We start from the raw sequence: 115343 nt of genomic DNA on the forward strand, positions 1-115343 counted from the left end.
CGTAAAGATATTGCTGCATTAATCTTCCTTTTTCGTCAAAAATTTCATCTTTAATTCTTTTTTTTGTAGAAGAATAATAATATACGGAATAACCCGAAATTTGCCCATTTGAATTCAAATACTCATTTACGCTTACTTTAGAGTTATTACAAATTTCTTTTGCAATGTCATTTTTATCTATCGCAAACATTTTATATTCTTCGTAGGATGGCGTTTCAGAAGATTTGATAATTTTATCTTCACAATTCGAAGCATTTGAATTAAAAATATTTCTGCTACTCGATTTTTCATGTGTTTTGTTTATTATTGCATCATTTAAGTAATTGTTACTAGAGTCAAATTCCCAAATACCTAATTTGGTTTTTGTTGGGGTAACAGCTAAATTATTATTTTTAATTTTTTCAAGTTCAAAACTTGCGACATAAACAAAGTTTTTTTGTCCATTAATAATTAATTTATTTTCAGTTAAAAAATAAATATCTAGCCCTCTTTCATTATCTAAATCATAAGAGGTCAAAAAAGAATTTGTTTCATAATCAATTACAATAGAATTTCCATACATATTATTTCCTACCACATACTTTCCATTAGGACTTATCGCAACATCACTTATTAAATAATCACTAAATTTTGTTTTATCTCTATTGAAAGTTAATTTTTTTACTAACTTACCAGTCAGATAATTTATAACAGCTATTTCATCACTATAACATGGACAAATGACTTCAGACTTGTTGGGATGTACTGCTATTTTAATTGTATTTGAAGTACATTGAGGGAAATTAATTGCATTAATCACTTTATTTGTAGAAATGGAATAAGTAATTAATTTAAGCGATTGTTTACTACCAAATGCAATAAGAAATAAATTAGGGTCTGAACAAAATGAAATATCCTTAACCTCATATTCCCCAAAACCAGCATCATCCTTAAACAACAAATCAAAATCAAAATAACTTTCACATTTATTCAGTTTAATATCAACTATAAAATTTCCACCTTGATAACAAATAGCAATTTTATTTTTATGCAATACTGACATCTCATAATATCCATCTGGTGGATTACCATTTTTGTCTACTATAGAAATTGTTCTTTCCTTTAGATAAGATTTAGAGTTATATAAATCAATTCGCCTTTTACCACTTTTACCATCGGCATCAATCGCAAATATTTGATTTCTATCTTCTGAAAAAAAGACTAATGGAGAGGTTGTATAATTTTCGGATTTATAAATTCCAGAACCAAATTTCTTAATCATCGAATTATCGGATACTGTATACAGTTTTATTCCAATATTTTCGTCTGTTTCATTTCTATTTGCTTCTATGTAATTTTCTCCATCTGTTGTAAATGAAAAATTATTTAAACTATTGTTTAATTTAATTTTCGTGAAGTTTGCACTTTTTTGCGCTTGAATTGTTGAGATAAACAAACATAGCAGTAAAACTATATAAAATTGTTTTTTCATAAAGATTGTTTAACAATTGACACTGTCTAAAACTAGTTTGAGGAATCAAAAACTACTTTACCTTCTCTATCTATATATGCGTAAGAAGTAAACTTTTGTTCCATAATTTTGTAAAATTCCATCTGATTTATTAATTTATTCTTATAATCTTCCCGAGCTTTTTGTTTATTTTTTTCATGCTCATTTGTTTTTTTTATATCAATTTTCAAAATTTTACACAAACCATTAACAAAACCCATATCACCCTCGATAAATTTCCATTCTACATTTGGTTTTATTATATATTCACCTCTTTTATTAATAAAACCTAAACCAATATTTTCATTTTCATAAACTACTGCTATTTCATCATGAAAAGCGAAACCCATATTAAATTTTGCGGGTATTATTATTTCTCTATTCTTGTTCTCATAACCCACTTTGTGGCCGCTAAAAGGTCGAGCATTAACATCAAGTCCTTCTTCCCAAAAGAATGCAAAAAGGTTGTCTTTTGTACTCTCATCTTTTTCTAACTGCCTCCAGTCTGTATCTTTAATAGAATTCAAAACTCCTGTTGAATCAATCTTATAAAGTTTACCTCCTTTTTTAGCAAACAAAATTCTATTTTCAGTTAAGAAAAAAGCATCCTCATATATTGTAGAAATTATTTCCTCTCCCTTTTTATTAATAACACCATATACTTCACCATTCTGAATCCAAGTAATTCCGTTATGAAAAGACCCCGCCCCATCGTAAATAAATGGGACTACAATTTTATTATTTTTATCAATAAATCCATATTGTCCATTTTTCTTCGCAGCTAATAAACCTTCATGAGATTCATCAATAAAATCGTATTCTATAGGAATCAACAGTTTTCCGTTAGAATCTATTAATCCATATTTTTCATTTTCAGATACAACAGCAACATTATCGAAAAACACAGATATAATATCATATTTACCTTTGATAATAAATTCACCTTTTACATTTACGACTCCCATTTTGCCATTCAATCTATCATAAACAGCAGTTTGAGCAAGTAAATTACTACTAATGAAAAACATAATTAAGATTCCAGATACTTTTAAAATAATTTTTTTCATTTTGTTTTAGTTATTATAGTTTTGTTTCCTTGTTTATTATAAAATGTAGTTGTACCATTTATCGTTTTAGAAGAACCCGTTTTATTATGCGATTTATCATAGTAAACTGTTTTGTTTCCTGTTTGCTTTGAATAACCTACAGCATTACCACTTTTGTTTTTATGAGTTTTTGTTTGGGCAACTGATGCAACAGTTATAAGCAGAAATAGCGATAATGTTCTTAGTTTATACATTTGTTAGGTTTATTAAAAAGATATTCTAAATTTGTTTCAGGTAATTTTCTAGTTCTTATTTTTTTAAAGTACTTTTTATATCAAACAATAGTTGAATTAATTGTGAAAACCCGATGCAAAAAGTACCCGAAAAGATACCTCCAAATAAGCTTCCATAGAAATAAGAATAATTAAACATTTCTATATTCCCATTACCAAAGGGAGAGGATTCTATCGATTTAAAAATAGCTTTAGATATAAAATTTTCCGAATATTTTACATAAACAAAACAGAAAACAATAGTTGAAGCAATAATCATAAAGCCACAAAAAGAATATAAAAATTTTACAAACTGAAGTGAGGAATATTTCTTATTTTCCAATTTGTTTTGAGAAGGTTCAGATTCCGAGTTTCTATTTAATGTAAATGCTATCGCAATTACTGCCGTAATAAGAAAAAGCACAATAATAAGAGAGTAAAGGTCCATAAATAATCAAGTTTTAATTTATTTGCAATTAGATTCGTTTGCTCATCAGTAACAAAATTCTCACGACATGAAGCCTAAAGTTTAATTATGTCATCTGGAAGGGATGGATTTATACTAACTATTATTGTTTATTGGTGAAATTTTGACAAGTTCTAAATCATTATCTGATATCGTAATGTATGTAACTCTAAATTTTTGTTCTCTCAAATCATCACTAACTCCACCATGAGAATTATTAGGATAACACTGAAAATCAATATCGTTTTTATTGCTAATATCTCCAAAATTATATTCATTTCCTTGGTCATCTATAAAAAGTGATTGACACGAATCATTACACTCACACCATTTATATGTCATTACTTTTGTTTCTGTTCCATCCTCTTTAATCACTATTTCAGAAGCTTTTGAATCTCCCATTTTTGCTGGTAATTTTATAGTTACTTGATGGTTTGGGTTTGGTTCATCTACCTCAAGTACTGCTTCTGCTTTTACTTTTGCTTCTGCTTTTTTACAGCTAGTTAGTGCAATTAATATTCCTAATATTATTACCAATGATTTTAATTTTTTCATAGATTTCAAATTTATTTTTAATTACAATACGGTTTCATCAAACTCAAAGTCTAAGAATATTATGCAGTAATACATAAGTCTAAGAAAGACTTTTACAATTTCTTTAATATAAACTTCTCTTTTTCTTTTTCCATATTGTTTTCAAAGGCTTTTCCATCTACGGTTACATTTGTCTTAATATTTATAAATGTATATTCAAGTTCTTCAACCCCAGGCATTCCACCATATTCAAAAATAAACTTTGGTATCAGTTTATTTTTGCTCAATACCCAAAAATACTCTTGACGTGTCCCAGAACCATAATAATGAGTAACCCAATAAGTAATATTTCCAACTGTGACAAAATTAATTTCTGGATTACTACTTGAACCATATTCGTCTAAATATTCAATATATTTTTTATCTATTTCATCTTCTTTATTATTTTTCAAACTCTTTTCTTTATTGCCTGTAATATCAAGATTAGTGCTACTTTTAGCATGTTTTTTTGTTTCACTATTACATGATGCCATCATGAATACTCCGACAAACAATGCTGTTAAAAGGTAAGTGGTTTTAATTTTCATAGATTTCAAAATTTTATTTTTAATTGTATAACAAAAAGGTTTGTTCATCTAGCAAAAGAATTCTCACGACAAGAAATCTAAAATTTAATTGTTGCATCTGGGTGAGAAGGATTTATACTCTACCAACTTGGCATAGCCTTTGTAACCCTATATCATTGATAGGTTAGCCATTGATATTCTTCTTGTTCAGAAATTATAGCTCCATCAGTACTAAATCTAATTTCCATAACACCGTTGGGGTTTTCTTTACACCCTTTTATCATGTACATTTTCTTCAATTGTTAGACTCATCCTTAGTATCAACAAAATGCGAATCCAAGATGTATAATTCTTTATCCAAATAGTAAGTTATCTCTCTTTTTATTGAAGGGCAACAATTAGCATCTTCAGACGCATAAATATTTAAAGTAGATTTTATTTGACCATTATTAATTGATACTGGAAATCCTAAATCCTGGTCATTCCTAGACCCTGGACCACTACTCCAATCGAAATAAATAAATTTGTCTAATTCCTTTTTGTCATTCGAAAAAGCCATTATCCATCCACAAGCGGCCCATGTATTTTGTGTATTATCTTCAACAGTATATCGTATCAATACATCTATATTATTATCCCCATTAATATCTCCATATCTTGTTCCGTCTGGTTGAGGAACACATTTATAATTTTTTGGGTATAAATTTGAAAATTCATTAACAAACAATTTGTTGATGAATGTTTCACTATGAATTAATTTAATAGGGTTTGAAACGGGATGAACTTTCTTATCCAAGGGTATGTCCACTTTAGCTGGTAATTCTACAATTACTTCATGGTTTGGCTCCTCTATCACCTGTTTTGCATCTGCTTTATTACAGCTAGATAGAATTAATAATATTCCTACCGCTATTCCTAATACTTTTAAGTTTTTCATAATTTATAGTTTTTTTAAATTTGTATAACAAAGCAGTTTGTCTATCATTTATAGAATTTTCTCGACTACAAACCCAAAGTTTGATTGTACCATTTGTGTGGGACAGTATTTTTATGATTTATTTTTTTAACGGATAAATTGTAAATATTATCTTGGGACATAATACCCTTTTGCAAAAAGCAAAATTTTTCCTTGTTTGTTTTTAGGTAACTTGAATTTTAGTGTTAAAAAATCGTTTTTATTTAACTGAAAATATTCTTTGTCATCCTTTAAAAAAGATTTGTTAAAATCAATGGAATCCATCGTAAATACTTCAGTGTTACCGATTTTTAATTTGATTGAATTTAAAAACGTTACTTCGTCTTTTTCTTCGGTCAATTTAATAGTCAAAACATCTTTTTCTAATTCAAAATCTTTTAATTCTAAGAATTGCCAATCCTCTGTGTTTTTTGCGTTTAAAAATCTTAAAATCTCGCCTTGTTTAATGTATGTTGTTTTGTTCTTAACATATACAAATGGGCAAGCAGCTTGGATAAAGTTTTCTGGCAATTTTTTTTCAATCAATCCTTTATTTTTAATGAAAAAATTTGATAATTGATATGTTCCGATTATGTCTGGAGACCTGTGATGGTCTATACTAAATTCATTATTCTTTAAGTTCATCTGTCCAGCACTATAACCTTCACTCAATATTTTTGTCTTTGTTAGTAAATTTGAGCCAAAATATCTAAAAATAGTTCTTTGAATGGATGGGTCTTCCATTTCTTGCTCATTTTGTGATATTAATACTTCTTTATATTTATCATTTTTATCAATATCAATTATTTCAAATTTAGTTCCTTTTTTAAAAAAATATGAATTCATTGTCCAATTAAATATGAAATCAATACAAAGATTATTGATAAAAACCATCGCTTTAAAATCTCCATGTTCATCATTTTCTGACTTAGAAAAAATTCTATTATCTAAGCTAACTACTTTAATTGTATCTATTATACCATCACCATTCAAATCGGCAGTGTTGGATTTCCATATTATCTGATTTGTTGTATAACCTTCCATAAATTCCTTATCAACATACTTATCAGATTGATTTTTTTCATCTATTAAATTGCTTTCATCAAATTTAATAGTAGATTCAGATTTTTTATCAATATCATTTTTTTGATTGCAACTTATCTGCATAAAAACTAATAAAAATATTATCCAGTAATATTGTTTTTTATTTACCATAATTTTTAATTGAATTTATAATTAATTGTACAACAAAACGGTTTCCCCATCAGTAACAGAATTTTCACGACATGAAACCCAAAGTTTGATTGTTCCATCTGGGTGTGTTGGGTTTGTGCTTGCTAACTTTACATAACCTTTGTATACACCTAATGATTGATAGCTTAGCCATTGGTATTCTTCTTGTCCAGAAATTATAGCTCCATCAGTACTAAATCTAATTTCCATATCGCCACCTTGTTGGGTAAATGTTTTGCCTATCAAATAAGATAAAACATCACTATCACTAGTAAATGAACAGTCCGAAGTTCTTTGATTGTTGCTTTCATTATCTTCATTCAAGGAATTATATCCGTATTTATTAAGAACTTCATTATACCCTTCTGTAGACTTTCGGTCATGCTCTAGCCCACAAGCTTCGCTACAAAAAGAACAATCAGTTGAATTCTCTTCCTCACACGGCACACAGTTTCCTTCCGAAACCATTTTATATCCATAACCATTGATGTTTTTCCCACAATTAGAACATGTAGCTCGATATGTTGAAGTAACAGCTTTTGTTGAAGAAGAATCTACTTGTTCGGCACTGCTATTTGTTTCCATTTCTCCAGAACCAAATGCTAAAAAAATAAATAATAATGCAATTACAATTGAACTAAATTGTATTTTTTTGTTTTTCATACTGATTATTTTGAATTGTAAAAAATAAAATACTAAATGAAACGGCTAAAATATAAACTGTTAAATCAATTACATCAAACGTACCTTGAATAATTCCTAACCCTTGAGATAACTCAAAACCCCATCCAAAAACAAAAGGGAACGACAGCCAATATTTTCCATAATAAATATCTTTTTGCCATAACATCATATATGAAGATGTAAACGAATACATCCATAATCCATCTGGTATAGAATAATAAACCCAATTAGGAATACTTTCTTTATAAGGATTTATGACTGACCTAATTATGCTTATATAATTTGCTAATCCAATTGTTTCACACCAACTAAACAATCGTATTGACTTACTTCTAAAACTGATATAAAGTAAACCCCCTGTTAGAAAAGGAATCAAAATATGAAATAAAAAATGTTTAATTCTTGAATTCATATTTCGTTGCTATTTCTTAATTTCTTCAAAAATATAGTAAATAAATTATGAAAAAATTAAGAATTAGTAATCGACATGTTTTTATGATTTATCGTTCTATAAAATGCTGTTAAACTAATTCAACTCCCCTTGAAGTATAGATTTTACTATGGGTTTTGAGTCCAAAGGGCGCAATTATTCAGACTGATATTTTTGCTTTTTTCTATACGAAAGTCATAAATTTCACTTCTAATGCAATGGACTAATTCAATAGTATCATCTTTCAATTTTGAAGACACTTGTTTCTTATAATAATCTCCGTTTTTTAAGCATATTTTCAATCCATACTTTCTATAATAATTGAGTTTTATACCCGCTGTAATAATCAATAATGCGGGAACAATTAGAATCATATCTAATGACAGATACCATAAGCAAAACAGAATAAATGCTATTGAAAATATAATATAACTAAAAGTATAAATGGGAGATAGTTTATCGACTGTTATATAAACCTTATCTACGTCCGATATCGGAATTTCTTTTTTGTTTTTTTCTGAAATTAAAATTAAGCCATTCTTAACCAATGTTACTTTCGTAAATTTATTCATAGAAATCGCAATTACTAATTTTTAATTGAGGATGTTTCAAATATGGATGTTAAGTTTTTGAAGAACTTATAACGGGTAAATAATGAGAATCAGAATTAGATGCTACGATTATGTTAAACCATTAATTACACCAAACCTACATAAAATGAATTATGAAAAAATTAAGAATTAGTTTGCGAAAGGTTTTTTTGATTTATCGTTTAAAAGGAGTCTATTTGGAGCTTTAAAACAACAGTTGTACCACCATTAAGTGAAGAGGAAATAGTGACCGCTTCAACAATGTCAAATTGAAATAAAGCGATACGCTCTTTAACTAATATAATACCTTTTGAGGTATTAAGTTTGTTTAAATTATCAGTTGCCATCCCTTTACCATTATCTTTAATTTCACAAAAAAGGAAGTCCTCGATTTGTTTGAAAGAAAGCTTTAGCGTAGGTTTTTTTGAATAAGAATCAAAAGCATGTACGAACACATTTTCTATGAATGGTTGTATGAGCATCGGTGGAATTTCGGTTTCAAATAAATCCAAATCATCATCAATATGGAGCTCCACAATAACTTTATTTTTTAAACGCATATTCTCTAGTGCGATATAAGATTGTAAATACTGAATTTCATCTGACAAGTTAATACGAAGTTTACTAGAATTATTAAGTGTTTGCCGAATCAGTTTAGAGAATTCACCCATATACATCAACGCATCATCCACATTGTTATCAATAATGTAATTCTGAATCGAATTCATTGCATTAAAGATAAAATGTGGATTCATCTGGCTTTGTAATGCCTCCATTTTTGTTTCTGCTAAACGCTTTTGAGTCACCGCTTTCGCTTGTTCTTGTTTTTTAATAAATTGAATTCTTTTTTTATAAATTACAAAGCCAGTAATTGAAAATAAAAGGAAATTTCCTAACATGAACCACCAAGTTTCCCAAAAAGGTGGAGTTATTCTAATACTCAGAATTTCACTAGAAGACACTATACCCGAATGCAAATCTTTGGTAACTAATCTAATTTTATAATTCCCATTTGGTAAATACGTAAGATTTATATTTTTGTCTTTTGTCCATTTACTCCAATTAGAATTCCTCAGACCTATTACTTTATAGCGATATTCTAACTTGTTAGGATATTGACAATTTTGAGGTTCAAATCCAATTGAAATTGTATTTTTATTATAAGGCAACTCAATTTCATTAAAATTGTAATTTAACCATTTAAAATTACTTTTATTTATCGATTCGAAATTGACCTCTATAGCTGTAATTTTTATTTTTTGAGGACTATTTTTTGTTGAAAGATATTTTTGCAAATCAAATTCATAATATCCGTTTTGGGTTCCTATGGTTAAAAATGTTCCGATAAGATTAGCAGATGTTAAGATTTTACTTTTTAAACCTTGTTCTTCATCAATTAATCTAACAATCCCATCTTTATAAATATTTAATCCTTTTTCTGTGCCAATTAATAAGTAATCTTTATAACATTTTAAAAATGAAATAGAATTCCCAATTAATTCTTTGCGGTCTATCTTCTTGATTAATTTAAACCCTTTACTATCATCAATAATAAAAACATCTCCGAGAGCATTAGCAATAACCAATTCTTTTTTATAATTAATTGTTGCTTGTACAAGTTCATTTTCCTTCCAAACATTGTTAAAGTAATAGGAATAAAATTTATTATTATGAGAGGTATATAATCCATTAGATGAAGAAAAAATATAATATTTATCTCGCAATGAAAAAATAGCAAAAGCATCTTTTGGATTGTTTAAGTTTTTAGGTTCATACTTTTTGAATGCAGTGTTATTTCTAAAATCATTTACTGTACAGAATTTCCCATAAGCAATTTGGAATACTATTTTTTTTGAATCTGTAAAATCGAATGCACTTGCAGAATATGGGTAGTATTCCATAATTATACCGTCATTATTTACGCCAAATAAACCAATTGTCGAATTTACCCAGATAATAGAATTAATAACCTTTAAGCTTCTTAATTCAAAGGATTCTAATCTAGATTTTACAAAAGAATCAAAATATTCATATTCATTTAATTTAGGATTGGTTCGAAAGCTATGCTGAGCAAAATCATAAAATTTTTGATTTGAAATTTCATTATGGATTTCATTTCGTTTTAAAAAAAGTAATCCATCTTTATGCAGAAGAAGGTTCCCTTTTTCAATATTTGTAATAGCAACTACATCTAATTTTGGCTTATTATAAAACGAAGAAGGATAGTACTTTATTTGTTGTTTTAAATCTATTTCAAACAATCCTTTATTTATTGTTCCAACATAAAGTACATCCATTTTAGGGTCATAATGCAAACTCCAAATTTCTTTACTCTCAATTCCAAATGAAGTATTTACATTGATTATCTTGTTCTTTTTAATTTTAAAAAGCCCTCCTGTAGAAAAATTAACACCATTACCCGCTACATAAATGTTTCCTCTTTTATCTTTTGCAAAATCCCAAAATACACTGTTCCCAAAAGAAATATTACTTTTTTTATTATCTACATAATCTCTAATACTAATTTTATTAATAAAATTAATATTAGAAAAAGTGTTTGAAACATAGAGGCTGTCATCATCTTTGTATATAGAAGAAATACCCCCCTCTTGTTTCTTTATAAGGTTAATGTTTTTTAATTTTAAATCTATACTCCACATGCCATCATTAAAAGTTTCAAAATAAATCTTAGAATGAAACTCAAAGAAACCCATAACTTGAAATAAATTTCTAATTCCAGTAATTTTTTTATTTAAAATTATTTTTTTGGAATTAATATCTATAACGGTCAGTCCAAACTCTGTGCCTACATAAAGGTGATTTTTATAAAAAAATAATTTTCTTACTTTATCATTTATTAACCCATTTTTTACGTTAATAATTGTAAATTTTTTACCGTCATAAAAAGTCAATCCACCCCCATGACTTCCGAACCATAAATTATGATTACTATCTTCAACAATAGCCCAACAACTATTATGGGCAAGTCCATCGGAAGTATAAAAATTTTTTAAAGTACCATTTTGGATAGAAGATAGGCCATTAGCTGTTCCTACCCAAAGTATACCTCGACTATCTTTAAAAACAGAGTTGACACTATTATTAGGTAATCCATCAAGAGTAGAATAGTTTCTTGATGGGAATTGTTGTGAAAATACTATCTCACTAAAAAATAGTAATATGAATAGTAGTTTATTTCTTCTTAATGATAGCATTGATAAAGTCTTCTTTTTTTCGGATAGATACAGGTAATGATTCTCCGTTTGTGAGCTGAACAAGTAACTCATTGGTTTTATTAAAGCGGGTCACATAATTTAGATTTACTAAATAAGATTTATGAATCCTTTGAAAAATTGAAGTAGGTAGAAGTTCTTCGATATACTTTAAAGTTTTAGATAAAACAATTTTTTTACCATCCAAACAAACAATTTTGCAATAATTACTATCAGCTTCACAATAAAGGATAGCACTAGTTTTCACTAATTCAAATCCAGTTTCTGTGGGTAAAGCGATTTTATTAAATGCTGAATTTCCATTATCCAAATTTTCGATAAGTAACATTAATTTTTCTTGTTGAGATGCGTTGTGCAATTTACTTTCGTACTTCTTTACGGTTTCCAATAAATCAATATAATTAATCGGTTTCAACAAATAATCTAAGGCACTACATTTAATCGCATCGATAGCAAATTCAGAATGAGCGGTTGTGAAAATAACTTCAAAATTTATTTTGTTCAATTCTTTAAAAAGATGAAAACCATTTTTGTTTGGCATTTGAACATCAAGAAAAACTAATTCGGGATTGAATTTTTCAATTGCATGAATTGCTTCATCGACACTTTCACATAAAGCTAAGACTAAAAATTTATCTGAAAAATATCGCTGCAAAAGTTTTTCTAGAAATTCTCTAGCATTAAACTCATCATCAACTATTATCGTTTTTATCATTTTATAAATGTAGGAAGTTTTTGTTTAATATAAAAAAATGATTTAGTAACCGTTAACTAAATAGTAATTATCGTTTATAAAACCACGAATTTTATACTTTATAAACTACCCAAATTATTAGCCTAATAAGAGAACTTTTCTTTAAAAATTAAAAACCTTCAAATATTCCTAATCCGAAAAGAGCGAAATCATATTTTACGGGGTCGTTCTGGTCTAGAAGTCTCAACGAATTATCCAACTCCTGTAATGCTTTTCCATCATTTTGTTTTCTGGTAAGCAATCCTAATTTCCTTGCAACATTCCCAGAATGCACATCCAATGGACATGAAAGTTTGGAAGGGGAGATATTATCCCATATACCTAAATCTACTCCCATATTATCATTTCGGATAAACCACCTAAGACACATATTAATCCTCTTTGCAACTGAACCTTTATTTGGGTCAGCTACATGTTTTCTAGTTCTATTTAAATGTGGAATTTCAAAGAAAGCCTCATTAAGAGCATGTATAGCTGGTTGAAGTGAAGTATCGGTTTGGTTATTTACAAATATTTGTTGTAAACCACCTTTGTTAGTGTAAATATGTTTTAAAGCTTTAATAAAATGATTAAAATCCTCTGCATTAAAAGTCCTATGGACAAAGCCATTTAAACGCTCCAACTGATAATCTTCATGACTCATGACGAAGTCATAGGGAGAGTTACCAAGCAAGTCCATCATACGGTGACCATTCTTAGTAATCATCTTACGATTTCCCCAGGCAATACTGGAAGCTAAAAACCCAGCTATCTCAATATCTTCTTTCAATGAATAACGATGCGGAACACTGATAGGGTCTGGTTCAATAAAGTCAAAGGTGTTGTATTGAAGGACTTTTGAGTCTAAAAAATCTTTTAACTCTTCTTTACTTAATTCTATCATTTCGTTGTGAATCCTTTATATATAGGCAAATATAAGTTAATTCATGGAATAATTTAAGACTACCTTATTTAACCGCATTAATATGTTGATCCTTTTTGCAGCCGAATTATTCAGCGGATCTGATACATGTTTTTGGGTTCTATACTGGTGTGGAATTTCAAAGAATATTTTCTTGAATTCATGGATGCTTTTTTGCATTGAATGGGTTTCCTGATGTTTATTGAAAACCGATTCTAAGCCCCCATGATTGGTGTAAATATGTCGTAAACTTTTGATGAAACTGGTAAAATCTATTCCGTTGAACGTGCGGTGTACAAAAGTTTCCAATGGTTCTAAATCATTTTCGGTGTGCGACATCACAAAATCATATGGCGCATTTCCCATCAAATCCATCATTCGATGAGAATTTTTGATAATCATCGTGCGATTTCCCCAAGCAATGGTAGCGCTTAGAAAACCGGCAATTTCAATGTCTTCTTTTTGTGAAAATAAATGCGGAATTTGTACCGGATCACTTTCTATGAAATCGAGTGTATTGTATTGCAAGACTTTTTCGTCGAGAAAATCTTTAAGTTCTGATGGATTCATTATCGATTGATGACTTTGGATACTTAATTTTTTTAGTAAGTACGGCTTGTTGTTGCATGGTATAGCCCAGATAGAAACGGCATCCTTTTTATTTTTCCTTTAAAAATAAAAAGATACAGTGTATAGCTGGAAATAGCTCCTAATTACTAATTAAACCGTCCACCATTATTAGTTTTCTGTCGGCCATATTGGCTAAATCCTCGTTGTGTGTTACAATGACAAAGGTTTGTCCTAACTCATCGCGTAGTTTGAAAAATAATTGATGCAGGTTTTCAGCAGAAGCCGTGTCGAGATTTCCGGAAGGTTCATCAGCAAAAATGATGGCTGGTTTATTAATCAGCGCTCTGGCCACTGCCACACGTTGCTGTTCTCCACCCGAAAGTTCATTGGGTTTGTGGTTCATTCGGTGCGAAAGACCAAGGTAGGTTAACAATTTTTTCGCTTCAATTTCCGTCTCCTCTTTGGGTTTATTAGCAATGAAAGCGGGAATACACACATTTTCCAGTGCGGTAAATTCTGGTAATAATTGGTGAAATTGGAATATAAATCCTAAATTTAAGTTTCTGAACTTCGATAAGGTTTTGTCATTCATGGTTAGAATGTCCTCATTATTAATGCTCAACTCAATTCCGTTTTCAACGGTCGGCTTGTCTAAAGTTCCAAGAATTTGTAAAAGTGTTGTTTTTCCTGCACCGGAAGCACCTACTATAGAAACTATTTCTCCTTTTTTAATATGTAAATCAACTCCTTTCAACACATGCAGTTGATCGTAATATTTATGTAGATTTTTGGCTTGTATCATTTTGAAACTGTTTTTACAAAGAAACAAAGATTTTAATGATTATGAATTGGAACACCAATTATTTTCCTTTGACAAACTATAAACTTTAGTTAACAGAGAATATTCACAACGATTTATTGAATAAATTTGATTCTAAATCAGACAAATTATGAAAAAAATAATTGGAGTTTTTTTGGCGCTATTGCCTTTTTCATTTTGTGCAAAAGAAAAGAATATTACTTTACCAAAAAGTATAGAAACAAAAAATATGGAAATACAAAACGGAATGGAAGTTGCAACCTTTGCAGGAGGTTGTTTTTGGTGTACTGAAGCAGTTTTTTTAGAACTGGACGGTGTAAGTAAGGTAGTTTCCGGATATGTAGGTGGAAACACTGTGAATCCTACTTATCAGGAAATTAGTACTGGTGATACTGGTCATGCCGAAGCGATTGAGATTACGTTTGATCCCAATAAAATAAGTTTTGGGGAGCTGTTAGAAATATTCTTTGCCACGCACGACCCTACGACATTGAACCGTCAAGGAAATGATATTGGGACACAATACCGAAGCGAAATTTTTTATCACAATCCTTTTCAAAAACAATTGTCTGAAGACTATATCGCTTTGATGACTACTGAAAATACATTTGGAAAACCAATTGTCACTAAAATTTCATCAGCAACAAAGTTCTATGTAGCGGAAGATTATCATCAAAACTACTACAATCAGAACAAAACTCAGGGCTATTGCAGTTATGTGATTACTCCTAAAATTGATAAATTGAAAAAATTATATCAGGATAAGCTCAAAAAATAATTGGCATTAGATTTGTAAGTATTCTGGAAAATAATAATCTAAATACTATGACAGAACAAGTGTCCGTTAGTGCAGTAAATAACAAAACTAGAAATCTGGTGTTAGGAATTCTGTTTGATGCTATTGGAATGCTTTCATTTACCGTTCCTTTCATCGGTGAATTTTCAGATGTAATCTGGGCTCCTTTAGCCGGTTTTTTAATGACTTGGATGTATAAAGGAACAATAGGAAGAGTAGGAGGAGTAGTTACATTTCTGGAAGAAATTTTACCATTTTCGGATTTTATTCCAACGTTTACCTTAACCTGGATCTATAATTATGTAATTAAAAACAAAGATGCCTCGTAATTCGAGGCATTTTTTGCTAGTCGTTAAAAAGAAATCCTAGTCCCAATCGTTTCAGCATTTTTTTTTCGAAAGCCCAAAAGAATTTAAATTGTCCAAACAAAAATCCTATCAATACTAATAAGATCTGATAAATTGGAAAAATTAGAATTAACCTAACAGGGGTAAACCAAAAGCCTAAATCTTCTTTTGTAATTCCAAGCCAAAAACAAAAAGGTTTAGAAAGCCACGCCGAAGCGGATCCGGTTATCGCAAAAACAATAAATATAATGGTAAGTTGAAAATTGCTGTCAATTCCCCAACGTTGTTTCAGTTTGTTCATTTTTATTTATAATGAATACAAATATAGTGACATTATCTGATGGGGACAAAACCAAAAAGTTTTTGTTTGTATGTGTTTTGAAAATAAATCATATAATTGTAAATCAAATAATTTACTTCATATCCATAATCAATATTAGGGTCATAATTGATTGTCATTTCATATAAATTAGGATCATATCGTTGCGGTTGCAATACTCTATTGTTCCATTCCGTCACATATAGTTGGTTTTTCATTTCCAAAAAAGATTGAGAATGATAATTGCGGGGCAAAGCTCTTGAATTTAACCATAAACTAAAACCTGGGTCAATAATTATTACCTCATATTCCAGTTCATCATTGGCAATTCGGACTGTATCGCCTTGAGCGGCAACAGATTTTTCAGTACTTTGAAATGAAGTTTTTGAAGTTGTACAACTCAAAAACACACAAAAAAGGACGATTATAATGTAGTAACTGTTTTTCATGACGGAAAAATTGAACTATAAAGTTACAAAAATAAAACGCTGTCTAATAGTGTTTTAAAAAAAAATCATCTGTAATTAGTAGATGATTTATTATAATTTATATTTTATTTTCCGAAGAGCTTACCAAATATACTGCCAAGTCCTCCACCTTTTTGCGTCACTGCAGCCATGGCATCATTTATATCAACTTTTCCATCAGTATTTTGGTCTAGGCCAAATTGACCACCATATTTAGAAATAGCATCCATAATTACTGAATTTTGTCCGCTATTCCCAGAAATTGCCGTAATAATGTCAGAAATTTGAAAACTAGAGTCATTAGGATCTTTTGCTTTATTGATTAACGAACTTATGATTTGTGGAATTAAATTTCCAGCAACACCAGATGCAGCGCCTTCACTTAAGCCAAATTTTTCTCCAAGGCTTCCCTTGAATTGCTCGGTTAGTTTTTGAACTAATGGATTCGAATTATTTTGAGCATTATTTCCTTGGAATAATCCTGTAAGTTGATCAACTCCGCCTTCTGAAATTATTTTCTGTAGACCTATAAATATAGAGCTGCTAGCCTCACTGATTACCGCTTCGTTTTGTTCATTTGGAATAGCGTCATTTTTTACAACTGATTCATTTCCATGTTGCTGTGCTAATTGTATTAATTGTTCAAACATAAGATTTCGTTTAGATTTAAATCCAAATATAATAAAAAAAAGGATTCACTATATTTTTAGTGAATCCTTTTCTTCTTGCTTTATTTTACAGATATTACCCTAATATACTAATAATTTGGGAAGCTAATTCAGTACCAATTCTATCTTGTGCTTCTCCTGTTGCCGCTCCAATATGTGGAGTCAACGAGATTTTATGATTCATCAAAATAGCCATTTCAGGAGTTGGTTCGTTTTCAAAAACGTCTAATCCTGCAAATAAAACTTTTCCGCTATCTAATGCTTTTACTAATGCGACTTCGTCAATAACACCGCCACGGGCACAGTTTACAATTCCTACACCATCTTTCATAATGGCAAGTTCTTTTTCGCTGATGATGTAACCATCTTGAGCAGGAACGTGTAATGTAATGAAATCAGCTTCTTTGAATAAAGATTCTAATGATTGTGAAACAATAGTCGTCGTAATAGATTGTCCGTCAAAAAATTCTACTTTAACATCCACTTGCGGAATAAAACTATCGGCAGCGATAACTTTCATTCCTAGTCCTAATGCCATTTTAGCAGTAGCCTGACCAATACGGCCAATTCCAACTATTCCAAGTGTTTTTCCTCTTAATTCGATTCCATTTGCGTATGCTTTTTTCAAACCATCAAAGTTGGTATCGCCTTCAAGCGGCATATTTCTGTTCGAATCATGCAAGAAACGAACACCAGAAAATAAGTGAGCAAAAACTAATTCTGCTACTGATTCTGATGATGAAGCCGGAGTATTGATTACGTGAATTCCTTTGCTTTTAGCATAATCCACATCAATATTGTCCATTCCTACACCACCTCGGCCTATGATTTTCAATCCTGGACAAGCGTCAATGATATCTTTACGAACTTTAGTCGCACTACGTACCAAAACTACGCTTACATTATTTTCATTTACAAAGTTAGCCACTTGTTCTTGTGCTACTTTTGTCGTTATCACTTCAAATCCACCTTTTTCTAAGGCTAGAATTCCACTTTTAGAAATTCCGTCATTGGCTAATACTTTCATTTGTATTTTATATTTAAAGATTGAAAAATTTAAAGATTCAATCTGTGTTGTTTAATGTAGTTATTGATTAAAAATTGATTTTTCAAATCTTTAAATCATTCAATATTTTAATTTTTAAATTGCTTTTTCCAAAGCCTGCATAACATCTACTAATACCTGAACACTTTCTAACGGAAGCGCATTGTACATAGAAGCTCTGTAACCACCTACTGAACGGTGTCCAGGCAAACCTGAAATTCCCGCTGCTTTCCACATTGCATCAAATGTTGCAGCATGTGCTTCATCATTTAATAAGAAAGTAGCATTCATGTTTGAACGGTCTTCAACAGCTGCAGCTCCTTTGAATAGCGGATTTCTGTCGATCTCTCCATAAAGCAAAGCCGCTTTGGCATTGTTTATTTTTTCAATAGCAGCTATTCCACCGAGGTTTTTCAACCACTGTAAGGTCAATAATGAGGCGTAAACAGGGAAAACAGGTGGTGTATTGTACATACTTTCTGCTTTGATATGTTTGGCATAATCCAACATGCTTGGGATTATTCTACCATTTTTACCTAAAATTTCTTCTTTTACAACAATCAGCGTAGTTCCTGCTGGACCCATATTTTTTTGTGCTCCTGCATAAATCAAATCAAATTTAGAAAAATCCAATTCTCTTGAAAATATATCAGAACTCATGTCGCATACAACTGGCATATCCACTGATGGAAATTCCTTCATTTGCGTACCAAAAATTGTGTTGTTACTTGTGCAATGGAAATAATCAGCATCTGCAGGTATTGTATATCCTTTTGGAATGTGATTGTAATTTTCTTCTTTTGAGGAAGCGACAACGACAGTATCTCCAAAAAGTTTGGCTTCTTTGATAGCTGCTGCTGCCCAAGTTCCTGAATCTAGATAAGCCGCTTTTCCGCCTTCTTTCATCAAGTTATAAGGAGCCATGATAAATTCTAAACTCGCTCCTCCAGCAAGAAATAAGGCGCTGTAGCCTTTGCCTTCAAGTCCTAAAAGTTCAAGAACGATGGCTCTTGCTTCTTCCATAACGGCAACAAAATCTTTGCTTCTGTGCGAAATTTCTAAAAGTGATAATCCGGAATCGTTAAAATTTAAAATTGCTTGTGCTGATTTTTCAAAAACTTCTTGCGGTAAAATACAAGGTCCTGCGCTGTAGTTGTGTTTTTTCATGGTGTAGTTTATGTCCAAAAAATTAAAGTGCAAATTTCGACAATAGGAGTTTAAAAAGCGTTAATTTATTCGAAATAATTGCACTTTTTTATACTATATTGTTAACAAAAACGAAATAGTATCGATGTTATCTGCGTAATTCCATAATCGGGGATTTTGAGTTTCTCCAAAGTCCACGCTGTTTTCTATAGTCTCAGCAGCAACGATACATTGTAATAGCTCGCTTTCCGACTCTAATCTTGTTTTTAATTCCTTTATATCATCGTAAAACTCATAAAAAACACTCGAAATAGGAGAGGCATGACTTTGATCTTCTTTTAAAGTCAAAAATCCATTGTCTAATAATTTAAAATTACTCATCAGGAAAACGGCTTTGTTGTAATCGTAATTGTTGGCGTATTTTTCGTAATGAATGACGTCTTGGTATGCAAAGATTGCTTCAAAAAACGGAACAAACGAATATCCTTTTGGAACAAAAAGTTTAGAAACGTTGCGGCAACCCAATCCAAAATAGCGAAAAATATCTTCTCCTAAAGCGGTAAGTTGTTCTTTGGTTTCATTTCCGGTTAAAACCGCTACTGAATTTCTGCTTTTTCGAATTATAGAAGGTTTGTCTTTAAAATAATATTCAAAATATCGGGCAGTGTTGTTGCTTCCTGTTGCGATAACAGCATCAAAATTTTCTAATTTTCCATCTACAAAAGCAATATTCTTAGCTAGTTCTGGTTGAACAGCAATGATGTATTTCGCTAAAAAAGGTAACAAATGCTGATCGTTTGAGGATGTTTTTACTAAAACAGTATTTCCTGTAATCAAAACCGAAAGGAAATCATGAAAACCCACCAACGGAATATTACCGGCAAGTATTAAAGCGACTTTTTTAGGCTCTTGAATTGGAATTGTATAGTTTGAAAGCCATTGATTCAGGTTTTCTTCTGTTAATGCTTCTGCCCAAGATTGTATGGAGAAATAGACGTTTTCAGGAGTATACCAGCCATTGTGCGATTGTGATAATTGTATCAAGTCAACAAAAGCATCAAAAAACGTTTCGTTGTGCAAAACAGCCAGATTTTTTAAAGTGTTATTTTCGGAAAACTGACTTAAAAATTTTCCTAATTCAACAAAAACACTTTTTTTTGTTTCTAATGTCATAATGTTTGCTTATGAATAGTTTTGATTGTAATTTTGCACAAAAATAAGCTATAAAACGTATAGTTAAAAGATTAAAGAGGAAAGATATGAGAATCTTAAATCCAAAATCTTATTTCCTTAATATCCTAAATTAAAAACATGGCAATTATTATAACAGACGAATGTATCAATTGTGGCGCTTGTGAACCCGAGTGCCCAAATACAGCAATATATGAAGGAGCAGACGATTGGAGATACAAAGACGGAACAAAACTGAAAGGAAAAGTGATTTTGCCTGATGGTACCGAAATTGATTCTGATGAAGCTCAAACTCCAATTTCTGACGAAGTGTATTACATTGTACCAGGAAAATGTACTGAGTGTAAAGGTTTTCATGATGAGCCACAATGTGCGGCTGTATGTCCTGTAGACTGTTGTATTCCGGATGACAATCACGTCGAAAGCGAAGAAACATTGTTAAACAGACAAGCGTTTTTACATAACGAATAGGCAGAAGATCTTAATTTTGTGCAAAAAAAATCCTGAATTAATTCAGGATTTTTTTTGTTTTACAACTTTCTTATTCTTTGACCATAATGAAAGTCTCTACTATTACTTTATCAGTTTTATCATCATAAGATTCTAAAACTAGATTTCCGTTAGCATCAAAGTAACCAAAAGAAGTTTTATTTTTTGCTTTGTAAATGTAATTGTTGTTTGATGTTTTTCTCAAAACTGCAGCTTTTTCTTTGTTTGGTAAATACATATTGTATCCAGTCTCAGCCAATGAAACTTGATATTTCTGACCATTTAAATTATAATAAGCAGATCTATCGATATCCACAACATTTGTAACTCCGTTTGCCGTCACTGCAGTAATTGCCGTTACTTGAACAGGCGTATCTTTCATTTCTTTATTCAATACATTAGATTCAGCATCTTTTAGTTCAATGTTTTGGATTTCTTTTACTTCCTGCGTTTTGATTAATTTTTTTTCACCTTTTGAATCTTTAATCGTTGTTACAGTCGTTTTTACTTCTGATTTAACATTTTTATTTTGTGCTTGAATAGTTAATGTAAATAAAAAAGCAATCATTCCAAGAATTATAGTTTTCATAATATTTAATTTTGTGATTAATATGAAACAAATTTACAATCATCTGGTTAAGTACATGTTATGTAATTATGATAAAAGATTATATAATTTACATAAAGGCAGATGAAAACGATGTTTTTATTTTTGTCTAGCAACAATTACAAAAGTGTCATACGCATATGTTTTTCGGTCAATAGTGTTGATTATTTCAAAACCATTTAGATAAAGAAATAATTGTATTTCATTTAAAGTAAATACGCGAACAGTGGAAAAATCATCTGCTATTATTTCTTTTGCGCTTTCTTTGATGGTATAATATTGAGCAGTTCATTCCAACATGAAATTTTCCGCTGAAGTTGTTTTCCAGCTGCTGCCTCTATAATAAGTGATTCCTTCATGATTTGCCTCATGAATAATAATGGGATTCTCTTTTGTATATGGAATGTACCGATTGGCATCTATAAAATCAAAAATAAGAATTCCATTGCTTGTTAAATTTTTATAAATGGATTTAAAAGTATTGTTGATGTCATCATTTGTAATCATATAACTAGTGGAACGACCAGTAATTAGTATGGAATCTACGGAGTTTTCAAGTTGAAAATCTCGCATGTCGCCATGTATGAAAGTGCAGTCTTTATTCCTCTCTTTGGCGATTGCAATCATACTTTGACTATAATCCAGACCAGTGTAATTTTGATTGTTTTCCAGAAATCGTTTGGCAAGATTTCCTGTACCACTACCAATTTCAAGTATAGTTTTACAATTTTTTTCTTGGATTAAACTATTATAAAAATACTACTCTTCATCATAATCAATAAAGGTTTGGTACATAGCATCAAAAATCGACGCCATCTTTCCGTTGTAAAGATTTGCCATGATATTCGTATATTAAGTATTAAATTTAGTGATAATAAACGAAATAAAAAAAGGGCTGTCAATGACAGCCCTTTTAAAATTATTCTATAACTGAATTAGAATTTATAGTTCAATGATAAATTAAACATAGTTCCTAATTGGCTGAAGTGATATCCATCATATGTCATTTGAGAATAACGTTGGTTGAAAGTGATCAAGTTAGATTGATTTTTTACTTGAGCAGGGTCATTTAAAATAGCTGTTCCAGCTGCATTTTCTGCTTTGAAATTCCATTCAGGAAGTACATTCAATAAGTTGTTTACATTCAATGCCAAAGTTAATTTTTCAGTTGCAGAGAAAGTAATTCCTAAGTCAGTAACAACTTTTGGAGTAAACTCAGTTCTTAAGTTAGCATTCAAACCATCTTGTTTGAAAGTTGTTTTTCCGAAATAAGTATTGTTCAAAGAGAAACCAAATTTACCAATTTCATAATTAGCTCCTAAAATCCATTTGGTATCAGGTCTTGATGAAAACATTAATGCGTCTAATGTTCCTCCGAATGAATTGTTTGTTACATCAGAGATTCTTTCATTTTGTAATGTAACATTACCAGATAAATTAAATCCTAATTTTCCTTCTCCTAATAAGATGTTGTTGTAATTAGCTACTACATCTAAACCTGATGTACGAGAATCAAATGAGTTTGAAAAGAAAGCTACATTACCAAATTGAGTATCTTGTCTGTCTCCTAATACAATTCTGTCTTCTACCTTGATATTGTAGTAATCTACAGTAAAGTTGAAGTTTTTAGAAGGTTTAGCTCCAATACCAACAGTTACGTTAGTTGATTTTTCAGCATCTAGTTGTGGAACACCTAAGATACGAGCTTGTGGAGATACGTTATTGATAATTCCACTTACTTGAATTCCTTGACCAGCTACAAAAGAGTATTGTGCTTTTTGTGTGTAAATTTGATGTAATGTAGGTGCTCTGAATCCAGTAGAAACAGATCCTCGTAGTGTAATTTTATCATCTGCAAATTTATATCTTGAGCTTAATTTCCAAACGGTAGCTCCACCAAAATCACTATATTGTTCATGACGAAGTGTTCCGTTGATTAAGAAATCTTCAGTTACATCGTAAGCAACATCAAAATAAGCTCCTAAATTATAACGATTCCATTTTCCTGAGTTTTCAGGTCTATTTCCTGCAAACGAGTCTGCACCAATTCCATCCCAAGAAGCTTTGTCTCCTTCAATTACTTCAAAATTTTCTGTTCTGAACTCAGTACCAAAACCAATACTTACTTTGTCTGATACTATTTTAGAGATATCTAAATTTCCTACAATGTGATTAAAAGAAGTTCCTCCAGGTTGAAAAGTAATAGGGCTGTTTTCTTGATAAACGTTATTACCATTTGCATCTTGAATGTCTGATCTGTTTTGAGAGTTTGTTACTGAATACGTTTGGGAGTTACCACCAACTGTTACACTAGCGTCAGTATTCCAACCGTTTTTAACTGCTTTATATCCTAAAGTAGCATTGTAATCATTTAAATCTCCAACAAAAGTAGGAACATAACCTACGTAAGACGCTGCTGTACCATCTCCAAAGAAATCAGCAAGGTATGGGTTGGCAGGATTTAATGTTCTCCAATATGGGGTTCTGTAATTAGCAAATGAGTTTACTTTTTTGTAAACATATGCTGCGTTATAATACAATGATGTTTCATCTGATAATTCAAATCCACCATTAACTAAAAATTTAGCAGCTGCAGTTTCTGGAGATCCATTGATATTTCCAGCATCTGGTTTTTTTGCAAGGAAAGCTTGAACATCAGAAAGTGAAGCTTCAAAATCTTTAGCTTCACCAGCAGCATCTACAGTTCCAGGTCTGTTTGCAAGATTAACTTTTGAAAAATCAACAGTATAGTTGATATATCCTTTATCACCTACTGTAGATCCATTATTTAAACTTACTCCAATCATTTCTCCGTCACCTTCAGAAGTTACACCACTTCTAGCAGTTACAGATCCACCGTTTGTACTTTTCTTTAAAATGATATTCATAACTCCAGCAATCGCATCAGAACCGTATTGAGCAGATGCACCATCACGAAGTATTTCTACTCTTTCGATAGCATCAGTAGGAATAGCAGAGATATCAGCACCAGTTTCTCCACGTCCTGGAGATGTTTGTACATATAACAATGAACTTAAGTTTTTACGCTTTCCGTTGATTAAGATTAACGTTCTACTAGGTCCCATGTTTCTTATTTCATATGGATCTAGCAATGAAGTTGCATCATTCACAGGAGTTTGAACCGTGTTGAAAGATGGGATTTTGTACTGTAATGCTTTGTCAAATGATGCTTGACCAGTTGAAGCCAAATCTTTTGATGATATTACATCAATAGGAAGTGGAGTGGTAGTGTTACTTCTTGGAGCCGTTCTTGACCCTGTTACAACTACTTCGTCCAGGTTTTGTCCACCTTCTTCGGATAAAACAACATTTATAACAGCATCTGTAGCTGCTTTTTCTAATTTAGAAAACCCTACATAGCTAAAAACTAAAGTTGCTCCTTCTTTTACTTTAATTTTATACATTCCGTCCACGTCAGTGGAAACTCCGTTTTGAGTTCCTTTTTCAAGAATGTTTACTCCAGGTAAAACATTACCAGTGTTGTCTTTTACCACGCCCGAGACTTGCTTTTGAGCAAAAATAAACGAGACGTTTAAGAGGATTAATAATAATACGAATTTTTTCATAATAAGTTGTGTTTAATTTTTGGTTTGGTTTTAAATCGGTCGCAATATAATTTTTTTTTAACAAAACATTAATAGATATTTTGATTTTTTATAAAAATATTAGTAATTATTTTAAATCTGTCGATAAAATTAATTATCTATTAATTAAATCACCTTAAAATACGAAATTCTTATTGCTTTAATTAATTAGGTATAACAATAAATGCTCTGTTTATATCACCTTACATTCATTTTAATATTATATTTGCAAACTTTTAAAGTGAAGATTACAAAAATAGTGGAGTTCGTTGTTAGCAAATAAAAACGCAATCAAATTGTCCTTTACCACAAGATTATAAAATAGTACGGTACACAACTTTATGTTCCATTAAAAAAACAAATATTATCTACATATGAAAGCAGGAATTGTAGGATTACCAAATGTTGGAAAATCAACATTATTCAATTGTTTATCCAATGCAAAAGCGCAAAGTGCCAACTTTCCTTTTTGTACCATCGAACCTAATATAGGAGTTGTAAATGTTCCGGATTCCAGAATAGAAAAATTGGAAGAATTAGTAAAACCAGAGCGCGTTCAAATGGCTACTGTTGATATTGTTGATATTGCAGGATTAGTAAAAGGAGCTAGTAAAGGCGAAGGTTTAGGAAACCAATTCCTTGGAAATATTAGAGAGTGCAATGCCATTATTCACGTATTGCGTTGTTTTGACAATGATAACATTGTTCACGTTGACGGAAATGTAAATCCAATTCGTGACAAAGAAACCATTGATATTGAGTTGCAGTTGAAAGATTTGGAGAATGTTGAAAAACGATTAGAGAAGGTAAAACGTGCCGCTAAAACAGGAAATAAAGAAGCAATCGTTGAGGAAGCGTTGTTGAACAGAATTAGAGAAACGTTACTTCAGGCAAAATCAGCCAGAACCATAACCCCGCAAAACATTGACGAAGAAGTTTTGATGGAAGGTTTCCAATTAATTACTGCAAAACCAGTATTGTATGTTTGTAATGTAGATGAAAATTCTGCAGTTAACGGAAATAAATATGTAGACCAAGTTCGTGAATTGGTAAAAGATGAAGATGCAGAAGTTATCGTGCTTTCTGTAGGTGCTGAAGCTGATATTACCGAATTAGAAAGCTACGAAGAGCGTCAGGTTTTCCTTGAAGATATGGGTTTAAGTGAGCCAGGAGCTTCGGTTTTAATTCGTGCCGCTTATAAATTATTGAAACAACAAACTTATTTTACCGCCGGAGTCAAAGAAGTTCGTGCTTGGACCATCAATGTTGGATCAACCGCGCCACAAGCTGCGGGAGTAATTCATACTGATTTCGAAAAAGGATTTATCCGTGCCGAAGTTATTGCGTTTGAAGATTTCGTTCATTACGGTTCTGAAGCCAAATGTAAAGAAGCCGGAAAATTCAAAGTAGAAGGAAAAGAATACATCGTAAAAGATGGTGATGTAATGCATTTTAGATTCAACGTATAAATAAACAGTTATAAAGCTGAAAGTTATAAAGTCGAAAGTTAGCAATAACTTTCGACTTTTTTTATGGACCTATTCCAGCTTTCCACTACAAGATTTTCAGATCAATCTCTTTTTTCTAAGACAAAAAAGGAGCTTCCGCTGGTCGCTCTTTTATGCCAAGAAAAAAAGGAGATTGATCTGAAAAATGCTTTCCGTTTCACTCTGGGGTAAAATCGATTTAGAAAGAAATGAAGTTACGTTTTCTTATCGTTTTTTAAATCTGCGAATCAGTAGTTAATTATTTTGTTGCTATTTTATTTTTAGTACTTTTAATAAAAACTAATTGTCATGAAAATAATCGCTTTTGGCGCAAGTCCCAGTAAAAACTCTATCAATAAAAAATTAGCGACCTACGCAGCAACTCTTTTTGAAAATGCCGAAGTGGAGGTTCTGGATTTAAATGATTTTCAAATGCCGATTTTTACTGTTGATGTCGAGCCAGCAATAGGTCAGCACGAGCTGGCAAAAGCATTTCTGGCTAAAATTGCTACCGCTGATATTTTGGTAGTTTCAATGGCTGAAAATAACGGAAATTATTCAGCAGCTTTCAAAAATATTTTTGATTGGTGCTCCAGAATTACAGGAAAAGTTTTTCAGGAAAAACCCATGTTATTAATGGCTACTTCTCCGGGGGCTAGAGGCGGTGCAAGTGTTTTGGAAATCGCTAAAAAAGCTTTTCCATTTTATGGTGGAAACGTAAAGGCTACTTTTTCACTTCCTAGTTTTGATGCTAATTTTGATGTCGAAAAAGGAGAAATTAGTAGTGTAGAATTGCGAAAAAAACTTCAGAAATTAATCACAGATAATTTTTAACACGATATGATTTCAGTTCAATTGCATTCGATTTTAGATAATGATTTTTACAAATTTACGATGCAGCATGCTGTAATCAAACTTTTTCCAAAGGCTAAAGTTCAGTACGCATTCATTAATCGTGGTAAACATCAATTTCCGTCTCATTTTGCTGAATTACTTCGTAAAGCAGTTGATGCAATGATTCATCTAAAATTGACAGTAGCCGAAAAGAGGTTTCTTGCCGATAATTGTCCCTATTTAGATCCTACCTATTTGGATTTTTTGCAAGGTTATCAATATGATCCTTCCGAAGTGTTAATTGAGCAGGAGGGAAGTGACTTGAAAGTGATCATTAAAGGGTATTGGTACCGTACAATACTTTGGGAAGTTCCCTTGATGGCTTTGATATCAGAACTTTTCTATAAGTCTCAAAATTTAATTCGTGTTAGTGATGAAGATGTTAAACGCATCACTAAAACAAAAATAGAGAATTACAATAGTTTGGGTGTTGTGATTTTAGAATTTGGAACTCGTCGCCGACATTCCTATAAAGTCCAAAGTTTAGTTAATGAAACATTAAATGTTTTTGGTGCAAATAGTTTTTTAGGAACAAGTAACGTGCATTTGGCAATGTTGCAAAACCGAAAACCATCGGGAACGCATGCCCATGAATGGTTTATGTTTCATGCATCAGCATATGGGTTTAAAGTAGCCAATGCTATAAGTCTCGAGAATTGGACAAAAGTGTATCAAGGCGATTTGGGGATTGCATTAACGGATACGTACACAACCGAAGTCTTTTTTGAACAATTCAATAAAAAATATTCTAAACTTTTTGATGGCGTTCGACACGATAGTGGCGATCCACTTGAGTTTGCAAAAAAAACGATCGCACATTACGAAAAAATGGGAATAGATCCAAAATCCAAAATTATAGTTTTCTCTGATTCGTTAAATTATGAAAAAGTAAAAGTCATTGCTGATTATTGTCGAGGAAAAATTAAAATGTCATTTGGCATTGGAACAAACTTCAGTAATGACGTTGGTTTGCCTGCAATGAATATGGTAATTAAACTCACTGATGCCAAACCCGAAAATAGTCATTGGGAAGCTGTTGTGAAATTATCGGATGAAAAAAATAAACATACAGGAACCCCAAAAATGATTGCCTTAGCACAGCAAGTTTTAGGAATAGAATCCTAAAAGCAGTTGATTCTACAAAGACAAAATCATTTTTTGTAATTTTGAAGCATAGCTCTTTTAAAATATATTGAGATATGCTATATTAGCAAACTCAAGGTCTAAGCTAAAGCTAAGGTCGAACAGAACCAAGTTAAAATCCAGAAAATTCACAATGTCCGATCAAAATCAATATACCGAAGATAATATTCGGTCACTCGACTGGAAAGAACACATTCGCATGCGTCCCGGAATGTACATCGGGAAATTGGGTGATGGCTCTTCTCCGGATGATGGTATTTATATTCTTCTAAAAGAGGTGCTCGATAACTGTATCGATGAATTTGTCATGGGTGCTGGTAAAACAATCGAGGTAACTATTAAGGATAAGACCGTTACTGTTCGAGATTATGGTCGTGGAATTCCATTAGGAAAAGTCATTGATGTCGTTTCTAAAATGAATACCGGTGGGAAATATGATTCTTTGGCATTTAAAAAATCCGTTGGTTTGAATGGAGTGGGGACAAAAGCCGTAAATGCTTTGTCTAATTATTTTCGTGTAGAATCTGTTCGGGACGAGAAACAAAAAGCAGCAGAATTCTCCGCTGGAAACTTAGTTCTTGAAGAGGATATTATTGATACAACCAAACGCAAAGGAACTAAAGTAACTTTTATTCCGGATGAGGCCATTTTCAAAAATTATAAATTCCGCTACGAGTATATCATCAAAATGCTTAAAAATTATTGTTATTTAAACAATGGTTTGACAATCATTTTTAACGGAGAAAAATATTTTTCAGAGAATGGTCTTAAAGATTTATTAGAAGAAACCATTCACGCCGAAGATTTAGAATATCCAATCATTCACTTGAAAGGCGACGATATCGAGATTGCTTTAACACACAGTAAAACGCAGTACAGCGAGGAATATCATTCCTTCGTAAATGGACAAAATACCACACAAGGAGGAACGCACTTAGCGGCGTATCGTGAAGCAATTGTAAAAACCATTCGGGAGTTTTATAATAAAAGTTTCGAAGCTTCAGATGTTCGAAAATCGATTGTTACAGCGGTAAGTATTAAGGTGATGGAACCGGTTTTTGAATCGCAAACCAAAACTAAATTAGGCTCAACTGATATGGGTTCAGAGCCAGGAATGCCATCTGTGCGTACTTTTGTAAATGATTTCGTGAAAACGAAGTTAGATAATTATTTGCACAAAAACCCTGCAACTTCAGATGCATTATTACGCAAAATTCTTCAAGCCGAAAGAGAGCGTAAAGAATTATCTGGTATTAGAAAACTAGCCACTGATCGTGCCAAAAAAGCTAACCTACACAATAAGAAACTAAGAGATTGTCGTGCTCATCTTCCGGATACTAAAAATCCTAAAAATTTGGAAAGCACGCTTTTTATTACGGAGGGAGATTCGGCTTCGGGGTCGATTACCAAATCACGTGATGTAAATACGCAAGCCGTTTTTAGTTTGCGTGGTAAGCCTTTGAATTCGTATGGAATGAGCAAGAAAATTGTTTATGAAAATGAAGAATTCAATTTATTGCAAGCGGCTTTGGATATTGAAGACGGATTGGAAAAATTACGTTATAACAACATTGTAATTGCAACTGATGCCGATGTCGATGGAATGCACATTCGATTGCTATTGATTACGTTCTTTCTGCAATTTTTCCCTGAATTGATAAAAGAAGGACATTTGTATATTTTGCAAACACCACTTTTCAGGGTTCGAAATAAGAAAGAAACAATCTATTGCTATTCTGACGAGGAACGAAAAGCGGCAATCGAAAAATTAAAACCGAAACCAGAAATCACCCGATTTAAGGGATTGGGAGAAATTTCTCCGGATGAGTTCAAGAATTTTATTGGAGAAACCATTCGTCTTGATCCTATTATGATGGACAAAAATACTTCGATTGAACAATTGCTTTCTTTTTATATGGGAAAAAATACTCCGGACAGACAGGAATTTATCATCAAGAATTTGAAGGTGGAATTAGATGTAATTGAGAAAGTTTAAAAAAACAGATTAAAGTTGATAGGAGGAATCCATATACAATTCATAGAAAATAAATGGACGAAGAAGAAGAAAACATAATTCCAGAAGATCAAAACGAAGGTAAACAGTCTGAAGGACAGCATTTTTACGATAATCAAGAAGACGGAAACGATACCATTACCAAAGTTACGGGAATGTATAAAGACTGGTTTCTGGATTATGCTTCGTATGTAATTTTGGAGCGTGCCGTTCCGGCGATTGAAGACGGTTTTAAACCTGTGCAACGTCGTATCATGCACTCTTTGAAAGAATTAGATGACGGTCGTTACAATAAAGTTGCCAATGTAGTTGGTCACACCATGCAGTATCATCCTCACGGAGATCAGAGTATTGGTGATGCGATGGTGCAAATTGGACAAAAAGAATTACTGATTGACTGTCAGGGAAACTGGGGAAATATCCTAACAGGTGATGGTGCTGCGGCTTCTCGTTACATTGAAGCGCGTTTGTCTAAATTTGCTTTGGAAGTTATTTACAGTCCAAAAATTACCGATTGGGGTGTTTCTTATGACGGAAGAAGAGCAGAACCGAACAATCTTCCAGTGAAGTTTCCGTTGCTTTTGGCACAAGGAGCCGAAGGTATTGCCGTAGGTCTTTCCACGAAAGTTTTACCTCATAATTTCAATGAATTAATCGATTCTTCGATAAAAATATTAAAAGGGAAGCCTTTTACACTGTATCCGGATTTCATGACGCAAGGTATTGCTGATGTGTCAAATTATAATGACGGATTGCGTGGCGGACGTGTTCGGGTTCGTGCCAAAATTGGTCAGTTGGACAAAAATACGTTGGTGATTACTCAAATTCCGTTTTCGACCAATACGACGACTTTGATTGACAGTATTTTGAAAGCGAATGAAAAAGGTAAAATCAAAATCAAGAAAATTGAAGACAATACCGCGGCGGAGGTAGAGATATTAATTCACCTTTTTCCGGGTGTTTCTCCTGATAAAACCATTGATGCATTATTTGCTTTCACGGCTTGTGAAACTTCGGTGGCGCCGTTAGGTTGTGTGATAGAGGATAACAAACCACTTTTTATTGGTGTTTCTGAAATGTTGAAGATATCAACGAACAGAACGGTTGAATTGCTGAAAAGTGAACTTGAAATTCAATTGAGTGAATTGGAGGAACAATGGCATTTTCTTTCTTTAGAGCGTATTTTTATCGAAAATAAAATCTATCGTGACATTGAAGAAATGACGACTCGTGAATCGGTAATTAAAGCTGTTGATGATGGTTTGAAACCACATACAAAACACTTAAAACGTGCGGTTACCGAAGAAGATATTCTACGTTTGTTAGATATCCGAATCATGCGTATTTCCAAATTTGACAGTAATAAAGCACAGGATAAAATTGAATCATTGGAAGGTGATATCGAGCAAGTAAAACACAATTTAGAACATCTGATTGATTTTGCAATTGCCTATTTTTCGAAGTTGAAAGAGAAGTACGGTAAAGGCCGTGAACGTCAGACAGAACTTCGAATTTTTGATGATATCGAAGCGACGAAAGTAGTTTTAAGAAATACTAAATTATACGTCAATAAGGAAGAAGGATTTGTAGGGACGAGCTTGAAAAAAGATGAATACGTGACGGATTGTTCGGATATTGATGATGTAATTGTTTTTCTGCGTGACGGAAAAATGATGATTACCAAAGTAGATGCCAAAACTTTCGTGGGTAAAGACATAATTCATATTGCTATTTTTGACAAAAGCGATAAAAGAACGATTTATAACATGATATACCGTGATGGAAAATCGGGGCCTTCATACATAAAACGTTTCAATGTTTCTGGAGTTACCCGAGACAAAGCCTACGATTTAACCAATGAAACTGCTGGTTCTCAAGTATTGTATTTTTCTTGCAATCCAAATGGTGAAGCAGAAGTAATTACAATATTATTACGCCAGATAGGAAGTGTCAAAAAATTAAAATTCGATATTGATTTTGCCAGTTTATCGATAAAAGGACGTGCTTCTAAAGGGAATTTAGTTACCAAATATCCAATCAAAAAAATAGAATTGAAGGAGAAAGGGATTTCTACTTTATTACCAAGAAAAGTTTGGTTTGATGATACTGTTCAACGATTGAATGTAGATGGAAGAGGAGAATTGTTGGGCGAATTCAGACCAAGTGATAAGATTTTAATCATCTCACAATCGGGGAAAGCGAAGGTAATTACACCGGAATTGTCTACGCATTTTGATGAAGATATGGTAGTTTTAGAAAAATGGATTCCAAAGAAACCAATATCAGCCATTTATTATGATGGAGAAAAAGAGCGTTATTATATCAAACGTTTTTTAGTAGAAACGGAAAACAAAGAAGAAAGTTTCATCACGGAACATACTAATTCACATCTTGAAATAGTCTCTACTGATTATCGTCCTGTAGCCGAATTAGTTTTTTCAAAAGTAAAAGGTGTTCAAAAAGAAAATATGACTGTGGACATTGAATCTTTTATTGCCTTGAAAGGATTTAAAGCGCAAGGAAATCAGTTAACTGCTGATAAGTTGAAGCAAGTTAATTTGATGGAACCCTTGCCTTATGAGCCACCTGCTGAGGTGATTCCGGAAGTTGCAGAAAATCAAGAAATTGATGGTGATAGTGATGAAGTACAATTAGATGATGATGGACAAATAACATTAAGTTTAGACTAAAAAAAAAGCTTCCGTTTGAAAGCTTTTTTTATCGCAATTTATTTTTTGTTTTTATTCATTTTCATATTTAGTACTTCAACAAGTAATGAAAATGAAATTGCGAAGTATAAATATCCTTTTGGCACTGGTGTAACATGGCTACCAAAGATCAAAGCATTTGATAAATGAGCGCTTTCAGTAAGTAACATCATTCCAATTAGTATTAAAAATGATAATCCAAGTATCTGAATAGAAGGGTGTTTGTTTACGAAATTTCCAACAGGAACAGCAAATTGCATCATAACTAATACAGAAATAACTACGGCAGTTATCATAATGTATAAAGCACCTTCCACTCCGTTTGTCATACCCACCGCGGTAAGAATACTATCAAAAGAGAAAACTAAATCAATCATGATAATTTGTAACAGTACGTTCTGGAATGATTTCGTTGCTGCTTTTCCTATTTCTTTTTCTTCATGTCCTTTTTCATCAACTTTCTCCCTGATTTCATTTGTACTTTTATAAATTAAGAATAAGCCACCACCTAGTAATATAAGACTCTGACCGGTAATTCCAGCTGAAAACCAACTAAAATCAATATGAAACCAAGGTTCTTTCATTTGAATCAATAAGTTGATACCAAACAAAAGTGCAATTCTCATGAACATGGCTAGGAACATTCCTATTTTAGTAGCTCTTTTACGTTGTTCTACGGGCAATTTCCCGGTAGCAATCGATATGAATATGATATTATCGATTCCCAATACAATCTCCAGAAATGTCAATGTTAAAAGGGCAATCCAGGCGTCGGGATTTAAAAATACTTCCATTTTGTTCAGTTATAAATTATAATTCTTAATCGGCAATTTTGGTAACGGTTCCTTTTTGTTTGGCATCTGATCCAACCATTCCAAATTCAAAGGTATACGAATTTTTTGAGGTTGTCAAAATTTTCATACCAATAGCTTTTTTCTCTGCCATATTTTTAGGATGAATTTTTTGTAATACATATTCACAATCATTTACCCATCGAATTGCAGCGGTATCTGTTTTACCTTCGAAAGTTTCAATCTCGATAGTGTCATTGCGTTCAAAAAGCGTGGTTTTTTTCACACCGTCAACTTCATATTCAAACTTGAATTTTCCAGTTTTGAAATCTTTGCAATTGCGCTCCGCATCATAACACGACATTAGAAGCAGTAGTGGGAGGAGTAATAGTATTTTTTTCATTAGTAAGAGGTTTATTTTTAATTTTATAAAGTAAATCAATTTTACTGATTCAATCGAAGGGTTGTAGTTAGAAATCTAATTACACAATTTTAATATCATATTTGTCCAAAAGTCCAATAATTCCTTGTGTTGAAAATTTTGCTTTTTTCATCGGATTGAATTCAGGATCAATTTTGAAATCAGTAGCTTTTGAAAAATCGGCTCCAGCTAATTGCGTATTATTGAAAATAGCACCATCTAAATTACTATTATCGAAAACAGCACTTGTAAGATTAGTTCCAATAAAGCTTACTTCTCGTAATGAACAGGAATTGAATTTTGTCTTTGGCATTTTTTTATTAGCAAACGAAGAATAATCCAAAACACATTCCTGAAAACTCACATTAAACAAGAAATCATCACATTCCTCAAATTGAATTCCCAGTAATTTACAGTTTTTGAATTGTACACCTTTCAAGCTAGTCCCAGATAATTTAGTCATGGCCAAATTACAATTCATGAACTCGCAATCCATAAATGTGCTATACGAGAAATCGCTATTTGATAAATCGCAATTCTTAAAAACGCAATCCTCAAATTCTCTATTGTTTACTTTTTTATCGACGTAAACGATTTTTTCAAATGTTTTTTGAACGTGAATTAAGTTTTCCATTAGTCGTTAAATAAGCTTTTCATAATTGTTTTTAGCCCCAAAAACATTAAATACATGGCAGCAATACAAGCAACAATTCCAATTGCTAAAACTAAATAATGCCACACATTTTGTTTGTTCATAAAGGCATTATATATTAAAGTAGGCCCAATGAAAATCAATGGTAAAGCTCCTGATAAATATTTGATTCCTTTAGATAATAGTTCTTTGTTGGTTGCCATTGTTTAGTTTAAAGTTTAAGGTTCGAAGTTTTTGGATATTCTCAAAATATTTACCTGTAAGCTGTTTATTGAGCTGTAAAATTATCAACAGCTTTCCTTACGCTACCGTGCTTTTTTAATAAATTAGCGGCTTGTTCATAGGAGACGGGAATTTCTTCCATAATCATTTTCACGCCGCGATCTACAAGTTTGCTGTTGCTGAGTTGCATATCGACCATTTTGTTGCCTTTCACTTTTCCCAGTTGAATCATTGTGGTAGTTGAGATCATGTTGAGTACCATTTTTTGTGCTGTTCCGGCTTTCATTCGGGAACTTCCCGTTACAAATTCAGGTCCTACAATTACTTCAATAGGGAATTTTGCCGTTTGCGAAAGCGGACTTCCCACATTGCAAGAAATACTTCCTGTGGTAATATTATTTTCGTTACAAGCTTGTAATCCTCCAATAACGTAAGGTGTTGTTCCTGAAGCTGCAATACCAACCACGATATCATTTTTATTTATATCGAAAGCTTTCAAGTCAATCCAGGCTTGAGTAGCGTTATCTTCGGCATTTTCTACGGCTTTGCGAATGGCAGTATCACCGCCAGCAATAATGCCAATTACTAAATCGAAAGTAACGCCAAAGGTTGGTGGACATTCAGAAGCATCTAGTATTCCAATACGTCCTGATGTTCCTGCGCCAATGTAGAATAATCGTCCGCCAAGTTTCATTTTAGCAACGATTTCAGTTACTAAATTTTCTATTTGTGGCAATGCTTTTTCTACGGCAAGCGGAACGGTTTTGTCTTCCTGATTGATATTAGATAACAATTCTTGAACCGACATTGTTTCTAAATGTTCGTATTTTGAGGATTGTTCGGTAGTTTTTGTGAAGGTCATTTTTCGTATAATTGGACAAGTCCAAAATTAACCTTTTTTATCACAATCTCGAAATTTTCTATTTTTAGTTTTAGGATTTTCACTGTCTATTTTCTTTAAATTTGATATATGTTGATTTCCTTTTTTTAGTTTTTAATTTCTCATGTGGAGAAAGGGTATTGAATCTTTGTTAGATGAACTAAAATATTATATTTGTTAAATATTAAAAAATAAATGGATAGAATAATCTTATTGCAAGGGATTGCACGGATTTCGGTTTTTGTGTCTTTATTGATGGCATTTTTTTTATTGACAGTTAAAACTGAAAATAAATTGGCCAACCGTCTATTTGCCTGGTTTTTTATTTTCTCTGCTATCGATCTTAGCGGATTTTTTATTGAGGTGGGTACTCGTAATGAGTTAAATTTAGAGATTTTTAGATCTACAGCCTGTTTGTTTGGAATGCCTTTATTTTATCTTTTTGTACTAGCAGTCTGTTATTCTGATTTTAGATTAAAGTGGAAGCATGTAGTGCATTTGCTTCCTTTTTTATTGATTAATTTGGTTTTTATTCCAAGGATTTATCTTAGCACGAACATAGATAAAGATAGTTTTGCTGCAACGCTAAATCAAATGCCAGAGATATACCTGATTCAGATTTTAATTGAATTTCAATATGTATTTTATATCGTCAGCGTATTTTTGATTTTGAAAAAGTATAGAGAAATCTATTTAGAAAATTACGCTGATTCGAGTACTGCGACTTATAAATGGCTTTTTCAGATAACCTGTGTTTTTCTTATCGCACATTCTATTGTGGCATTAAAAAATGTATTGCGTTATAGCGGTTTCAGAGAGATATTTCTTTGGACAAATGTACTTGTAGGGGCTATTGCTTTACTTATAACATGCTGGTTTATCATGAAAGCGCTCAATCATCCCGAACTTTTTAGGGGAATTAATTCTAAATTACAATTGACAAAAGATATTCTGCCTGAAGTCGAAGAAAAAACAGCATCTAAAAATGTTCAAGACGATGCGATTTCCATTCAAATTTCGGCATTGAAACAATATATGGCTGAGAAAGAGCCTTTTCTTGATCCATCCCTTACCATTCAGGAGCTTGCCAATCAAATTGATATTCCGGTTCGAGAGTTATCAGTTTTAATTAATCATCATATGGATCAGCACTTTTTTGATTTTGTCAATGAACATCGTATTCAAAAAGCGATGGGTATTTTGAAAGATCAGTCTAGAAGTCAGCTTACCGTTCTGGAAATTTTATACGAAGTTGGTTTTAACTCCAAATCTTCTTTTAATACCTCTTTTAAAAAACACACTAATTTGACGCCTACAGCTTACAGAAACGCCTTATAATAAGTGGTTTGTAAAAAGTCGTACTTCATGCCTGATAAAGTCGAACTGATTTTCTGAATAGAAATTGGTTCGACTTTTTTTTGTCGGTCGAATTCTGAAAATTTCTAAGGCAACTTTGCTTCAAATTAATCGAAACAAGTTTTAAAATTAGAAATCATGAAAAAAGCAAATCTCCTTATCTTTTTATTATTGCCTTTATTTTGTTTAGCACAAGAATCATTTAAATTAAAGGGAAAAATAACAAATGAAACAATTCCATTAGAATGGGCAGATGTTTCCATATCGAATTCAGAAGGAAAAATTATAGACGGTTCAACCTCTAAACAAGACGGTAGTTTTGAAATCAATCTTAAAAAAGGATCTTATAAAATTGGAATCACCCTTTTAGAATTTACAGATTATGAGAAAGAGTTTACAATAGAAAATGATACTGATTTAGGAACAATCATTTTAAAAGAAAGCGCAACCAATCTAAAAGAGGTAATCATTCAATCTAAAAAGAAAACCATCGAACAGAAAACGGATCGTTTGGTTTATAATCTTGAAAACAATGTTACAACAGTTGGCGGAGACGCTTTAAGCGCTATTAATTCGGCTCCCGGAGTTGTCGTTCAGAATAATACAATTAATATATTAGGGAAAGGAACTTCCCGTGTTATGATAGATGGACGAATGATTGAATTAGTAGGTGAGGAACTGAATAATTTTTTGAAATCAATTTCGGCTAGTGATATTAAAAATATTGAAATTATCAGTAATCCGCCGGCAAAATATGATGCCGAAGGAACTGGTGGATTGATTAATATTATTATGAAAAAAGGAGTTCGTGATTCCTGGAAAAACACGACTACAGTTTCTTATGATCAAAATAAATATAGTATTTATACTTTAAGAGATAACTTTTTTTACAATAAAAACAAGTTTAGATTTTCTACCAGCATTAATGCAAAAACAGGTTATTTGAATGCTACAGAAGATTTAAAAATCTATTTTCCTAATGGACTTTCAAAAATGAATAGTATAACTAAGGTAAGAACTGAAAATCTTTCTGGTAAATTGGCTTTAGATTATGATCTTTCAGAACGCACTACTATTGGATTTCAATATTTAAACGATAGAAATAACCCTGATTTTAAATCGCATATTAGAATTGAGGATTACAATAATCAAAATGAATTGGATAATGTTACACTGAATAATAGCTTCACTGATAAAGGATCAAGAAATCAAACGTATAATGCACATTTAATTACCAAACTAGATTCCTTAAAAAGGAAGTTATCTTTTGATGTGGATTATTTTAATTACAGTTCAAAATTCGATAGGCACTTTGTCGCAAATAACTTCACACCAGAGATGACATTTGTTGATATAAATCAGTCGGGAAGAAACATTTCAAATCAGGATATTGACAATTGGAGTTTTAAGGCAGATATGGAACATCCGCTTCAAGCGTTGAATTTGTCTTATGGTGCAAAAATGAGTTTTACAAATAGTGTAAGTGATGTACTTTATTTCAATACAATTACAGGAACTCCGGAATTAGATTCGAACCAATCCAACCGATTTAAATACACTGAAAACAATCAGGCAGTTTATGTAAATGCGGATAAAAAACTCAATGAAAAATGGAATTTTCAAATGGGATTAAGATTGGAGAACACGCAAACAAATGGATTTTCAGAAACAATGAATCAGGATACAGAAAATAATTATTTGAAATTATTCCCAACTTTTTATGCTTCTTACAAGAAAAACGAAAACAATACTTTTAGTTTGAATTATGGAAAAAGAATCAACAGACCACGTTTTGACTTATTGAATCCGTTCAGAATTTACATCAACAGCAATAGTTATTCCGAAGGAAATCCGTTTTTAAGACCTTCATTTAGTGATAATTTTGAGTTATCACATTCTTATAAAGAAGTTTTGAGAACGAGTGTTTTTGTCAATGCAATTACAAACGGTTATGGAGTTTTGTTTACTTCAAATCCGGAAACCAATACACAGATTGTAACCCGTGAGAATTATTTTAAAAACTTAAATTATGGAATAGGGGAAAGCTATTCGGCAAGTTTTACAGATTGGTGGTCTAGTGAGAATTCATTGTACCTTTTGGTAGCAAAAACAGAATTTATTAAAGATATCAATGCCACGCCATCAAACAGTTTACAAATTGATTTTTCGACAAATAATACTTTTTTATTAGGTAAAACAACAAAATTGCAAATCGATTTTATGTACACAACGCCTTTTAAATCCGGTTTATATGAAGTAGGATATACCTCGAGTTTTGACATTGGTTTCAAGCAGGACTTGTTTAATAAAACCATGCAGATTGCATTTTTGGCAAATGATATTTTTAACACCTCTTATTTAAAAGATTTTACTTCAGTTATAAACGGTGTAAAACAGGTATATGACCAGAAAGAAAGTAATCGATTTGTACGTTTATCTGTGGCTTATAATTTTGGAAACAAAAAGATCAATTTACAACAACGTGATTTTGGAAATAAGGAGGAGAATAAAAGAACGGGAGGTAATTAGAAAATTGAAAGCTATGAAACAGAAACCTCTTTATTTCTGTTTCATAGCTTTATAAAATTATATAAAATATGCCAACGCAATTCCTATCACAATCATTGAAACCTTGGCAATATTGAACTTGTGTCCTTCGCTGCTTTCGAAAATAATGGTGGATGAAATATGAAATAATATTCCTATTACGATGGCTGTGATTTCAGTATAATATACATTTAATATAGGCAAATAATCAGATAATATGGTCCCTAATGGCGTCATTACTGAAAAAGTGATCATGAAGAAAAAAATGGCTTTTTTGTTCAGACTTGCATTGATAAAAAAGGTAGTCAGAATTATGGCAATAGGTAAATGATGAATGGCAATTCCAATGGCTAAATCATGATGATGGCTTACAGGGAATCCTTCTAGAAACGCATGTATACAAAGACTTACGAATAGTAACCACGGAATTTGTGTCATTATTTCGTGTCCGTGAACGTGACCGTGTTCAGCACCTTTAGAGAAAAATTCCAATATGATTTGGAACAATATTCCCAGCATGATAAAGAGTCCAATGTTTGGGTTTGCACTTTCGTAAATTTCAGGTAATAAATGCATTACCGTTAAGGAAAGTAAAAAAGAACCACTGAACGCCAATAACAATTTTAGGTTAGTTTTGTTCTTTGGCCGTATGATCATTGCAACGATATATCCTACAAGTACCGAAAGTAATGGTAAAAGGTAATTCATTTATTTAAAAATCATGATTAGGCGTTCGCTTTCTGTTTTGTGGAATTTTTTTAATTTGTAATCACCAAAAATATCCAACAAATAAATTCCGGCTTCTTCCATTAATTCCTCAAAATCTTTTAGGGTTAACGCTTTTACTTTTTCGGTAAAATGAAATTTTTGACCTTTGTCTTCAAAGCCAATTTCTTTGTAAATATGACCGTCTTTTAAATAACGTTTGATATGAAAATCGATTCCATCAACTATTTTTGTTTCTTCAGGAACTAGCGTTTCAAGGACTTGGGCAACATTCATGAAGTCAATCACGGCAAAACCATATTCCGAAAGACTTTCTTTGATGGCTTTTAGCGTGGTCAGATTGTCTTCGTCATTTTCGAAATAACCAAAGCTGGTAAATAAATTGAAAATGGCATCGTATTTCTCTTCAAAAGGTTCACGCATATCGTGCACTTTGAAATGAAGGGTTTCATTCGTATTTTTAGTAGCTTCGGCAATACTGTTCTCCGATAAATCAGCCCCAAGAACCGTAAAACCTAATTGATTTAAATAAATAGAATGGCGACCTTTTCCACAGGCTAAATCCAATACTGTTGCCTTTTCAGGAAGGTTCAGATAATGGGTAAGATTGTCCATGAAAACCTGGGCTTCTCTATAGTTTCGGTCCTTGTAAAGGATGTGGTAATAAGGAGTGTCAAACCACGAACTGTACCAGTTTTCAGGTGTTTGTGGTTGATTATCGGTAGAGGATTTGCTAGATTCGGACATTTATTATTTTTCAATTAATTCGATTGATGCAAATTTAGTGTATTTTTGCCGAATATAACGATAACAATTCCCGCTTTAGTGGGCAAAAGGGGCAAATGGAAAATAATTTTAAAATGGTTGCCAAAACCTTTTTTGGTTTTGAAGAAATATTAGCAAAAGAGTTGCAAAACCTTGGCGCGCAAGATGTGGAGCAAGGGGTAAGAATGGTAAGTTTTAAAGGAGATAAAGGCTTTATGTACAAAGCGAATTTGTCTTTGCGTACCGCTTTAAAAATCCTGAAACCTATTTATTTTTTCAAGGCCAATAACGAACAGGCTTTATACAAAGGAATTTCGAGCATGAACTGGTCTAAATTATTAAATGCCAATCAGACATTTGTGATTGATACCACAGTACATTCGGAATATTTTAATCACTCGGAATTCGTTTCTCAAAAATGTAAAGATGCAATTGTGGATCAGTTCAGAGAAAGAACCGGTCAACGTCCAAGCATTGATAAAGTACATCCTGATTTAAGAATCAACATTCATATCGATAAAGACCAAGTTTCAGTGGCACTGGATACTTCAGGAAATGCATTGAATCAACGTGGATACAGAACTGCGACCAATATTGCTCCTATAAATGAGGTTTTGGCAGCGGGAATTTTATTGCTTTCTGGTTGGGATGGTCAAACGGATTTCTTGGATCCAATGTGTGGTTCGGGAACATTCTTAGCCGAAGCAGCCATGATTGCCTGTAACATTCCGGCAAATATCAATCGTAAAGAATTTGCTTTTGAAAAATGGAACGATTGGGACAATGATTTGTTTGATAATATCTCAGACAGTTTATTGAAACGTGTTCGTGAGTTTCATTACACTATAAAAGGCTATGATAAAGCACCAAGTGCGGTTCAAAAAGCCAAAGACAATATCAAAAATGCCAATCTTGACGAGTATATTTCGATTGAAGAGCAGAACTTTTTTGATACTGAAAAAACTTCAGAAGGGAAACTGCATATTGTTTTCAATCCACCGTATGATGAGCGTTTGGACATTCACATGGAAGAATTCTACAAAAATATTGGAGATACATTGAAGAAAAATTATCCTGGAACGAATGCTTGGATGATTACAGCGAACTTGGAAGCACTGAAATATGTTGGATTAAAACCTTCGAGAAAAATCAAACTTTTTAATGCTGGTTTAGAAGCCCGTTTGGTAAAATACGAAATGTACGAAGGTAGCAAAAGAACGAAGTTTCAGGTAACAACTGATAGCGCTGAATAAACAATATTCAATTTTTTACGTTCAACTTTTGATTTTAAAACTTTAAGACTTAAAAAAATGACCAAATTACAAATACGAGCATTCCTATACCAACTGGGATGTTTTGCGATATTATTTATTTCTGCCAGGTATTTAGTAGAGCATTACACGAAATTAACCGGATTTTGGATTCCCTTAACCGCATTTGTTATTGGAACGCTTTTGTCGCCAAAATTCCATGCGATAAAAACTAAAGACGGGGAGAAATTATTCATGAAGTGGATTTTCATGAAAGGAATAAAGGAAATAGGATAGTTTAGAAATCCTGAGATATTAGTTTTAAATATGAACCGCTAATTTGCTAATTTTTACCAAAAATAAAAATTAGCGAATTGGCGGTTATTTTTTATCTACTTTTTTTGGTGCAATTTTCTTCTTATAAATAGGAACAAAATAAGTTACTGTATAATTGAATCCGACTCCAAAACTACCATCGTAAGTTCTGTTGAATCCGGGAATATATAAGTTAGAGAAATTCTCCGGTTCTTTATTGGTTACCAATCGGTTCAATCGAAGGCTGAAACCCATAAATACATTGTCAAATACTTTAGCTTTTACTCCGGCAACAACTTCAATCCAGCTCGCGGATAAACCATCAAACTTTTTGCCAGAAGGAATTACAGGAACTTCTCCAAAATACGGATTCGCATTGTAAATACTGTAACTGTTTAATTGTTGATTAAAAGTACTGAAACCGTAACGCATTCCTATAGAAATAATGTTTTCCATATCCAGCCAGTTTTCATAGGCATTATAATCAAAACCCGCTTTGATATAGGAACCTTTGGTGGTGAAATTGACACGATCATCATCCGTAGTTTTGTTTTCGTTTCCAAGTTCGGCAGCCAAAAAATATTTTTTAGTCAATCGATAATCTCCCACCAACTCAATTCCCTTGTAATCTTTGTCATAAAGAGCGCGCGTCAGTTTATATAAATCAACACCCACACGTACACCATAACGATCGGTCTTTACAGGAATCGAATCGTTCTTTATAATTTCAGGACTAATTTTGACTAATGGCAATGGCGCTTCAGGAATAATCTGTTCTACTTTGGCAGTTTTTGGATCACTTTTGACAGGCGTTGTCTCTTGAGCCTGTATCAAAGTCAACGACAATACGAGACAAATACTAAAAAAAGATCTTAATGTGTGTTTCATTTTCGTTTTCGATGTTACTTTTTTCAGCCGATATAAATTTTATCCATTTTTGATTTGCAGCTGTCGCATCAGTATGTGTATATGGATTTGTGGGATCTAATGTAAAAATTGATTTATAGCCACACGCTCTGGAAACAAAAAGTTCCTGTGTGGTGTAATCAAATTTTATGATGTCTTCGTCAATCAATACAGGATTAGGATTTCCTGAATTTAATGTGAAACGATAGGTCGTACTTGTTCCAACAGTTTTTAACGGAATAGAAATAGTATTACCGCTAGTCGTTTGACTGCCGTTAAAAAGGATTCCGTCGGTCATTCCTTCGCCAACAACTTTCAGATTAGATACGTTTTTTAAAACGGAAGGATTCAAAAAATCATAAAAACCAATCACCAATCGTGGCGTTGTGGGAGTATTTGCATCGCAAATGTCATCTTTCTCACAACCGGAGAAGGATAGTGCTAATGCAAATACCAATAAAATTATTTTTTTCATATACACTTTATTGTTCCCCCTTTGGGGGTTAGGGGGCTTATCTTCTTTCCAAAAGTACAACATTTTCCACGTGATGCGTTTGCGGAAACATATCCACGGGACGCACACGAGTTACTTTGTATTTTTCATCCATTAAAGCCAAGTCACGTGCCTGTGTAGCCGAATTACAACTTACATAAACCACTTTTTCAGGAGCAATTTTCATAATCTGTTCGATTACATCTTTATGCATTCCGTCTCTTGGCGGATCCGTGATAATTACATCAGGATGACCATGTTGAGCGATGAAATCATCATTGAACACCACCTTCATATCCCCTACAAAGAACTCACAATTGGTAATTTCATTACGAACCGCATTAGCTTTGGCGTCTTTAATCGCATCAGGAACACTTTCTACACCAATTACTTTTTTAGCTTTTTTCGAAACAAACTGAGCAATCGTCCCAGTTCCTGTGTATAAATCATAAACGATTTCATTTCCTGTTAATCCAGCAAAATCACGCGTTATTTTATACAATTCATACGCTTGATCCGAATTGGTTTGGTAAAAAGATTTGGCATTAATGCTAAATTTCAAACCTTCCATTTCTTCCAGGATGTAATCACGACCTTTGTATAATTTAATATCGGTATCGTATAAAGTATCGTTCGCTTTATTGTTCACTACGTATTGTAGCGAAGTAATTTGCGGAAATTTCTCGTAAAGATGATTTAGGATTAATTCTCTGTTGGCTTTGTCATTTTCAAAAAACTGAATCAAAACCATGATTTCACCCGTCGAAGCCGTGCGCAACATCAAAGTTCTCAATAAACCTTCATGCGCTCTTGGATTAAAGAAAGTCAGTCCATTTGCATTAGCAAAATCTCTCACTTCGTTTCTGATAGCATTCGATGGATCTTCCTGCAAATGACATTTATTGATGTCCAGGATTTTGTCCCACATTTTCGGAATGTGAAAACCAAGTGCGTTTCTATTTCCTAAATCTTCAGTGCTGTCAATTTCTTTTTCGGTCAACCAACGGCTGTTCGAAAACGAAAATTCCATTTTGTTTCTGTAAAAAAACTGTTTTTCGGAACCTAGAATCGGTTCAAATTCTGGAAGTTCTATTTTTCCTATGCGTTGCAAATGATTTTTCACTTCATTTTGCTTGTAATACAACTGCTGGCTGTATTTCATATTCTGCCATTTACAACCTCCGCAAACACCAAAATGCTCGCAAATAGGTTCTACACGATGCTCAGAATATTCATGAAAATGAACTGCTTTTCCTTCGTAATACGCTTTGCGCTTCTTGAAAGTCTGCACATCAACCACATCACCCGGAACCACATTCGGGATAAAAACTACTTTTCCATCGGGAGCCTTTGCTACCGAAACGCCTTTTGCACCAGCATCAAGGACTTTTATTTGATGAAAGACAACTTTGTCTGTATTTTTCTTAGCCATAGCGCAAAAATAAGTGTTTGAATGGTTTTATAAATTCAAATTGCGAAATATTTTCACATTTAGCTGTTTTTTATTTGGGCCTATTCCCGATTTTCACTGCAAATCCTAGCTACGCAAGCAATAACACTAGGCCCGTAAAGCACTTTCTTTTTTAGTAAGCACAACGAATTAAATAAGAAAGGTATCATTAATATTAATTTTAAACGTAGCTTAGAATTCATGGAATCAGGATTTTTTCGAACACGCAATAATGTAGCAAGTGAAAGAGATTATGATTGTTTCAGTATTGAAAAGAACTTTAAATTTTAGTTAAATTATCAATTGTTTGAAAGTGTTTTTTGATAAAAGAACTAAATTTGAGAAAACAGAAAACTGAAAAATATGAAAAGAAATGCAACCGCAGTCTGGAATGGTTCACTGAAAGAAGGTGCCGGAAAACTTACTACACAATCGACCACATTAAAAGATACGCAATATTCGTTCAAATCCCGTTTTGAAGAAGGAGTAGGAACAAATCCGGAGGAATTGATCGCAGCAGCTCACGCAGGCTGTTTTACGATGCAACTTTCGGCTTATATTACCGAAGCAGGTTTTGAAATTGAAAGTATCGAAACGAAATGCGATATCGATTTGGTGGATGGGACAATTATATCGTCACAATTAACGGTTCAAGCAAAATTAAAAGAAATAACAGAGGATGCTTTTCAGCAATTGGTTACCAAAGCAGAGAAAAATTGTCCGGTTTCTAAAGTGTTGAATGCAGCAATTTCAAGTACAGCAACTTTAGTATAAGCAAGAATTAATAAAACAAAAAGGCTCGATTTAATTTAAATCGAGCCTTTTTGTTTCTGTATAGTAGATTATTTCTTTGCTAAAACTTCCGTGATTGCTTTTTCAGCTAGCGGAGCCATTACCTGATAGCCTAGTTTGTTGGGATGAACACCATCTCCGGAATAAGCAGTTTTCAATCCGTTGCGTTCATCTTTCATAGTCGAAAAGTAATCAAGATAAAGAATGCCATTGGCGTCAGCGTAATTTTTTATCATTTTATTTAAAGCGACCACTTTTTCAGCTGGATTTTGATTGGGTTTCCAAGAGAAATCATACGCTGGTAATACAGAACACAAAATCACTTTAATGTTGTTTGCTTTTGCCAATTCAGCCATTAAAAAAATATTGTTTGCAATCATATCTAATGTTGCGGGACCGGTATTACCGGCAATGTCGTTTATTCCAGCCAAAATAATCACAGCAGCGGGTTTTAAGGCTATAATATCCGCTCTAAAACGGATTAGCATCTGAGGTGTGGTTTGGCCGCTAATACCGCGATTAACGTATGGTTTTCCAGCAAAATATTCAGAATCTGTTACACTCCAAAATTCGGTTATGGAATCGCCCATAAAAACTATTCTTTTATCTCCGGGCGCTATCGGTTTTAGATTCGCATTTTCATTTTGGTATTTATTTAAATTCGGCCAATCTTGTGCCTGTACTTTTCCTCCCATAACAATTGATAAAAATAGTATACTGTAAATTAATTTGATGTTTTTCATTTGTAACCTAATTTTAAATTTTGAAAACAGAAAAAATGGGATGCCGAAATAAAATGAAACACCCCGTCATTCTTATCGGAAAGATACAGAAAAGGAAGGCTATTTTTATAAAGGCATGGTAATTTAATCAAACAAATCCGAAGACAAATACCGATCGCCTCGGTCGCAAATGATAGCGACAATCACTCCTGATTCTAAATTTTCAGCTATTTTTATTGCCGCAGCTACTGAGCCCCCACTGCTCATTCCCGCAAAAACGCCTTCTTCCAGTGCTAAACGTTTGGTCATCGCTCGTGCTTCTTCTTCGGAAACTTCGATGATTATATCTACTTTCTTGGCATCAAAAATTTTAGGTAAATATTCTTGAGGCCATTTTCTGATTCCTGGAATTTGGGAGCCGTCGCTGGGTTGCGCACCCACAATCTGGATAGCAGGATTCATTTCTTTTAAGTAGGTGGAAGTCCCAATAATTGTCCCTGTTGTTCCCATTGCCGAGACAAAATGGGTTACAGTTCCTTCGGTATCATTCCATATTTCGGGTCCAGTGGTATTGTAGTGTGCTTTCCAGTTGTCGTCGTTTGCAAACTGATTCAGCATGATGTAACCGCCTTCAGCTACTTTTTTATCGGCATAATCTCTGGAACCAATTATTCCGGTAGCAGCGGGTGTCAAAATTACGGTTGCACCATAAGCACGCATGGTTTGCGTGCGTTCGATAGTAGAATCTTCGGGAAGGATCAATTCGATTTCGATATTAAATAGTTGGGCAATCATCGCCAGAGCAATTCCAGTGTTACCACTGGTTGCCTCAATGAGTTTGTCTCCTTTTTTGATTTCTCCTCTTTCCAGCGCAGATTTAATCATATTGTAAGCCGCACGATCTTTTACACTGCCGCCGGGATTGTTTCCTTCGAGTTTCAGCAAAAGTTTTACGTTTTTATTTTGTATCAAATGAGTAGATTCAACTAAAGGTGTATTTCCTATTAAGTCTAATATTTTTTGTGATTTCATGCTATTGATGTCTAGTGTTTGAATTGTAATCGAATGATTTTGGATTTAATTACAATAAGAATTTGTTTGCGAAAACTGTTTATATCAAGTAAATTTTAAAAACTACAACAACAATAACGGATAGGAATATTTTCGAAGTTCAGTGACATTTTCCAGAGTTTTAAAACGAATCGCAAAGATATTGAACTATTTCGAATTATTTCTTTCTTATGTGTGAAGCTATCTTGGTTATTGCGACACTTTTGTTAAATTTATGATGTGTAAATACTAAGAAATTTATTGTTTTAAATTTTTATGATGAAAAGTGAGGTTTCGTATTTTTAATTTATTTTCAATCTACAAGAACCGATTAGTAGTTTTGATGAAAGTGTTTTTTTAAATTAGCCACTAAATAACAATCCATGAAAAGTAATTCAACTTTTATAAGTGATATTTCCAAAAAAGAATTCCCAATTGCAGATAAAGTGTCTGCTAAAACCATTCGAAATCCAATATTGGCACTTATCCAAAATGATTATCCTGATTTTGATGCCGATAAATTCTTGTCTATTACTGAACTTAACATGTATCGGGAGAAATACATTTCGAATTATTTATTAGTTGAAATAGGGGAGTTGACCAATCTGGAAACCAGAGTTATTGGGTCGCTAAACGAGGATAAATCCTTAGTGAGTACTGTAGAAGATGAAGCCGGTATTCGAACCTTTGGCCAAGTGGTGGCGGATAAAGTAGCTGCTTTTGGCGGAAGCTGGAAATTTATCATTTTTTTCGGGGTGTTTATTCTGTTGTGGATTTTGGCCAATATCTATATTCTCTTGAATAAAGGATTTGATCCGTATCCGTTTATTTTGTTGAATTTAATTTTGTCTTGCCTTGCCGCACTTCAAGCGCCGGTAATTATGATGAGCCAAAATCGTCAAGAAGAAAAAGACCGCGAGAGAGCTAAAAAAGATTACATGATTAATCTGAAATCAGAACTTGAAATTAGAATGCTTCATGAAAAACTGGATCATTTGATTATGCATCAGCAAGAAGAATTAATACAAATTCAAAAAGTGCAAATCGAAATGATGAATGATATTTTGACACGCATCAAATAATTTTTTTGTTCTAAAAAGTTTAAAAAAGGAACCTGTTAATAATGCTTAAAATAATAACCCGCAATCATAAAAACACCATTTAAGATTGCGAAGCCAATGATGAGTTTTTTATAATTCCTGTTTTTGTTAATACAATTTAAACCCAGAATTCCCAGAAATAACAGGGTGGTAAAAATGGCTGGATACATCTTAAAAGCACCTTCGAAATCACCTTGCAAAAGCAATAAAAATCCCCTCTGAAAACCACAGCCTAAACACTCCATTCCGAAGAGTGTTTTACTTAAACACGGCAGCATATATTTTTCTAAATCCAATGGTTTTTCTTTCTACAATTTTACGAAAAAATAAGAAACATTTGTCATAATAATTGATGCAATTTTAAATTCATTACTTTTGGAATCTGATATTTTAAAAGATGAAAAAATTTATAATTCCCATAATGATTGTCGCTATCATTGTTGCTTTGTACGAGCAGGTGAGTGCCGAAAAAAATGTGTATATCATGGTCGTTGCAATTGTAATATTTATGATTGGAATGATGCAATTGAGTGCCAAAACACCGAGTAAAAATCAAGATAAAGAAGACGAAAATGTTTAACAAAGGAGATAAGGTTTCAGTACTGGATGAAGCCATAAATGGAGTAGTGTTATCCGTAAAAGAGCAGCAAGTAACCATAGAAACTGAGGATGGATTCATGATGACATTTTTTGTCAAAGAGTTGATTAAAGTAAACGATTCCAGTAACTTACTAGATTCTATTAGAAGAATAAATATAAGTGAGGTTTCTAAGGAAAAAGAGATTCCAAAAGCACGAAGTTTTGTAAAAGAAAAGAAATCAAAGCACGAAATTCCGGCTCCGGAGTTTGATTTACACATTGAAAAACTGGTGCCAAATAAACACGGAATGTCAAATTATGATATTCTGACATTGCAGACAGAAACGGCAAAACGACACATAGAATTTGCCATTCGCAATAGGATTCCGAAAATTGTTTTTATTCACGGAGTTGGCGAAGGAGTGTTGAAAGCGGAGTTGGATTTCTTATTAGGTCGGTACGATAACATCGCTTTTCAAGAAGGCAATTATCAAAAATATGGACAAGGCGCAACAGAAGTTTTTATTAAGCAAAGTGCCATGTAAGTTCTTATTTTTTGTTTTTATAATAAAAAAAGAGACCCAATTTTAACTGAATTTTACAATTGAAATTCAGTTAAAATTGGGTCTCTTTTTGGACAAAAAAACAAACGTTTTAGCGGTCGATTTTCATGCCTTTTTGGTTCTTAATTGGTAGTCAATAATTCACCGTAAATGTAATTATCACCCAAAATAAAATCACTGTTTCCTTTCTTCATTTTAACTTTTTTGAGGACAACAGTGTGCTTAAAACCGTTTCCAAAAACCGTTGTAGTAACTTCGACGATACCACTTATATTTGCTACTCCAGCTACTGCAATCCATTCTTCAGTGACTACTGGAGTTGCTGGAAAAGTGGTGTTACAAAAATAAGCGCCGGTTACTAAACCGGAGAATAATCGGTAGGTAAGTTTGTTTTTTGTATCGCTTATCAGTCCTGTTCTTGGTGCATTTAGAGGTGTTGCTTCATTAACAATTAATGCGGAATCCACATCAAGAATAAGTGCTTCGCTACTATTGTAATCATATAATTGCTTTGAAGAACTGCATTGTTCAAGAGTTTTATTGAATGCAAAAGGTAAAGGAGTTGCGGAAATCAAATAGTCTCCAAAAGAGAATGTTTCGTATACCTGAGTACCCGTTCCTTTATCAAAAGTGATGTTTTTGAAAGTGATATTGTGATTGTAACCTGTAATTTTTGTACTGTTGTCCGCTTCATCGGTTTTTACAGCAGTTGTATTTATTACTATTTTCCCACCTGTAGCGGTCCATTGTCCTGTAACAATAGGAGTTGCCGGTGGTATTGATTCGCAAATTGTTGATGCACTAACGGTACCATTATAAAAGCGATAAATCACGCGATTGGCACTGCTGATGCTTAATTCCTGAGAAGTAGTTTCGGTTGGGAACGTAACTCCGGTTGCTTCAAAAATAAGCGCTTCACTGTCTTTCAGTTTGTAGATGATGTTGTTAGTGGTGCATTTTTGCGTGTTAACATCTTCAAAATTGATGTTTTCTTGAATTAAATCACCATCATCACACCCATTTAAGAACATGGAAAAAACCAACAAGCTAAGGACTCTTTTCATTTTTTATAATATTTCTAACAAAAATAGAATTTTTAATTTGTTCCAAATACATAACCGTTTAAAAATAGATTATTTAACAGGATTTTGGGTTTTCTATTGAAATGTCTGAGATTTAAGTAACGGTCAGGAGTTGTCAGTATTACTGTCATTTAAAGCCAATGGAATTCGTTATCTTTGCACCAATTTAATACTAGTCATGAGGCTTAACAAATATTATTCGGCTGCTTTTTTAGCTTTTTTTGTATGGGGTTTTTTTAGTTTTGCTTTGAAACCGCTGCATAATTATCCTTCTTTGGATATTTTGTTTTATCGGGTATTTTTTAGTGTGATTACAATGGTATTAATCAATGTAATTTTTCGAAGAAGAGTAATGCGACAAAATTGGAATCATTTCAAAAGTATTTCTTACAAACAGCAGAAAAGTGTTGTGTTATTGACACTTGGCGGTGGCGTATTTCTTTCCTCAAACTGGTTTGTTTACATTTATGTGATGAATCATGTCAGTGTTAATGCGGCGTCATTAGCCTATCTGATTTGCCCAATTGTGACTACTGTATTTGCCTTTTTTATGTTGAAAGAAACATTGAGTAAATGGCAATGGGTAGCTGTTTCAATCAGTTTTTTTAGTTGTATTTTGTTATCATTCAACCATTTTCAGGATATTTTTTACAGCCTTATTACCGCTGCTACTTACGCACTCTATTTAGTGAGTCAACGAAAAAATAACGATTTGGATAAATTTCTGGGTCTTACCATTCAGTTGATTTTTACGGCGCTTGTTCTTTTGCCTTTTTATCCAAAATACAGCGGAGCTATCCCTACGGAACCTCTATTTTACACTTGTATGTTCATGATTGTGGTGTTTTTTACCATTATTCCACTGTTTTTAAATCTCTATGCGCTCAAAGGAATTAACTCTTCCGCTGTGGGAATTATGATTTATATTAACCCGATTATTAATTTTTTACTAGCCATATTTTATTACAATGAGCAAGTAAGTTTCCTTCAATTGTTTTCTTATTTTCTAATTATGGTTTCAATAGTTGTTTTCAATGAAAGAATTCTCTTTTCCAAAAAACCAAAAGCGATGCCAGCAGAAATCAAAGGGCTTTAATAATTTTATATTTTAAAAAATGAAAAAAGTATATCTCGATAACGCCTCAACCACGGCTCTTCGTCCAGAGGTGATTCAGGAAATGACTAAAGTTTTAACGGAAGAGTATGGAAATCCATCGTCAACACATAGTTTAGGACGTTCTGCAAAAAATATTTTGGAGCTTTCCAGAAAATCAATTGCTAAAAATTTGAATGCTACGGCTCAAGAAATTATTTTCACCTCTTGCGGTACCGAAGCTAATAATTGGATTCTTCGTTCTGCGGTTAAGGATTTGAAAGTAAAACGAATTATTACCAGTAAAATAGAGCATCATGCCGTTTTATACACCGCTTTAGCATTAGAAAAAGAGTATGGTATTCAAGTCGATTATGTGGCAATAAAACCAAATGGTGAAATTGATATAACGGATTTAGTGGAATTACTGTCGCAGGAAAAGAAAACATTAGTTAGCTTGATGCACGTGAATAATGAAACAGGAACCATTTTAGATTTGGAGCGAATAGGTCGTATTTGTCAAGAGCACAGCGTTTTATTTCATTCGGATACCGTGCAATCCATCGGGAAAACATCAATAAATTTGCAAACAATTCCTGTCGATTTCATTGTGGCCAGTGCGCATAAATTTCACGGACCTAAAGGAGTTGGTTTTGCTTTTATTCGAAAAAATTCGGGATTGCAACCGCTATTTTTTGGTGGAGAACAGGAAAAAGGATTGCGTGCAGGAACTGAGGCTTTGCACCAAATTGCCGGAATGGCAAAAGCTTTAGAACTTTCATACAGCAATTTAGAAACGGATAGAGAACATATTACTGAGTTGCGAAACTACCTCATTACCCAACTTGAAATTGAATTTCCAGCTTTTGAAATCAATGGAACTGTTGATGGATTTTATACAGTTTTGAATGTTTTATTGCCTTTTTCAGCGGATAAAACTGCTATGATTTTATTTCATTTAGACATGAAGGGAATTGCAGTTTCTCGCGGAAGTGCCTGTCAATCCGGAAGTATAAAACCTTCGCATGTTTTAGCCCAAATGCTTTCGAATGAAGATTTAAAAAAACCAAGTCTGCGAATTTCGTTTAGTCATTTCAATACAAAAGAGGATATTAATGTACTTATCGAAGCATTGAAAACGATATAAAAAAATCTGCTTTTCAGCAGATTTTTTAGTGGAATTTAAGTAATTAGGGACTTCGTTTTGGATATTTTTATTGGATTGGATGGTTTTTCCGTATATTTTTCCATGATTAATCGCGCTTTGAAAAAACACAAAGTAGATTCAGCTCCCTGATTGATATTGATGTGTTTGTCCTCCAAGCCATCATAGGAAGCACCATTTTCCGGATTGTACATGATCTGTTTTAGATGATTGTTCCCTAAAAACCAGATGAACGCGAGTTTTAATTGGTCTTTATATTTTTTATTTTGCGTTACTTCATAAAATAGATCGAGTGCAATAATGGTTGTAGCGACTTCAATAGGTTGTTCGCCATAGAAAATTCTTTCATTTTGCTTCTTGAACCAACCTCGATTAGATATTACTTTCAACTGTCCTTTCATAAAATAATGAGAAAGCAGAAAGTCGAACGTAATTACCGCAATTTTTTTATATTTCGGATTCTTGGTGACTAAATAGCTGTACATCATAGCTTCTGGAAGGACATTATTAGCATACGTCATATAATCTTCATACCAACACCAATTCTCGGCAGAATTGATTTTATAATGACGCAACAGTTCATCAGCAAGATTCTCGATATGTTTTTTTATTTCCCCGTCTTCATACATTTCATGATAATGATAAAGTCCTTTTAATGCGTAAGCTATGGCTCTTGGAGATTTAAAATTATCAATTTTTTTGATGGCTTTATCCCAGCATTTTACTGCTTGGCAAATCATGTCCAGCGGTAAATTTTGTCTGTGAGAAATCACCGTTCCAAGACTCCACAGCGCTCTACCATTTGCATCTTCTAGATTAACCTCTTCGTTTTGTTTGGTCAATTTCTTGTTGTAGTCTTTATAATTATCAAACCAACCGTCGTGCTGTTGTATTCCTTCAATAAAATTCAAATAGGTATTCGCTAATTTTAAGTTTTCCTTATCCGGAAATGCTTTATTGTATAGAACCATATTGATTAATGCTCGGGCATTATCGTCTAATGTATAGCCAGATTCAGGATCAGGTTGACTGAATTTGGAAAATTGAAGAATTCCAAAATCGGTAGTCAGTTTTTTGATATGATCTAACTTTATTGGAGGGAAATTGAATCGCAAATCATCTTCTCTATTGGTTAATTGGTCAAATAAAAGGCGGTATTGTATGGCAATATTTTCCCAGTTTGTGGCACGAGCCATAGAAAAAGCATTTTTCCCCATTGCGATTCGTTGCTCTTCATTTTCGATGAGATAAAGGATTGCTTCCTTAAATTCGTCAGGATTATCAAAACTTTTCAATAGGATTCCATTGCCGTTTCCTAATGATTCGACAGCATGCGGTATAGGTGTAGAAATTACTGCGCAGCCGCTGCTCATAGCATATGCAAAAGTTCCACTTACGGTTTGATTGGGATCTTTGGAAGAAAATAAATAAATTTCAGATAACGTTAAAAATTCCAATAGTTGGTCCAATTGAAGATACTCATTGACGAAAATCACATTGTTTTCCAGACCGAGTTTTTTTACTATAGCAGTAAGTAAATTGCGGTATTTTTCACCTTCTCTTTTAATAACTTCAGGATGAGTTTTTCCTATAACAAGATAAATTACTTCAGGATGTTGAGCCACGATTTTTGGTAAAGCGCATAATACGTTTTCAATTCCTTTATTTTCACTGATTAATCCAAAGGTTGATAATACCACCCTGTCTCTAAAACCATATTTGTTTTTCAGTACTTTTTTTTGTTCCCAAAGAACAGTATGATTGCCATGAGGAATAATTATGCATTTTGAAGGAGGACAATTGTAATGATTGGCCAAAATTTCCTTTGATTTTTTGGTTAGTATCACCACTTTGTCCGATAAATCAGTGAGCGCATAAACCACTTTTTTTCTTTTTTCGTCCGGATTAGGCAGTACCGTATGAAAAACGGTTACAATGGGTTTGTTGAGTGCCAGAATAAAGGAAAGAATATGGTCTCCATAATCCCCTCTAAAAAGACCAAATTCATGCTGAATACAAACCAATCCAATATCGTTTCGTTCATTTATTTTCTCGGCAACCAACCTATAATGAACCAAAGAATCTACCGGCAGTACATAGCTCACTTCTTCAGGATATTGGAAATCTTGCTCCCTATTTTGCAACGCGCATACTTCCACTGGAAGCGTATCCCCAAAGACAACATCCAATGCATTGACAATATCATTCGTAAAAGTTGCTATTCCGCATTCTCTGGGTGGGTAGGAGCTTACAAGAAGCATTTTAATTCCTTTCTCAATTTTCATAGCGTTATTTTTTAAGGTTGTTTTCTCAATTCGAGAAGCAATTCGTTGAGATCTATTTTTGCAACAGCAATATGTTTATCGGCCACACCGTAGTATAGGTAAAGGTCGTTGCCAAATAACGCATGTCCCGATGGAAAGACAATATTGCTTACTTCTCCCTCAATTTCCCATTGTTTCGTAGGTGAAAATAACGGAAATGGTAATCTGGCAATCTCAATTTTAGGATTATCTAATTGCAATAATGCGGCTTTAGCATGATATATTTTCCCCTTTATAGTTTCTTGTACTCCATGGTAAATAAGCAACCAGCCATACTCGGTTTCTATAGGCGGACCGCCAGCACCAATATAATTGACTTCATATACATCTTTGGGATCCAGTACAATATGATGCACCAAATTAACGAGATATTCCTTCCAAAATGACTCTGTTAAATCCTTAAAATCGGTAAATTCCGCAATCTGAATTCCTGGCCAAATCCGATGCAAAAGCATAAATTTTCCGTTTATTTTCCTTGGAAACAATACCACATCTTTATCCCGAAGCAATCTGAATTCATCAGCAACCAATCCTATTTGAGCAAAAAGATTGTAATATTGATGGTATTTTGGATTCAGTTTATTGTTGTCACAGCAGTTGACAAAATTTTCATATTCTTGATAATTAACGTGTGGCGTTATCACACCTTGTTTTTCAAAATGAATTAAATCCTTTGAAGTGGCAAGCGCTCCCATCGCATTGACTCCATCATAAGCGGTATAAGTAATGTAATAGGTATCTTCAATTTTTACAACTCTGGCATCTTCGACACCATGTTTTTCATAGTCAAAATCTCTGGTTATTAAAGGTTTTTCATGGCGTTCAATTACCTTTGTTGGACCATCTAACTTGGCGTATCCTATCGTAGAATAATTGCCGTGTTCTACCGCTCGGTATAAAACATGAATGATATTTCCTTCCTGATAAATCCCGGGATTGAACACTCCATTATTTTCAAATGGATGGTCAGTAGGACTTAGAATTATTCCTAATTTTTCTATTGTAACCATGTTGTAATCGACTTTTACGTAGTTCTAAATTCAAATAAACGCAGTAATCTATTTTTGCTATTCTTCCTTTTTCTGTTCTTTTAATTTTGCTTTTTCCTGTTTTCTAAAATATCCCCGTAGTAAAAAATTATGTTTCAAAGCTTCTAGATTTTCATTCAAACGCAAACTCGCCTCGTTAACATTTGTCATCGTTGAATCTATTTTCCGAACTAATTCAGGGTCATTCGAAAGATAATTTACTGCTCCTTTACCGTTTTTTATATTTACAATTGTGGTATCTAGGTTGTTTACAACGTTATCTATTTGAGTACTGGTTTGTTTTAAATTCAGTACTATTTTTTTAAGATTATTGGCAACCGCGGTATCTTTCAAAACACCAATCACATTGTCTTTATTTTCTAATGAAGAAATAAGTCGGTTTATTTTCGTGATTGATTCTGAACTTCCCCGTCCTGTAATTTTCAAATAGTGAACGGTTTGTTTCAAATCATTTGCCAAGTTAGCATCCTTAATTAATAAGCCCACGGTTCCAGTTCCCTGATTGATTTCATTAGTGATTTTAAGTAAATCGGATGTCAGTAGCGCCGCATTTTTATTGGTTTTGCCAAGGGTATTCAGCATATCATCAGTGCGAATGCGGTTTAACGTACTAATTTCATCTCCTGGCGATATTGAGGTTGCTTTGTCCTTCCCGGGAATAATATTGATAATCATGTTTCCCACCAAACCATCGGAGCCTATTGTGGCAATGGCATTTTTCCTGATATGCGGAAAAATGGTTTTATCAATCAGCATATTGACTTTTATTGCCGTGTCATTAATCATTGTAATGCTGCTAACCGTTCCCACATTTATTCCGGAATAGCGTACATTGTTTCCCAGTTGCAGGCCGCTCACATTATTAAAAACCGCAGATAATTGATTGGTTTTTCCAAACATTTGTTGCTTATCGCCAATGAAATACACCGCGAGTATAAACAGCGATAACCCGATTATTACAAAAAGTCCAAGACGCAATTTTTGTGATGTCGTTTTTTCCATTTTTTTGTTCTTATTTAAAGAAAGCTTGCACTTTTGGATCAGTTGAGACGGATAATTCCTCAAAAGTGCCTTCGATATAATTGATGCCGTCAACCAATAAAATCATTCGGTTTGAAATCACTCTGGCGCAATCCACATCGTGAGTGATAATTATTGCTGAGGTGTTGTATTTTTGTTGGATAGTCATCATCAAGAGCAAAATTTCTTTTGCAGTAATGGGATCTAATCCTGTTGTAGGTTCGTCATACAGAATTATTTTGGGTTGCAGAATCAATGTTCTGGCCAAAGCAATTCGGCGTTTCATTCCACCCGATAGTTCTTCAGGCATTAAATTAATGGTTTGAGCCAGTCCTACGTTTTCCAAAGCTTCCATCACTAATGGTGTAGTATCTTTAATGACTCCAAATTTCTTGGTATGGCGTCGCAATGGAAATTCCAGATTTTCGCGAACCGTCATCGAATCGTATAATGCACTTCCCTGAAAAAGAAAACCAACTTCAGTACGTAAATCGTCCAGTTCCTCGCGATTAAGTTGGGTAATGTCTTTGCCCATCACGACGATAGAACCACTGTCCGGCTGCTCCAGTCCAATTAAACATTTTATCATCACTGATTTTCCGGAACCGGATTTCCCCATAATTACCAGATTTTCCCCTTCATTCAGCGTCATATTAAAGCCATCCAAAACATGATTGTTACCATAACTTTTTCGCAAGTCTTTGATTTCTATAATTCGGTTTTGATTGGGTGTCGGGATACTCATAATCGTTATAAATCATAAAATATATCAGTAACAAAAACAGCAATAAAATCAATAATAAACAGCAACATCGACGTGAAAACCACCGCAGAATTAGCTGCTAATCCCACACCAGCGGTCCCTTTTTTGCAATAATAACCTTTGAAACAACCTACTAATCCAATGGCAAAACCAAAGAAGAACGTTTTGATGGTTGCGGGGATCAAATCACCAAATTCCAATGCATCAAAAACTTTGTTGTAATACAATAAAAAAGAGACATTTCCTTTGATGTTTTCGACCAGAAAAGAACCAAATATTGCAATAGCATCGCCAAAAAAAACTAAAACGGGTAACATAAAAGTGGTGGCCAAAACTCGGGTTACTACTAAATATTTGAACGGATTAGTGCCGGAAACTTCCATGGCATCAATTTGTTCCGTAACCCGCATCGAACCTAATTCAGCACCAATACCAGAACCAATTCGTCCCGCACAAATCAAAGCCGTTATAATAGGACCAATTTCTCGAATCAGTGAAATACTAACCATTGATGGCATCCAGGAAACAGCGCCAAATTCCTGCAGCGTAGGACGTGATTGTAAGGTAAATACTAATCCAATTATAAATCCCGTAACCGCAACCAAAAGCAAGGAACGATTTCCCATATTAAAACATTGTCGTAAAAACTCTTTGAACTCCATGGGACGTTTGAAAGTTTCTTGAAAAAAACGGCCAGCAAAGTAGGAGAGTTCGCCAATTTCGAGTAAAAAAGCTTTGAATAATTCCCTTATTTTTGAAAATGTATCCATAAGCAAACGAATTAGTTTTTAACAGAAAATAGCTACTCAAATATATAGTTATTTATCTGATTATCAGTGCTATTAAAAGTGTTGTTTGCCTATTATATTGACGATTTGGTCGAGAAAATATCAATTTTAAAAAATAACAGCATTTTTGCAAGCGTTATTTTTATTCGCGCGAATAATCCGGATTATAAAATGGGTTATTTAGAAGTCATTTTTTATAAAAAAATAATACAATTCTTTGGGTATAATGTTATGGTTTTCTCTAAAAAAGTGAAACGCCTTCTGACATTTTAAAATCTATGTTCTATGTGTTTAAAAAAGTACACAAATGGAATTACAGCAAATGGTACAATACTATTACAAAAGTATCCAAGATTGAATTTGCTTGGAAATAAAGTAATTGAAAGAGAGTAAAAACTCTTACTGAACTATTTATTTCTGTTTTTAATCCACTTCTCTATTTCTACTGCCCAAAAAACTACACTTGATACAGCTAAGGTAATCAGCAACTCATATAAAGTAAGTGGTTGTGTTTTGAAAATATCATTAAAAAAAGGCGTGTAAACAATCATAAGTTGTAGTGAAACCGTTATTAATAAAGCACCAATCATGGGTTTATTAGAGAAAAAACCAATTTTAAAAATTGAATCCTGTCCGGAACGGATCACCATTACATGTCCTAATTGACTGAAGCAAAGTACCGTAAATGCCATCGTTTGCCAATGGGAGTTTGCCACATGTATCGCATAAGCCTGCATTCCAATGGTGACTACTCCCATTAAAAATCCAACCCACAAAATGTGAACTGCCATACCATTTGAAAAAATACTTTCAATTGGATTTCTGGGCGGGCGTTTCATAATATTTATTTCTGATGGCTCGGAGGCCAAGGCTAATCCGGGCAAACCATCGGTCACCAGATTAATCCAAAGGATATGAATGGCCAATAACGGAATGGGTAAACCAAAAAACGGCGCCAAAAATATCGCCCAGATTTCGCCTGAATTTCCGGTCATGATATACTTGATGAATTTCAGGATGTTGTCAAATATTTTTCTACCATGTTTGACTGCAACTACAATTGTGGCAAAATTATCATCCAGCAAAATCAGGTGCGACGCTTCTTTAGAAACTTCTGTGCCGTTGATCCCCATGGCGATTCCAATATCAGCATTTTTAAGTGCTGGCGCATCATTCACACCGTCACCAGTCATAGCCACAAAATTATTTTTAGATTGTAGCGCATTAATGATTCTTAATTTCTGTTCGGGATTTACTCGGGCATACACCCGAACGTTCTCCACGATTTTCACAAATTCAATTTGTGTTAATGCGTATAATTCAGAACCCGTCAGTACAAGATCTTCCTCGGAAGAAATGATTCCCAGTTTTTCGGCAATTGCTTTTGCGGTGAGTTTATGATCGCCGGTAATCATCACCGGAATAATACCAGCCTCTTTGCATTCCGAAACCGCTTGTTTCGCTTCCTCTCGCGGCGGGTCAATCATGCCTACAAAACCAATAAGCGTTAGTTCTGTTTCAATTGTTTCCGGATTCAAATTTTCCGGTAACGAAGAGAGTGTTTTCATGGCATATCCTAATACCCGATACCCTTTTTCCGCCATTTCATTGACTTTACGTTCCAATTCGGGAATAAGTGATTGTTGCTCGGCATTTAGTTTATGAAACAGGACATCGACCGCTCCTTTTGTAATTACGAGAATTTCATCATCAGCATTTTGAATTTGATGCAGGGTTGTCATGCATTTTCTTTTGGAATTAAAAGGTAATTCTGCTATTCGTGGAAATGCAATTTCTAAATCTGCACGGTTTAAATTTTTATCGAAAGCATATTGCACCAATGCGACTTCAGTTGAATCGCCCAGCCATTTTCCGTTTTCGCCTTTCGAGACATCATTATTTAAAGCTATGGCATGAAGCAATCGGTTTTTTTCTTCAAAAGCATCGTTGTGTTTTGTATCTGAAGTTTCAAAAATCTCCTGCACGGTCATTTTATTCAGCGTAAGAGTTCCCGTTTTATCAGAACAGATATAGGTAACTGAACCAAGCGTTTCTACAGCGGGCAATTTGCGTATAAGCGCATTATTTTTGGCTAATTTCTTAGCTCCAAAAGCCAATGCGATGGTAACTAATGCTGGTAAAGCCTCAGGAATTGCGGCAACAGCAAGGGAAATTGAAGTAATCAACATCGTCATTGCAGATTCGCCCCGCAACCATCCGATAAAGAAAATGACAGTGCAGATGATTAGGATGACTATTGATAATCTTTTTCCAAATGCCGCTAATCTTTTTTGTAACGGCGTTGTGGTTTCATCAGTTTGAATCATTTTAGCGATATGACCCAGTTCCGTATGCATTCCTATGGCCACAACGTATCCAAGAGCTCTTCCATTCGTAATCGAAGTGCCTTTGTAACCCATGTTCGTCTGGTCGCCAAGAGCGTAATTTCCTTCTGGAAGTTCCTCTGTATTTTTTTCTACATTGTTGGATTCGCCTGTAAGTGCTGATTCGTCTACTTTTATTTGATGGGTTTCAAAAAAACGAATATCTGCAGGAATAACATTGCCGGCTTCCAGAACCACAACATCGCCTGGAACAAGATCTGAAGCTGGAATAGTAATCATTTTTCCTTCGCTAATAATGCGAGCGTGGTTTGCTACCATTTTTTTCAGTGCTTGCATCGCTTTTTCGGCCCGATATTCCTGAATGAATCCCACGATGGCATTAATAATGATGATGGCAAGAATAATGATCGTATCTGTTAGATCGCCTATTATTCCCGAAATTATTGCTGCCGCGATCAGAATCAGAATCATGAAATCAGACAACTGAGAAAGCATCATCTTTACGATGCTCTTCTTTTTAGTGTCTTCGATTTCATTCTTCCCATTTTCGCGCAAGAGTTCCTTACTAGTTACTTCATCAAGTCCGCGAGGAGTTGTTTGTAACAAGTGGGTGATTTCTGATAGTGGGAGTAAATGCCAGTTCATCGCTTTGTTTTTTTATTTTTTATAATATAAAAGCCCCATCATTAGTACATAAACGGAGATAATTAATGCAGTATCAATGGCGAGTTTCCATTAGAAATAATTACTTCTTTAGTACTTTTTTTTTCCTGATTAATTGTTTTAAATCAGGAGGAATGGTTTTTTTATGATATTATTTTCAATGGTCGCAAGCCTTTCCATTAATTTTTATAGGCTTCCATATTTTCTTTTTCACTCAGTGAAAGCGGAGAAAAACCACTTTCGAAAAGAATAAAACTGTGGCACAAAATCAATGAAGCTTCTCAAAGTAACGCCATTTTTATAGCGTAATGAATGGCGGAATCTGCTGCAGTGGAGAAGTCTGTGGGTACAAATATTGTTTTTAATAGCTCTAAAATTTATGCTTTAGTAATCTCGTAAAGTATCAATTTTGAACTTTTTAGTATTCATAAATACCAGAATTACTAAAAAGCAGTAAAACATTCTCTTTTTTAAAGATTGTAAACCAAAACTTTTTAAGGGCAGATTTAATTGGGACTTTTGTTAGCTTTCGTACAAGCGTAATCTGTTTTTGAGTGCAGTCAATTCATTTTGCAACACATCAATCTTTTGTAACAAATTAAACACTACATCAATTCCTTCTATGTTTACGTCTAATTCCTGATGCATGCGAATCATTTTTTCGATTTCATAAATTGCATTTGAATCAATATATTGTTTGGATTCAATCGTTTTTATTTCGAGTAAACCCATTTCGCTAAGATTGGTAAAAAAAGATAGTTCCACACTATAGTGAATGCACAATTCAGGTATCGGGATCAGGTTTTCCATGTTTATGATTTTCTTAGTGTAGCGAGTTCAGTGAATAATTCTTTTTCTTTTTCAGAAAGATTAGTGGGGATTTGTATTTGATAGGTTAAGTACAAATCACCAAATTCTCCTTCTTTTTTATACACTGGAAAGCCTTTTCCTTTCAATTTGACTTTGGTTCCGTTTTGGGTTCCGGGTTTCACGGTCAGTTTTACTTTTCCGTCAAAAGTGTCAGCGGTAATCTCGCCGCCCAATAGGGCAGTATATAAATCCAAGTCCACTATTGCGTAAAGGTTGTGCTTATCTAGTTTAAAATTAGTGTGATTCGCCACCGTGAACGTTATATATAAATCACCTTTAGGACCACCACCGGAACCTTCGCCACCCATGCCGCTGATTTTTATTTGTTGGCCGTTTTCGACACCGGCAGGAATGGTAATTCGAATATTTTTGCCATTAATGGTTAACGTGCGTTTGTGAGTTGTGTACACATCTTTGAGTTCAAGATGTAGTTCAGCATTAAAATCCTGTCCTTTGAACTGCGCACTTCTGCGGCCACCACCAGAGGCTCGACCACCAAACATCGATTCAAAAAAATCAGAAAAATCACCTCCACCACTGAATCCACCACCGCCAAAACCTCCTTGTTGTCCATTTCCTTGGTATTGCCGCTGCTGTTTGGATTTTTCAAATTCTTCCGCATGTTGCCAGTTTTCACCATAATCATCATATTTCTTACGATTCTCCGCATGACTCAAGACTTCATTTGCTTCATTGATTTCCTTGAATTTTCTTTCGGCTTCTTTATCATTTGGATTTAAATCGGGATGGTATTTACGGGCAAGTTTCCGATAGGCCTTTTTAATCTCGGCTTCAGTTGCTTTTTTGTCCACTTCTAGAATCTTGTAATAGTCTATAAATGCCATTGTGATTATTTTTATGTTGTGGTTATTTGGTTACGTTCGAAACATCTATATATTTATTAGATACATATTTTGCTTCTTACAATTGATGAGATTTCTCAGTTCATTAATACATACTTATTGTTTTATAAATTCACTGTCAGCCTTAATTTTTACTTCATCACTAATCATTGGTGCAGGGAATTTTGGGCCTATATTAAAATCAGAACGTTTTATGATGGTACTAAATTTAAAACCAGCTGTTGGCGCTTTCGTTTGAGGATTTTCAATAGTTCCTCTGTACCACATCGTGATGACTACCGGTTTCGTTATTCCGTGCAGGGAAAGTTGGCCCGTTAGCTTGTATTTATCTTTTGCTGTTTTTTGTATCGACGTACTTTTGAAAGTCATTTTAGGATATTTTTCAACATCAAAAAATTCGTCACTTCGTAAATGCTTATCTCGCATTTCAACTTCGGTATTGATGGACGCCACTGCTGTAGAGAGTTCAAAAACAGCATCACTGAAATCAGTTTTGGTTGTAATTGCGCTAATTTCAAATGTTTTGAACAATCCTGCAATGTCAGAAATTCCATTGTGCATTGTGCTAAAAGTTAATTTAGAATGCATTGGATCAGCTTTCCATGTTGTTTGTGCAAACAGAAAAGTAGATAAAAATAATGAGGCGATAATGGTAGCGATGTTTTTCATGGCTTAATTTTATTTAATCTTAAAGATACGCTATTAAGTAGTTACGAAGTTTAAAAAGGAACTTTTTGTGATATGAGTAATTATAGTTTTCAAAGAGTGTATTTGTCAAATTTAATCAATTTTTAGGTAAAAAAATAACAATAAAATACTTAATAACAGTTAGTTATAGAATTAAAAGCCCCAAAAAGGAGCTTGTTCTAAATTGATTTTTACAATTTAAATAGGAAATAATTCGTTTTCTATCGCAGTTAAGTCTTGTTTGTGTTTCAAATCAAAAAGCACAGCTTTATACTTTATAAATTCCGCATCTTTTGGATTAATTTGGAGTACAAAATTTATTTTCCCCAACAAATGTTCCAGATAATTGTTATGATTATTTTTTTTGAAGATTTTATGTTCCTCAAAACCAAATTTCTGAATGTAATATAAGGTTTGTCTCAATTCATTGCGCTTATAGAAAATGACTTGCGGTTTCTGATTCACCACAACTCCAGTAACAGTCTGTCGCATATTTGGCGTCATTAGTTTGGTCTTTTTGGCATTTATGCGAAGATTCAGTTTTTCAACCGTTTCTGTTACTTTTTTTAGCAATTCCTCGTGGTCAAAATCTCCTGAAAAACTCATGTCGTCCGCATAACGCGTGTACCTAATTTTATAATCTTTGCAATACGAAGCAATTTCGGCATCAGCCTTTTTAAAAATCAGATTAGAAAGATAGGGGCTGGTAGGCGCACCTTGCGGCAAATTTCCATTTCTGGTGCATAATCGGGAAAGTAATTTGGATACTATTTTAGAATATCCCAATTCCAGAAATTCTGCTTCAACAAGCTCAGCTGATATTGAAGGAAAGAAATTCTCTAAATCCAGCGTAAAAATCTTAGATTGATTTTTATGAAACCTCAGGTTTTCCAGCAATGTTACGTTTGGTTTATACGCTTTCGCAAATGGGCTGACGGGTATTTTATACAGTATACTTCTTAGAATCCAGATTTGGATTTCTTTCAAGCTGGGCAGTGGTTCAGAAATTAGTCGTTTGGTTCCATTTTTTTTTGCGACTTCAAAATCACGATAAAAATAATTAGGAAACAGCGATGCTTTTTTTAAATATTCTTTTTTGTATCCCACAAGTGCTGATAAATGGGAAGGATTGTAAATTACCGGGACATGATGCGAAAATAAAACTTCAGCATAATCAAGACAATGCTGAATATTAGGTAACGAAAAGCCTATTTTTCGCGACTCCTTGATAAAAGCTTCTTTGTAATGGTTAAAATCCATAGGTTTGAGTCATTAATGGGATAGGGACTTTTGCGTCCCTAACCCCAATTAAGAATACCGGTTTAAAAGTTCGGAGCTCTGCGGAGAATCTTTTAAACCTGGTGCTTGAAAGAACATTCAATTACAGAACAGTGACTCACGGTTCCGTCGCTAGCATAAGCCAACAAATTTCTTTTAAAAATGAATTAAAAAAAAAGTTCATCCTGACGGGGGACAAATATTTTTTTACAGTCCAATTTAGGGATTTGTCTTTCAAAATCCTTTTGGATCCAATCCTCTTTTTTTTGGGTTTTAATTCGGTATGGTTCCATTTTTAAAAAATTATAAATCAGCACCCAATATATGTAACTACTTATTTATTAGGTAATTATATTTATAAATTTACAAAAAAAAATGCAGTAACCGCATAAATTCTTAAATATTTTAGTTTTTAATTTTAAAAGAGGCTTCTTTCTAAATTTTAGAGGTTTTAATTGGGATGAAGGGAGTGCTTTTCAATTATAGAAGCGTTTATAAGGAGTGTAGGTGACTATTATTTCTACGATTCTGGTGATCACATAGGAAACCAAGTTGATGAATTTTGTCATTATAGTGGTATTTGTTTTCAGTGATTCGAGAGTGATGCTTTGGCATTGTGCAATAATTTCGGTTAGGTGTTCTTGAAATAAGATGGAAAAGGAACTTGAAAGTATTTCGACATTCATTTCCAGACTTCCGTAGGAACTCAAATTATTCAGGTTAAAAGAACCAATTGTGGACCAATTGCCATCCACAACAGCTACTTTTCCGTGTAAAATGGATTCGTTCCATTCATACAATTCAATGTTATAACTGAGGAGTTTGCCATATAAAAAGCAAGTCGCCCGTCTTGTCAGCGGAAGATCTGATTTTCCGGAGAGAATCAATTTGATGATGACTTTATTTTTAGACGCTTTTTTTAAGGCTCGAATGATTCGGATTCCGGGAAGAAAGTAACTGCCTACAATGATGATTTCCTTTTTGGCATGTCGGATGGATTTTATATAACCTTCACATATTTCGTTTTTCCCTTTCAACCAGTCATTCTGGAGGATGCGAACGGAAGTATCTTCCTGAATATGAAATGCAGATTTTATTTTTTTATTCCTCAGATGTCTTTTTTTAAAATAAATATCGTGACAAAGCTGTTGAAGTGGTTTGGCTATTTCCCCGTTTATTTGAACGGCGTAGTCCAGCCAAGGTTTTTCGGCGACGGAACCGCGGTATTTATCAGCGATATTTATGCCGCCAACCAGCGCAACTTTTGCGTCAGCGACAATAACTTTGCGATGCAATCTTCGTCCAAGATAAAAGGTGTAGGTTGAGAATAAAGGGGCAAAAAAGCGAATGTTTACGCCGCTATATTTCAGTTCCTTTAGTAATTCTGCCGGAAAAGATAAAGAACCCAAGCCATCCAGTAGCACATAAATTTCAACTTTCCGTAACGCGGCTTCTTTTAGTGCATTGACGATTCTTTTTCCCGTTGCATCATTTTCAAAAAGATACATTTGCAGGTGGATTTTAGATTGTGCCTCTTGGATAATAGCTTCTAATCGGTCAAAATAATCTTCGCCACTGAACACCAGCTCCAATTTTTTGGTGACAAAAAGGCTATCGTTAGTTTTTATCATGCGCTTTATTTGTAGTAACTTCATTAATCAAAATGAACTCCATTAGATTTTCGATATCCAAAGTTCCGGTAACTTCATTGTTTTCCATAACGAGCATTAATTTTGATTTATTGAGTTGTATGAGTTCAAAAACATTTTCCAAAAGCGAATTTGCATCGAGAAAAATTAAATTCCGATCCATCACATTATAAATAAATTCCTCTTCGCCTTTTTTGGAGAGAGCCATTATGATTTGGTCACGGTTCAAAGTTCCGACAGGAGTTCCTTCTTCCATGATTAAAAAATTCTTGTTTTGGCTGTTCAAAACTAATGCTACTGCGGTTTTGACTGTGGCATTGGCATCAATCTTTGGATAGTCTTTCATTACAACGTCATGGACTTTGAACCCTTTCAACATGAATTTCGATTCCGTATAATCCGCTTCAACCTGAGCACCTATGATAACAAAAATACCAATAAAAACTAAAACAGGAGAATTGAAAAAACCAAAAAGTATAAATCCCAACGCAAGAAATTGACCAATCCGAGCCGAAATGCGGGTAGCTATATTTCGCTGCATCCGAAAGGATAATAAGGCACGTAAAATTCGGCCGCCATCCATTGGAAACGCAGGGATCAAATTAAAGAGTGCCAGCCAAAAATTCACTAAAAAGAAATTCAGAAAGAAATTATTGGCATTCACGCCAGTTTCTAATTCGGCCATCAGTTGTTCGGAAGTATTGGGAATGGTGATGAAAATTCCGGTTATCAGTGCCAAAGTGATGTTGACGAAAGGTCCTGCAATTGCCACGATTAATTCTTCGATTGGTTTTTCAGGAATTTTTTCAAGTCGCGCTAAACCGCCAATGGACAATAATGTAATGTCTTTTGTAATTATATGGTATCTTTTTGCTGCCAAAGCGTGCCCTAATTCATGCATTATAACGGTGACGAAAATACTCAAAATAAACACAACCGACCATACTATCTGAGTAGCATTTTGACCTGATCGGTAATTAATGAAAATGATAAACAGAATCAGTAATGAGAATGTCCAGTGAACATAAATTCCTATGTCTGCTATTTTTCCGAGTTTAAAGGAGCCTTTCATTTGGTGCGTTTTAAGTAGTAGAATTTGAAAAATAATCTCGGGTATTTTATTTTAACTTGAAAACAAACATCATATTTTATCAATTAATTTCATTTTCAGAAGTGCCATTATACGCCCAAGCATTTAAATTGGCAATCGTAGTATGGGCAATTCCTGCCAGCGTTTCATTTGTCAAAAAACCTTGATTTCCGGTAATCATGACATTGGGATAGGAGCGGAGTTTCAAAAACAAGGTATCTGTAATAGGAGCTTCCGTATGATCCTGAAAAAATATCAAATTTTCTTTTTCATAGACATCTAAACCAACTGCAGCAAAGATTTTGTTGTCAATGGCTTCAATTAAATCTTCGGTATTCACAAATCTTCCATCTGCAGTATTAATAAAAATCATCCCTTTTTTGCATAATGAAAAGATAGTTTTGTCAAACAATTGATAGGATGATTCGTTCCAAGTATCATGTACGGACAACACATCTGAAGCGGCACAAACGTCCTTCAAAGTCTTGTAGGATATTGGGAGTTCATTCCGTAACTCCTTATTTTCTTCAATATCAAAAGCTATGATTTTACACCCAAAACCATGCATAATCCGTGCAAAAGCAGCACCTATTTTTCCGGTTCCAATAATCCCCACTGTTTTTCCATGCAAATCAAAACCAACTAAATGATCCATTCTGTAATCTCCAATGTGCATTAATCGCTGTCCTAAAACCAGTTTCCTGTTCAGTGCCAATACCAAACCAACGGCATGCTCAGCCACCGAATACGGAGAATACACAGGAACATTTGCCACCTTAATCGCCAGAGATTTTGCCCTTGGAACATCAATTAAATCGGAATGTACAGCCCGCAACGCAATATATTTTACACCGCAGCTATAGAGTTTTTGCAAAACTGCTTCTGAAGCCACATCTGAAGTAAAAAGCGAGACGGCATCAAATCCCTGGGCCAACTGCGCCGTGTTTTCATTCAAATGCTGCTCCGTAAAAACCAATTCATGATTTCCATGGGCCGCTTTTTCCATAAATGGCTTATCAAAGCCAAAGATGCTGTAGACTAATACTTTCATTTTATGGTTTTTTATTTTTAATGTAAGCCGTCAGTGCCTGTAAAGTGGCTGTTTTTCCATAATCCTCTTCTGGAATTTCGATTCCTGTTTTTTTGTTCAACGCAACGATGAATTGCAGCGAATCAAACGAATCAATATTAAGCGTTTCCCTGATGTTTTCATCCGGTTTTAATGTTGATGGTTCCGTATCCGGTGCAATTTTTTTCAACAATTGAAAAATAATTTCTTTGATTTCTTCTTCATTCATAACGCTTCAGGATTTTGTAAATGGTTGTTCAAGGCTACTAGAAAGCGGCTGCCTGTTAATCCATCCGTGGCACGATGATCCCCCGCCAGAGTCGCGAAAATTGAAGTTCGGATTCCTAACATACCTTTCTCCGCAAAGGGTTGTTCTGAAATATTTCCGAAACCAATTATCGCAACCTGTGGCGGATAAATCACCCCAAAAATCATTTCGGCGCCACCATCGCCAATGTTGGTTACCGTAATTGTAGCGTCACTCAATTCTGAACTGCGTAGTTTTAAGGCGCGAGCTCTTGGAATAATATCATTTAAATCAGCCATGATTTCATCTAGATTTTTTATATCCGCGTTGTGAATCGCGGGAACTATGATTCCTCCGTTGCGCAGCGAAACCACAAAACCAATATGAATTTCTTTTTTGAGCTGTAAACCGTTTTGCCAAACCGCATTCAATTCCGGGAAATCAGTCAATGCTTTAGCGGTTGCTTTGATGAGCAGCACAACGGGAAGCAATCGTTCTTGAACTGATTTTTCCTTATTTTTGGCTATCAGCCAATCAGTTGCTTTTGATACATCTATCTTTTTCTCTAGGTAATAATGTGGAATTTCTCGTTTCGATTTGCTCATTGCTGCCGCTATTGCTGTACGTACTGCCTCAATTTGTGCAAGTATTTTTGCGTCATCAGGAGGAAATTTTTCCACTTTTAGAAGTTGCTCTTTTTGAGTTGCCAATGCTTGCTCCACATCGTCTTTCGTAATCACGTCATTTTCTCCCGTTCCTTTTACTTGCGAAAGATCGAGATGATTTTCCGCAGCAATTCGCCTTGCTAGTGGGGAAGCTTTTATTGAAAATACAGCTGTTTTTTCTTCTATCGGTTGTAAGGCAATTGGTTTTTCTGATGTTGCTTTTGCTTTTTTGGTTTCCAATACTGCTGCGCTGGGATCAATCAATGCCATTACCGTTCCCACAGGGACTTTAGTTCCTTCTTCTATCAGTAATTCTCCGATTGTTCCTTCGTCAAAAACTTCAATTTCTATAAGCCCTTTTTGTGTTTCCACTTCGGCAATGATATCGCCACGCTGTACCGTATCGCCTAGTTTTTTCTTCCATTCGATGAGAGTTCCAGCTTCCATATCAGCACCCAAATTAGGCATTTGAAATTCAATCATGACGTATCATTTTTTTTACTGCATTTACAATATCATTTTTCTGCGGAATCGAAGCTTCTTCCAAATGTGCAGGGTAGGGAATGGGAACTTCGACACCGCACAATCGCTGTACAGGAGCATCCAAATCATAAAATGCCTTTTCCATAATTCGCGCACTAATTTCTGACGAGATACTGACGGAACGCCACGCATCTTCAACAATTAAAACCCGATGCGTTTTTGCAACCGACTCCAGAAATGTACGTTCATCCAAAGGTCGCAACACCCGCAAATCAATCACTTCGGCTTCGATTCCGACCAAAGCTAATTCGGCAGCAGCCTCCAGACTTTTATAAACGCCCGTTCCATAAGTGATAATCGAAATAGCAGATCCTTCGCGTAACACTTTGGCTTTGGTAATATCAATAAAACCTAAATCTGCAGCAATTTCTTTTTCGAGATTGAGCATCAGCGTGTATTCAAACAGCAAGACAGGATCCGGACTTTGCAAAGCAGCACGCAACATTCCCCGTGCATCCTCATGCGTTCCCGCAGACAAAACAATTAATCCCGGAATGTGTGCATAAAATGGTTCCCAACTGTGGGAATGTTGCGCTGCCAGTTGACGGCCAATTCCGCAACCCATCCGGATAATCATTGGGACATAGATTTGGCCGCCTGACATGTGCAACAAAGTCGCCGCATTATTTACAATTTGGTCCATCGCCAACAAACTGAAGTTAACGGTCATCACCTCAATAATGGGTTTCATTCCCGCCATAGCCGCCCCGATACCCGCTCCTACAAAACCGGCTTCAGAAAGCGGAACATCCATAATCCGATCCGCACCAAACTCCTGCAATAATCCTTTGCTTACCGCAAAAGCGCCTCCGTAACGGCCCACATCTTCGCCCATCAAAAAAACGTTTTCGTCATTTTGCAACGCTTTGCGAAGCCCTTGTTTCAAAGCCTCGCGATACGTAAGGGTTATTTTGCCGGTGCTGTTGTCCATGATGCCAATCGATTAGGGATTAAATAACAAATTGTTTGTTTTTCCAACGTTTTAATGCGGGTAAAATATTCAACGCTTTTTGAACCATATAAATAGGAAGGTTTTTTTTCTCCATGTGCATTTTTACGGTATTTTTCATTTCTTCCAAGTTCATATCGGGGTTTTTGAAGTTACTGTCTTCATAACAATATTTACAATAATCATTCGTTTTCTGGCCGTTGTTTTCGGTTCCTTTAGCATCTTCTGTAGTCAGTGGCATTCCGCAACTTTGACAAAAATGTGTGTTTTCCATGTGGGTTGATTTAAATAGTTAGCTTTCTTTCTTTATGTAGTTTCTAATTTATTTTTCGTGTACACCATTTTGTCAATGGGCTCATAATACCAGATTCCGGCTTCCGCAAAAGGAACTCCGTTCTGGATTCTACTTTTAACTTCTGGATTAATTACTTTTCCAACGTTTTAATGCTGGTAGTATGTTTACCGCTTTTTGAATTGCATATTCGTGCAGCTCTAACTTTTTCATTTGATTTTTCACGTTATTTTCCATGTCTTCCAAATTCATTTTTGGATTCTTAAAGGTGCCATCTTCATAACAGTATTTGCAATATTCATTGCTTTTTAAACCGTTTTTCTCCGTTCCTTTCACAGCTTCGGTGTCCAGTGGCATGCCACAACTTTGACAGATTATTTTATTTTCCATTATTATAAATTTTTAGTTTCCCGTTTCACTGTAAACAAATTTTGTTAGTTGGTCTAACGGCTCCCATGTTCCTGCTTCCGCAAAATCGACTGCGATAGCTATTTTTTTTTCAATTTTACTTTCAAAAGCAGTAATTTCCGCATCCGTTATCCATTGCTTTTGCAAAAGAAACTGTTCGAATTGTGGAATAGGATCTCGTTTTTTCCATTCCTCGACTTCTTTTTTGTCCCGATATAATTCTGCATCAAACATCGAATGCGCCCGAAAACGATACGTATTGCAAACTAATAAATATGGCTTTCCACTACTTCTTACTTTTGCGGCAGCAATATTGGCAGCAGCAATCACAGCCATCAAATCCATTCCGTCCACCGCAACGGCTTCAATCCCGTAAGCAGCTCCTTTTTTTTCCAGTTCTGTTATGGCATGCGAATATTTTATCGCAGTTCCCATCGCATACAAATTGTTTTCACATACGAATAAAACGGGAACTTCCCAAAGTGCCGCTAAATTCAGGCTTTCGTGAAAGGTACCTTCGGCAGCTGCTCCTTCTCCAAAAAAGCAACACGTAAGGTTCGTTTTCTTTTGTTTTTTGGCTGCCAAAGCCATCCCAACAGCAAGCGGAAGATGGCCGGACACAATCGCATTACCACCATAAAATCGGTTTGCCACATCAAATAAATGCATCGAGCCTCCACGACCTCGGCAGCAGCCTTGCATTTTACCATACATTTCGGCCATGATAATGTCAGGATCAATACCTCTAGCTAGTGCATGACCGTGTTCCCTATACGTACATAATAAATTGTCATCTTCCCTCAGCGCCTGAATTACGCCTACAGCAACCGCTTCTTCGCCAATGTACAAATGCAGAAAACCACGGATTTTCGCTTTCGTATATTGCTCGGCTGCTTTTTCCTCAAAACGTCTTATGAGCAGCATTTGATACAAAAAAAGCAATCCTCTTTTGGCATCCATCGGTTGTGGTTCTGTCGTTGATTGTACCATTTTTATAGTTTTATAATCCGAAAGCATAATAGTAATACGTAGGATTGCCGGCATATTTTCCTTCGAGCATGATGCCGCGTTCTTGTGCTGCAACTGCATCCATAAAGGATTGAACTGATGAAATTGCCCTGTTGTTGACTGATGTAATTACGAATCCGTTGCGTATGCTTGTGAATCTTTTTATTTTCCCATCGTATAGTTTCGTGATTTTGAGTCCGTTTTGTACATTATACACTTTTTGGTCTTCCTTAGTAATTGGACTCAACTCAACTCCCAAATCTTTCAGCAATTCTATATTTTTACTTTTTGTAAGTTCTGGGGTTGCTTCCTGTTTTTTCAGTGTGGCAATCAGTTCTTTTTTCTCATTACCGTTTCTGATGAGTGTGATTTTTACTTTCTCACCCGGACGTTTTCGCATGATGATTTCCTGTAATTTTGAAGCCGAAGCGGTTTCTATATTATCAATGCTGATGATGACATCTTTCTCTTTTACACCCGCTTCTTTCGCTGCACCATTTACAGTGACGCTGTCAATATATACCCCATTGGCACGGTCAATTTTTATTTCTTTTGCCAATGTGCTGTTCAAATCGCGTATGCTTATTCCTAAAATTCCCCTGCGAACGGAGCCAAAATTCATTAGATCATCCGCTACTTTTTTTACAATATCTACAGGAATTGCAAACGCATATCCAGCATAAACACCTGTTGGCGTTGCTATTGCGGTATTTATACCAATGAGTTTTCCTTCCAGTGTTACTAATGCGCCGCCGCTATTGCCTGGATTTACTGCTGCATCAGTTTGAATGAAGGATTCTATGGCGCCTTGATCGCTTAAAATATTGATATTTCTGGCCTTGGCACTGACAATTCCTGCTGTTACCGTCGATGCGAGATTAAATGGATTTCCTACCGCTACGACCCATTCACCAACTTCAATAGTATCACTGTCGCCGTAGCGTATAAACGAAAGGTTGCTTTCTTTGATTTTAAGGAGAGCAAGATCAGTTTGAGGATCATTTCCAATAACTTTTGCCGGATAGGATCGTCCGTCGAATAAAGTGATATTTATTTCATCGGCATTTTTTACCACATGATTGTTGGTTATGATGTACCCGTCAGGAGTCAGAATTACCCCAGATCCGCTCCCGACCACAGTTTCGGAATTGTATTGAGGTGACTGCGGTAGTTGAAACTTAAATTCCCTGAAAAAAGGATCGTCTCTAAAAAAATCTTTGAGAGGGTCCGGAATGTTGTAAAATTGATCTTCACCCTCGTATTGAAGGGTTTGTGGTTTGAAACTGCACTTGATATGAACTACTCCGGGCGTAGCTATTTTGGCTGCCATTCTGAAATCGACATTGCCTGAATAGGAAATTTTTTCAGGAACAAGGGCGGCACTTTTCTGGATGGATTCTATGTCCGTTTCAGTATTCTTATTTTGAGCTTCGCATCCTTGAAATAGAATAAGAAGTACAAACAGAAAAGCAGTTTGGTTTTGTAGTTTTATTTTTTGAAAAGGTATCATGGCTGAAATTCATTAGTAAGAATTAATTTTTGATGGTAATTATATTTTAAGAGGATTCTAATGTTGAAATATCGCCTTCGGGTAAACCGAGTTCTCGGGCTTTTAGTAATCGCCTTAAAATTTTTCCGCTTCGAGTTTTGGGAATATTTTCCATAAATTCAATTTCTTTGGGAGCCACCGCCGGACCCATTTCTTTTCGAGCGAAAGCCATAATATCCATTTTGGTTGTCTCGTTAGGCTCTTTTCCGGTTTTAAGAATGACGAAGGCTTTTACCATTTCTCCAATGGTGGGTTCCGGTATCCCAATTACAGCAGCTTCTGCCACATCAGGATGGCGCATCAGCGTGCTTTCTACTTCAAACGGACCGACCATGTGGCCTGAAGTTTTGATAATATCATCGGCCCGACCGATAAACCAAAAATACCCATCCGCATCTTTCTTAGCTAGGTCGCCGCTGAGATACCAATCGCCAATGAAGCATTTTTTATACCGTTCTTCTTCATGGATATAGCCGCGAAACAGCGACGGAAAACCTTTCTTAAGAACCAAGTGTCCTTGAATTTCAGGTTGTGTGATAAGTGTCAGTTGGTCGTCATTTATTGCTGCAATGGCAATTTCTACCCCGGGCATTGGTTTTCCCATCGAACCCGGTTTTACGACCATCGACGGATAATTGGCAATCATAATGCCACCCGTTTCGGTTTGCCACCAATTGTCTAAAATGGGGATGCCAAAATTTTCTTGTCCCCAAATCACGGCTTCGGCATGAAGCGGTTCGCCAACACTCAGTATCAACCGAAGATTCTCGAGATTATATATATTTTTGGGTTTTATATCCATACGCATCAATCGCCTGATAGCCGTGGGAGCGGTGTACCAAATGTTTATTTTATGTGTTTCAAGAAGCGAATACCATCGGCTGGCATCAAATTCTGCTTCATCAATAATGCTGGTGATTCCATGAAGCAGCGGAGCAATAATGCCGTACGAAGTGCCGGTAACCCAACCCGGATCCGCGGTACACCAATACTGGTCACCTTCATGAAAATCGAGAACATATTTGCCCGTTATATAATGCGTGAGTACGGCTTGGTGAACGTGAAGTACGCCTTTTGGCATTCCAGTTGTTCCACTGGTAAAATGCAATAGAGCGGGATCTTCCAGATTGGTTTCCGGAATGGTAAATTCCGTTTCGGCCTCGTCCATGAGTTTGGAAAAAGAACGTATTTTTTCAGAAATATGTTCCATTGCGTCGGTAAGAATGATATAGCGGAGCGAAGGAAGTTTTTCCAGGATTTGTTTTATTTTTTGTTCGAATAAAATAGTGGTGGTTACCAGAACTGATGCATCGCCTTTGCTGAGTCTTTGATACACGGGCTCAGGGCCAAAGACAGAAAACAATGGACAAAATACTGCGGTATATTTCAAGGTTCCCAAAGCGGTTATGTATAGTTCCGGAATCCTGCCAGCAAAAGAAAAAACGCGTTCCCCTTTCTGGATTTTCAATTTTTGAAGTACATTGGCAAATTTCGAAGTTTGTTTTTGCAATTCTGAATACGTGAATTCCTGTAAACGGTTGTCTTTTCGAATAAAACGCAATGCCACCGTATTTTTTAGATTCGTTTGTGCATGACGATCCACAGCTTCATGCGCTATGTTGAGCCCTTTTCCATTAGGAAGACCATCTAATTCCCGAGCAACAGTTCCCCACGAGAAAGTAGCTTGCACTTTTTCATAGTCCAAAAGGTGGTGCGTGGTTTTATTTTTGATGGAAATCATGGCGTGGCACGTTTAAAAAATGATGTATTTGAGTAAAAATTTTCTGTTTTGTATTGATCAAAAAGATTCACCAATAGGAATCAGACTTTTCTCTACAATGATTTCTGGCTCTAATCGTATGGGTATTTTTAGTGTATTGGAAACCAAACACGCCTTTTCACTCATTTCCACAATCCGTTTTGCCCGGTCTGGTTTTTGGGAATAGGGAATGACAACTTTAGGATGTAAGAGGACTTCAGTAATTACGTAAGCACCTTCGATCAATTCAACGGTGCAAGAAGATTTGCATTCAAAACTGATAAAATGCAGTTTAGAATTTTCAGCGATATTCAAAAAAGTACTCATGACGCAACTGTTGATTGATGCAATAAATAAGTGTTCTGGTGACCAAATTCCTTGCACTCCTTTTGGGAAATCAGGTGGTGTGGCGACTTCAAGATTTTGTGGTAAAACCGGAGAACTCAAAAGTCCTTTCGTGTTACCGGTCCATTTTAGGTTGACTTCGTACGTGTGCATCTTGGGGTAGTTTTTTGGTTATTTTTTAAATTACTGTGCTGTAAATCCGCCGTCTACAGCCATTACATGTCCGGTTACAAATGAGGCTTCATCAGAGCACATCCATATCACGGCATTGGCTATTTCTTCTGGAAGACCAAAACGTCCAATGGGTTCAAAACCTTTAAATCGTTCGATTCCTTCTTTTGTTTTTCCGGTCAGTCGGTCAATCATTGGGGTTTGAATGACACCGGGACAAACCACATTTACTCGGATTCCTTGTGTAGCACATTCTAAAGCAGTAGTTTTTGTAAGTCCCACAATTCCGTGTTTAGACGCTACATAAGCCGGTAAACCTGCAAAACCAACTAATCCAGCTACCGAAGCGCAGTTGACAATGGCTCCTTTTCCTTGTTTGAGTATTTCAGGGATTTCATATTTCATACACAGCCAAACTCCTTTCAGGTTTACACCAATGGTTTTGTCCCAGTTTTCCTCGGAGCAATCTTGGGTAGAAGCGGAGGCACCCTCGATTCCGGCATTGTTGAACGCATAATCCAATCGGCCAAATGCGGCAATTGTTCGCGCCACCATCGCTTTTACGTCATCGGTTTTTGAGACATCGCATTTGATAAAAATAGCTTCACTACCCAATTCTTTGATGAGGTCTACCATTTCATCATTTTCTTTCCAATCTACCACGGCTACTTTGGCTCCTTTTTTGGCGAAAGCAAGTGCCGTGGCTCTGCCAATTCCTGATGCTCCTCCGGTTACTAATGCTACTTTATTCTTGAATGTTGTTTCCATGATTTGGTTTTCTTAGACGATGATTTTTCTTTTTGTTTTTTGTTCTGCTTCCAAAATATTTTCGATTCCTTTTATCAAAGCATCTGGGTTAAACGAGATACTGTCAATCCCTTCATTTACTAAAAACGTGGCGAATTCAGGGATGTCGCTGGGTGCTTGTCCGCACAATCCCACTTTTATTTCGTAGCGCTTGGCCACCCGAATGGTTTCTTTTATCAGGGCTTTGACGGCAGGGTTTTCTTCGCTGAATAAGTAACTGACCAATGCCGAATCGCGGTCCAGTCCCAGCGTGAGTTGCGTTAAATCATTGGAACCAATAGAAAAACCATCAAAGAGTTTAGCAAAATCATCCGCCATCAATACATTGCTTGGAATTTCAATCATCACATAAACCTGCAATCCGTTGATGCCTTGCACCAAACCGTTTTTCGCCATTTCAGCCAAGACTTTTTCTCCTTCTTCGAATGTGCGACAAAACGGAATCATCAGTTTTACATTGTGAAGTCCCATTTCGTTGCGTACTTTTTTCATCGCTTCGCATTCTAGTGCGAAACCTTTTCGATAAAAATCACTGTAATAACGCGAGGCGCCACGAAAACCAATCATCGGATTTTCCTCGTCTGGTTCATAATATTTCCCTCCGATGAGGTTGGCGTATTCGTTGCTTTTAAAATCACTCATTCGTACAATCACCTCTTTTGGATAGAAAGCAGCGGCGACAATCGCTACCGCTTCGGTGAGTTTGTCAATGAAATAATTTTTGGGATCTTCATAGCCTTTTGTCAATGTTGCTATTTCCATTTTGATATTTACATCGGTTATTTTTTCAGGTTCGCATAACGCCAAAGGATGGATTTTGATGGTATTCGAAATCGCAAATTCCATTCGCATCAAACCCACACCCTGATTGGGATACTGACTTAATTCAAAAGCTCGTTCGGGATCAGCGAGAATCAGCATCGGGTCTGTTTGCGGCATTTTGAGAGTACTGAAATCTTGTTCTTTTATTTCCCATTTCAATTTCCCGTCGTAAACATTTCCTTCTTTGCCTTCGGAGCAGGAAACGGTGATTTCCTGTCCGTTTTTTATCACCGAAGTAGCATTTCCGCATCCTACAACGGCAACAGTTCCCAGTTCCCTGGCTACAATTGCGGCATGACTGGTGCGTCCGCCTTTATTGGTTATGATTGCCGAAGCTCTTTTCATAATGGGATCCCAATCCGGATTCGTTAAATCTGTGACAATGATTTCTCCATTTTGCAATAAAGCACCTTCTTGTGGATTGTTCAGAATTCGAGCTTTCCCCGAAGCAATCTTATCGCCAAGCGCAATTCCTTTGGTCAAAAGTGTACTTTTTTCCTGGAGTTTATATATTTCCCGAACTTGTTTGTTTGCTTTGCCGTGAACGGTTTCCGGACGGGCCTGAACAATATACAATTGGTTGTTTAAACCGTCTTTTGCCCATTCGATATCCATTGGTTTTTGGTAATGTTTTTCAATTTTAGAACACCATCGAGACAGTTGGATGACTTCTTTATCGGTTAAGGAGAATTGGTTCTGTTTTTCCAAAGTTGTTTCGGTATTTACGATGGTGTTTTCTGCTGAGTTACTTTTTGATGTATCGGAATAAATCATGGTGAACTCTTTTCTACCGCATTGTTTTTTCAGCATTGGATTCAAATCTTGGTTCTCTAAAGTAGGTTTGAAAATCATCCATTCATCTGGTGTGATTGTACCCTGAACGATATTTTCGCCCAGTCCCCAACATCCGTTGATAATGATGGTGTTTTCAAATCCACTGTCCGGATCAATGGTAAACGCAACTCCTGACGAAGCTTTATCACTCCGAACCATTTGTTGAACACCAACGGAAATAGCAATATCTAATGTAGCAAAGCCCATGTCATGGCGGTATTTGATAGCGCGGTCTGTAAACAAGGACACAAAGCAGCGGTGCACCGCATCTAATAATTGGTCTTGACCTTTAATATTTAAAAATGATTGCATCTGACCGGCAAAACTGGCGCTTGGTAAATCCTCTGATGTGGCACTGCTCCGAACTGCCACATCTAGATTATTTAAATCGCATTGCTCGCTGAGGGATTGGTAAGCGACTTCAATTTCTGCACGAATTTCTTCAGGAATAGTGGCTGATAAAATGAGTGTTCTGGCTTTTTCTCCAATTGTTAAAAGATTTGAATAGTCTTTGGTATCCAATGACAACAGCAACTCTTGAAGCGGTTGCTCCAGATTATTTTGTTTGCGGAATAATCGGTAGGCTTCAGCGGTAAGAGCAAAGCCGTTTGGAATGGCGATGCCAATTGGATTGAGCTGATTGTACATTTCTCCCAATGAAGCGTTTTTGCCCCCAACTTCGCTAAGAGCGTCAATACCAATTTGATTGAAAAATAAGATGTGTTTGTAGTTTGCCATTTCATATTTTTTTTTAATCCAAACAGACGCCTATTGAAGTCTGTTAAAATAATATTAGTCTAAAATAAGAAGGGGCTTTTATTAGTCCGATTGTAAATTTTGAAATTCAGATGTAGGTTTGAAATTCAAAGGACTTTTTTAGGTTTAAAGAATCGAGAAATAGGACATTCTGCTTGCTTAAACCAATACTGTAAATTTAATAAAATATTTTTTCTAATCTTAAAAAATATTATTTATTTTTGCATTTAAGTTGCTGTTAATCAGAATAATGTGTATTTTATCGAGTGTCTTTGAAATATTTTTATTTTTAGAAAAAGACAATGCTTCCGAGACGATTTTTTTAATAACAAGTTGGGTATTGTAAGTGCAATTTTTGTTTTTAAATAGTTTCTTTTTTGCTGGACAAGTAGTTGCCAGGCTTAATTATTTTGGCTTTTTTAAATGTTGATTAATCTTTCCGGAATGTCTTAATTTTAAGTTGTGAATTCCCCGTTTAATTCAAAATTAATTTTATTTTTGTAATGAAACATATTAGTATTTTAATAAAAGTACCGAAAGCTGCTTATGGAAATTGAAATAAATAATCATTAAACCGCTAGAAATTATTAATTCTTTACCAGTACACCCATATTAATGAAAATAAATCCAAAACCGGAGAATGAATTCGACCGACTAAAAGCTCTGGAAGGTTATTCAATTATGGATACTTTGCCTGAAAAAGAGTATGACGCAATAACGCAATTAGCGTCCTATATTTGTGGTACTCCAATAGCGTTAGTCAGTTTGTTGGATAAGGATAGACAGTGGTTTAAATCATCTGTTGGACTAGGAGCGACCGAAACGCCTAGAGAGATTTCTTTTTGCCAATATTCCATTATGGGAGAGGAAGTCTATGAAGTTACAAACGCTTTAGAAAATACATTATTTGCGGATAACCCTTTGGTTACCGGAAATCCTGACATTCGGTTTTATGCCGGTGCACCTCTGAAAGATTCAGATGGTTTTAATTTAGGATCACTGTGTGTTATTGATACAGTTCCGAGGGCTTTGGATGTAAACCAAAAAAATGCTTTACAATTATTGGCAAATCAAGTTGTTTTATTATTGCAATTGCGAAAAAATAATGAAGATTTACATACTACTCAAAAAGAATTTCAGAATTTTATTGACCTATCAAAGGATTTAGTTTGTATTGCAAACGTAAATGGAATGTTTCATAAAGTGAATCCTGCTTTTACTAGGGTATTGGGATATTCAAAAGCAGAATTAGAAGGTACGCCATTTGTTAATTTTGTTCATCCGGATGATTTAGCCGCAACCTATCATGAAGTAGAAAAACTTGCAAAAGGGGAGTTGACAATTAGTTTTGAAAATAGGTACCGTTGTAAAAACGGAACATACATTCTGTTAAGCTGGAACACCTCTCCAGACCCTGTCACTGGTAATTTGTATTGTATTGCCCGAGACATGACTTTAGAAAATGATCAAAAAGAAGCGCTTGTGAAAACTAGCAGCGAATTATCGGCAATTCTAAATTCTACAGAATTTTCAGTAATTGCAACTGATCTTGAAGGAACAATTAAAGAATTTAATGATGGAGCTGAAAAAATGCTGGGATATACGGCAGCTGATGTAGTAGGGAAAACTTCTCCGGCTATTATACATGTTTTAGATGAAGTAATTAAAAGGGCAGAAGAGCTTACTTTTGAACTTGGGGAAGAAGTAGAGCCTGGATTTGATGTTTTTGTTGTTAAGGCACGAAAATTAGGGATAGCTGATTCTCGTCAGTGGACGTATGTACGAAAAGACGGCAGCACATTACCCATACAATTATCAATAACTGCTATAAAAAATAGCCTAGATGAAATTACAGGTTATCTTGGTGTAGCAAAAGACATAACTAAAGAAAAAGAAGCAGAGTTAAATTTAATAAACAGTAATAAACTTTTAGACGAATCGCAAAGTATTGCTAAAACAGGAAGTTGGAAATTTGATTTAATTACAAAAGATTTAATCTGGTCAAAAGGACATTATAGAATTTTCGAGATTGATGAATTACCTCCAGATACCCTATATGAAGCGTATAGAAATATGCTTAAGCCACAAGACTTATTACTATTGGATAAAGAAATTGAAAAAAGCGTTGCCACAGGGCAGGATTTTGAGTTTTTCAACAGAATTGAATTTCCTGATAAAAGAGTAAAATACATTTTGACTTTAGGTAAAGTTATCAAAAATGAAGCGGGGGAGATTATTGGTGCTCAGGGTAGTATTCAGGATATTACGGAAAAAACATTAGTAGAACAAAGTTTAATAAATAGTAATAAATTATTAGATGAATCGCAAAGTATCGCAAAAATTGGTAGTTGGAAATTTGATTTAGCTACAAATGATTTGGTCTGGTCTAAAGCACATTATAGTATTTTTGAACTGGAAGAGTTAAGTTCGGATAAGTTATTTGTTGCCTATAGAGAGAGGATATTTCCCGATGATTTAAAGATATTAGATAATTTAAACCTTGATAAATTAAATATCGATGAAGATTTTAAAATTAGTTATAGAATAGTTTTACCGGATAATAGCATAAAACATATTTTAGAAATTGGGAAGCCCTTTAAAAATGACAAAGGACAAATGATTGGATTGCAGGGCTCTATTATGGATGTTACCGAAAAAACACTTGCAGAGCAAAAAATTGCTGAAAAAGCGAAAGAAATCAATGATATCAGATCTGCATTAGATGAATCTTCAATTGTTTCTATTTCGGATAAAAACGGGATATTTTCATTTGTAAACGATAATTTCTGTACTATTTCTAAGTATACGAAGGAGGAATTGGTAGGAAAAGACCAAAGAATAATTTCAGGTAGCCTTTCATCGGATTTTACCAGTACGATATATAGAACAATTACCAACGGAAACATTTGGAAAGGAGAGATTAGAAATTTAGCTAAAGACGGAACGTATTATTGGGAAAAAACAACCATTGTACCATTCTTAGATGAAAAAGGAAGATCGTATCAATATATTGCTATCAGTGCTGATATTACCGACCAGAAAAGAGCCGAAGAAAACTTAAAAGTAGCATTGTTAAATCTTGGGAAAACAAATAAAGAACTAGATCAATTTGCCTATATCGTATCACATGATCTAAAGGCTCCCTTGCGAGCTATAAACAATCTTTCGGAATGGATCGTTGAAGATATGCCAGATATGCCCAAAGAGGTAAGCGCAAACTTTGATTTATTGCGAGGACGCGTGTTGCGTATGGAGAATTTAATTAATGGCGTACTGGAATATTCACGTATTGGTAGGACGAAAATAGAAAAACAAGATACCGACTTGAAAAAAATGTTATATCAGATTGTTGATTCAATTGTTCCTACGGAAGGATTTGAAATTTACATTGCTGAAAACATTCCTAAAATAAAAATTGCCAGTATATTGTTTCAACAGCTGTTCAGTAACCTGATAAGCAATAGTGTAAAGTATAATGATAAACCGATAGGAAAAATTGAATGTTTCTATGAATCGTTGCCTCATTTTCACCAGTTTACTATAAAAGATAATGGTCCCGGAATTGCAGAAGAATACCATAAAAAAGTATTCAAAGTGTTTCAGACTATTGAAGCACGTGACAAAAAAGAAAGTACCGGAATCGGTTTATCTATCGTTCAAAAAATAATTGAAGAGGCTGAAGGAACAATTCGTATCGTATCAGAAAAAGATGAAGGAGCAAGTTTTATTTTTACCATTCCTAAAGAAGCCTAAAATGGAAGAATCAGTAAAAAGTTGTCAGGAAGAGTTGTCTGCACTAAAAAAAGAATATGAAGATTTTGTCTACATAGTTTCACATGACATAAAAACACCCATGAGAGCAATCTCTAATATAACTACGTGGATTGAAGATGATTTGGGTTCCGATGTAAATCCGGATATTTTAAATAATTTTGCATTATTAAAAAACAGGGTAGGACGTCTTGAAAAAATGTTGAATGCATTACTGGAACTATCAAGAATCAACAGGACCGAAATGGAACTGTATGAAGTAAATTTTCCTAAGCTGGTGGAGGAATGCATCGCAAGCTTGGATTATGAACAAAATGTTAAGTTTCAAGTGGAGTATCATTTGGACAATGAAAGCTGCACCACTGTAGGCAAAAAATTAAATAAAGTTATTTTTAATATATTAGACAATGCAGTTCGATTTCACGATAAAGAAATCAAAAATATTTATGTGGATGTCAGTGAAAATGAAAGCGAATATGAAATAAAAATAAGTGATGATGGTCCAGGTATAGCGGAAGAATTGAAAGATAAGATTTTCGCTATTTTTTACACTGTAAATTCAAAAGACGTTTTTGATTCGACAGGAGCTGGGTTAACAATTAGCAGTAAAATAGTAGAATATGTTGGTGGAAAAATTCAGTACACGCCAGGCAGAGATAAAGGTTCAATTTTTCAGATTAATTGGCCAAAAATAATAAGCTTAAAAAATTAAATTATGATACAAAAATTGGTCAATATCTTATTAGTGGAAGACGATGAGGTTGATGTGATGAATGTGAAAAGAGCCTTTTCGAAAAATAATATCAAGAACGAACTTTTTGTTGCTGGTAACGGGGTAGAGGCCCTTGATATGTTACGGACATCGATTGTTCCAGTCCCTAGGATCATTATTTTGGATATTAATATGCCAAAAATGAATGGGATTGAATTTCTTAAACACTTAAGAGATGATGAAACGCTAAAAAATATATCTGTATTTGTAATGACTACTTCTAATGAAGATAGCGATAAGATTAATGCATACAATCTTAATGTTGCCGGATATATTTTAAAACCATTATCCTTCGAAAAATTTATAACTTCAGTTGCAACACTTAAGAATTTTTGGTCTTTATGTGAGATGTAATTTTTTAACTTTATAAATAAAGTATGGTAGGCGCAAACATATTATTAGTAGATAGTAATAGAGCTCATTTTGAAAATACATTAAATGTTTTTTCTCAAATTGGCATACAATATAATTTATGTTTCGCTAAGGACGATATTCAAGCATGGTTGATGCTTACAGGTGATAAAAAATTATCCCCACTACCAAAAATCATGCTGATTGATATTAATGCTGAAGGAATTAATGGAATCAAATTAATAGAAAAAATTAGACTTGATATTGATTTAAAATCAACATTAATATTTGTGATCAGCGATATAAATAATGATAAAAATAAACGTGCAGCACTAAACTTGAATATTGCAGGGTATATCAATAGATCATTTGAAATTGAAGAAATGATTAATTTTTTTTCCATTTTGAATGATTATTGGAATAATATCGAATTCTCAAGCTAAAATAAAAATAAACATGAGTATTACTTTAAAAATCCTAATTATTGATGATGATAAAGTCGATATGGTTACTATTCTCCGGTCAATTTCGCACTCTGGAATAATTGCTGATGTCGAAAGTGCTTTTTCAGCACGAGATGGAATAGAAAAGGTTAAAGCTGTCAATTATGATTTGATTTTTTTAGATTATATGATGCCCGATAGTGATGGGATTTCTTTTTTAAAAAAATTGAGAGACTTAGACATAGAAACGCCGGTTATTTTTGTAACCTCGCAAGGCGATGAAAAAATTGCAAGCCAAGCAATTTTAGGAGGCGCATCAGATTATATTCCCAAAACGCTGCTGACGCCGGACGGTGTTTCACAAAGTATCAGAAACGCTCTAAAACTCAATGAGAGTTTAAAAGAGCGAAAAAAAACAGAATTAGCTTTAAAAATTAATGCCAATCGACTTTCAGAAGCACAAAAATTAGCCAAGATTGGAAGTTGGGAAATTAATTTAAGCACTAATGAGGCCTATTTCTCTGAAGGATTCTTTACTATTTTTGAAGTTGACAACGACGAGATTGTTTCCATTGATTTTTTTAAATCCTGTTTTACTGACGCTCAAGATTTAGCTATTTTTGAAAGTAATTTGAACCATGTTATAAACACTAATGCAGAAGTCCAGTTTCAGCATAGTATCACCACTAAAAAAGGAACGGTAAAATACATCCATGAATTCATTAAATACTTGAATGACGAAAACGAAAAACCATATAAAATTCTGGGGACCATTCAAGATATCAGTGAGCAAAAACGTTCAGAAGCAGAGTTAATAAAAGCAAAAGAATTAGCAGAAAAAGCAGTTGTTATAAAAGAGCAGTTTCTTACTAATATGAGCCACGAAATTCGGACTCCTATGAATGGAATTATTGGATTTGCCAGAATTCTTGAAAGTACAAATCTTGATAGCGACCAGAAACAGAGTGTGGAAGCAATAAAAAAAGCCAGTCATAACTTAATGTTTATTATTAATGATATTCTCGATTATTCTAAAATTGAAGCCGATAAAATGACTTTTGAAGAAGTACAATTTTCTCTATCTAAAACAGTAAGTTACGTGATTGAATTACTGTCTCCCAATGCAAAAGAGAAAAAAATAAAACTGCTATACGATATTGAGCCTAAGATAAATGACAATCTAATTGGTGATCCTACAAAACTGTCTCAAATTTTAGTGAACTTGGTTGGTAATGCTCTAAAATTTACTGAAAAAGGATATGTTGAAGTGGTGGTTACTGAAATGCTGGAAACTGAAACCGATTCGTTAATAAAATTTTCAGTAATCGATACCGGAATTGGTATTCCAAAAGATAAAATAGGTTCCATATTTGAAAGTTTCAATCAGGCTTCAAATGAAACTACCAGAAAATATGGAGGAACCGGACTTGGTCTTACCATAACGCGAAAATTAGTTGAATTACAGGGCGGCAAAATTACTGTTGAAAGTGTTGTTGAGGAAGGTAGTGAATTCTCTTTTTCATTGCAGTATAAGAAGGCACAAAAAGTAGTAAGCAATTTCACTAAGTCAAAAAATACAGTAATCAATCCTGTTTTTTTAAAAGATATAAAAATACTTTTAGTGGAGGATAATGAATTGAATCAGCTTCTTGCAAAAAAAGTTTTTGGAAAATGGGACAAACAAATTGATATTGCTGACAACGGAAAAATAGCGATTGAAAAGATTACAAATACTGATTATGATATTATTTTGATGGACATCCAAATGCCGGAAATGGATGGAAATGAGCTTACGCATCACATTCGAACAAAAATGGGGGATAAATCTATGGTTCCTATTATAGCCTTGACAGCGCACGCTACATTAGAAGAAGAGAAAAGATGTTTACAAAACGGAATGAACGATTATTTATCGAAACCATATGATTTCAATGTATTATTGGAAAAATTATATCAGAATTTGAATAAAAATAAAGGAAATACGATATCACCTCCTGAATTTCTAAAACAAGAAATGACAACGGAAAAACTCATTAATTTTAAATATTTAATGGATTTTGCAGAAGGAGATGATACTTTCATAAAAAACATGATTTCCGTTTTTTTAGAAAATACGCCGGAAACACTTACGAGTATTTTAAAATCTAACGAAAATAATGATATAAAAACATTGAAAGAAGAAATTCATAAGTTAAAATCTTCTTTAAGTTTATTAGGTATCAGCAAAGCGTCAGATAGCGTTGCGATTATCGAAAATGAAATCGAAACAAATCCTTTAGGACAAAAAATAAAAGATGAAGTTGTATATTTAAATGAAATTTGTCAGTTGGCTATTACTGAACTTGAGTTAGTGGAGGAATATTAAATTGTTCCTTCACCTAATTTTTTTTTGTAATTTAAGCTAAAAAAATCAAAATACATCTAAATTTATAATGGCTGCGGGTTGCTATTCTGGTTTGTAAATATGTATCGATTGACCCACTAATTTCCATTCCCCTTTAATTTTCTCTAAAAGTCGAATTTCATAAGAGTAACTTTTAGTTCCGTCTTTTGAGGTTGATAGTTCGTCGTGACTTACCCAAGCACTATTTTTTTGAATGCTTATTTTGTAATTTGTATTAACAGAGAAACCGCCATTTCCCATCGTTGCTGGATCCGTGTTTTTCATTGCCGCAGGTGGAATATCAAGCGCTGTTCCGTTTCCAGTTGAAATCAAAATCCGGCTGTAGGGTTGTATGTGCCAACAATCGGCATGGCCTTTTCCGTCTCCGGATCTCCATGTTGCCGATTCTTTTTCTAAAAGGCTTATTATTTTGGCAGCTTCGTCAGTTTGTTGGCTGTACGCCAAAAGTGTAAAACTGAAAAGAAGAAAAAAGGATAATTTCCATTTCATAGTATCGTTGTGGTTAATGGTTATAGTTTCGGTTAGTTTTTTAAATAAAAGGATTGATCCAACGTCAAAATACGTTTGTAAAACTTCCTGTAGCGTAAATATATTCTATTTTTGGGTACAATTTATATAATTCTAAGGTCATGAAACAACGGTCATTTTTGATTGTAGAATTATCTGAAATTACAACTAAGGCCACTCCATAAACTTGTAATTTTAGCTTTTTTATTTGGCCCGTCAAAAATACCAAACAATCCGGAGGAAGTCGAAAATTCATATCCTAAACTGGTTTTGGAAACCGATAGTACATAAGCGCTTTCCATTTCGGCTCTTGTTGATCCTATCCCGATTCCAGCCATTGTTGAGATTTCTTTTGAGTTTTTGGAATTGCTTCCCACGAACCAACCCGCAAATTGCCATTCGGCTTCTGAAATTTTAGATTTAGAGTTTTTATTCTCAAATACCACCGTTAATCCATTATTCCAAGATGCCATTTTTAAAGGTCCAGCACCACATTCACTATTTATTCCAATAGTTTTTGGTTTGGATTGGAGAACATTAGTAATGATTTCAATCATTTGGTGTAATGGTTTGCCAAAAGGGATTTCTGAGGTGGAACCCGTATTTATATTTACTACTTGTAGCGCATTAGAAGTCAGAATAAGTCCGTGAGTGCTTTTAGTTTCAACATTTGTTGTACTGTCTGGGGTCTTTTCTGTATTTTCTTCAACAATGGAAACAGTGTCCTGCGTATTGTTTGTTGTTGGGATTTTTGGGGAATTATTGTCTTTCTTTTGGCAACCGATTAAGATTGCGAAAACAAGAAGTAAAAGAGTAAAGTGCTTCATAAGATGTATGTAGCTTAATTATTTTAAATGTTAGGAATTTCCAGTAATGTCAGTTAATTATTTTAGCCACATACTACACTAATTTTCACGAATCTTTATTTAATTTCAAAAATACAGTTAAACCTTATTCTATTTCAAAGTTAATTAAAGCGGTTGTTTGTACAAAAATAACAGTTATTTGTTTGTGACATCGCATAAAAAAACCGTTGCATTGCTGCAACGGTTTCTAAAATTTAAAAGTTAAAACCTTATTTAGGCATAACAACAGTATCAATTGCATGAATAACTCCATTTGAAGCCGCTACATCAGCAAGAACCACTGTTGCAGTTACACCATTAGCATCTGTCAACATCACTTTTCCGTCTTTCAAGCTTAAAACAATAGTACCACCTTGAACAGTTGTAACAGTATATTTTCCGTTGTTTTTGTTGATGGCATCAATTACTGTTGCAGCATCAAATTTTCCTGAAACTACGTGATATGTCAAAACAGCTTTCAATTTGTCAAGACTTTCTGGTTTCAACAACCCGTCTACAGTTCCTGCAGGAAGTTTGTCAAACGCTGCGTTATTTGGTGCGAAAACTGTGAAAGGTCCATCACCGCTTAATGTTTCTACTAATCCTGCTGCTTTAACAGCTGTAACCAATGTTGAGAAATCTGCATTTCCTGAAGCTACACCTACAATGTTTGGTGTTTCAGCAACAGCCATTGTGTCTACTACTACAGTTGTTGTGTCAGCCATATCTGTTGATTCAGCTGTTTTTTTCTCTCCACAAGAAGTAGCAATTACTCCTAACAATGCAAATGCACCAATTGTTTTTACTAATTTCATAGTCAATATTTTTAAGTTTAAATTAAATTAAGATACTCAAAGATAGCTATTTATTTGTTTTGTTTAATTAATTTAACAAATAATTAAACAAATAGTAAAGTAAACATTGATTTGTAAAACTGTATGTATTTATGTTAAGGATTTAGAAACGGCGTAGAATGATTTGAAGTAAATGAAAATATGAAAAATCCAAGCTTAAAACTAATCCCAAAAAAAGAGGACACTAAATCCTCTTGACATTCTCTCTCAAAATTTTACGATAACTCCATAGTTCCTGTTACTGACAGATTCTCCCGTAAAAGCGGGACAAGCTGTTCAACTGGAGTTTCATTGTTCGTGCTGCGCACGAAACGAAACCCTGGCTGTTGTAGGCAGTATACTTTATTTGTATGATTTAGACTTCTTAATATTTAATGCTTTCAGTTTAATCCATTCAATAGAAATATCCACAGTTTCTGAAATATCGCCCGAAGAAGTATTGTGACCTAATGCTGAAAACAAGGTATATTCGAAAGGTTTGCCTTGAACTTTGAATGTATTTAGTTGCTCTATACATAGCTTTACTGGAATTTGGATATCTTTTTCACCAAAAAGCCAAAGCCCTGGAATAGAAAGTGTATTTAAAGAAATTTTTGGATCAGTTGCTGTAAACTGATACCTATCAGAATCATTTTTGATATGTTCACGAGCTTCAGCTTCCGTATGATTTTCCCAAAAGTTATTGTTTCCGTTGGTGTAAAACTGAAATCTCAGTTGTTCAAGGGTTGTAATTGTCGGGCAACTAAATAAAACCATGAATTCTATTTGTGGATTTTTGCGCGCAGCAATTGGGATTATCCATCCTGCTTGGCTGAAGCCAACTAATCCAATAGGTATTTTTTTATTCTTCAAACAAGTTCGAACTGTATTTACCGCTGCACTTGCATCGTGAGATAATAAATTAATATTAGTAGTATCAATATTATTCGTGCCAACAGATGGTCCTACATATACACCACCAGATTCTCCAACTCCACGTTTATCATATGTCAATACGGCAATACCTTCTTTCGCAAGACTTTTAGCGAACTCCATTTCTCTTTTTACAGGATCAGAGCCATGAACAATTACAACTGCTGCAAATGTTTTTTTTGGCGTTAAAATTGAGCCTGCAAGAGTGACGCCTTGACTTTCAAATTTTACATCTTGAATGGTAAAGTCAGCCGATTGAGAAAATACCATTTCGGGTAAAGTGATTAATAGTAACCAAAGAAATAAGTCTGAAGTAAAGTTTATGTTCATTTAATCTTAATATAAAAAAATGTGTTAAATTCTTTATTCTACGATAGCATTGCCTACAATGTTCTGGGACCACAGCGGGTTTGGGACTAAATTAAGCCCATTCTTCGGATTTGCCAAATATTCCAAATACAAACAAATTTTTCCATTAAGCCTAATACCCAAATTGCTTGTAGCGTGTGTTGGCAGTAGTTATTATTACGCTAATCCTGCGATTGCAAGTTCCGAAATTGTCTCTTTAGTAATGTTGATTTTAATTAAAACATTACAATTTCCGCCATCATTCATTTCTATTTGATAAAACTTATATCCATTTTTGTTAAACGAATTTTTACAATAACAACTTATCCAAACTTCAATTTCATTATTTGCGTTCTTAACTGCAACACATTGCTTTACATATTCAGTTGAATTTCTAAGTTTCGATTTGTTTTCTTCGAAACATTTCTCTAAAATTTTATTTGCTTTTTCTAATTCTGATTGATTTAAATCATATAGTTTATAATTTGATTTTTCGGATTCAGGATAGTAAGTAAAAACAGCAAAATCTTTTATCTTTTTAAAGTTAAGTTTACTTTTTATGTTCGTGTTATTTTTCTTTATTTCTAAACGGTATGAAGAATACTTCCCAATAAACTCTATGAAATTATTTTTCAGAATTGCTTTTTCACTTTTAGTAGGTTTAAATTCAAAAGGAGTGAAATATAAAGTGTCATTTTTAAGATAACAAGAACCTTTAAATTTTTCAACTTTTTCATAATCAAAATCAATACTTTTTAAATAGAAAGTGTATGTAGAATCGGAATAATATTTAAAGTCTTCCAATCCTTTTTCACCAGAGCCAGCTTGTATTATAAGTTTTCGCTCTTCTTCTATTTTTAGATTCGAATCATTTTTACAGCCTATAAACAATGCAAGAAGTGGTAAGATATACAGAATTACTTTATTCATATTGAGTTTTATATTTTTAACTAAAGTTTTTCTATGATTCAACAGAATTTTCATTTTCTTCCGTTTTCTATAGTCTTCAATTTAGGTAAATATGTCTAATTACTGCCAACGTTTGGCAGATTTGCGATGGGCGGGCTTTTTACCACTAATATTGATGCGGAGCACAAAACTTTTGGCTACCACAAAACTGTCTGCGGAGCACGAAACCCCGCCTATTGCAAATGTGCTGTTATCCGCTGCCCTGCTGTCCGTTTGGAGTTCATTTGTCCGAACTTCGCACACGGGTTGTTCAAGGTGATTTACACACATTTTTCTTTTATTTGCTCCGTATGTCGCTGCGTATGATGGACAATAAAATACAGCCAATCAGCAATTGTCATATCTCCTAGAAATGGATGTTTGTGTATTTTGTTGTCAACGATAATTTTACCAGAAGTAAGGTTTTGTTTTAGCATATTTCGTTGGTACAAAAACATTTTTTCAAATTCATTAACATCGGTAACGCCACCTTTAGGCTTTAGAATTTCAGGTGATTCAATTCTTCTATCTCGGTTGGTAACCAAGGCGTCTTTTAGTTTCTCGTTCCCATAAATTTCCGTCAATGCTGATGTATTCTCAGAAGCAGGTCGTGAAATAATTGCGATGCAAACCTTGTCAACAATACAGATGTGCTCCAAAATCTGTAATATACTCCATTTGCCTTCGGCACTATAATGCAATTGAGTATTTGAACATTTCTTTGCCAAATTCAATGTATCGCTGGTGTTGTTATCTAAAGCTGTAATATAATTTGCTAATTCCATTTATTTAATTATTGATTGTTTCTTGCAGTCAGTTCAAAGTTTGCACTGTTTCCATAGGGTTGCGTATAACGTCAGTCTGTGAAAAAACCTCCGTTGTATTATCATCAAATATAACAAAATACTAGTATAAAAAGAAGATTTTTCGTATTTTTAAGAATGCAACACATCTCAGGTATTTCCCGTCAACAAATGCGTTTTTCAAGTTTAGAAGACACTATAAGTCCCGATAATCAGGTGCGATTTATAGATGCCTTTGTCGAATATATTGACCTCTCTAAACTCGATTTTGCTGTAAAAACGCTCAAGACCGAAGGTCGCCCAAGTTTCAATAGTAAAGTATTTCTAAAGATGTATTTATACGGTTATCTCAACGGAATTAGGAGTGGCCGTGATCTAGAAAAGGAATGTTTCAGAAACATCGAAATGCAATGGCTTTTAGAAGACATTCGTCCTAATTACCACAGCATCTCAGATTTTAGAAAAGACAATCCTATTGCCTTGAAAAAGCTATTCAAACTATTTGTTTCCTTCTTGAAAGATGCTGATTTGATAGGCGGCGAAACTATTGCTATCGATGGTACCAAAAGTCGCGCGCACAATAGTAAGAAAGCCAATTTCAACCAAAAGAAAATCGACAAACACTTAGCTTATATTGAAGTTAAGACCCAAGAATACTTGGACATCTTGGAAGAAAATGACGCCAAAGATAATCCAGCTATAATCCAAAATATCCAACAAAAGTTAGACCGATTGAAAGGGAACAAATTGCGTTATGAGCTACTGGAAGAAAAACTAAAAGCAAGTGGCGAGCCGCAAATAAGTACTACCGATAGCGATGCCAGAGCCTTATTAGTGCAAGGACAAGTAGTTGAAATTTCGTTTAATGTTCAAGCCGCAGTGGATGCTAAAAATAATCTTGTTGTGGCCACGCACACCATCAATAAGAATGATCGCAGTGCCTTGTCAGTCATTGCCATAGAAGCCAAACAGAATCTAGGCATAGAAACCTATACCGCATTGGTGGACAAAGGATATCACAATGGCAAACAAATAGAAATTTGCAAACAAGCCAACATCACTACCATTGTAGCCCAGCCAGAACAAGGAAAAAGTAACGAAAACGGTACGACCAAGGATTATTTAGTAGCCCAGTTTCAGTACAATCAAGACACCGATACTTATACCTGCCCACAAGGCGAAACACTAAAAACTACAGGCAGTTGGCATAAGAAAACCACCGATAGAGATAGCTATAATTTTAAAAAATACCGAACCCCCAAATGCAAAGCATGTCCCGCAAAACATTTATGTACTAGTAGAGCTGCAGGCAGAGAAATCGACAGAAGCCAATATGCCGATGCCGTAGAAGAAAATAACAAGCGCTATCATGAAAACCCACAACTCTACCGCAAGAGGCAAGAGATAAATGAGCACATTTTTGGCACTATCAAGCGCCAATGGGGTTACAATCACACCAATTTAACGGGATTAGAAAAAGTAAATGGAGAACACAGCCTGATTATGCTGGTGTATAACATCAAACGCAGTATCAATATCCTGGGCGTTCCCGATTTGATTACCAAACTCAAAAAATGGAACTCACCCTACAAGACAAAAGTCTTGTATTTGCTAAAAACGATGTGTTTAAAGCTGCAATTAGACTTCAATTTTTATCAAACTAAATTTGCAGCCTAAAAAAAGAGCCTTCTTAAAAGGCTTTATTTGAATTGTAGTATCGTGAAATTTGAAGATTATGTTAGAAAAAAGAGGTTTTTTCACAGCCTGACGTTCTGGCACTACAGCGGGTATGGGACTAAATTAAGCCCATTATTCGGATTTGCCAAATCATTCCAAATACAAGACCATTTTTCCATTAAGCCAAATGCCCAAATCCGTTGTAGTGGCTGTTAGTGGCTGTATTTTTCTCTTTCCATATCATATTTCTCTTCCGATATTTTGCATTTATAAAGCTCTATATCATTTTCGAAACAAAATTTTTTGACTTTTTCTAATTCGTCATTTGGAAAATTTACACCGACTATTATTTCTTTAATTAAAGTATGTGGCACTTTATAAAGACAAATGTCATATGGTTTGCTTGATATTACTTTATTCGCTTGTCTAAGCATAACTAAAAGTCTCTCTTCTTCTTCGTATTCCCAATCTTTGGATTTTGATAATACAACTTGAAAGTCAATTGAAACGCCTTTTTCAAGTGGAACTTTAATTCTTGCATCACTATAAATTACAGGCATAAATATTTTTTCTACGTTTGCTATTTTCCTATATTGACTAAAGTAAGGATCTTGTGAATTAAAACCAATGCAAAGGCCTTTATGTGAATTTGTGTAATGTGCCCACATTAACGTACTATCCCATCTTCTTGTCAAAGAAAGAATACCTAAATGGGTGTTGAGATTTTTAACGGCGTTTTCAAGAAAGTGTGTTTTTACATTTCCGTCTTCATTATTTTTCAACTTATTAACTTGCGTTTTATATTCTCGTAGTTGAACGTTTTTCAACTCGGACTTTTTAGATTTTTCAAGTTTAGATTTTTCAATCAATGCAATGTTTTCAGTGTAGATTTTTTTAAGTATTTCAAGAAAATCATCTATCGTAGGTATGGCAGGCAGAAATTCAAAAGGATCATTTAATTCGGCAGGTTGAGTTATTCTTAGAAGCTCATCATCTAAATATGTTATTCGTTCTTTTGGTAAAAATTTATATACAATTTCTGTCATAAGTTGTTTTTTCTGCGTTAATATAGCCACTAACATTCTCTTGCTAAGCGAGGTTCTGGGAAAAATAAAAAACAGATTTTCGATTAATAACTAATACCAACAAAAATGAAACAGACTTTAAATACAGAAACCAAACCCGAATCTTGTTTAGCAAGTGTTATGCGTTGTTGTTCTTTCTGCCAACATTTTCAGCACGAAGAAGTTGGAGATAGTGATTACGGTGGTGTTTATGCAGAGGAAGCAACTTGCTCAAAATACTTTGATACAGACCAAGAAACAGAAGAAGATATTCCTGATTTTGACAGAAATATAAAACGTGAATGTTGTGATTTAGACTTCTGGAAAGTTCTTGATAAAGATAACGACCTAATTGACTTATTAAATTCCGAAGGTGGAGAAATGGATAAAGCTTATGATTTATTCAAGGCTCGTTACAATAACGCATAACGTTCCCGCGCTACAAGCAGGATGGGATAAAGTATGCCTTGTGCTTTGGGTTATGACTAATTTTAAAAGTACAAACCCATATTTAAATTAATAACCATTACCCATCTTGATTGTAACGTGTGTTACCAGATGGTTTTATTGTCGGTTTAGCTTCCGCACCGTTTAATTCGGAAGTAATTTTAAAATTATATTTTATGTTTAAAGATATTATTTACCTTTTTCAGGATTGGGAGGAATTGAAGAACTGTCCTTTTTTCGGCTTAAAATTAAAGTACGCAATTTGGATAATTCCGATTCCATTTCTTCTTTGGTTATCTGTTTTGACTTTACATTTTCTTCTTTGGTTAGATTTTTTATAATATCATATCCACTATATAAACCACCAAATATGCCAAATACGAATAAAAACCAAAAAGTTTTAACTTGCCAATCTGAAAGTTTAGAATCATTGTGTAATTTTTTACGTACTGCTTCTTTATCTTTAAATTCTTGTTTAACATCTGATTCTAAAGTGCTTAATGTAGATTTACCTAATTCCGTTAATTTAGTATGTGTTTGTGCATCTAGTAATGAATTCCTAACAGATTCAGAATTTATTTCATTATATTTTCTCCATCCAATTTCATCTTTTATTAATTCAAAAAAATCATCACGATTAAGTTTTTTAGATTCACTTTCTAACTTTCTTTTTAAGAATATTATTTTTAATTCTTTATCGTTCATATTTTCTGTTTTTCGGTTCTCTAAACTATCTGGTAACGTCCCGCTGCTTTGAGATGGCTGGAAATTCGTAACCGCTCAATTTTCGGCTTAACGAAAGCTTGATGCGAAACGGTAATTCCACTAAACTCCAGCTAGCTCAAAACAGCTGTTAGGCACTGGCTTTTATTCAAAATTGATTTTTCTTTGGTCATCAGTTTTTGACTTATGGTCAATCACTTTGTCGATTACATAACTATTTTGGTCTATAATGTAAGTTTGTAAACTTTCATCAAAATTTCGTTTTCTTGACAATATTACTTTTAACGCATCTCCTTTTCTGAAAGCTTCATTATTAAGTTTATTAATAAAATTAGGATCTTTAATTGAAGCTTTAATTAAGTAACCTCTGAAAATGAAAGCCCATTTTGCTTGTCCTTCAAAATGAATTGTTTTTATAATTAGTGTTGCTTCATCTGTTAAAACATCAGATTGAGGAATTGTCTCTAATTCAGTAACTGAAAGACTTTTAATTAGATTAGTAAATTCAGATTTTGGAATATTTATTATTTCACTTTCTTTATGCTCAATTTTTAAGTTTGTAACGTTTTCGTCGTTATTTACGATGATAAAAGTTTGTTGAATTTTTTGTTGTGCTGCCGAATTATTATAAATATTATATACAATATTTGGTACATCTTTATCTTTTATTTCTTTTTGCTCAAGAATCATTTTTATTTCTTCTAAATCTTTTTTATTTCCAGAATTAGCAGAATAGATTGCTATTAGTCCTAATAATACACCGACGCTTAAATCTCCTAATTTATCTAAAATTAAGTCTTTATATTTTGACTTAATTTTTATTTTGAAACTACCATTTTCAGGAGGTGATACTTCAATTGTTAAATCATCTGATTTATAACCTAATTCGGTGTTGATTAAATAAAGTAAATCTTTATATTCATCAAGAAAGTCTGTCAGAGTTTCAATCTTGATGTTTCCATCTCCTCCAAATTTTATTGTTAATTGATTATTTTCCGCCATTCCCTTAATTTATTTCTTATTTTGTTAAATAATTTTCCCAAATTTCGGGAGTAGTGTTTTCTAAATTCTCAGTAATAAATTCAATGCCTGATATAGATAATTTTCCAATTTTCACAAAAGGAGCCCATTCTTGTTTCTTAATTAGATAATTTTTCACAAAATAGCTCGTCTTTATGTTATTGTCAATTTTTTGCTCAAAATGAGAGTCATCTAATGCAATATTTCCAAATGCTTTAGAATGTGTTATCATCCCGCCTAAAAAGAATACACCATCTTGTTCTTCAAAATAAACAATTGGATGATAAGATTCATCAATATTAGTTTTACTACCTCTTATGATATCACCTTTTGTGAAATGTATTGTCATTTTCTTCGGTTTTTTTTAAGCTTGTGCCTAACTAGTATATAGGCGCTACAAAGTAGCGCTTATACCTCTCATTTTGGGTGGATAGGCGCTACTGAGTAGCGTATTACTGTCAAATATACACTTTAATTATTATCTTACAAATCATCAAATGGACTTTTTATTTGTTGGATACTTTTGGTACTCACATGAGTATAAATTTCAGTTGTTTTACTACTATTATGACCCAGTAATTCTTGTATATAGCGCAGATCGGTTCCGCTTTCTAGTAAATGAGTGGCGTAACTGTGTCGCAACCAATGCAATGTAGCGGGTTTTGTAAGATGGACTTTATGTAATGCTTGTTTGAGAACTTGTTGTAAACTCCGGCTATCATAAGGGACACCGGCTACTTGACCTTCAAACAAATATTTTTTTGGTTTATATAAAGAGTAGTACTCTCTTAGCATATCTAGTATTTTAGGACTCAGAGGTACAATTCTATCTTTTTGACCTTTGGCATTTTTTAATAGTACAATATTCCTTTGTGAGTCAATATGAACAGGCTGTAATGCTAATAATTCGCCACAACGTAAGCCACAACTATAAATTAACGAAAGCATCATTTTGTGTTTGATATTGCTGTGGGCATCCAAGATTAATTTTATTTCTTCTTTGCTTAACACGTTGGGTAATAACTTGGCTCGTTTGGGACGGTGAATTTTATCTACTTCAATTTTGGTCTCTCTCACTGTCATAAAAAATAGCTTTATCGCATTAACCGTTTGGTTCTGATATGAAGCCGAAAGTTTATTCTTCAAGATATACTCATTGTTATAGATAATGACATCCTCGTTATTGATCGAAGCAACTGGTTTTTCTCGGTAGAAAACGAGGAAGGATTTCAATACTTCGCTATAGGTATTAATGGTGCTTTCGCTATAACGCTTGGAACGCATCCATTGTTTAAATTTTTCAATTTGTGTTATTGCCTCTGGCGAAGGGACTAAATTTGCAAGAGGTTCTATCTTGAAACGTTCCCTGTTTTCTAGTGTATCGGGGAGGTGCCAAACTGTTTTTTGCTGGCTCCAGCGTGCTCCTTCTAGTTGTTTTATACGAGCAATAAGGTCTTGGTTTTTTTCAAAATAAACGGCAATTCTATTTTCGTTATTGTGTTTTATCAGTTTTGCTGTCCAAGTCATATCGTGTTGATTTTGTGATTGAAAGATACTGATTTTTTACAAATAGTTTTATTACTGCTACAATCTTGTGGATTGAAGCTGTCTTGTAAAGGATGGTAGTGGAGCTCTTTATAGTTTTAACCCGAAGGGTAAAACTATAAAAGCGGGAACAAATAGCCAGACCTTGTTGCGGTACTAAACAAAGTGATTTATACAATAGCACTGCAGTATGGAAACGCCGAAAAAATCAATACCATAGAAAAAACCGACTTGTCTTCACAAATCGGTTAGTAGTAAAAGGGATTTTCGATTACACAAATAAGCCTTCGATGCTTAAATAGTGTTCTCCAGTATCGTAACAAAAAGTTAATACTTTTGCGTTTTCAGGGATATCGGATAGTTTTTTTGCCACGGCAGCTAGCGATGCTCCAGAGGATATCCCTATGAACATGCCTTCTTCTTTAGCTGCTCTTTGGGCGTATTCAAATGCTTCATCTTTGCTTACTTGGATGGTTCCGTCCAATAGATCCGTGTGCAAATTTGTAGGGATAAATCCTGCTCCAATTCCTTGAATAGGGTGGGGAGCCGGAGCGCCACCGCTGATGACGGGTGAGGCTTCAGGCTCTACAGCATACACTTTCAGGTTGGGGAAATGTTGCTTCAATATTTCGGCACAACCCGTGATGTGACCACCGGTTCCTACGCCGGTAATCAAATAATCCAGTCCGTCAGGGAATGCTTTTATAATTTCCTGCGCGGTGGTTGTCTTATGAATTTCGATATTGGCAGGATTTTCAAACTGAAGCGGTGACCAGGCATTTGGCATTTCGGCAACTAATTCCTGTGCTTTTTCCAGCGCGCCTTTCATTCCTTTTTCACGGGGCGTCAAAACAAATTCAGCACCATAAAGGCTCATGAGTCGGCGTCTTTCTATCGACATGGATTCTGGCATCACCAGTATTAATTTATAGCCTTTTACGGCGGCAACCATTGCCAGTCCAATTCCTGTATTTCCGGAAGTTGCTTCAATGATGATGCCTCCAGCTTTTAATAGTCCTTTGGTTTCGGCATCTTCAATCATGGCAAGAGCGATCCTGTCTTTGATACTAGCTCCGGGATTAGCACGTTCCAGTTTGATCCAAATATTGTGGTTGGCACCAAATAAGCGATTGATTTTTACGTGTGGCGTATTGCCTATTGTTTCGAGTATGTTGTTGTATTTCATAATATTTATATGGAGAAAAAATTAATATCTTTTATTTCCTGTTGATTCAAAACTGTATTTTTATTGGATTGCATGACAAATGAATACGGATTCATACTCTTGGTAATAAAGGTATTTCCGCCCACAATGCTGTGGTTACCTATAATGGTGCTTCCGCCTAAAATGGTGGCATTGGCATAAATAATCACATGATCTTCCACGGTAGGATGGCGTTTTTTTTCCTGCATGCTTTTCTCAACTTGCAACGCTCCCAATGTCACTCCTTGATAAATGCTGACATATTTCCCTATAATTGTGGTCTCGCCAATGACAATTCCGGTTCCATGATCAATCATAAACGGAACGTCAATGGTAGCACTCGGGTGAATGTCGATTCCGGTTTTGCTATGCGCATATTCGGTTAGAATTCGCGGCAACAAGCACGTAGTTCGGGAAGCAATTGCATTGGCAATACGATAGACTTCTATGGCAAAAAAACCGGGATAGGAATTGATAATTTCCTGAATGCAATCAGCTGCAGGATCTGTATCCAGAATAGCCTGAGCGTCTTTTTGCATCGAGTTATATAGTTCCGGAAGCGCGGTGTAAAATGATTCAGTGTCATCCAGAATTTCATTCGCTGTTTTGTCTTTTACAATCTCCGAGAGAATGGCGATGAAGTTGGCTTTGTTTTGGTCCAAAAGCAATTCGATTTGAATGGTTTCCAAAGCTTTTTCGGGGAATAATATTTTGAATAAATCATCAATCCAATTGATAATTTTAGAAGAATCAATGGCTCTTACCCAATTTTTATTTTGGTTTTCATGTAGTGTATTCGAAAAACGGTTGGTTTCAGTATTCATTTATAATGGAATAAAATCAGATTTAAACGAGAAAAAAGACTCGAAATACAAATATAGAGCAGAATTGAATAGGTTCATAACCCTGCTTTGTAAATAAATGTTAATATGTTAAATTCCCACATAATGGATCCTTTGTTTCGCAAATGCTAGTATAAAAAAAAACTAGTGGCGAAATTCAATAATAAGATTTCGCTGATGATTACTTAATGAAAATCCTGTTTTTTGAATTAATAACTTTACTATACATCGCATCAAATGTATACTGTTTTATAAAACCGGATATCTTTTTTAATTCATTGATTTGATGTAAAGTTGAACGTTTGATGGCGCGTGACATTCTAATTAGATTGTCAGTATTGTCATCAATTTCCATGGCTATTATGGATTGAATAATGTCTTTTTTCTTGATATGTCCGACCATTCCTTGCTCCGTAACGTCATTAAACTGTTGGAGTTTTTCTGCGATTCTCAAATTTTGAATGCCTTGATACGTATAATTTGGTTGTTTGTTTAAAAAGTTTTTCTTCAAATTCCGGATTAAAGAATCATTTATCCCATTAGATAAGCTAGCGGTTTCCACTTTTATAATCGAAAATTGAATAGCTGTATCTTTTTTGAAATGTAATATAGTATTTATACTTCTTCCACTGGTTACAACAGTTGAAAGGTGTTTTCTAAGCGTTAATTGGTGACCAGATATACCAAAGCTATGTTTGAATGTTCCCTCAGTGCAATACCCAAATACAATTGACGAGGCGCTGAAAGATTCCATACTTAGCGTTACATCATCTGCAAATGTCATGTTAACCTGAATAGAAGTAAAACCATTTATGAAGGTTACCGCGTCAATATTTCCCTTAATCAAATCAGTATCCAGTGCTAATTTAAATTCGTTATTGGTTGAATTTAAAACGCCATTAAAAGAAGTTTCAAGGTCACTAAAAACTTCATTTATTGTTCCGGCATTCAGATAAATATTTTTCATAAGACATCTATTTAAATAATTATTAAGAAAATGGATTTCGTTTACTTTACTATTTTAATTTATTCAAATTTCAGAATAAGTAATGCAATTTTTGTTATGTAATTCTATGTAAAACTTTCATAATTCTTATACCTAATTTATCTGTTAGTGAATGTATTAAGGGCATAAAAAAATCCGATTTGCGAAAGCAAATCGGATTACTATTATTTTGTAGAGACGCACTGCAGTGCGTCTTTACAATCTGAAATCTATAAGTGGATTACCTCACCATATGCATCAGCAACCGCTTCCATAACCGCTTCACTCATGGTTGGGTGCGGGTGAATTGATTTTAGAATTTCGTGTCCTGTAGTTTCCAGTTTACGCGCTACAACTGCCTCAGCAATCATATCTGTAACTCCGGCACCAATCATGTGACATCCTAACCATTCGCCGTATTTAGCATCAAAAATTACTTTTACAAAACCATCTGGAGTTCCAGACGCTTTTGCTTTTCCTGAAGCTGAGAACGGGAATTTACCAATTTTCAATTCGTATCCTTTTTCTTTAGCTTGTTTTTCAGTCAAACCTACAGAAGCAATTTCTGGAGTCGCATACGTACAACCCGGTACATTTCCGTAATCGATAGGTTCTACGTGTAGTCCTGCAATTTTCTCTACACAATTGATTCCTTCAGCAGAAGCTACGTGTGCTAATGCTTGTCCTGGCGTTACATCACCAATAGCGTAATATCCTGGAATGTTCGTTTGGTTGTAAGCGTTTACCAAAATTTTATCTTTGTCGGTAGCGATTCCTACTTCTTCTAATCCGATGTTTTCAATATTGGTTTTGATTCCAACAGCCGAAAGTAAAATCTCCGCTTCCAAAACTTCTTCCCCTTTTGCCGTTTTCACAAATGCTTTAACACCAGCTCCAGTTGTATCAATTCTCTCAACAGATGAGTTTGTCATGATTTTGATACCTGCTTTTTTCAAAGAACGCTCCATTTGTTTCGAAATATCCTCGTCTTCAACAGGAACTACATTTGGCATAAATTCTACGATAGTTACCTCAGTTCCCATAGAATTGTAGAAATGTGCAAATTCAACTCCAATCGCTCCAGAACCCACGATAATCATCGATTTTGGTTGTGTAGATAATGTCATTGCTTGTCTGTAACCAATTACTTTTACACCATCTTGAGGTAAGTTTGGCAACTCACGAGAACGTGCTCCAGTGGCAATAATGATATGATCCGCACTGTATTCCGTAACTTTATTGTCTTTGTCCGTAACATCAATTTTCTTTCCTGGTTTTAGTTTTCCAAATCCATCAATCACATCGATTTTATTTTTTTTCATCAGGAATTGAACACCTTTGCTCATTCCGTCAGCTACTGAACGGCTGCGTTGTACAACAGCAGGGAAGTCTTTATCAAAGGATGAAACAGTCAATCCGTAGTCAGAAGCGTGTTTTAGATAATCAAAAACCTGAGCTGATTTTAGTAACGCTTTTGTTGGGATACATCCCCAGTTCAAACATACACCACCTAAGTTTTCTTTTTCTATTACGGCTACTTTAAAGCCTAATTGTGATGCTCTAATAGCTGTAACATAACCACCTGGACCACTTCCTAAAACTATAATATCGTATTTCATTTTGTGCTTGTTTATTTGTTATTTGTACAAAATGCAGTCGGCAATGCCTCATGTCATTTCAAAGTTTTTTATTTGTTTTTTATTGGTAAAATGAATTCGTAAAAATTCATTTCATTTTGTGTGTTTTTATTTTTTTTTATTGATTGGGCGAATTTAAGGATTTATTCTGTTTTGAGAAAGTTTCAAAGTAATAAAGTGGCAAACTAACCAATTTTCAGAAATTTACGATCCTCAAACTCTTTAATAAATCTTTGTGCCCTTCGCGGTTAAAAACTAATTCGCTACTGAAAACTGTGAATCATACAAATTCTTGTAATAACCACTTTCACGGTTAATTAATTCCTGATGTGTTCCTTGCTCTACGATTAAACCTTTATCCATTACCACAATTTTATCAGCATTGACAATCGTTGCCAAGCGGTGCGCAATAACAATTGATGTTCTCCCTTTAGTAATCGTTTCCGTAGCGCGCTGAATCAATTCTTCGGAATACGTGTCTATTGATGAAGTGGCTTCGTCCAAAATCAAAATACTTGGATTACTCACATACGCTCTCAAGAAAGCAATCAACTGGCGCTGACCGGAAGAAAGCATAACGCCGCGTTCCTTCACATCAAAATCATAATTATCTGGTAAACTCATGATGAATTCGTGTACGCCAATTTTTTTGGCTGCAGCCAAAACTTGTTCCCGACTAATTTCAGAATTATTCAAGGTGATGTTGTTGAAAATAGTATCTGCAAAAAGGAAAACATCCTGTAAAACAACCGCAATTTGTTTGCGTAAAGAATCCAAAGTGTAGTTCTCAATATTGTGATTGTCAATATAAATAGAACCGCTGTTGATTTCGTAAAAACGATTCAGCAAGTTAATTATCGTAGATTTTCCGGCACCGGTAGAGCCTACAATGGCAATGGTTTGACCGGCACTCACTTCTAAATCGATTCCTTTTATTACTTCTTCATCCGGAATATATCCAAAACGAACTTTTTTGAACTTGATATCTCCTTTAAAAATCGGAGCTTCGATAGTTCCGGTATCCTGAATTTGATCTTCGGTATCCAAAATATCAAAAACACGGTTCGCCGCAATCATTCCCAGTTGCATCTCGTTGAATTTATCCGCAATTTGACGCAACGGATTGAACAACATTCCGATGAACATGGTGTACGAAAATAAATCTCCAAAAGTGGTAAAATTATCGCCGTTTAATATCTTGATTCCTCCATATAACACAATAAAACCCAGCGTTAAAGACGAAATAATATCCGCAATAGGGAAGAAGATGGAGTTGTAAAGAATGGTTTTTATCCACGCTTTTTTATGCTTGTCGTTGATACTTTTGAATTTTTCGTACTCAATTTTTTCACGGTTAAAAAGTTGGACAATCTTCATTCCTGTTACCCGTTCCTGCACAAAGGAGTTCATATTAGCTATTTGGGTTCGCACTTCTTCGAAAGCCACTTGCATTTTCTTTTGGAAAATTCGGGTGAAGAAAACCAGAATTGGCATTGCCACAATCACAATCCAAGTCAAGGTCCAGTTCATGTAAAACATAAAAGCCAATACGACAACCATTTTCATTAAGTCACTAATAATCATGAATAATCCCTGACTGAAAATTCGGGCAATGGATTCAATATCCGAAACCGAACGCGTTACGAGTTGACCCACAGGAACGTGATCAAAATATTTCATTCGGAAACTTAGAATGTGTTGAAACAGTTTTGTTCGAATGTCTTTAACAATGTCTTGACCGAGCCAGTTCGCCCAATAGACGAAGTAAAACTGAGAGAATACCTCCAGTAAAAGCACAATTCCCATCAGGATGACATACATTAATAATCCCTGTTGGTCTTGGGTTGCAATATAACCATCTACGGTTTGTTTCAATAAATACGGACGTAACGCCGCAAAAATTGATAGTGAAATGGCGAAAATAATTACACCATTAAAACGCCATTGATAGGGTTTGGTGAATTTTAATATTCGTTTGAATAATCGGGTATCAAATGCTTTTGCTTTCATATTTTTTCTTTAAGCCTTATGCTTTAGGCTTTAGGCATAATGCGTAAAGCTTACAGCCTGAAGCTATAAATAATCGTATTCTATTTTGGTTAAATACAAACCATGCGCCGGAACCGAAAAACCAGCTTTATCTCGGTTTTTACTTTCTATAATGGCAGTAAAATCAGCTAATGTAATTTTGTGTAATCCTATGTTTACCAATGTTCCCACAATGGCCCGTACCATATTGCGCAAGAAACGATTGGCCGAAATAGTAAAAATCAGGTTGCCGTTTTCTTGCTTCCAATTGGCTTCAAAAATCGTGCAGTCAAATGTATTTACATCCGTATTTACTTTTGAAAAACACTGAAAATCAGTGTGGTTGAATAGTATTTGCGCCGCTTCATTCATCAAATCTATGTCTAATTTTTGATGGAAATACCAACTTTGTTCTTGCGAGAAAACATCTTTGAACGTGTTGATGTGGTATTCATAGGTTCTTTTTGTAGCATCAAAACGAGTGTGCGCTTCATTGTGAACCGGTATAATGTCATAAATAACAATGTCTTTGGGTAAATAAGAGTTGAGTTTGTGCACTAAACTGGGAATATCCAACGGGTTTTCAAAATCGAAATGAGCATACATCTCTTTCGCATGAACTCCGGTATCTGTTCTTCCGGCTCCCATAAGATTGATGGTTGTATTCAATAGCACAGAAAACGCTTTGTTCATTGTTTCCTGGACAGAAGCAGCATTGGGTTGGTATTGCCAGCCGTGATAATGGGTTCCGTTGTATGCTAATTTGATGAAATATCTCAAGTGAATTTTTTTGAAGCCACAAAGATACTTATTAATTTTTTTGCCACGAAGTCGCCAAGGCGCAAAGTTTGTTAAGTTTCAATTTGATTTTTTATTTGGATTCCGAATGTTTAATTTTACCACAAAATCCTAGCCCTGATTACTTCACTAGACTTTTATTTTCGTAGGAGTTCTGTGAATATAAACATTTAAAGTGAAAATCCTTTATTGTTTTGCTGCCAAAATAATAAAGATTGTAACGGATAGCAGGATCTTGCTCCAGATTACTTCTACCTCGTAATGATACTATAAATATGAAAAAAATACTTCTGCTTTCCGATACACACAGTCACATTGACGATACGATTTTGAAATATGTCGCTCAGGCTGACGAGGTTTGGCATGCGGGCGATATAGGTGATTTGGCTGTTACAGATGCGATAAAAAAGCTAAAACCGTTGCGTTGCGTGTATGGAAATATTGACGATGCTATAGCCAGACTGGAATTTCCGTTGCACAACCGTTTTATGTGTGAAGGAGTGGATGTTTGGATCACGCATATTGGCGGTTATCCGGGAAAATACAATCCGAATATTAAAGCAGAGATGGAATCAAATCCTCCAAAATTATTTATTTGCGGACATTCTCATATCCTGAAAGTTATTTTTGATAAAAAATATAATTTATTACACATGAATCCCGGAGCGGCAGGGAAAAGTGGTTTTCACCAAGTGCGCAGCATGTTGCGATTTGTCATTGAAGGTGATAAAATTAAGGATATGGAAATTATTGAGATGGAAAAACGGGTGTAGTTGCCTTTTTTTGATACGTTATTGGGACTTCAATTGTAATGATTGTTCCAGCGTTTACTTTTGAGTTCAAGTGAATATTTCCTTTTAAATTATTGATCCGAGCTTTTATTTGGTTTAAACCAAAACCTTCCAGAACATGAAATCTACTGGAATCAAAACCTTTTCCATTATCCCTAAGGATGATTTTCAGCAGTCCGTTATTTTCATTTATACTTAATTTAGATTGACTTGCATCACTATGTTTTATGATGTTGTTGAGAAGTTCCATGATGATAAAATAAATTTTCATTTCAAAATCTTCATCATAACGCGTTTTTCTGTTGATAGAACTGGCGTATTCAAAGTGCAGAATCGAATTAGAATTTTTTTCACACAAATCATCCAAAGCATCAAATAATCCAAATCGTGCCAAAAGTGAAGGCATCAGTTCGTGTGACAAATCCCGAACCTGATCGTGCGCTTCTTCCAGTATTGCTTTGGTTTTCATTATTTCTTGCGAATAAGTCTGGTTTTGTGACGTGTATGCATGTAAATGTAATCCTGCCGATGACAGTAAAGCGCTGATATTATCATGTAAAAAAGCTGCGATTTTTTTGCGTTCTAATTCTTGACCGTTTATAGACGCATTAATCATGTTTTCCTGAGCTTTACTGCGCAAATCTTTTAGTTTATTTTTTTGTTTTAGTTGCGCATTTTGGGAATAAAGGTAAAAAAGCAGGAACAATAGTAATAGAATTGCACTTAATATAATAACAATTTTCTTGTTTCTGGATTGCTCTTGTAACAATACAGATTCTTTGCTTTTAAACTCACTCTCTATTTTGTCAATTTCTCGTTTGTATTCGTCTATTTCAAGATTTATACCGGCAACATTGGCTTTGTTGAGTTTTTCTTCATTGTTTAATTCATCCGTTATAGCATTAAAAAGAGCGAGATTTTTATAAGCATTTTTATAATCTCCATTTTTTAGTAAAAACTTGGAAAACTCATGATGTGAATATGACAAATCCGATTTTTCGTTTCCTTCATTTCCAAGTTTTATTGCATTTTCAAAAAAGAAGGTTGCTTTTTCAGGCTCATTTTTATAATTATAATACATTCCATTGAGCATGTTTAGTGCAACAATAGTAGAGGTGTCGCCATGTTTTTTATGATGTTCATTGATATATTTCAGGTAGGGAAGTCCTTCGTCATAACGGCCAATATCAAAATATGCCCATGTCAAATTGAGTTTTGTGAAAACTATTTGCGCAGAGTCCTTGATTCTGGTGCTGTATTCTAGCGATTTTTTATAGTAGTAAATTCCTTTTTCATATTGCTTTTTGTCAAAGCAATAAATATTACCTAAATTATTGTTGAGCCAGTTTTTTAAGACATCATTATTGGTTTTGTTGGCATAGGTCAAACCTTTTTTATAATAATAAAATGCTTTGTCAAATTCCGATAACTGATCAAAATTTGCAGCAATAGTGTTATAAGAACCTGCAATCAGATTGTTGTCTTTTAGGCGAATAGCTTGACTTAAAGCAAGTCTTGATTTTATTAGTGATTTTTCGTAACTACCATCTTTCATCAGTAGAATTGCCTCGTTAGAAAGTTTGGTGACTTCTTCTTTTGTAGGCTTTTTTTTGTGTGCAAATACTGTGTTAATGGAACAGCTAAGTAATACAAGCAGTACGATAATAATTTGTCTGTATGACATAGATGCGTTGATTTTTAATAGGTTTTATTGGTTTGTTGAAGGTGTTTTGTAAAATGAATCGCATTTAGAGGATCAACTCAGGATTTAATTAACTGATGTTTTATGGCGTATTTTACAAGACTTATGGAGTTTTTTGCATCCAATTTCTTCATTATGTTTTTTCGATGTGTTTCCACTGTATTTACGCTAATGAATAATTGATCGCTAATTTCTTTTCCACTGAATTCAAGTGAGATCAAAGTGATGATTTCTAGTTCTCTGTCGGTTAAAGCCAAGTTTCCTTTTAAATCGGGTTTGTTTAAGTTTGGATTATTCTTAGTTGCGGTATTGAATATTTTTTCCCGAACCGATTTGCAAAAATATTCTTCACCATTGTAAACAGCCTGAATGGCTTCGACGATATTTTCACCGGCACATTTTTTTGTCAAATAACCGCTGCTACCTAATTTCATTACTTCTTTTATTATTCTCAAGTCGTCGTGGCTTGATAAAATAATAATTTTACAGGGAAATCCTTTTTCAGCAAACTCTTTAATGACTTCAATTCCATCTTTTTCTGGCATGTTAATGTCCAGAATAAGAATATCTGATTTGTTCTTAATAACTTCATCGTATAAATTGGTACCATTAATGGAAAATCCCACCACCTCAAATCTAGGATTGGTATGTAATATAGTTTTGATTCCATCAATAAGAATTTGATGGTCATCAGCAAGATGAATTCGTATTTTGTTTAACATATCAGGATTGTTATTGCCAAATTTATAAAAAAAACAACAGATTGTTAGTTTGTTAGGTTTTTATTATTGTTTTTTACTGTTAAAATAAATAATGCCAAAATCCACAAAAAAACCCGAATTGTTACATTCGGGTTTCCTTCGCACTAATAAACTAAAGTTTATAGGTTTACCTCAATCTGTCCACAGATTTTACAAGATCCTCATCCTTTTTGATAGCCTTATTAGCCAAGACTAATAATACGATAGCAACTACAGGTAGAAACATCCCAATACCTTTCTCAGAAACAGCAGGTGTTTCTCCAGATAGATTTAGTGAACGATAAACAAACAATCCTAATAAAATCAAATTTAATATGATATTCAATCTGCCAATAACAAATTGATTTTGTCTTTTTTTATAGGAAACAACACTTAACAAAGTCAGCGTAGTACTCAATCCCAGTAGTATGGTATACACTTGGCTTTGCATGAAATAAAATGCTTTACCATCGCTCATAGTCCATAAAGGAATAAAAAACAGTAAAATTCCGGTAACTACAAAAGCAAGTAGTAAATAAATGGTTTGAATTCTTTGTATCATTTGTTAAATATGTTTTACAAAAATATATTTTCTTTTTTAAAAATACTATTGTCTGATTAAATTTTATTCGTATTATTGCATCATAATTCCGTAAGCACTTCATACTGCGGTTGATTCAATTTAAAGTTCACTACCTATCTTTTACATTATTTCCAAAAATTAATTAAACTCATAGAACATTCATGTTTGATATTTCTGCATTAAAAGAAATGAAGCTTTCTGAGCTTCAAGAAATAGCTAAAACAGCTAAAACCATAAAATTTAACGGTGTAAAAAAAGAGACTTTAATCGGTCAGATTTTGGATCATCAATTGGCTACTGCGGAAGCTACATTAGATAAAAAGACAGAAAGTAATCTTGAAGAGGATAAACCGAAAAGAGAAAGAGCTAGAATACTTCCTGTGAAAAAAGTAGCTATTCAGAAAACAACAAAAAACACGCTGTTTGAAACCGAAGATAGTAATGTAGAAGAAAATGTTCCCGTTGAAAATAGGTCTTCTTCGGACTTAATGCCAAAAGAACAAGAAGCAGCTTCAGTTCAAGAGCCTGTGATTATTGAGAAAAAAGCAGATAAGGTGATTAAGTTTAATAAATCAGCTTACGAAAAAAAAATAGCCTTGAAAAAGGACAAAGAAGAAGTAAAAGAGACTGCAAAAGAAAATGAGGCAACAGCAGAAACTTCCACCGAAGAAAAAGGTGAGGTTGTTGTTCCTGTCAAAAAAATAAATCCAAACCAATTACATAAGCTGAATCCAAATCCTAACGGAAATGGAAATGGAAATGGAAATCAAAATCCAAATCCAAATTTCAAAAATAAGAAAAGTAACTTCGCTGCTTCGGATTTTGAATTTGACGGAATTATAGAAAGTGAAGGCGTTCTGGAAATGATGCCTGATGGATATGGTTTCTTGCGTTCTTCAGATTACAACTATTTGGCTTCGCCAGATGATATTTATTTGTCAACTTCTCAAATCAGATTGTTCGGTCTTAAAACCGGAGATACGGTAAAAGGGGTGGTTCGTCCACCAAAAGAAGGAGAGAAATTTTTCCCGTTAGTTAGAGTTTTAAAAATAAACGGACACGATCCTCAAGTGGTTCGTGACCGAGTTTCATTCGAACATTTAACACCTGTATTTCCATCAGAAAAATTCAAATTAGCTGAAAAACAAAGCACGATTTCAACCAGAATTATCGATTTGTTTTCACCAATAGGAAAAGGACAACGTGGAATGATTGTGGCGCAACCTAAAACTGGTAAAACTATGTTGCTTAAGGAAATTGCCAATGCAATTGCAGCAAATCATCCTGAAGTATATCTTATCGTTTTATTGATAGATGAGCGTCCGGAAGAGGTTACAGACATGCAACGTAGTGTGCGTGGCGAAGTAATAGCTTCAACATTTGACAGAGAACCGCAAGAGCATGTGAAAATTGCAAATATCGTTCTTGAAAAAGCAAAACGATTGGTAGAATGTGGTCACGATGTAGTGATTTTATTGGATTCGATTACGCGTTTGGCAAGAGCGTATAATACGGTACAACCTGCGTCAGGAAAAGTATTAAGTGGTGGTGTGGATGCGAATGCATTGCAAAAACCAAAACGTTTCTTTGGAGCGGCACGTAATGTAGAAAATGGCGGTTCATTAAGTATTATTGCTACTGCATTAACTGAAACCGGATCGAAAATGGACGAAGTTATCTTTGAAGAATTTAAAGGTACTGGTAATATGGAATTACAATTGGATAGAAAAATTGCCAACAAACGTATATTCCCGGCTATCGATTTGACTTCTTCAAGTACAAGACGCGACGACATGTTATTAGATCAAAAAACATTGCAACGCATGTGGATCATGAGAAAATACCTTTCGGATATGAATCCGGTGGAAGCAATGGATTTTATTAATGATCGTTTCAAGAAAACGAAAAATAATGAAGAGTTTTTAATCTCAATGAATGATTAATTATAAAAGTTCAAAGTTTTTTTAGTTTAATGTTTAAGGTTAGAAAGAGATTAAACTAAAAAAAAAATAATTACATAAAAAAAGTCCTCGAAATTTCGAGGACTTTTTTTATAAACTAAAGAGTGTAAAATCTAAGTTTTATTCTATTTCTTTTTGTACTCTTTTTTCTTTCTGTTCTACACTTTCTTTACGTTCTAACAAAGCCATGTAAAATCCATCAAAACCTGACTCGGAAGCCAATATTTTTTGGTCTTTTACAAAGTTGAATTGTTTACCAATGTCAGTTGTCAAAAAGCGTTGTACCTGTTCTTGGTTCTCTGATGGTAAGATAGAACAAGTGGCGTACACTAATTTTCCTCCTGGTTTTACAATTTTAGAATAACTTTCTAAAACTTCAGATTGTACTTTTCGGATGTTATCAATAAATTCCGGTTTCAATTTCCATTTTGCATCTGGGTTTCTTTTTAAAACTCCTAAACCGCTACAAGGTGCGTCAATCAAAACACGGTCTGCTTTTTCGTGTAATTTTTTGATGATTTTTGTCGAGTCTATAATTCGGTATTCAATATTGAAAGCACCGTCTCTTTTGGCTCTAATTTTTAATTGCTTCAGTTTGCTTTCATACAAATCCATAGCGATTAATTGTCCTTTGTT

At 34.3% G+C, this 115343-nt stretch carries 110 protein-coding genes and 1 pseudogene (2 of these 111 running past the window's edge); 27 read left to right on the plus strand and 84 right to left on the minus strand.

Annotated features, from left to right (window positions below):
- From DR871_RS13845 to DR871_RS13920, 16 genes and pseudogenes are all read right to left on the minus strand, one after another.
- A protein-coding gene (locus DR871_RS13845; RefSeq protein ID WP_113666787.1) for a YncE family protein crosses the window boundary here: on the minus strand, window positions 1-1471 show its 5' portion. Its footprint begins 287 nt before the window's first position; the window shows 1471 of its 1758 coding nt (coding positions 1-1471); the start codon lies at window positions 1469-1471; its stop codon lies off the left edge, out of view.
- Between the two features lie 32 nt (window positions 1472-1503).
- Complete coding sequence (locus tag DR871_RS13850; RefSeq protein WP_113666788.1) at window positions 1504-2556, minus strand: WG repeat-containing protein; 1053 nt, start codon at window positions 2554-2556, stop codon at window positions 1504-1506.
- A complete protein-coding gene (locus DR871_RS13855; RefSeq protein WP_113666789.1) occupies window positions 2553-2789 on the minus strand; it encodes a hypothetical protein in 237 nt (78 codons plus the stop codon). The genes DR871_RS13850 and DR871_RS13855 overlap by 4 nt, the downstream gene beginning before the upstream one ends.
- A gap of 55 nt (window positions 2790-2844) precedes the next feature.
- Window positions 2845-3255, minus strand: a complete 411-nt coding sequence (locus tag DR871_RS13860) for a hypothetical protein (RefSeq protein ID WP_113666790.1) — start codon at window positions 3253-3255, stop codon at window positions 2845-2847.
- Window positions 3256-3369: 114 nt separating this feature from the next.
- Window positions 3370-3828, minus strand: coding sequence for a hypothetical protein (locus tag DR871_RS13865; protein WP_113666791.1), 459 nt, complete (start codon window positions 3826-3828; stop codon window positions 3370-3372).
- A 92-nt stretch (window positions 3829-3920) separates the two neighbouring features.
- Window positions 3921-4394 carry a hypothetical protein gene (locus tag DR871_RS13870; RefSeq protein WP_129752549.1) on the minus strand — a complete coding sequence of 158 codons (474 nt, stop codon included), beginning with the start codon at window positions 4392-4394 and terminating at the stop codon, window positions 3921-3923.
- A 274-nt stretch (window positions 4395-4668) separates the two neighbouring features.
- The gene (locus tag DR871_RS13875; RefSeq protein ID WP_113666793.1) at window positions 4669-5310 is read right to left on the minus strand and encodes a hypothetical protein; all 642 of its coding nucleotides are present in this window, start codon (window positions 5308-5310) and stop codon (window positions 4669-4671) included.
- Window positions 5311-5457: 147 nt separating this feature from the next.
- Window positions 5458-6543 carry a hypothetical protein gene (locus DR871_RS13880; protein ID WP_113666794.1) on the minus strand — a complete coding sequence of 362 codons (1086 nt, stop codon included), beginning with the start codon at window positions 6541-6543 and terminating at the stop codon, window positions 5458-5460.
- 21 nt (window positions 6544-6564) lie between these two features.
- Window positions 6565-7224 (minus strand): hypothetical protein, encoded by a 660-nt coding sequence (locus DR871_RS13885; RefSeq protein ID WP_113666795.1) that lies wholly within the window; start codon window positions 7222-7224, stop codon window positions 6565-6567.
- Window positions 7199-7657, minus strand: a complete 459-nt coding sequence (locus DR871_RS13890) for a hypothetical protein (RefSeq protein ID WP_113666796.1) — start codon at window positions 7655-7657, stop codon at window positions 7199-7201. The genes DR871_RS13885 and DR871_RS13890 overlap by 26 nt, the downstream gene beginning before the upstream one ends.
- A gap of 146 nt (window positions 7658-7803) precedes the next feature.
- The gene (locus DR871_RS13895) at window positions 7804-8247 is read right to left on the minus strand and encodes a hypothetical protein (protein ID WP_113666797.1); all 444 of its coding nucleotides are present in this window, start codon (window positions 8245-8247) and stop codon (window positions 7804-7806) included.
- 200 nt (window positions 8248-8447) lie between these two features.
- Entirely contained in the window at window positions 8448-11480 is a 3033-nt protein-coding gene (locus tag DR871_RS13900) for a sensor histidine kinase (RefSeq protein ID WP_165355342.1), read from the minus strand.
- Entirely contained in the window at window positions 11458-12213 is a 756-nt protein-coding gene (locus DR871_RS13905; protein ID WP_113666799.1) for a LytR/AlgR family response regulator transcription factor, read from the minus strand. Before DR871_RS13905 ends, DR871_RS13900 begins: the two co-directional genes overlap by 23 nt.
- 148 nt (window positions 12214-12361) lie before the next feature.
- Entirely contained in the window at window positions 12362-13135 is a 774-nt protein-coding gene (locus DR871_RS13910) for a TIGR02757 family protein (RefSeq protein WP_113666800.1), read from the minus strand.
- A 72-nt stretch (window positions 13136-13207) separates the two neighbouring features.
- A pseudogene (locus DR871_RS13915) lies at window positions 13208-13723 on the minus strand (DUF2400 domain-containing protein); the annotation flags it as partial.
- A 139-nt stretch (window positions 13724-13862) separates the two neighbouring features.
- Window positions 13863-14525 (minus strand): ABC transporter ATP-binding protein, encoded by a 663-nt coding sequence (locus tag DR871_RS13920; RefSeq protein WP_113666801.1) that lies wholly within the window; start codon window positions 14523-14525, stop codon window positions 13863-13865.
- Window positions 14526-14772: 247 nt separating this feature from the next.
- Between DR871_RS13920 and msrA the strand changes: the two genes are divergently transcribed.
- Both msrA and DR871_RS13930 read left to right on the plus strand, forming a co-directional pair.
- On the plus strand, window positions 14773-15321 hold the full coding sequence (msrA, locus tag DR871_RS13925; RefSeq protein WP_113666908.1) for a peptide-methionine (S)-S-oxide reductase MsrA: 549 nt from the start codon (window positions 14773-14775) through the stop codon (window positions 15319-15321).
- A 47-nt stretch (window positions 15322-15368) separates the two neighbouring features.
- Entirely contained in the window at window positions 15369-15668 is a 300-nt protein-coding gene (locus DR871_RS13930) for a hypothetical protein (protein WP_091171981.1), read from the plus strand.
- A gap of 16 nt (window positions 15669-15684) precedes the next feature.
- Here the strand turns inward: DR871_RS13930 and DR871_RS13935 are convergent, their stop codons facing one another.
- From DR871_RS13935 to DR871_RS13960, 6 genes are all read right to left on the minus strand, one after another.
- Window positions 15685-15987 carry a DUF6787 family protein gene (locus tag DR871_RS13935; protein ID WP_113666802.1) on the minus strand — a complete coding sequence of 101 codons (303 nt, stop codon included), beginning with the start codon at window positions 15985-15987 and terminating at the stop codon, window positions 15685-15687.
- A gap of 32 nt (window positions 15988-16019) precedes the next feature.
- The gene (locus tag DR871_RS13940) at window positions 16020-16454 is read right to left on the minus strand and encodes a DUF6146 family protein (protein WP_113666803.1); all 435 of its coding nucleotides are present in this window, start codon (window positions 16452-16454) and stop codon (window positions 16020-16022) included.
- A gap of 104 nt (window positions 16455-16558) precedes the next feature.
- Window positions 16559-17122 (minus strand): hypothetical protein, encoded by a 564-nt coding sequence (locus tag DR871_RS13945; protein ID WP_113666804.1) that lies wholly within the window; start codon window positions 17120-17122, stop codon window positions 16559-16561.
- Between the two features lie 94 nt (window positions 17123-17216).
- Entirely contained in the window at window positions 17217-18167 is a 951-nt protein-coding gene (locus tag DR871_RS13950; RefSeq protein ID WP_113666805.1) for a D-2-hydroxyacid dehydrogenase, read from the minus strand.
- Window positions 18168-18281: 114 nt separating this feature from the next.
- A complete protein-coding gene (serC, locus tag DR871_RS13955; RefSeq protein WP_113666806.1) occupies window positions 18282-19352 on the minus strand; it encodes a 3-phosphoserine/phosphohydroxythreonine transaminase in 1071 nt (356 codons plus the stop codon).
- 93 nt (window positions 19353-19445) lie between these two features.
- Entirely contained in the window at window positions 19446-20504 is a 1059-nt protein-coding gene (locus tag DR871_RS13960) for an acyl-CoA reductase (RefSeq protein WP_113666807.1), read from the minus strand.
- A 138-nt stretch (window positions 20505-20642) separates the two neighbouring features.
- Between DR871_RS13960 and DR871_RS13965 the strand changes: the two genes are divergently transcribed.
- On the plus strand, window positions 20643-20993 hold the full coding sequence (locus DR871_RS13965) for a 4Fe-4S dicluster domain-containing protein (protein WP_091171992.1): 351 nt from the start codon (window positions 20643-20645) through the stop codon (window positions 20991-20993).
- A gap of 70 nt (window positions 20994-21063) precedes the next feature.
- On the opposite strand, the gene DR871_RS13970 is transcribed toward DR871_RS13965, so the two are convergent.
- The 3 genes from DR871_RS13970 to DR871_RS13980 form a co-directional block, all read right to left on the minus strand.
- Window positions 21064-21600, minus strand: coding sequence for a hypothetical protein (locus DR871_RS13970; protein ID WP_113666808.1), 537 nt, complete (start codon window positions 21598-21600; stop codon window positions 21064-21066).
- 306 nt (window positions 21601-21906) lie between these two features.
- Entirely contained in the window at window positions 21907-22359 is a 453-nt protein-coding gene (locus tag DR871_RS16575) for a class I SAM-dependent DNA methyltransferase (RefSeq protein ID WP_262707889.1), read from the minus strand.
- 194 nt (window positions 22360-22553) lie between these two features.
- Window positions 22554-25205: a TonB-dependent receptor gene (locus DR871_RS13980; RefSeq protein ID WP_113666809.1), complete on the minus strand. Its 2652-nt coding sequence runs from the start codon at window positions 25203-25205 to the stop codon at window positions 22554-22556.
- A 392-nt stretch (window positions 25206-25597) separates the two neighbouring features.
- Between DR871_RS13980 and ychF the strand changes: the two genes are divergently transcribed.
- From ychF to DR871_RS14005, 5 genes are all read left to right on the plus strand, one after another.
- Complete coding sequence (ychF, locus tag DR871_RS13985) at window positions 25598-26692, plus strand: redox-regulated ATPase YchF (protein WP_113666810.1); 1095 nt, start codon at window positions 25598-25600, stop codon at window positions 26690-26692.
- A 327-nt stretch (window positions 26693-27019) separates the two neighbouring features.
- Entirely contained in the window at window positions 27020-27544 is a 525-nt protein-coding gene (locus DR871_RS13990; protein WP_113666811.1) for an NADPH-dependent FMN reductase, read from the plus strand.
- Window positions 27545-27550: 6 nt separating this feature from the next.
- Complete coding sequence (gene pncB, locus DR871_RS13995; protein WP_113666812.1) at window positions 27551-28729, plus strand: nicotinate phosphoribosyltransferase; 1179 nt, start codon at window positions 27551-27553, stop codon at window positions 28727-28729.
- Between the two features lie 151 nt (window positions 28730-28880).
- A complete protein-coding gene (locus DR871_RS14000; RefSeq protein ID WP_113666813.1) occupies window positions 28881-30743 on the plus strand; it encodes a DNA topoisomerase IV subunit B in 1863 nt (620 codons plus the stop codon).
- Between the two features lie 53 nt (window positions 30744-30796).
- Window positions 30797-33451 carry a DNA gyrase/topoisomerase IV subunit A gene (locus DR871_RS14005; protein WP_113666814.1) on the plus strand — a complete coding sequence of 885 codons (2655 nt, stop codon included), beginning with the start codon at window positions 30797-30799 and terminating at the stop codon, window positions 33449-33451.
- 38 nt (window positions 33452-33489) lie between these two features.
- Here DR871_RS14005 and DR871_RS14010 read toward each other — a convergent pair whose 3' ends face one another.
- The 5 genes from DR871_RS14010 to murQ form a co-directional block, all read right to left on the minus strand.
- Entirely contained in the window at window positions 33490-34263 is a 774-nt protein-coding gene (locus DR871_RS14010; RefSeq protein ID WP_113666815.1) for a TerC family protein, read from the minus strand.
- 25 nt (window positions 34264-34288) lie between these two features.
- Window positions 34289-34663 carry a DNA topoisomerase IV gene (locus DR871_RS14015; protein WP_113666816.1) on the minus strand — a complete coding sequence of 125 codons (375 nt, stop codon included), beginning with the start codon at window positions 34661-34663 and terminating at the stop codon, window positions 34289-34291.
- Between the two features lie 79 nt (window positions 34664-34742).
- Window positions 34743-35315 (minus strand): pentapeptide repeat-containing protein, encoded by a 573-nt coding sequence (locus tag DR871_RS14020; protein ID WP_113666817.1) that lies wholly within the window; start codon window positions 35313-35315, stop codon window positions 34743-34745.
- Complete coding sequence (locus DR871_RS14025) at window positions 35315-35536, minus strand: DUF6095 family protein (RefSeq protein ID WP_113666818.1); 222 nt, start codon at window positions 35534-35536, stop codon at window positions 35315-35317. Before DR871_RS14025 ends, DR871_RS14020 begins: the two co-directional genes overlap by 1 nt.
- Before the next feature lie 65 nt (window positions 35537-35601).
- Window positions 35602-36417 (minus strand): N-acetylmuramic acid 6-phosphate etherase, encoded by an 816-nt coding sequence (murQ, locus tag DR871_RS14030; RefSeq protein ID WP_113666819.1) that lies wholly within the window; start codon window positions 36415-36417, stop codon window positions 35602-35604.
- Window positions 36418-36630: 213 nt separating this feature from the next.
- On the opposite strand from murQ, the gene DR871_RS14035 reads away from it, so the two are divergent.
- Entirely contained in the window at window positions 36631-37773 is a 1143-nt protein-coding gene (locus DR871_RS14035; RefSeq protein ID WP_113666820.1) for a helix-turn-helix domain-containing protein, read from the plus strand.
- 156 nt (window positions 37774-37929) lie between these two features.
- Window positions 37930-40320: an outer membrane beta-barrel family protein gene (locus DR871_RS14040; protein WP_113666821.1), complete on the plus strand. Its 2391-nt coding sequence runs from the start codon at window positions 37930-37932 to the stop codon at window positions 40318-40320.
- A gap of 57 nt (window positions 40321-40377) precedes the next feature.
- On the opposite strand, the gene DR871_RS14045 is transcribed toward DR871_RS14040, so the two are convergent.
- A complete protein-coding gene (locus tag DR871_RS14045) occupies window positions 40378-41046 on the minus strand; it encodes a ZIP family metal transporter (protein ID WP_113666822.1) in 669 nt (222 codons plus the stop codon).
- Window positions 41047-41811 (minus strand): class I SAM-dependent methyltransferase, encoded by a 765-nt coding sequence (locus tag DR871_RS14050; RefSeq protein WP_113666823.1) that lies wholly within the window; start codon window positions 41809-41811, stop codon window positions 41047-41049.
- 95 nt (window positions 41812-41906) lie between these two features.
- Between DR871_RS14050 and DR871_RS14055 the strand changes: the two genes are divergently transcribed.
- Together DR871_RS14055 and DR871_RS14060 are read left to right on the plus strand one after the other, a co-directional pair.
- Window positions 41907-43082 carry a THUMP domain-containing class I SAM-dependent RNA methyltransferase gene (locus DR871_RS14055; protein ID WP_113666824.1) on the plus strand — a complete coding sequence of 392 codons (1176 nt, stop codon included), beginning with the start codon at window positions 41907-41909 and terminating at the stop codon, window positions 43080-43082.
- 57 nt (window positions 43083-43139) lie between these two features.
- Window positions 43140-43376 (plus strand): hypothetical protein, encoded by a 237-nt coding sequence (locus DR871_RS14060; RefSeq protein ID WP_113666825.1) that lies wholly within the window; start codon window positions 43140-43142, stop codon window positions 43374-43376.
- Window positions 43377-43460: 84 nt separating this feature from the next.
- Here the strand turns inward: DR871_RS14060 and DR871_RS14065 are convergent, their stop codons facing one another.
- The 3 genes from DR871_RS14065 to rlmD are packed head-to-tail and all read right to left on the minus strand — an operon-like array spanning window position 43461 to window position 46225.
- Entirely contained in the window at window positions 43461-44282 is an 822-nt protein-coding gene (locus tag DR871_RS14065; protein WP_113666826.1) for a DUF6048 family protein, read from the minus strand.
- A complete protein-coding gene (locus tag DR871_RS14070) occupies window positions 44254-44775 on the minus strand; it encodes a DUF6452 family protein (protein ID WP_113666909.1) in 522 nt (173 codons plus the stop codon). Before DR871_RS14070 ends, DR871_RS14065 begins: the two co-directional genes overlap by 29 nt.
- 37 nt (window positions 44776-44812) lie before the next feature.
- Complete coding sequence (gene rlmD, locus DR871_RS14075) at window positions 44813-46225, minus strand: 23S rRNA (uracil(1939)-C(5))-methyltransferase RlmD (RefSeq protein ID WP_113666827.1); 1413 nt, start codon at window positions 46223-46225, stop codon at window positions 44813-44815.
- A gap of 381 nt (window positions 46226-46606) precedes the next feature.
- On the opposite strand from rlmD, the gene DR871_RS14080 reads away from it, so the two are divergent.
- Entirely contained in the window at window positions 46607-47017 is a 411-nt protein-coding gene (locus tag DR871_RS14080) for an OsmC family peroxiredoxin (protein WP_113666828.1), read from the plus strand.
- A gap of 68 nt (window positions 47018-47085) precedes the next feature.
- Here DR871_RS14080 and DR871_RS14085 read toward each other — a convergent pair whose 3' ends face one another.
- Both DR871_RS14085 and cysM read right to left on the minus strand, forming a co-directional pair.
- The gene (locus tag DR871_RS14085) at window positions 47086-47778 is read right to left on the minus strand and encodes an SGNH/GDSL hydrolase family protein (RefSeq protein ID WP_242497122.1); all 693 of its coding nucleotides are present in this window, start codon (window positions 47776-47778) and stop codon (window positions 47086-47088) included.
- Between the two features lie 123 nt (window positions 47779-47901).
- Window positions 47902-48789, minus strand: coding sequence for a cysteine synthase CysM (gene cysM / locus DR871_RS14090; RefSeq protein WP_113666829.1), 888 nt, complete (start codon window positions 48787-48789; stop codon window positions 47902-47904).
- A gap of 401 nt (window positions 48790-49190) precedes the next feature.
- Here cysM and DR871_RS14095 point away from each other — a divergent pair, with 401 nt between their 5' ends.
- Window positions 49191-49889, plus strand: coding sequence for a DUF1003 domain-containing protein (locus DR871_RS14095; protein ID WP_113666830.1), 699 nt, complete (start codon window positions 49191-49193; stop codon window positions 49887-49889).
- 35 nt (window positions 49890-49924) lie between these two features.
- Here the strand turns inward: DR871_RS14095 and DR871_RS14100 are convergent, their stop codons facing one another.
- Window positions 49925-50203, minus strand: coding sequence for a DUF2752 domain-containing protein (locus DR871_RS14100; protein WP_113666831.1), 279 nt, complete (start codon window positions 50201-50203; stop codon window positions 49925-49927).
- Window positions 50204-50304: 101 nt separating this feature from the next.
- Between DR871_RS14100 and DR871_RS14105 the strand changes: the two genes are divergently transcribed.
- Together DR871_RS14105 and DR871_RS14110 are read left to right on the plus strand one after the other, a co-directional pair.
- A complete protein-coding gene (locus DR871_RS14105; protein ID WP_113633325.1) occupies window positions 50305-50487 on the plus strand; it encodes a hypothetical protein in 183 nt (60 codons plus the stop codon).
- Entirely contained in the window at window positions 50480-51031 is a 552-nt protein-coding gene (locus DR871_RS14110) for a Smr/MutS family protein (protein WP_113633324.1), read from the plus strand. Before DR871_RS14105 ends, DR871_RS14110 begins: the two co-directional genes overlap by 8 nt.
- A gap of 140 nt (window positions 51032-51171) precedes the next feature.
- On the opposite strand, the gene DR871_RS14115 is transcribed toward DR871_RS14110, so the two are convergent.
- The gene (locus DR871_RS14115; RefSeq protein ID WP_113666832.1) at window positions 51172-52113 is read right to left on the minus strand and encodes a hypothetical protein; all 942 of its coding nucleotides are present in this window, start codon (window positions 52111-52113) and stop codon (window positions 51172-51174) included.
- A gap of 196 nt (window positions 52114-52309) precedes the next feature.
- Between DR871_RS14115 and DR871_RS14120 the strand changes: the two genes are divergently transcribed.
- Both DR871_RS14120 and DR871_RS14125 read left to right on the plus strand, forming a co-directional pair.
- On the plus strand, window positions 52310-53227 hold the full coding sequence (locus DR871_RS14120) for an EamA family transporter (protein WP_113666833.1): 918 nt from the start codon (window positions 52310-52312) through the stop codon (window positions 53225-53227).
- A 19-nt stretch (window positions 53228-53246) separates the two neighbouring features.
- Complete coding sequence (locus tag DR871_RS14125) at window positions 53247-54371, plus strand: cysteine desulfurase family protein (protein WP_113666834.1); 1125 nt, start codon at window positions 53247-53249, stop codon at window positions 54369-54371.
- A gap of 35 nt (window positions 54372-54406) precedes the next feature.
- Here the strand turns inward: DR871_RS14125 and DR871_RS14130 are convergent, their stop codons facing one another.
- The 24 genes from DR871_RS14130 to ppsA all read right to left on the minus strand — a co-directional run bounded on the left by DR871_RS14130 (window position 54407) and on the right by ppsA (window position 81984).
- Window positions 54407-56674 carry a glycosyltransferase gene (locus tag DR871_RS14130; RefSeq protein WP_113666835.1) on the minus strand — a complete coding sequence of 756 codons (2268 nt, stop codon included), beginning with the start codon at window positions 56672-56674 and terminating at the stop codon, window positions 54407-54409.
- 11 nt (window positions 56675-56685) lie between these two features.
- On the minus strand, window positions 56686-57723 hold the full coding sequence (locus DR871_RS14135; protein WP_113666836.1) for a glycoside hydrolase family 130 protein: 1038 nt from the start codon (window positions 57721-57723) through the stop codon (window positions 56686-56688).
- Window positions 57724-57780: 57 nt separating this feature from the next.
- Entirely contained in the window at window positions 57781-58764 is a 984-nt protein-coding gene (locus DR871_RS14140) for an MlaD family protein (protein WP_113666837.1), read from the minus strand.
- 10 nt (window positions 58765-58774) lie between these two features.
- Window positions 58775-59527: an ABC transporter ATP-binding protein gene (locus DR871_RS14145; protein WP_113666838.1), complete on the minus strand. Its 753-nt coding sequence runs from the start codon at window positions 59525-59527 to the stop codon at window positions 58775-58777.
- A gap of 5 nt (window positions 59528-59532) precedes the next feature.
- Window positions 59533-60315, minus strand: a complete 783-nt coding sequence (locus tag DR871_RS14150; protein ID WP_113633317.1) for an MlaE family ABC transporter permease — start codon at window positions 60313-60315, stop codon at window positions 59533-59535.
- Between the two features lie 425 nt (window positions 60316-60740).
- Complete coding sequence (locus DR871_RS14155) at window positions 60741-63323, minus strand: cation-translocating P-type ATPase (RefSeq protein WP_113666840.1); 2583 nt, start codon at window positions 63321-63323, stop codon at window positions 60741-60743.
- A gap of 540 nt (window positions 63324-63863) precedes the next feature.
- Entirely contained in the window at window positions 63864-64151 is a 288-nt protein-coding gene (locus DR871_RS14160; protein WP_207209811.1) for a chaperone modulator CbpM, read from the minus strand.
- A gap of 2 nt (window positions 64152-64153) precedes the next feature.
- On the minus strand, window positions 64154-65056 hold the full coding sequence (locus DR871_RS14165; RefSeq protein ID WP_113666842.1) for a J domain-containing protein: 903 nt from the start codon (window positions 65054-65056) through the stop codon (window positions 64154-64156).
- 114 nt (window positions 65057-65170) lie between these two features.
- Entirely contained in the window at window positions 65171-65743 is a 573-nt protein-coding gene (locus tag DR871_RS14170; RefSeq protein WP_113666843.1) for a YceI family protein, read from the minus strand.
- A 216-nt stretch (window positions 65744-65959) separates the two neighbouring features.
- Window positions 65960-67021, minus strand: coding sequence for a reverse transcriptase domain-containing protein (locus DR871_RS14175; RefSeq protein WP_113666844.1), 1062 nt, complete (start codon window positions 67019-67021; stop codon window positions 65960-65962).
- A gap of 494 nt (window positions 67022-67515) precedes the next feature.
- Entirely contained in the window at window positions 67516-68670 is a 1155-nt protein-coding gene (locus DR871_RS14180; RefSeq protein WP_165355344.1) for a phospholipase D-like domain-containing protein, read from the minus strand.
- Window positions 68657-69760 (minus strand): site-2 protease family protein, encoded by a 1104-nt coding sequence (locus DR871_RS14185; protein WP_113666846.1) that lies wholly within the window; start codon window positions 69758-69760, stop codon window positions 68657-68659. The genes DR871_RS14180 and DR871_RS14185 overlap by 14 nt, the downstream gene beginning before the upstream one ends.
- A gap of 79 nt (window positions 69761-69839) precedes the next feature.
- The gene (locus DR871_RS14190; RefSeq protein WP_113666847.1) at window positions 69840-70829 is read right to left on the minus strand and encodes an NAD(P)-dependent oxidoreductase; all 990 of its coding nucleotides are present in this window, start codon (window positions 70827-70829) and stop codon (window positions 69840-69842) included.
- Window position 70830: 1 nt separating this feature from the next.
- Complete coding sequence (locus tag DR871_RS14195) at window positions 70831-71076, minus strand: acyl carrier protein (protein ID WP_113666848.1); 246 nt, start codon at window positions 71074-71076, stop codon at window positions 70831-70833.
- Window positions 71073-72242 carry a dihydrolipoamide acetyltransferase family protein gene (locus DR871_RS14200; RefSeq protein ID WP_113666849.1) on the minus strand — a complete coding sequence of 390 codons (1170 nt, stop codon included), beginning with the start codon at window positions 72240-72242 and terminating at the stop codon, window positions 71073-71075. The genes DR871_RS14195 and DR871_RS14200 overlap by 4 nt, the downstream gene beginning before the upstream one ends.
- Window positions 72235-73233: an alpha-ketoacid dehydrogenase subunit beta gene (locus DR871_RS14205; RefSeq protein WP_113666850.1), complete on the minus strand. Its 999-nt coding sequence runs from the start codon at window positions 73231-73233 to the stop codon at window positions 72235-72237. Before DR871_RS14205 ends, DR871_RS14200 begins: the two co-directional genes overlap by 8 nt.
- A gap of 19 nt (window positions 73234-73252) precedes the next feature.
- On the minus strand, window positions 73253-73525 hold the full coding sequence (locus DR871_RS14210) for a zinc ribbon domain-containing protein (RefSeq protein WP_113666851.1): 273 nt from the start codon (window positions 73523-73525) through the stop codon (window positions 73253-73255).
- A gap of 147 nt (window positions 73526-73672) precedes the next feature.
- Window positions 73673-73933 carry a zinc ribbon domain-containing protein gene (locus DR871_RS14215; RefSeq protein WP_113666852.1) on the minus strand — a complete coding sequence of 87 codons (261 nt, stop codon included), beginning with the start codon at window positions 73931-73933 and terminating at the stop codon, window positions 73673-73675.
- 12 nt (window positions 73934-73945) lie between these two features.
- Entirely contained in the window at window positions 73946-74941 is a 996-nt protein-coding gene (pdhA, locus tag DR871_RS14220; RefSeq protein ID WP_113666911.1) for a pyruvate dehydrogenase (acetyl-transferring) E1 component subunit alpha, read from the minus strand.
- A gap of 10 nt (window positions 74942-74951) precedes the next feature.
- Complete coding sequence (locus tag DR871_RS14225; protein ID WP_113666853.1) at window positions 74952-76469, minus strand: Do family serine endopeptidase; 1518 nt, start codon at window positions 76467-76469, stop codon at window positions 74952-74954.
- Window positions 76470-76515: 46 nt separating this feature from the next.
- A complete protein-coding gene (gene acsA, locus DR871_RS14230) occupies window positions 76516-78249 on the minus strand; it encodes an acetate--CoA ligase (RefSeq protein WP_113666854.1) in 1734 nt (577 codons plus the stop codon).
- 57 nt (window positions 78250-78306) lie between these two features.
- The gene (locus tag DR871_RS14235; RefSeq protein WP_113666855.1) at window positions 78307-78765 is read right to left on the minus strand and encodes an OsmC family protein; all 459 of its coding nucleotides are present in this window, start codon (window positions 78763-78765) and stop codon (window positions 78307-78309) included.
- A gap of 30 nt (window positions 78766-78795) precedes the next feature.
- On the minus strand, window positions 78796-79551 hold the full coding sequence (locus DR871_RS14240; protein WP_113666856.1) for an SDR family oxidoreductase: 756 nt from the start codon (window positions 79549-79551) through the stop codon (window positions 78796-78798).
- Between the two features lie 12 nt (window positions 79552-79563).
- Window positions 79564-81984: a phosphoenolpyruvate synthase gene (gene ppsA / locus DR871_RS14245; protein ID WP_113666857.1), complete on the minus strand. Its 2421-nt coding sequence runs from the start codon at window positions 81982-81984 to the stop codon at window positions 79564-79566.
- A 633-nt stretch (window positions 81985-82617) separates the two neighbouring features.
- On the opposite strand from ppsA, the gene DR871_RS14250 reads away from it, so the two are divergent.
- From DR871_RS14250 to DR871_RS14270, 5 genes are read left to right on the plus strand one after another with little or no spacing between them, the layout of a single operon-like run.
- Complete coding sequence (locus tag DR871_RS14250; protein WP_113666858.1) at window positions 82618-85755, plus strand: PAS domain S-box protein; 3138 nt, start codon at window positions 82618-82620, stop codon at window positions 85753-85755.
- A gap of 1 nt (window position 85756) precedes the next feature.
- Entirely contained in the window at window positions 85757-86485 is a 729-nt protein-coding gene (locus tag DR871_RS14255; RefSeq protein WP_113666859.1) for a sensor histidine kinase, read from the plus strand.
- A 3-nt stretch (window positions 86486-86488) separates the two neighbouring features.
- The gene (locus DR871_RS14260) at window positions 86489-86899 is read left to right on the plus strand and encodes a response regulator (RefSeq protein ID WP_113666860.1); all 411 of its coding nucleotides are present in this window, start codon (window positions 86489-86491) and stop codon (window positions 86897-86899) included.
- A gap of 23 nt (window positions 86900-86922) precedes the next feature.
- Window positions 86923-87339: a response regulator gene (locus tag DR871_RS14265; RefSeq protein ID WP_113666861.1), complete on the plus strand. Its 417-nt coding sequence runs from the start codon at window positions 86923-86925 to the stop codon at window positions 87337-87339.
- A gap of 13 nt (window positions 87340-87352) precedes the next feature.
- Window positions 87353-89704 carry a response regulator gene (locus tag DR871_RS14270; protein ID WP_113666912.1) on the plus strand — a complete coding sequence of 784 codons (2352 nt, stop codon included), beginning with the start codon at window positions 87353-87355 and terminating at the stop codon, window positions 89702-89704.
- 81 nt (window positions 89705-89785) lie between these two features.
- On the opposite strand, the gene DR871_RS14275 is transcribed toward DR871_RS14270, so the two are convergent.
- The 6 genes from DR871_RS14275 to DR871_RS14305 all read right to left on the minus strand — a co-directional run bounded on the left by DR871_RS14275 (window position 89786) and on the right by DR871_RS14305 (window position 94942).
- The gene (locus DR871_RS14275) at window positions 89786-90232 is read right to left on the minus strand and encodes an endo-arabinase (RefSeq protein ID WP_113666862.1); all 447 of its coding nucleotides are present in this window, start codon (window positions 90230-90232) and stop codon (window positions 89786-89788) included.
- 170 nt (window positions 90233-90402) lie between these two features.
- Complete coding sequence (locus tag DR871_RS14280; RefSeq protein ID WP_113666863.1) at window positions 90403-91077, minus strand: hypothetical protein; 675 nt, start codon at window positions 91075-91077, stop codon at window positions 90403-90405.
- A 248-nt stretch (window positions 91078-91325) separates the two neighbouring features.
- The gene (locus tag DR871_RS14285) at window positions 91326-91910 is read right to left on the minus strand and encodes a fasciclin domain-containing protein (protein WP_113666864.1); all 585 of its coding nucleotides are present in this window, start codon (window positions 91908-91910) and stop codon (window positions 91326-91328) included.
- A 381-nt stretch (window positions 91911-92291) separates the two neighbouring features.
- The gene (locus DR871_RS14290) at window positions 92292-93191 is read right to left on the minus strand and encodes an alpha/beta hydrolase family protein (RefSeq protein WP_113666865.1); all 900 of its coding nucleotides are present in this window, start codon (window positions 93189-93191) and stop codon (window positions 92292-92294) included.
- Window positions 93192-93386: 195 nt separating this feature from the next.
- On the minus strand, window positions 93387-94139 hold the full coding sequence (locus tag DR871_RS14295) for a hypothetical protein (RefSeq protein ID WP_129752550.1): 753 nt from the start codon (window positions 94137-94139) through the stop codon (window positions 93387-93389).
- A 299-nt stretch (window positions 94140-94438) separates the two neighbouring features.
- The gene (locus DR871_RS14305; protein WP_113666867.1) at window positions 94439-94942 is read right to left on the minus strand and encodes a DinB family protein; all 504 of its coding nucleotides are present in this window, start codon (window positions 94940-94942) and stop codon (window positions 94439-94441) included.
- A gap of 156 nt (window positions 94943-95098) precedes the next feature.
- Between DR871_RS14305 and DR871_RS14310 the strand changes: the two genes are divergently transcribed.
- Window positions 95099-96637: an IS1182 family transposase gene (locus tag DR871_RS14310; RefSeq protein WP_242497123.1), complete on the plus strand. Its 1539-nt coding sequence runs from the start codon at window positions 95099-95101 to the stop codon at window positions 96635-96637.
- Window positions 96638-96849: 212 nt separating this feature from the next.
- Here DR871_RS14310 and DR871_RS14315 read toward each other — a convergent pair whose 3' ends face one another.
- Window positions 96850-97683, minus strand: a complete 834-nt coding sequence (locus DR871_RS14315) for a DUF2971 domain-containing protein (protein ID WP_165355345.1) — start codon at window positions 97681-97683, stop codon at window positions 96850-96852.
- A gap of 105 nt (window positions 97684-97788) precedes the next feature.
- Between DR871_RS14315 and DR871_RS14320 the strand changes: the two genes are divergently transcribed.
- Entirely contained in the window at window positions 97789-98130 is a 342-nt protein-coding gene (locus tag DR871_RS14320; protein WP_113666869.1) for a hypothetical protein, read from the plus strand.
- A gap of 207 nt (window positions 98131-98337) precedes the next feature.
- Here DR871_RS14320 and DR871_RS14325 read toward each other — a convergent pair whose 3' ends face one another.
- From DR871_RS14325 to truA, 10 genes are all read right to left on the minus strand, one after another.
- Window positions 98338-98853 carry a hypothetical protein gene (locus DR871_RS14325; protein ID WP_113666870.1) on the minus strand — a complete coding sequence of 172 codons (516 nt, stop codon included), beginning with the start codon at window positions 98851-98853 and terminating at the stop codon, window positions 98338-98340.
- Window positions 98854-99015: 162 nt separating this feature from the next.
- Entirely contained in the window at window positions 99016-99873 is an 858-nt protein-coding gene (locus DR871_RS14330) for a hypothetical protein (protein WP_113666871.1), read from the minus strand.
- A gap of 16 nt (window positions 99874-99889) precedes the next feature.
- Window positions 99890-100240: a hypothetical protein gene (locus tag DR871_RS14335; protein WP_113666872.1), complete on the minus strand. Its 351-nt coding sequence runs from the start codon at window positions 100238-100240 to the stop codon at window positions 99890-99892.
- 134 nt (window positions 100241-100374) lie between these two features.
- Window positions 100375-101418: a tyrosine-type recombinase/integrase gene (locus DR871_RS14340; RefSeq protein ID WP_113666873.1), complete on the minus strand. Its 1044-nt coding sequence runs from the start codon at window positions 101416-101418 to the stop codon at window positions 100375-100377.
- 289 nt (window positions 101419-101707) lie between these two features.
- Window positions 101708-102622: a cysteine synthase A gene (gene cysK, locus DR871_RS14345; RefSeq protein WP_113666874.1), complete on the minus strand. Its 915-nt coding sequence runs from the start codon at window positions 102620-102622 to the stop codon at window positions 101708-101710.
- A 5-nt stretch (window positions 102623-102627) separates the two neighbouring features.
- Window positions 102628-103464, minus strand: coding sequence for a serine O-acetyltransferase (locus DR871_RS14350; protein ID WP_113666875.1), 837 nt, complete (start codon window positions 103462-103464; stop codon window positions 102628-102630).
- A 199-nt stretch (window positions 103465-103663) separates the two neighbouring features.
- Window positions 103664-104449, minus strand: a complete 786-nt coding sequence (locus tag DR871_RS14355) for a hypothetical protein (RefSeq protein WP_113666876.1) — start codon at window positions 104447-104449, stop codon at window positions 103664-103666.
- A gap of 248 nt (window positions 104450-104697) precedes the next feature.
- On the minus strand, window positions 104698-106086 hold the full coding sequence (gene lpdA / locus DR871_RS14360; protein ID WP_113666877.1) for a dihydrolipoyl dehydrogenase: 1389 nt from the start codon (window positions 106084-106086) through the stop codon (window positions 104698-104700).
- Between the two features lie 273 nt (window positions 106087-106359).
- Window positions 106360-108114, minus strand: coding sequence for an ABC transporter ATP-binding protein (locus DR871_RS14365; protein WP_113633287.1), 1755 nt, complete (start codon window positions 108112-108114; stop codon window positions 106360-106362).
- Window positions 108115-108177: 63 nt separating this feature from the next.
- A complete protein-coding gene (gene truA / locus DR871_RS14370; RefSeq protein WP_113666878.1) occupies window positions 108178-108912 on the minus strand; it encodes a tRNA pseudouridine(38-40) synthase TruA in 735 nt (244 codons plus the stop codon).
- Window positions 108913-109205: 293 nt separating this feature from the next.
- Between truA and DR871_RS14375 the strand changes: the two genes are divergently transcribed.
- On the plus strand, window positions 109206-109703 hold the full coding sequence (locus tag DR871_RS14375; RefSeq protein ID WP_113666879.1) for a metallophosphoesterase family protein: 498 nt from the start codon (window positions 109206-109208) through the stop codon (window positions 109701-109703).
- On the opposite strand, the gene DR871_RS14380 is transcribed toward DR871_RS14375, so the two are convergent.
- The 3 genes from DR871_RS14380 to DR871_RS14390 form a co-directional block, all read right to left on the minus strand.
- A complete protein-coding gene (locus tag DR871_RS14380; RefSeq protein ID WP_113666880.1) occupies window positions 109678-111405 on the minus strand; it encodes a tetratricopeptide repeat-containing sensor histidine kinase in 1728 nt (575 codons plus the stop codon). The two genes, DR871_RS14375 and DR871_RS14380, sit on opposite strands and share 26 nt — an antisense overlap.
- Window positions 111406-111482: 77 nt before the next feature.
- Window positions 111483-112145 carry a response regulator gene (locus DR871_RS14385; protein ID WP_113666881.1) on the minus strand — a complete coding sequence of 221 codons (663 nt, stop codon included), beginning with the start codon at window positions 112143-112145 and terminating at the stop codon, window positions 111483-111485.
- Window positions 112146-112311: 166 nt separating this feature from the next.
- Window positions 112312-112725, minus strand: a complete 414-nt coding sequence (locus DR871_RS14390; RefSeq protein WP_113666882.1) for a DUF4293 family protein — start codon at window positions 112723-112725, stop codon at window positions 112312-112314.
- A 182-nt stretch (window positions 112726-112907) separates the two neighbouring features.
- On the opposite strand from DR871_RS14390, the gene rho reads away from it, so the two are divergent.
- Window positions 112908-114689 (plus strand): transcription termination factor Rho, encoded by a 1782-nt coding sequence (gene rho, locus DR871_RS14395; protein ID WP_113666883.1) that lies wholly within the window; start codon window positions 112908-112910, stop codon window positions 114687-114689.
- 138 nt (window positions 114690-114827) lie between these two features.
- Here the strand turns inward: rho and DR871_RS14400 are convergent, their stop codons facing one another.
- Window positions 114828-115343, minus strand: the end of a protein-coding gene (locus DR871_RS14400) for an RsmB/NOP family class I SAM-dependent RNA methyltransferase (protein ID WP_113666884.1). Its footprint extends 741 nt past the window's final position; 516 of the gene's 1257 nt are visible here — the last part of the coding sequence; its start codon lies beyond the right edge, outside the window; it ends in the stop codon at window positions 114828-114830.

It is taken from the genome of Flavobacterium petrolei, assembly GCF_003314435.2.
GTDB lineage: Bacteria > Bacteroidota > Bacteroidia > Flavobacteriales > Flavobacteriaceae > Flavobacterium > Flavobacterium petrolei.

What these genes read in the sequence shown, in the direction of transcription:
- DR871_RS13905 (WP_113666799.1), bottom strand. Translation starts at nt 12,213, where the DNA reads ATGATAAAAACGATAATAGTTGATGATGAGTTTAATGCTAGAGAATTT.
- DR871_RS14020 (WP_113666817.1), bottom strand. Translation starts at nt 35,315, where the DNA reads ATGGAAAACTTAATTCACGTTCAAAAAACATTTGAAAAAATCGTTTAC.
- DR871_RS14335 (WP_113666872.1), bottom strand. Translation starts at nt 100,240, where the DNA reads ATGACAATACATTTCACAAAAGGTGATATCATAAGAGGTAGTAAAACT.
- DR871_RS14375 (WP_113666879.1), top strand. Translation starts at nt 109,206, where the DNA reads ATGAAAAAAATACTTCTGCTTTCCGATACACACAGTCACATTGACGAT.
- DR871_RS14050 (WP_113666823.1), bottom strand. Translation starts at nt 41,811, where the DNA reads ATGTCCGAATCTAGCAAATCCTCTACCGATAATCAACCACAAACACCT.
- DR871_RS14290 (WP_113666865.1), bottom strand. Translation starts at nt 93,191, where the DNA reads ATGAACATAAACTTTACTTCAGACTTATTTCTTTGGTTACTATTAATC.
- DR871_RS14270 (WP_113666912.1), top strand. Translation starts at nt 87,353, where the DNA reads ATGAGTATTACTTTAAAAATCCTAATTATTGATGATGATAAAGTCGAT.
- DR871_RS13860 (WP_113666790.1), bottom strand. Translation starts at nt 3,255, where the DNA reads ATGGACCTTTACTCTCTTATTATTGTGCTTTTTCTTATTACGGCAGTA.
- DR871_RS14355 (WP_113666876.1), bottom strand. Translation starts at nt 104,449, where the DNA reads ATGAAAAATATTTATCTGAATGCCGGAACAATAAATGAAGTTTTTAGT.
- serC (WP_113666806.1), bottom strand. Translation starts at nt 19,352, where the DNA reads ATGAAAAAACACAACTACAGCGCAGGACCTTGTATTTTACCGCAAGAA.
- DR871_RS14185 (WP_113666846.1), bottom strand. Translation starts at nt 69,760, where the DNA reads ATGAAAGGCTCCTTTAAACTCGGAAAAATAGCAGACATAGGAATTTAT.
- DR871_RS14275 (WP_113666862.1), bottom strand. Translation starts at nt 90,232, where the DNA reads ATGAAATGGAAATTATCCTTTTTTCTTCTTTTCAGTTTTACACTTTTG.
- DR871_RS14110 (WP_113633324.1), top strand. Translation starts at nt 50,480, where the DNA reads ATGTTTAACAAAGGAGATAAGGTTTCAGTACTGGATGAAGCCATAAAT.
- DR871_RS13970 (WP_113666808.1), bottom strand. Translation starts at nt 21,600, where the DNA reads ATGAAAACTATAATTCTTGGAATGATTGCTTTTTTATTTACATTAACT.
- DR871_RS14015 (WP_113666816.1), bottom strand. Translation starts at nt 34,663, where the DNA reads ATGAAAAAAATACTATTACTCCTCCCACTACTGCTTCTAATGTCGTGT.
- DR871_RS13950 (WP_113666805.1), bottom strand. Translation starts at nt 18,167, where the DNA reads ATGAAAGTATTAGCCAATGACGGAATTTCTAAAAGTGGAATTCTAGCC.
- DR871_RS14205 (WP_113666850.1), bottom strand. Translation starts at nt 73,233, where the DNA reads ATGGACAACAGCACCGGCAAAATAACCCTTACGTATCGCGAGGCTTTG.
- DR871_RS14365 (WP_113633287.1), bottom strand. Translation starts at nt 108,114, where the DNA reads ATGAAAGCAAAAGCATTTGATACCCGATTATTCAAACGAATATTAAAA.
- DR871_RS14085 (WP_242497122.1), bottom strand. Translation starts at nt 47,778, where the DNA reads ATGAAAAACATCAAATTAATTTACAGTATACTATTTTTATCAATTGTT.
- acsA (WP_113666854.1), bottom strand. Translation starts at nt 78,249, where the DNA reads ATGATTTCCATCAAAAATAAAACCACGCACCACCTTTTGGACTATGAA.
- DR871_RS14190 (WP_113666847.1), bottom strand. Translation starts at nt 70,829, where the DNA reads ATGAAAGTATTAGTCTACAGCATCTTTGGCTTTGATAAGCCATTTATG.
- DR871_RS13930 (WP_091171981.1), top strand. Translation starts at nt 15,369, where the DNA reads ATGACAGAACAAGTGTCCGTTAGTGCAGTAAATAACAAAACTAGAAAT.
- DR871_RS14380 (WP_113666880.1), bottom strand. Translation starts at nt 111,405, where the DNA reads ATGTCATACAGACAAATTATTATCGTACTGCTTGTATTACTTAGCTGT.
- DR871_RS14035 (WP_113666820.1), top strand. Translation starts at nt 36,631, where the DNA reads ATGGATAGAATAATCTTATTGCAAGGGATTGCACGGATTTCGGTTTTT.
- msrA (WP_113666908.1), top strand. Translation starts at nt 14,773, where the DNA reads ATGGAAATACAAAACGGAATGGAAGTTGCAACCTTTGCAGGAGGTTGT.
- rlmD (WP_113666827.1), bottom strand. Translation starts at nt 46,225, where the DNA reads ATGGCTAAGAAAAATACAGACAAAGTTGTCTTTCATCAAATAAAAGTC.
- DR871_RS14160 (WP_207209811.1), bottom strand. Translation starts at nt 64,151, where the DNA reads ATGGAAAACCTGATCCCGATACCTGAATTGTGCATTCACTATAGTGTG.
- DR871_RS14285 (WP_113666864.1), bottom strand. Translation starts at nt 91,910, where the DNA reads ATGAAATTAGTAAAAACAATTGGTGCATTTGCATTGTTAGGAGTAATT.
- DR871_RS14385 (WP_113666881.1), bottom strand. Translation starts at nt 112,145, where the DNA reads ATGTTAAACAAAATACGAATTCATCTTGCTGATGACCATCAAATTCTT.
- DR871_RS14170 (WP_113666843.1), bottom strand. Translation starts at nt 65,743, where the DNA reads ATGAAAAACATCGCTACCATTATCGCCTCATTATTTTTATCTACTTTT.
- DR871_RS14260 (WP_113666860.1), top strand. Translation starts at nt 86,489, where the DNA reads ATGATACAAAAATTGGTCAATATCTTATTAGTGGAAGACGATGAGGTT.
- DR871_RS14255 (WP_113666859.1), top strand. Translation starts at nt 85,757, where the DNA reads ATGGAAGAATCAGTAAAAAGTTGTCAGGAAGAGTTGTCTGCACTAAAA.
- DR871_RS14150 (WP_113633317.1), bottom strand. Translation starts at nt 60,315, where the DNA reads ATGGATACATTTTCAAAAATAAGGGAATTATTCAAAGCTTTTTTACTC.
- DR871_RS14305 (WP_113666867.1), bottom strand. Translation starts at nt 94,942, where the DNA reads ATGGAATTAGCAAATTATATTACAGCTTTAGATAACAACACCAGCGAT.
- DR871_RS14315 (WP_165355345.1), bottom strand. Translation starts at nt 97,683, where the DNA reads ATGACAGAAATTGTATATAAATTTTTACCAAAAGAACGAATAACATAT.
- DR871_RS14140 (WP_113666837.1), bottom strand. Translation starts at nt 58,764, where the DNA reads ATGGAAAAAACGACATCACAAAAATTGCGTCTTGGACTTTTTGTAATA.
- lpdA (WP_113666877.1), bottom strand. Translation starts at nt 106,086, where the DNA reads ATGAAATACGATATTATAGTTTTAGGAAGTGGTCCAGGTGGTTATGTT.
- DR871_RS14240 (WP_113666856.1), bottom strand. Translation starts at nt 79,551, where the DNA reads ATGGAAACAACATTCAAGAATAAAGTAGCATTAGTAACCGGAGGAGCA.
- cysK (WP_113666874.1), bottom strand. Translation starts at nt 102,622, where the DNA reads ATGAAATACAACAACATACTCGAAACAATAGGCAATACGCCACACGTA.
- DR871_RS13910 (WP_113666800.1), bottom strand. Translation starts at nt 13,135, where the DNA reads ATGATAGAATTAAGTAAAGAAGAGTTAAAAGATTTTTTAGACTCAAAA.
- DR871_RS14320 (WP_113666869.1), top strand. Translation starts at nt 97,789, where the DNA reads ATGAAACAGACTTTAAATACAGAAACCAAACCCGAATCTTGTTTAGCA.
- DR871_RS14055 (WP_113666824.1), top strand. Translation starts at nt 41,907, where the DNA reads ATGGAAAATAATTTTAAAATGGTTGCCAAAACCTTTTTTGGTTTTGAA.
- DR871_RS14295 (WP_129752550.1), bottom strand. Translation starts at nt 94,139, where the DNA reads ATGAATAAAGTAATTCTGTATATCTTACCACTTCTTGCATTGTTTATA.
- DR871_RS14080 (WP_113666828.1), top strand. Translation starts at nt 46,607, where the DNA reads ATGAAAAGAAATGCAACCGCAGTCTGGAATGGTTCACTGAAAGAAGGT.
- DR871_RS14330 (WP_113666871.1), bottom strand. Translation starts at nt 99,873, where the DNA reads ATGGCGGAAAATAATCAATTAACAATAAAATTTGGAGGAGATGGAAAC.
- DR871_RS13855 (WP_113666789.1), bottom strand. Translation starts at nt 2,789, where the DNA reads ATGTATAAACTAAGAACATTATCGCTATTTCTGCTTATAACTGTTGCA.
- DR871_RS14155 (WP_113666840.1), bottom strand. Translation starts at nt 63,323, where the DNA reads ATGAACTGGCATTTACTCCCACTATCAGAAATCACCCACTTGTTACAA.
- DR871_RS13900 (WP_165355342.1), bottom strand. Translation starts at nt 11,480, where the DNA reads ATGCTATCATTAAGAAGAAATAAACTACTATTCATATTACTATTTTTT.
- DR871_RS14235 (WP_113666855.1), bottom strand. Translation starts at nt 78,765, where the DNA reads ATGCACACGTACGAAGTCAACCTAAAATGGACCGGTAACACGAAAGGA.
- DR871_RS14225 (WP_113666853.1), bottom strand. Translation starts at nt 76,469, where the DNA reads ATGATACCTTTTCAAAAAATAAAACTACAAAACCAAACTGCTTTTCTG.
- DR871_RS14065 (WP_113666826.1), bottom strand. Translation starts at nt 44,282, where the DNA reads ATGAAACACACATTAAGATCTTTTTTTAGTATTTGTCTCGTATTGTCG.
- DR871_RS13935 (WP_113666802.1), bottom strand. Translation starts at nt 15,987, where the DNA reads ATGAACAAACTGAAACAACGTTGGGGAATTGACAGCAATTTTCAACTT.
- DR871_RS14265 (WP_113666861.1), top strand. Translation starts at nt 86,923, where the DNA reads ATGGTAGGCGCAAACATATTATTAGTAGATAGTAATAGAGCTCATTTT.
- DR871_RS13990 (WP_113666811.1), top strand. Translation starts at nt 27,020, where the DNA reads ATGAAAATAATCGCTTTTGGCGCAAGTCCCAGTAAAAACTCTATCAAT.
- DR871_RS14040 (WP_113666821.1), top strand. Translation starts at nt 37,930, where the DNA reads ATGAAAAAAGCAAATCTCCTTATCTTTTTATTATTGCCTTTATTTTGT.
- DR871_RS14200 (WP_113666849.1), bottom strand. Translation starts at nt 72,242, where the DNA reads ATGATTGAATTTCAAATGCCTAATTTGGGTGCTGATATGGAAGCTGGA.
- DR871_RS14010 (WP_113666815.1), bottom strand. Translation starts at nt 34,263, where the DNA reads ATGGAAGTATTTTTAAATCCCGACGCCTGGATTGCCCTTTTAACATTG.
- DR871_RS13865 (WP_113666791.1), bottom strand. Translation starts at nt 3,828, where the DNA reads ATGAAAAAATTAAAATCATTGGTAATAATATTAGGAATATTAATTGCA.
- DR871_RS14130 (WP_113666835.1), bottom strand. Translation starts at nt 56,674, where the DNA reads ATGAAAATTGAGAAAGGAATTAAAATGCTTCTTGTAAGCTCCTACCCA.
- DR871_RS14175 (WP_113666844.1), bottom strand. Translation starts at nt 67,021, where the DNA reads ATGGATTTTAACCATTACAAAGAAGCTTTTATCAAGGAGTCGCGAAAA.
- DR871_RS13875 (WP_113666793.1), bottom strand. Translation starts at nt 5,310, where the DNA reads ATGAAAAACTTAAAAGTATTAGGAATAGCGGTAGGAATATTATTAATT.
- DR871_RS14145 (WP_113666838.1), bottom strand. Translation starts at nt 59,527, where the DNA reads ATGAGTATCCCGACACCCAATCAAAACCGAATTATAGAAATCAAAGAC.
- DR871_RS14135 (WP_113666836.1), bottom strand. Translation starts at nt 57,723, where the DNA reads ATGGTTACAATAGAAAAATTAGGAATAATTCTAAGTCCTACTGACCAT.
- DR871_RS14045 (WP_113666822.1), bottom strand. Translation starts at nt 41,046, where the DNA reads ATGAATTACCTTTTACCATTACTTTCGGTACTTGTAGGATATATCGTT.
- DR871_RS14125 (WP_113666834.1), top strand. Translation starts at nt 53,247, where the DNA reads ATGAAAAAAGTATATCTCGATAACGCCTCAACCACGGCTCTTCGTCCA.
- DR871_RS14120 (WP_113666833.1), top strand. Translation starts at nt 52,310, where the DNA reads ATGAGGCTTAACAAATATTATTCGGCTGCTTTTTTAGCTTTTTTTGTA.
- DR871_RS14350 (WP_113666875.1), bottom strand. Translation starts at nt 103,464, where the DNA reads ATGAATACTGAAACCAACCGTTTTTCGAATACACTACATGAAAACCAA.
- DR871_RS14060 (WP_113666825.1), top strand. Translation starts at nt 43,140, where the DNA reads ATGACCAAATTACAAATACGAGCATTCCTATACCAACTGGGATGTTTT.
- rho (WP_113666883.1), top strand. Translation starts at nt 112,908, where the DNA reads ATGTTTGATATTTCTGCATTAAAAGAAATGAAGCTTTCTGAGCTTCAA.
- DR871_RS14025 (WP_113666818.1), bottom strand. Translation starts at nt 35,536, where the DNA reads ATGGCAACCAACAAAGAACTATTATCTAAAGGAATCAAATATTTATCA.
- pdhA (WP_113666911.1), bottom strand. Translation starts at nt 74,941, where the DNA reads ATGGTACAATCAACGACAGAACCACAACCGATGGATGCCAAAAGAGGA.
- DR871_RS14280 (WP_113666863.1), bottom strand. Translation starts at nt 91,077, where the DNA reads ATGAAGCACTTTACTCTTTTACTTCTTGTTTTCGCAATCTTAATCGGT.
- DR871_RS14310 (WP_242497123.1), top strand. Translation starts at nt 95,099, where the DNA reads ATGCAACACATCTCAGGTATTTCCCGTCAACAAATGCGTTTTTCAAGT.
- cysM (WP_113666829.1), bottom strand. Translation starts at nt 48,789, where the DNA reads ATGAAATCACAAAAAATATTAGACTTAATAGGAAATACACCTTTAGTT.
- ychF (WP_113666810.1), top strand. Translation starts at nt 25,598, where the DNA reads ATGAAAGCAGGAATTGTAGGATTACCAAATGTTGGAAAATCAACATTA.
- DR871_RS14210 (WP_113666851.1), bottom strand. Translation starts at nt 73,525, where the DNA reads ATGGAAAACACACATTTTTGTCAAAGTTGCGGAATGCCACTGACTACA.
- DR871_RS14250 (WP_113666858.1), top strand. Translation starts at nt 82,618, where the DNA reads ATGAAAATAAATCCAAAACCGGAGAATGAATTCGACCGACTAAAAGCT.
- DR871_RS13965 (WP_091171992.1), top strand. Translation starts at nt 20,643, where the DNA reads ATGGCAATTATTATAACAGACGAATGTATCAATTGTGGCGCTTGTGAA.
- DR871_RS14165 (WP_113666842.1), bottom strand. Translation starts at nt 65,056, where the DNA reads ATGGCATTTATAGACTATTACAAGATTCTAGAAGTGGACAAAAAAGCA.
- DR871_RS13870 (WP_129752549.1), bottom strand. Translation starts at nt 4,394, where the DNA reads ATGAAAATTAAAACCACTTACCTTTTAACAGCATTGTTTGTCGGAGTA.
- pncB (WP_113666812.1), top strand. Translation starts at nt 27,551, where the DNA reads ATGATTTCAGTTCAATTGCATTCGATTTTAGATAATGATTTTTACAAA.
- DR871_RS13960 (WP_113666807.1), bottom strand. Translation starts at nt 20,504, where the DNA reads ATGACATTAGAAACAAAAAAAAGTGTTTTTGTTGAATTAGGAAAATTT.
- DR871_RS14180 (WP_165355344.1), bottom strand. Translation starts at nt 68,670, where the DNA reads ATGATAAAAACTAACGATAGCCTTTTTGTCACCAAAAAATTGGAGCTG.
- DR871_RS14340 (WP_113666873.1), bottom strand. Translation starts at nt 101,418, where the DNA reads ATGACTTGGACAGCAAAACTGATAAAACACAATAACGAAAATAGAATT.
- DR871_RS13885 (WP_113666795.1), bottom strand. Translation starts at nt 7,224, where the DNA reads ATGAAAAACAAAAAAATACAATTTAGTTCAATTGTAATTGCATTATTA.
- DR871_RS13940 (WP_113666803.1), bottom strand. Translation starts at nt 16,454, where the DNA reads ATGAAAAACAGTTACTACATTATAATCGTCCTTTTTTGTGTGTTTTTG.
- DR871_RS14215 (WP_113666852.1), bottom strand. Translation starts at nt 73,933, where the DNA reads ATGGAAAATAAAATAATCTGTCAAAGTTGTGGCATGCCACTGGACACC.
- DR871_RS13980 (WP_113666809.1), bottom strand. Translation starts at nt 25,205, where the DNA reads ATGAAAAAATTCGTATTATTATTAATCCTCTTAAACGTCTCGTTTATT.
- DR871_RS13895 (WP_113666797.1), bottom strand. Translation starts at nt 8,247, where the DNA reads ATGAATAAATTTACGAAAGTAACATTGGTTAAGAATGGCTTAATTTTA.
- DR871_RS14390 (WP_113666882.1), bottom strand. Translation starts at nt 112,725, where the DNA reads ATGATACAAAGAATTCAAACCATTTATTTACTACTTGCTTTTGTAGTT.
- DR871_RS13890 (WP_113666796.1), bottom strand. Translation starts at nt 7,657, where the DNA reads ATGAATTCAAGAATTAAACATTTTTTATTTCATATTTTGATTCCTTTT.
- DR871_RS13850 (WP_113666788.1), bottom strand. Translation starts at nt 2,556, where the DNA reads ATGAAAAAAATTATTTTAAAAGTATCTGGAATCTTAATTATGTTTTTC.
- DR871_RS14095 (WP_113666830.1), top strand. Translation starts at nt 49,191, where the DNA reads ATGAAAAGTAATTCAACTTTTATAAGTGATATTTCCAAAAAAGAATTC.
- DR871_RS14005 (WP_113666814.1), top strand. Translation starts at nt 30,797, where the DNA reads ATGGACGAAGAAGAAGAAAACATAATTCCAGAAGATCAAAACGAAGGT.
- DR871_RS14000 (WP_113666813.1), top strand. Translation starts at nt 28,881, where the DNA reads ATGTCCGATCAAAATCAATATACCGAAGATAATATTCGGTCACTCGAC.
- DR871_RS13880 (WP_113666794.1), bottom strand. Translation starts at nt 6,543, where the DNA reads ATGGTAAATAAAAAACAATATTACTGGATAATATTTTTATTAGTTTTT.
- ppsA (WP_113666857.1), bottom strand. Translation starts at nt 81,984, where the DNA reads ATGGCAAACTACAAACACATCTTATTTTTCAATCAAATTGGTATTGAC.
- DR871_RS14105 (WP_113633325.1), top strand. Translation starts at nt 50,305, where the DNA reads ATGAAAAAATTTATAATTCCCATAATGATTGTCGCTATCATTGTTGCT.
- murQ (WP_113666819.1), bottom strand. Translation starts at nt 36,417, where the DNA reads ATGACCTTCACAAAAACTACCGAACAATCCTCAAAATACGAACATTTA.
- DR871_RS13920 (WP_113666801.1), bottom strand. Translation starts at nt 14,525, where the DNA reads ATGATACAAGCCAAAAATCTACATAAATATTACGATCAACTGCATGTG.
- DR871_RS14195 (WP_113666848.1), bottom strand. Translation starts at nt 71,076, where the DNA reads ATGAATGAAGAAGAAATCAAAGAAATTATTTTTCAATTGTTGAAAAAA.
- DR871_RS14115 (WP_113666832.1), bottom strand. Translation starts at nt 52,113, where the DNA reads ATGAAAAGAGTCCTTAGCTTGTTGGTTTTTTCCATGTTCTTAAATGGG.
- DR871_RS14070 (WP_113666909.1), bottom strand. Translation starts at nt 44,775, where the DNA reads ATGAAAAAAATAATTTTATTGGTATTTGCATTAGCACTATCCTTCTCC.
- DR871_RS14325 (WP_113666870.1), bottom strand. Translation starts at nt 98,853, where the DNA reads ATGAACGATAAAGAATTAAAAATAATATTCTTAAAAAGAAAGTTAGAA.
- DR871_RS13945 (WP_113666804.1), bottom strand. Translation starts at nt 17,122, where the DNA reads ATGTTTGAACAATTAATACAATTAGCACAGCAACATGGAAATGAATCA.